111 protein-coding genes and 5 pseudogenes are annotated in these 112,157 nt (G+C 61.0%); 55 read left to right on the top strand and 61 right to left on the bottom strand.

Features of this window, described 5'->3' with window-relative positions; all coding sequences use genetic code 11:
- The 5 genes from AC1D19_RS24885 to AC1D19_RS24905 all read left to right on the top strand — a co-directional run.
- A partial coding sequence (locus AC1D19_RS24885; RefSeq protein ID WP_477764842.1) for a type VI secretion system Vgr family protein occupies positions 1-2,646 on the top strand: 2,646 nt, incomplete at its 5' end.
- A complete protein-coding gene (locus AC1D19_RS24890) occupies positions 2,643-4,547 on the top strand; it encodes a phospholipase D-like domain-containing protein (protein ID WP_477764843.1) in 1,905 nt (634 codons plus the stop codon). The genes AC1D19_RS24885 and AC1D19_RS24890, both read left to right, overlap by 4 nt.
- Before the next feature lie 86 nt (positions 4,548-4,633).
- Positions 4,634-5,839 (top strand): SEL1-like repeat protein, encoded by a 1,206-nt coding sequence (locus AC1D19_RS24895; protein ID WP_477764844.1) that lies wholly within the window; start codon positions 4,634-4,636, stop codon positions 5,837-5,839.
- The gene (locus tag AC1D19_RS24900) at positions 5,829-6,227 is read left to right on the top strand and encodes a hypothetical protein (protein ID WP_477764845.1); all 399 of its coding nucleotides are present in this window, start codon (positions 5,829-5,831) and stop codon (positions 6,225-6,227) included. The genes AC1D19_RS24895 and AC1D19_RS24900 overlap by 11 nt, the downstream gene beginning before the upstream one ends.
- Positions 6,228-6,354: 127 nt before the next feature.
- A complete protein-coding gene (locus AC1D19_RS24905; protein WP_477764846.1) occupies positions 6,355-6,738 on the top strand; it encodes a hypothetical protein in 384 nt (127 codons plus the stop codon).
- 756 nt (positions 6,739-7,494) lie between these two features.
- Here AC1D19_RS24905 and AC1D19_RS24910 read toward each other — a convergent pair.
- From AC1D19_RS24910 to AC1D19_RS24925, 4 genes are all read right to left on the bottom strand, one after another.
- Positions 7,495-8,841 (bottom strand): glutamine synthetase family protein, encoded by a 1,347-nt coding sequence (locus AC1D19_RS24910; protein ID WP_477753857.1) that lies wholly within the window; start codon positions 8,839-8,841, stop codon positions 7,495-7,497.
- A gap of 20 nt (positions 8,842-8,861) precedes the next feature.
- On the bottom strand, positions 8,862-9,416 hold the full coding sequence (locus AC1D19_RS24915) for a helix-turn-helix domain-containing protein (protein WP_477764847.1): 555 nt from the start codon (positions 9,414-9,416) through the stop codon (positions 8,862-8,864).
- A 25-nt stretch (positions 9,417-9,441) separates the two neighbouring features.
- The gene (locus AC1D19_RS24920) at positions 9,442-10,731 is read right to left on the bottom strand and encodes an NAD(P)/FAD-dependent oxidoreductase (RefSeq protein WP_477764848.1); all 1,290 of its coding nucleotides are present in this window, start codon (positions 10,729-10,731) and stop codon (positions 9,442-9,444) included.
- A 161-nt stretch (positions 10,732-10,892) separates the two neighbouring features.
- On the bottom strand, positions 10,893-11,228 hold the full coding sequence (locus AC1D19_RS24925) for a hypothetical protein (protein WP_477764849.1): 336 nt from the start codon (positions 11,226-11,228) through the stop codon (positions 10,893-10,895).
- Positions 11,229-11,497: 269 nt separating this feature from the next.
- Here AC1D19_RS24925 and AC1D19_RS24930 point away from each other — a divergent pair, with 269 nt between their 5' ends.
- Positions 11,498-11,737, top strand: a complete 240-nt coding sequence (locus AC1D19_RS24930; protein WP_477753861.1) for a hypothetical protein — start codon at positions 11,498-11,500, stop codon at positions 11,735-11,737.
- 13 nt (positions 11,738-11,750) lie between these two features.
- Complete coding sequence (gene osmE, locus AC1D19_RS24935) at positions 11,751-12,101, top strand: osmotically-inducible lipoprotein OsmE (RefSeq protein WP_477764850.1); 351 nt, start codon at positions 11,751-11,753, stop codon at positions 12,099-12,101.
- Positions 12,102-12,152: 51 nt separating this feature from the next.
- On the opposite strand, the gene AC1D19_RS24940 is transcribed toward osmE, so the two are convergent.
- From AC1D19_RS24940 to AC1D19_RS24985, 10 genes are all read right to left on the bottom strand, one after another.
- Positions 12,153-12,353 (bottom strand): DUF2188 domain-containing protein, encoded by a 201-nt coding sequence (locus AC1D19_RS24940; protein WP_477764851.1) that lies wholly within the window; start codon positions 12,351-12,353, stop codon positions 12,153-12,155.
- Positions 12,354-12,470: 117 nt separating this feature from the next.
- A complete protein-coding gene (locus AC1D19_RS24945) occupies positions 12,471-13,169 on the bottom strand; it encodes an alpha/beta hydrolase (RefSeq protein ID WP_477753864.1) in 699 nt (232 codons plus the stop codon).
- Positions 13,170-13,214: 45 nt separating this feature from the next.
- Complete coding sequence (locus tag AC1D19_RS24950) at positions 13,215-13,988, bottom strand: 1,6-dihydroxycyclohexa-2,4-diene-1-carboxylate dehydrogenase (protein WP_477764852.1); 774 nt, start codon at positions 13,986-13,988, stop codon at positions 13,215-13,217.
- 145 nt (positions 13,989-14,133) lie between these two features.
- Positions 14,134-15,147, bottom strand: coding sequence for a benzoate 1,2-dioxygenase electron transfer component BenC (benC, locus tag AC1D19_RS24955; protein ID WP_477764853.1), 1,014 nt, complete (start codon positions 15,145-15,147; stop codon positions 14,134-14,136).
- A gap of 10 nt (positions 15,148-15,157) precedes the next feature.
- Positions 15,158-15,646 (bottom strand): benzoate 1,2-dioxygenase small subunit, encoded by a 489-nt coding sequence (benB, locus tag AC1D19_RS24960; RefSeq protein ID WP_477764854.1) that lies wholly within the window; start codon positions 15,644-15,646, stop codon positions 15,158-15,160.
- Positions 15,643-17,007, bottom strand: a complete 1,365-nt coding sequence (gene benA, locus AC1D19_RS24965; RefSeq protein ID WP_477764855.1) for a benzoate 1,2-dioxygenase large subunit — start codon at positions 17,005-17,007, stop codon at positions 15,643-15,645. The genes benB and benA overlap by 4 nt, the downstream gene beginning before the upstream one ends.
- 258 nt (positions 17,008-17,265) lie before the next feature.
- Positions 17,266-18,225 carry an AraC family transcriptional regulator gene (locus AC1D19_RS24970; protein ID WP_477764856.1) on the bottom strand — a complete coding sequence of 320 codons (960 nt, stop codon included), beginning with the start codon at positions 18,223-18,225 and terminating at the stop codon, positions 17,266-17,268.
- Positions 18,226-18,440: 215 nt separating this feature from the next.
- Complete coding sequence (gene catA, locus AC1D19_RS24975) at positions 18,441-19,370, bottom strand: catechol 1,2-dioxygenase (protein ID WP_477764857.1); 930 nt, start codon at positions 19,368-19,370, stop codon at positions 18,441-18,443.
- A gap of 52 nt (positions 19,371-19,422) precedes the next feature.
- On the bottom strand, positions 19,423-19,713 hold the full coding sequence (gene catC / locus AC1D19_RS24980) for a muconolactone Delta-isomerase (RefSeq protein WP_218432980.1): 291 nt from the start codon (positions 19,711-19,713) through the stop codon (positions 19,423-19,425).
- Positions 19,714-19,723: 10 nt separating this feature from the next.
- Positions 19,724-20,863, bottom strand: a complete 1,140-nt coding sequence (locus tag AC1D19_RS24985; protein WP_477764858.1) for a muconate cycloisomerase family protein — start codon at positions 20,861-20,863, stop codon at positions 19,724-19,726.
- A 127-nt stretch (positions 20,864-20,990) separates the two neighbouring features.
- Here AC1D19_RS24985 and AC1D19_RS24990 point away from each other — a divergent pair, with 127 nt between their 5' ends.
- Positions 20,991-21,878: a LysR family transcriptional regulator gene (locus AC1D19_RS24990; RefSeq protein ID WP_477753873.1), complete on the top strand. Its 888-nt coding sequence runs from the start codon at positions 20,991-20,993 to the stop codon at positions 21,876-21,878.
- Between the two features lie 84 nt (positions 21,879-21,962).
- Here the strand turns inward: AC1D19_RS24990 and AC1D19_RS24995 are convergent, their stop codons facing one another.
- Positions 21,963-22,862 (bottom strand): polysaccharide deacetylase family protein, encoded by a 900-nt coding sequence (locus AC1D19_RS24995; RefSeq protein WP_477764859.1) that lies wholly within the window; start codon positions 22,860-22,862, stop codon positions 21,963-21,965.
- Between the two features lie 197 nt (positions 22,863-23,059).
- Here AC1D19_RS24995 and AC1D19_RS25000 point away from each other — a divergent pair, with 197 nt between their 5' ends.
- Positions 23,060-23,740: an SOS response-associated peptidase family protein gene (locus AC1D19_RS25000; RefSeq protein WP_477764860.1), complete on the top strand. Its 681-nt coding sequence runs from the start codon at positions 23,060-23,062 to the stop codon at positions 23,738-23,740.
- A 62-nt stretch (positions 23,741-23,802) separates the two neighbouring features.
- Here the strand turns inward: AC1D19_RS25000 and AC1D19_RS25005 are convergent, their stop codons facing one another.
- The 3 genes from AC1D19_RS25005 to AC1D19_RS25015 all read right to left on the bottom strand — a co-directional run bounded on the left by AC1D19_RS25005 (position 23,803) and on the right by AC1D19_RS25015 (position 25,023).
- Positions 23,803-23,949 (bottom strand): hypothetical protein, encoded by a 147-nt coding sequence (locus AC1D19_RS25005; protein WP_477764861.1) that lies wholly within the window; start codon positions 23,947-23,949, stop codon positions 23,803-23,805.
- 64 nt (positions 23,950-24,013) lie between these two features.
- The gene (locus AC1D19_RS25010; protein ID WP_015095729.1) at positions 24,014-24,325 is read right to left on the bottom strand and encodes an AzlD domain-containing protein; all 312 of its coding nucleotides are present in this window, start codon (positions 24,323-24,325) and stop codon (positions 24,014-24,016) included.
- Entirely contained in the window at positions 24,325-25,023 is a 699-nt protein-coding gene (locus AC1D19_RS25015; RefSeq protein WP_477764862.1) for an AzlC family ABC transporter permease, read from the bottom strand. Before AC1D19_RS25015 ends, AC1D19_RS25010 begins: the two co-directional genes overlap by 1 nt.
- Positions 25,024-25,191: 168 nt before the next feature.
- Between AC1D19_RS25015 and AC1D19_RS25020 the strand changes: the two genes are divergently transcribed.
- The 3 genes from AC1D19_RS25020 (at position 25,192) to AC1D19_RS25030 (ending at position 27,710) form a co-directional block, all read left to right on the top strand.
- Complete coding sequence (locus AC1D19_RS25020) at positions 25,192-26,127, top strand: sensor domain-containing diguanylate cyclase (protein ID WP_477764863.1); 936 nt, start codon at positions 25,192-25,194, stop codon at positions 26,125-26,127.
- Positions 26,128-26,411: 284 nt separating this feature from the next.
- Entirely contained in the window at positions 26,412-27,287 is an 876-nt protein-coding gene (dapA, locus tag AC1D19_RS25025; RefSeq protein ID WP_477764864.1) for a 4-hydroxy-tetrahydrodipicolinate synthase, read from the top strand.
- A gap of 60 nt (positions 27,288-27,347) precedes the next feature.
- Positions 27,348-27,710 (top strand): DUF2784 domain-containing protein, encoded by a 363-nt coding sequence (locus AC1D19_RS25030; protein ID WP_477764865.1) that lies wholly within the window; start codon positions 27,348-27,350, stop codon positions 27,708-27,710.
- Between the two features lie 79 nt (positions 27,711-27,789).
- On the opposite strand, the gene AC1D19_RS25035 is transcribed toward AC1D19_RS25030, so the two are convergent.
- Positions 27,790-29,334 (bottom strand): sensor domain-containing diguanylate cyclase, encoded by a 1,545-nt coding sequence (locus tag AC1D19_RS25035; protein WP_477764866.1) that lies wholly within the window; start codon positions 29,332-29,334, stop codon positions 27,790-27,792.
- Positions 29,335-29,418: 84 nt separating this feature from the next.
- Positions 29,419-29,946 (bottom strand): DUF3087 domain-containing protein, encoded by a 528-nt coding sequence (locus AC1D19_RS25040; protein ID WP_477764867.1) that lies wholly within the window; start codon positions 29,944-29,946, stop codon positions 29,419-29,421.
- A 234-nt stretch (positions 29,947-30,180) separates the two neighbouring features.
- Between AC1D19_RS25040 and ppnN the strand changes: the two genes are divergently transcribed.
- Together ppnN and AC1D19_RS25050 are read left to right on the top strand one after the other, a co-directional pair.
- Positions 30,181-31,554, top strand: coding sequence for a nucleotide 5'-monophosphate nucleosidase PpnN (gene ppnN, locus AC1D19_RS25045; protein ID WP_477764868.1), 1,374 nt, complete (start codon positions 30,181-30,183; stop codon positions 31,552-31,554).
- Between the two features lie 76 nt (positions 31,555-31,630).
- A pseudogene (locus tag AC1D19_RS25050) lies at positions 31,631-31,774 on the top strand (DNA mismatch repair protein MutT); the annotation flags it as partial.
- 144 nt (positions 31,775-31,918) lie between these two features.
- Here the strand turns inward: AC1D19_RS25050 and AC1D19_RS25055 are convergent.
- The 21 genes and pseudogenes from AC1D19_RS25055 to AC1D19_RS25155 form a co-directional block, all read right to left on the bottom strand.
- Positions 31,919-32,386 carry a hypothetical protein gene (locus AC1D19_RS25055; RefSeq protein ID WP_477764869.1) on the bottom strand — a complete coding sequence of 156 codons (468 nt, stop codon included), beginning with the start codon at positions 32,384-32,386 and terminating at the stop codon, positions 31,919-31,921.
- A gap of 101 nt (positions 32,387-32,487) precedes the next feature.
- On the bottom strand, positions 32,488-33,729 hold the full coding sequence (locus AC1D19_RS25060) for an SEL1-like repeat protein (protein ID WP_477764870.1): 1,242 nt from the start codon (positions 33,727-33,729) through the stop codon (positions 32,488-32,490).
- 14 nt (positions 33,730-33,743) lie between these two features.
- Positions 33,744-35,030 (bottom strand): SEL1-like repeat protein, encoded by a 1,287-nt coding sequence (locus AC1D19_RS25065; RefSeq protein WP_477764939.1) that lies wholly within the window; start codon positions 35,028-35,030, stop codon positions 33,744-33,746.
- Positions 35,030-36,842, bottom strand: a pseudogene (locus AC1D19_RS25070) (phospholipase D-like domain-containing protein). The gene AC1D19_RS25065 and the pseudogene AC1D19_RS25070 overlap by 1 nt, the downstream one beginning before the upstream one ends.
- A 275-nt stretch (positions 36,843-37,117) precedes the next feature.
- Positions 37,118-37,441: a DUF6124 family protein gene (locus tag AC1D19_RS25075; RefSeq protein ID WP_477764871.1), complete on the bottom strand. Its 324-nt coding sequence runs from the start codon at positions 37,439-37,441 to the stop codon at positions 37,118-37,120.
- Positions 37,442-38,371: 930 nt separating this feature from the next.
- Positions 38,372-38,911: a type II secretion system protein gene (locus AC1D19_RS25080; protein ID WP_477764872.1), complete on the bottom strand. Its 540-nt coding sequence runs from the start codon at positions 38,909-38,911 to the stop codon at positions 38,372-38,374.
- Positions 38,886-39,260, bottom strand: a complete 375-nt coding sequence (locus tag AC1D19_RS25085) for a type II secretion system protein (RefSeq protein ID WP_477764873.1) — start codon at positions 39,258-39,260, stop codon at positions 38,886-38,888. The genes AC1D19_RS25080 and AC1D19_RS25085 overlap by 26 nt, the downstream gene beginning before the upstream one ends.
- A gap of 4 nt (positions 39,261-39,264) precedes the next feature.
- Positions 39,265-39,738, bottom strand: a complete 474-nt coding sequence (locus tag AC1D19_RS25090; RefSeq protein WP_477764874.1) for a type II secretion system protein — start codon at positions 39,736-39,738, stop codon at positions 39,265-39,267.
- 2 nt (positions 39,739-39,740) lie between these two features.
- Positions 39,741-41,567 (bottom strand): secretin N-terminal domain-containing protein, encoded by a 1,827-nt coding sequence (locus tag AC1D19_RS25095; RefSeq protein WP_477754207.1) that lies wholly within the window; start codon positions 41,565-41,567, stop codon positions 39,741-39,743.
- Positions 41,564-42,082, bottom strand: a complete 519-nt coding sequence (locus tag AC1D19_RS25100) for a hypothetical protein (protein ID WP_477754206.1) — start codon at positions 42,080-42,082, stop codon at positions 41,564-41,566. The genes AC1D19_RS25095 and AC1D19_RS25100 overlap by 4 nt, the downstream gene beginning before the upstream one ends.
- The gene (locus AC1D19_RS25105) at positions 42,082-42,630 is read right to left on the bottom strand and encodes a pilus assembly protein PilO (RefSeq protein ID WP_477754205.1); all 549 of its coding nucleotides are present in this window, start codon (positions 42,628-42,630) and stop codon (positions 42,082-42,084) included. The genes AC1D19_RS25100 and AC1D19_RS25105 overlap by 1 nt, the downstream gene beginning before the upstream one ends.
- Positions 42,617-43,162: a PilN domain-containing protein gene (locus AC1D19_RS25110; RefSeq protein ID WP_477760737.1), complete on the bottom strand. Its 546-nt coding sequence runs from the start codon at positions 43,160-43,162 to the stop codon at positions 42,617-42,619. Before AC1D19_RS25110 ends, AC1D19_RS25105 begins: the two co-directional genes overlap by 14 nt.
- Position 43,163: 1 nt before the next feature.
- On the bottom strand, positions 43,164-43,967 hold the full coding sequence (locus tag AC1D19_RS25115; protein WP_477764875.1) for a hypothetical protein: 804 nt from the start codon (positions 43,965-43,967) through the stop codon (positions 43,164-43,166).
- Positions 43,948-45,654 carry a GspE/PulE family protein gene (locus AC1D19_RS25120; RefSeq protein ID WP_477764876.1) on the bottom strand — a complete coding sequence of 569 codons (1,707 nt, stop codon included), beginning with the start codon at positions 45,652-45,654 and terminating at the stop codon, positions 43,948-43,950. Before AC1D19_RS25120 ends, AC1D19_RS25115 begins: the two co-directional genes overlap by 20 nt.
- Before the next feature lie 84 nt (positions 45,655-45,738).
- A complete protein-coding gene (locus AC1D19_RS25125; protein ID WP_477764877.1) occupies positions 45,739-46,272 on the bottom strand; it encodes a response regulator in 534 nt (177 codons plus the stop codon).
- Positions 46,273-46,497: 225 nt separating this feature from the next.
- Positions 46,498-46,650: a hypothetical protein gene (locus AC1D19_RS25130; RefSeq protein ID WP_477764878.1), complete on the bottom strand. Its 153-nt coding sequence runs from the start codon at positions 46,648-46,650 to the stop codon at positions 46,498-46,500.
- 13 nt (positions 46,651-46,663) lie between these two features.
- Positions 46,664-47,950 (bottom strand): ABC transporter substrate-binding protein, encoded by a 1,287-nt coding sequence (locus tag AC1D19_RS25135; protein WP_477764879.1) that lies wholly within the window; start codon positions 47,948-47,950, stop codon positions 46,664-46,666.
- A gap of 9 nt (positions 47,951-47,959) precedes the next feature.
- Positions 47,960-48,367: an SCO family protein gene (locus AC1D19_RS25140; RefSeq protein WP_477764880.1), complete on the bottom strand. Its 408-nt coding sequence runs from the start codon at positions 48,365-48,367 to the stop codon at positions 47,960-47,962.
- Positions 48,364-49,020, bottom strand: a complete 657-nt coding sequence (locus AC1D19_RS25145) for an SCO family protein (RefSeq protein ID WP_477764881.1) — start codon at positions 49,018-49,020, stop codon at positions 48,364-48,366. The genes AC1D19_RS25140 and AC1D19_RS25145 overlap by 4 nt, the downstream gene beginning before the upstream one ends.
- Positions 49,021-49,062: 42 nt before the next feature.
- Positions 49,063-49,341 (bottom strand): annotated as a pseudogene (locus tag AC1D19_RS25150) (hypothetical protein); the annotation flags it as partial.
- Between the two features lie 347 nt (positions 49,342-49,688).
- A complete protein-coding gene (locus AC1D19_RS25155; protein WP_477754196.1) occupies positions 49,689-50,297 on the bottom strand; it encodes a lytic transglycosylase domain-containing protein in 609 nt (202 codons plus the stop codon).
- 195 nt (positions 50,298-50,492) lie between these two features.
- Between AC1D19_RS25155 and gspG the strand changes: the two genes are divergently transcribed.
- The 3 genes from gspG to AC1D19_RS25170 all read left to right on the top strand — a co-directional run bounded on the left by gspG (position 50,493) and on the right by AC1D19_RS25170 (position 52,824).
- A complete protein-coding gene (gene gspG, locus AC1D19_RS25160; protein ID WP_477764882.1) occupies positions 50,493-50,927 on the top strand; it encodes a type II secretion system major pseudopilin GspG in 435 nt (144 codons plus the stop codon).
- Between the two features lie 14 nt (positions 50,928-50,941).
- Positions 50,942-52,129, top strand: a complete 1,188-nt coding sequence (locus tag AC1D19_RS25165) for a type II secretion system F family protein (RefSeq protein WP_477754194.1) — start codon at positions 50,942-50,944, stop codon at positions 52,127-52,129.
- 155 nt (positions 52,130-52,284) lie between these two features.
- Entirely contained in the window at positions 52,285-52,824 is a 540-nt protein-coding gene (locus AC1D19_RS25170; RefSeq protein WP_477764883.1) for a hypothetical protein, read from the top strand.
- A gap of 308 nt (positions 52,825-53,132) precedes the next feature.
- Here AC1D19_RS25170 and AC1D19_RS25175 read toward each other — a convergent pair whose 3' ends face one another.
- Positions 53,133-54,029: a LysR family transcriptional regulator gene (locus AC1D19_RS25175; protein ID WP_477764884.1), complete on the bottom strand. Its 897-nt coding sequence runs from the start codon at positions 54,027-54,029 to the stop codon at positions 53,133-53,135.
- A gap of 138 nt (positions 54,030-54,167) precedes the next feature.
- Here AC1D19_RS25175 and AC1D19_RS25180 point away from each other — a divergent pair, with 138 nt between their 5' ends.
- Both AC1D19_RS25180 and AC1D19_RS25185 read left to right on the top strand, forming a co-directional pair.
- Positions 54,168-55,187 carry an alpha/beta hydrolase gene (locus AC1D19_RS25180; RefSeq protein WP_477764885.1) on the top strand — a complete coding sequence of 340 codons (1,020 nt, stop codon included), beginning with the start codon at positions 54,168-54,170 and terminating at the stop codon, positions 55,185-55,187.
- 191 nt (positions 55,188-55,378) lie between these two features.
- The gene (locus tag AC1D19_RS25185) at positions 55,379-56,806 is read left to right on the top strand and encodes a mechanosensitive ion channel domain-containing protein (protein ID WP_477764886.1); all 1,428 of its coding nucleotides are present in this window, start codon (positions 55,379-55,381) and stop codon (positions 56,804-56,806) included.
- Here AC1D19_RS25185 and AC1D19_RS25190 read toward each other — a convergent pair whose 3' ends face one another.
- On the bottom strand, positions 56,807-57,706 hold the full coding sequence (locus AC1D19_RS25190; protein ID WP_477764887.1) for an AraC family transcriptional regulator: 900 nt from the start codon (positions 57,704-57,706) through the stop codon (positions 56,807-56,809).
- Positions 57,707-57,803: 97 nt separating this feature from the next.
- Here AC1D19_RS25190 and AC1D19_RS25195 point away from each other — a divergent pair, with 97 nt between their 5' ends.
- From AC1D19_RS25195 to AC1D19_RS25285, 19 genes are all read left to right on the top strand, one after another.
- On the top strand, positions 57,804-58,742 hold the full coding sequence (locus tag AC1D19_RS25195) for a LysR family transcriptional regulator (protein WP_477764888.1): 939 nt from the start codon (positions 57,804-57,806) through the stop codon (positions 58,740-58,742).
- A 160-nt stretch (positions 58,743-58,902) separates the two neighbouring features.
- Positions 58,903-59,943: an AraC family transcriptional regulator gene (locus AC1D19_RS25200; protein ID WP_477764889.1), complete on the top strand. Its 1,041-nt coding sequence runs from the start codon at positions 58,903-58,905 to the stop codon at positions 59,941-59,943.
- Positions 59,944-60,339: 396 nt separating this feature from the next.
- Positions 60,340-61,692 (top strand): UDP-glucose dehydrogenase family protein, encoded by a 1,353-nt coding sequence (locus AC1D19_RS25205; protein WP_477764890.1) that lies wholly within the window; start codon positions 60,340-60,342, stop codon positions 61,690-61,692.
- Positions 61,693-61,823: 131 nt separating this feature from the next.
- Positions 61,824-62,570, top strand: coding sequence for a sugar transferase (locus AC1D19_RS25210; protein ID WP_477764891.1), 747 nt, complete (start codon positions 61,824-61,826; stop codon positions 62,568-62,570).
- On the top strand, positions 62,571-63,218 hold the full coding sequence (locus AC1D19_RS25215) for a CpsD/CapB family tyrosine-protein kinase (RefSeq protein ID WP_477764892.1): 648 nt from the start codon (positions 62,571-62,573) through the stop codon (positions 63,216-63,218). It abuts the gene before it with no gap.
- A 22-nt stretch (positions 63,219-63,240) separates the two neighbouring features.
- Positions 63,241-64,272 (top strand): polysaccharide biosynthesis/export family protein, encoded by a 1,032-nt coding sequence (locus AC1D19_RS25220; protein WP_477764893.1) that lies wholly within the window; start codon positions 63,241-63,243, stop codon positions 64,270-64,272.
- 15 nt (positions 64,273-64,287) lie between these two features.
- Entirely contained in the window at positions 64,288-65,880 is a 1,593-nt protein-coding gene (locus AC1D19_RS25225) for a GumC family protein (protein ID WP_477764894.1), read from the top strand.
- Positions 65,877-66,971 carry a glycosyltransferase family 4 protein gene (locus tag AC1D19_RS25230; protein WP_477764895.1) on the top strand — a complete coding sequence of 365 codons (1,095 nt, stop codon included), beginning with the start codon at positions 65,877-65,879 and terminating at the stop codon, positions 66,969-66,971. Before AC1D19_RS25225 ends, AC1D19_RS25230 begins: the two co-directional genes overlap by 4 nt.
- Positions 66,968-68,335: an O-antigen ligase family protein gene (locus AC1D19_RS25235; protein ID WP_477764896.1), complete on the top strand. Its 1,368-nt coding sequence runs from the start codon at positions 66,968-66,970 to the stop codon at positions 68,333-68,335. Before AC1D19_RS25230 ends, AC1D19_RS25235 begins: the two co-directional genes overlap by 4 nt.
- Entirely contained in the window at positions 68,332-69,300 is a 969-nt protein-coding gene (locus AC1D19_RS25240) for a glycosyltransferase (RefSeq protein ID WP_477764897.1), read from the top strand. Before AC1D19_RS25235 ends, AC1D19_RS25240 begins: the two co-directional genes overlap by 4 nt.
- Entirely contained in the window at positions 69,293-70,429 is a 1,137-nt protein-coding gene (locus AC1D19_RS25245; protein WP_477764898.1) for a glycosyltransferase, read from the top strand. Before AC1D19_RS25240 ends, AC1D19_RS25245 begins: the two co-directional genes overlap by 8 nt.
- A gap of 12 nt (positions 70,430-70,441) precedes the next feature.
- Positions 70,442-71,443, top strand: a complete 1,002-nt coding sequence (locus AC1D19_RS25250; protein ID WP_477764899.1) for a polysaccharide deacetylase family protein — start codon at positions 70,442-70,444, stop codon at positions 71,441-71,443.
- On the top strand, positions 71,440-72,744 hold the full coding sequence (locus tag AC1D19_RS25255; RefSeq protein ID WP_477764900.1) for a lipopolysaccharide biosynthesis protein: 1,305 nt from the start codon (positions 71,440-71,442) through the stop codon (positions 72,742-72,744). Before AC1D19_RS25250 ends, AC1D19_RS25255 begins: the two co-directional genes overlap by 4 nt.
- Positions 72,741-74,660, top strand: coding sequence for a hypothetical protein (locus AC1D19_RS25260; protein ID WP_477764901.1), 1,920 nt, complete (start codon positions 72,741-72,743; stop codon positions 74,658-74,660). The genes AC1D19_RS25255 and AC1D19_RS25260 overlap by 4 nt, the downstream gene beginning before the upstream one ends.
- An 84-nt stretch (positions 74,661-74,744) precedes the next feature.
- Positions 74,745-75,431, top strand: a complete 687-nt coding sequence (locus AC1D19_RS25265) for an N-acetyltransferase (RefSeq protein ID WP_477764902.1) — start codon at positions 74,745-74,747, stop codon at positions 75,429-75,431.
- 4 nt (positions 75,432-75,435) lie between these two features.
- On the top strand, positions 75,436-76,647 hold the full coding sequence (locus tag AC1D19_RS25270; protein ID WP_477764903.1) for a GNAT family N-acetyltransferase: 1,212 nt from the start codon (positions 75,436-75,438) through the stop codon (positions 76,645-76,647).
- Positions 76,619-77,413, top strand: a complete 795-nt coding sequence (locus AC1D19_RS25275; RefSeq protein WP_477764904.1) for a ChbG/HpnK family deacetylase — start codon at positions 76,619-76,621, stop codon at positions 77,411-77,413. Before AC1D19_RS25270 ends, AC1D19_RS25275 begins: the two co-directional genes overlap by 29 nt.
- A 515-nt stretch (positions 77,414-77,928) precedes the next feature.
- Positions 77,929-78,222, top strand: a complete 294-nt coding sequence (locus tag AC1D19_RS25280) for a type II toxin-antitoxin system RelE/ParE family toxin (protein WP_477764905.1) — start codon at positions 77,929-77,931, stop codon at positions 78,220-78,222.
- Between the two features lie 2 nt (positions 78,223-78,224).
- Entirely contained in the window at positions 78,225-78,533 is a 309-nt protein-coding gene (locus AC1D19_RS25285) for an addiction module antidote protein (RefSeq protein ID WP_477764906.1), read from the top strand.
- 14 nt (positions 78,534-78,547) lie between these two features.
- Here the strand turns inward: AC1D19_RS25285 and AC1D19_RS25290 are convergent, their stop codons facing one another.
- Positions 78,548-79,360, bottom strand: coding sequence for a class I SAM-dependent methyltransferase (locus AC1D19_RS25290; protein ID WP_477764907.1), 813 nt, complete (start codon positions 79,358-79,360; stop codon positions 78,548-78,550).
- A gap of 172 nt (positions 79,361-79,532) precedes the next feature.
- On the opposite strand from AC1D19_RS25290, the gene AC1D19_RS25295 reads away from it, so the two are divergent.
- The gene (locus AC1D19_RS25295) at positions 79,533-79,913 is read left to right on the top strand and encodes a hypothetical protein (RefSeq protein ID WP_477764908.1); all 381 of its coding nucleotides are present in this window, start codon (positions 79,533-79,535) and stop codon (positions 79,911-79,913) included.
- A gap of 3 nt (positions 79,914-79,916) precedes the next feature.
- Here AC1D19_RS25295 and AC1D19_RS25300 read toward each other — a convergent pair whose 3' ends face one another.
- From AC1D19_RS25300 to AC1D19_RS25320, 5 genes and pseudogenes are all read right to left on the bottom strand, one after another.
- Positions 79,917-81,350: a sigma-54-dependent transcriptional regulator gene (locus AC1D19_RS25300; RefSeq protein WP_477764909.1), complete on the bottom strand. Its 1,434-nt coding sequence runs from the start codon at positions 81,348-81,350 to the stop codon at positions 79,917-79,919.
- Positions 81,319-82,812, bottom strand: coding sequence for a sensor histidine kinase (locus tag AC1D19_RS25305; RefSeq protein WP_477764910.1), 1,494 nt, complete (start codon positions 82,810-82,812; stop codon positions 81,319-81,321). The genes AC1D19_RS25300 and AC1D19_RS25305 overlap by 32 nt, the downstream gene beginning before the upstream one ends.
- A 102-nt stretch (positions 82,813-82,914) precedes the next feature.
- Entirely contained in the window at positions 82,915-84,027 is a 1,113-nt protein-coding gene (locus tag AC1D19_RS25310; protein ID WP_477756086.1) for an SCO family protein, read from the bottom strand.
- 45 nt (positions 84,028-84,072) lie between these two features.
- Positions 84,073-84,270 (bottom strand): annotated as a pseudogene (locus AC1D19_RS25315) (hypothetical protein); the annotation flags it as partial.
- Between the two features lie 242 nt (positions 84,271-84,512).
- Complete coding sequence (locus AC1D19_RS25320) at positions 84,513-85,958, bottom strand: sensor histidine kinase (protein ID WP_477764911.1); 1,446 nt, start codon at positions 85,956-85,958, stop codon at positions 84,513-84,515.
- Positions 85,959-86,237: 279 nt separating this feature from the next.
- On the opposite strand from AC1D19_RS25320, the pseudogene AC1D19_RS25325 reads away from it, so the two are divergent.
- Both AC1D19_RS25325 and AC1D19_RS25330 read left to right on the top strand, forming a co-directional pair.
- Positions 86,238-86,768 (top strand): annotated as a pseudogene (locus tag AC1D19_RS25325) (hypothetical protein); the annotation flags it as partial.
- Positions 86,769-86,838: 70 nt separating this feature from the next.
- Positions 86,839-88,266, top strand: coding sequence for an Ig-like domain-containing protein (locus AC1D19_RS25330; protein WP_477764912.1), 1,428 nt, complete (start codon positions 86,839-86,841; stop codon positions 88,264-88,266).
- Between the two features lie 1,348 nt (positions 88,267-89,614).
- Here AC1D19_RS25330 and AC1D19_RS25335 read toward each other — a convergent pair.
- Positions 89,615-91,066 (bottom strand): FAD/NAD(P)-binding protein, encoded by a 1,452-nt coding sequence (locus AC1D19_RS25335; protein ID WP_477764913.1) that lies wholly within the window; start codon positions 91,064-91,066, stop codon positions 89,615-89,617.
- A gap of 14 nt (positions 91,067-91,080) precedes the next feature.
- Positions 91,081-91,644 (bottom strand): helix-turn-helix domain-containing protein, encoded by a 564-nt coding sequence (locus tag AC1D19_RS25340; protein ID WP_477756461.1) that lies wholly within the window; start codon positions 91,642-91,644, stop codon positions 91,081-91,083.
- On the opposite strand from AC1D19_RS25340, the gene AC1D19_RS25345 reads away from it, so the two are divergent.
- From AC1D19_RS25345 to AC1D19_RS25375, 7 genes are all read left to right on the top strand, one after another.
- The gene (locus AC1D19_RS25345) at positions 91,639-92,664 is read left to right on the top strand and encodes a DMT family transporter (protein ID WP_477764914.1); all 1,026 of its coding nucleotides are present in this window, start codon (positions 91,639-91,641) and stop codon (positions 92,662-92,664) included. The two genes, AC1D19_RS25340 and AC1D19_RS25345, sit on opposite strands and share 6 nt — an antisense overlap.
- 219 nt (positions 92,665-92,883) lie before the next feature.
- The gene (locus tag AC1D19_RS25350) at positions 92,884-95,802 is read left to right on the top strand and encodes a monovalent cation/H+ antiporter subunit A (RefSeq protein ID WP_477764915.1); all 2,919 of its coding nucleotides are present in this window, start codon (positions 92,884-92,886) and stop codon (positions 95,800-95,802) included.
- Positions 95,802-96,146 carry a Na+/H+ antiporter subunit C gene (locus tag AC1D19_RS25355; protein ID WP_007973781.1) on the top strand — a complete coding sequence of 115 codons (345 nt, stop codon included), beginning with the start codon at positions 95,802-95,804 and terminating at the stop codon, positions 96,144-96,146. Before AC1D19_RS25350 ends, AC1D19_RS25355 begins: the two co-directional genes overlap by 1 nt.
- On the top strand, positions 96,143-97,828 hold the full coding sequence (locus tag AC1D19_RS25360) for a monovalent cation/H+ antiporter subunit D (RefSeq protein ID WP_477764916.1): 1,686 nt from the start codon (positions 96,143-96,145) through the stop codon (positions 97,826-97,828). The genes AC1D19_RS25355 and AC1D19_RS25360 overlap by 4 nt, the downstream gene beginning before the upstream one ends.
- The gene (locus tag AC1D19_RS25365) at positions 97,825-98,313 is read left to right on the top strand and encodes a Na+/H+ antiporter subunit E (RefSeq protein WP_477764917.1); all 489 of its coding nucleotides are present in this window, start codon (positions 97,825-97,827) and stop codon (positions 98,311-98,313) included. Before AC1D19_RS25360 ends, AC1D19_RS25365 begins: the two co-directional genes overlap by 4 nt.
- Positions 98,310-98,588 carry a K+/H+ antiporter subunit F gene (locus tag AC1D19_RS25370; protein ID WP_414925130.1) on the top strand — a complete coding sequence of 93 codons (279 nt, stop codon included), beginning with the start codon at positions 98,310-98,312 and terminating at the stop codon, positions 98,586-98,588. Before AC1D19_RS25365 ends, AC1D19_RS25370 begins: the two co-directional genes overlap by 4 nt.
- The gene (locus AC1D19_RS25375; RefSeq protein ID WP_477764918.1) at positions 98,585-98,947 is read left to right on the top strand and encodes a Na+/H+ antiporter subunit G; all 363 of its coding nucleotides are present in this window, start codon (positions 98,585-98,587) and stop codon (positions 98,945-98,947) included. The genes AC1D19_RS25370 and AC1D19_RS25375 overlap by 4 nt, the downstream gene beginning before the upstream one ends.
- A 142-nt stretch (positions 98,948-99,089) precedes the next feature.
- On the opposite strand, the gene AC1D19_RS25380 is transcribed toward AC1D19_RS25375, so the two are convergent.
- The 4 genes from AC1D19_RS25380 to AC1D19_RS25395 form a co-directional block, all read right to left on the bottom strand.
- The gene (locus AC1D19_RS25380; RefSeq protein WP_477764919.1) at positions 99,090-99,527 is read right to left on the bottom strand and encodes a DUF3995 domain-containing protein; all 438 of its coding nucleotides are present in this window, start codon (positions 99,525-99,527) and stop codon (positions 99,090-99,092) included.
- 117 nt (positions 99,528-99,644) lie between these two features.
- A complete protein-coding gene (locus AC1D19_RS25385) occupies positions 99,645-100,658 on the bottom strand; it encodes an ABC transporter substrate-binding protein (RefSeq protein WP_477764920.1) in 1,014 nt (337 codons plus the stop codon).
- A gap of 118 nt (positions 100,659-100,776) precedes the next feature.
- Positions 100,777-100,980 carry a hypothetical protein gene (locus AC1D19_RS25390; protein ID WP_477753129.1) on the bottom strand — a complete coding sequence of 68 codons (204 nt, stop codon included), beginning with the start codon at positions 100,978-100,980 and terminating at the stop codon, positions 100,777-100,779.
- Positions 100,980-101,450: a hypothetical protein gene (locus AC1D19_RS25395; protein WP_007986246.1), complete on the bottom strand. Its 471-nt coding sequence runs from the start codon at positions 101,448-101,450 to the stop codon at positions 100,980-100,982. The genes AC1D19_RS25390 and AC1D19_RS25395 overlap by 1 nt, the downstream gene beginning before the upstream one ends.
- A gap of 413 nt (positions 101,451-101,863) precedes the next feature.
- Between AC1D19_RS25395 and AC1D19_RS25400 the strand changes: the two genes are divergently transcribed.
- Positions 101,864-102,112, top strand: a complete 249-nt coding sequence (locus AC1D19_RS25400; RefSeq protein ID WP_477753130.1) for a hypothetical protein — start codon at positions 101,864-101,866, stop codon at positions 102,110-102,112.
- 161 nt (positions 102,113-102,273) lie between these two features.
- Positions 102,274-102,504, top strand: coding sequence for a hypothetical protein (locus AC1D19_RS25405; protein ID WP_477753131.1), 231 nt, complete (start codon positions 102,274-102,276; stop codon positions 102,502-102,504).
- Between the two features lie 88 nt (positions 102,505-102,592).
- On the opposite strand, the gene AC1D19_RS25410 is transcribed toward AC1D19_RS25405, so the two are convergent.
- From AC1D19_RS25410 to AC1D19_RS25420, 3 genes are all read right to left on the bottom strand, one after another.
- A complete protein-coding gene (locus AC1D19_RS25410) occupies positions 102,593-102,796 on the bottom strand; it encodes a hypothetical protein (RefSeq protein WP_477753132.1) in 204 nt (67 codons plus the stop codon).
- 129 nt (positions 102,797-102,925) lie between these two features.
- Positions 102,926-104,533, bottom strand: a complete 1,608-nt coding sequence (locus AC1D19_RS25415) for a methyl-accepting chemotaxis protein (protein WP_477764921.1) — start codon at positions 104,531-104,533, stop codon at positions 102,926-102,928.
- A gap of 235 nt (positions 104,534-104,768) precedes the next feature.
- Positions 104,769-105,173: a TraR/DksA family transcriptional regulator gene (locus AC1D19_RS25420; protein ID WP_007935965.1), complete on the bottom strand. Its 405-nt coding sequence runs from the start codon at positions 105,171-105,173 to the stop codon at positions 104,769-104,771.
- 370 nt (positions 105,174-105,543) lie between these two features.
- On the opposite strand from AC1D19_RS25420, the gene AC1D19_RS25425 reads away from it, so the two are divergent.
- The 3 genes from AC1D19_RS25425 to AC1D19_RS25435 all read left to right on the top strand — a co-directional run bounded on the left by AC1D19_RS25425 (position 105,544) and on the right by AC1D19_RS25435 (position 108,352).
- On the top strand, positions 105,544-106,149 hold the full coding sequence (locus tag AC1D19_RS25425; protein WP_477764922.1) for a glutathione S-transferase: 606 nt from the start codon (positions 105,544-105,546) through the stop codon (positions 106,147-106,149).
- 147 nt (positions 106,150-106,296) lie between these two features.
- Complete coding sequence (locus AC1D19_RS25430; protein ID WP_477764923.1) at positions 106,297-106,980, top strand: response regulator transcription factor; 684 nt, start codon at positions 106,297-106,299, stop codon at positions 106,978-106,980.
- A complete protein-coding gene (locus tag AC1D19_RS25435) occupies positions 106,958-108,352 on the top strand; it encodes a sensor histidine kinase (protein ID WP_477764924.1) in 1,395 nt (464 codons plus the stop codon). The genes AC1D19_RS25430 and AC1D19_RS25435 overlap by 23 nt, the downstream gene beginning before the upstream one ends.
- Before the next feature lie 63 nt (positions 108,353-108,415).
- Here the strand turns inward: AC1D19_RS25435 and AC1D19_RS25440 are convergent, their stop codons facing one another.
- Positions 108,416-108,826 carry an SRPBCC family protein gene (locus AC1D19_RS25440; protein WP_477764925.1) on the bottom strand — a complete coding sequence of 137 codons (411 nt, stop codon included), beginning with the start codon at positions 108,824-108,826 and terminating at the stop codon, positions 108,416-108,418.
- Positions 108,827-109,071: 245 nt separating this feature from the next.
- On the opposite strand from AC1D19_RS25440, the gene AC1D19_RS25445 reads away from it, so the two are divergent.
- Positions 109,072-109,992: a LysR substrate-binding domain-containing protein gene (locus tag AC1D19_RS25445; protein WP_477764926.1), complete on the top strand. Its 921-nt coding sequence runs from the start codon at positions 109,072-109,074 to the stop codon at positions 109,990-109,992.
- Here AC1D19_RS25445 and AC1D19_RS25450 read toward each other — a convergent pair.
- Positions 109,913-110,509 carry a DinB family protein gene (locus AC1D19_RS25450; protein WP_477753138.1) on the bottom strand — a complete coding sequence of 199 codons (597 nt, stop codon included), beginning with the start codon at positions 110,507-110,509 and terminating at the stop codon, positions 109,913-109,915. The two genes, AC1D19_RS25445 and AC1D19_RS25450, sit on opposite strands and share 80 nt — an antisense overlap.
- Positions 110,510-110,581: 72 nt before the next feature.
- A complete protein-coding gene (locus AC1D19_RS25455; protein WP_477764927.1) occupies positions 110,582-111,691 on the bottom strand; it encodes an NAD(P)/FAD-dependent oxidoreductase in 1,110 nt (369 codons plus the stop codon).
- 118 nt (positions 111,692-111,809) lie between these two features.
- Between AC1D19_RS25455 and AC1D19_RS25460 the strand changes: the two genes are divergently transcribed.
- Positions 111,810-112,130 carry a DUF2388 domain-containing protein gene (locus AC1D19_RS25460; RefSeq protein WP_477753140.1) on the top strand — a complete coding sequence of 107 codons (321 nt, stop codon included), beginning with the start codon at positions 111,810-111,812 and terminating at the stop codon, positions 112,128-112,130.
- Positions 112,131-112,157 lie beyond the last annotated feature (27 nt).

A 112,157-nucleotide genomic window follows, 5' to 3' on the forward strand; every position in this document is an offset into this window, starting at 1 on the left:
GCCCCCCTCGACGTCCTGGCCTTCCACGGCGAAGAGCACCTCAGCCAGCCCTTCAGCTACTACATCGAGTTCACCTCCAGCCAGCTCGACATCGCCGCCGAACGCCTGCTCGGCCAACAAGCCAGCTTCAGCCTGCACGCGCTGCCGGAAAAGGTCTCGTCCCTGATCTTCGAACCGTCCGAGGTCAAGCCGCTGCGCACCTTGCACGGGGTGATCAGTGGCTTCAAACGCCTGTCCGCCTCCATCGACGAGGCGCGCTACGAAGTCACCCTGCAGCCGCGTCTGGCATTGCTCGCGCGGGGCCGGCAATACCGGATCTACCAGCACCGGTCGGTGCCGGAAATCGTCGAACACATCCTGCGCGGCCGCCACGAGCTCAGGGGCCAGGACTTCCTCTTCCACCTGCACCGCGAATACCCCCGGCGTGAACAGGTGATGCAATACGGCGAAAGCGATCTGGCCTTTATTGCCCGCCTGCTGGCCGAAGTCGGCATCTGGTACCGCTTCACCAGCGACGAACGCCTGGGCATCGATGTCGTCGAGTTCCACGACTCCCCGCGCGCCTACCAGTTCGACGTCGAGTTGCCGCTGCGGCCGCTCTCCGGGCTGAACAGCAGCGGTGTGGACAGCGTCTGGGCCCTGCAGTCGGAACACCAGGTGGTGGAGCAGCACGTGAACATCCGCGCCTACCACCACCGTGACGCCCGCGCGTACCTCGACGGCGACATCGACCAGACGCGCGGCGCCAAGGGCACCTACGGCGAGGCCTATCACTACGCCGAGCCCTACACCGCACTCGGCGACCGCCATGCCTTCCCCGAAGACGTGCAGTGCGAAAGCGGCTACTTCTATGCGCGCCTGCGCCACGAGCGTTACCTCAACCGCCGCACCCGCCTGCGCGGCATGAGCAGCAGTCCCCGCCTGGCGCCGGGGCAGGTGCTGGAAGTCACCGACGGCGCGCCCCAGGCCTTCGCGCCGCGGGCGGTGATCATCGCGCTCAAGGCCGGCGCCGCCCGCGACCGCAGCTTCGAGTGCAGCTTCCAGGCCATCCCCTATGCGCAGACGGTGTGCTTTCGCCCCGAGGTGCCGCCCAAACCCTTGATCGCCGGCACCGTGCCGGCCCGGGTGACCAGCGCACAGGCCCACAACCCCTACGCCGATACCGACGCCGAGGGCCGCTACCGGGTGCAGTTCCTGTTCGACCGCGACACCTGGGACGCCGGTCGCGAAAGCACCTGGCTGCGCCTGGCCCGGGTGTACGCCGGCGACACCCACGGCCTGCACCTGCCGCTGATCGCCGGCACCGAAGTGGCGGTGGCCTTCGAACAGGGCGACCCCGACCGGCCCTACATCGCCCACGCCCTGCACGACAGCCAGCACCCCGACCCCGTCACGATGTACAACGAAAAGCGCAACGTGCTGCGCACCCCGGCCAATAACAAGCTGCGGCTGGACGATACCCGTGGGCAGGAGCACATCAAGCTCAGCACCGAGTACGGCGGCAAGAGCCAGCTCAACCTCGGGCATGTGGTGGATGCGAAGAAGGCCAATCGTGGGGAAGGCTTTGAGTTGCGCACCGATGCCTGGGGCGCGATTCGCGGGGGCAAGGGGCTGTTGATCAGTGCCGATGAACAGAGCAAAGCCCAGGGCCAGGTGCTGGACATGGCCGCCGCCGTCGGCCGCCTGCAACAGGCCGGCGAACAACTGCAACAGCTGTCCACGGACGCCCAAACCGCCCACGCCGACCCCGCGGATGTGCCCGCGCAACTGGCGCTGATGCGCCAACAACTCGACGAACTGAAAGCCGCAGTGCTGCTGCTCAGCGCGCCCCAGGGCATCGCCCTGACCAGCGGCCAGCACCTGCAACTGGCGGCAAAAGACAACCTGATGCTCAACGCCGGTGGCGAGGCCAACCTCAGCGTGGTCAAGCGCCTGTTCATCGGCGTCGGCCAAGGCCTGAGCCTGTTCGTGCGCAAGCTCGGCTTCAAGCTGATCGCCAACCAGGGCCCGGTCAGCGTGCAGGCGCAAAACGATCGCCTGGAGCTGATCGCCCGGCATGGGTTGGAGATCACCAGCACGGAAGATGAAATCCACATCACGGCGAAGAAGAAAATCGTCCTCAACGGCGGCGGCAGCTACCTCAGCCTGGAGCTGTGTGGCATCGAGTCGGGCACGGCGGGCGATCACAAGGTCAAGGCGGCGCATTTCGAGTACAGCGGCCCGGCGAGCATGACGGCCACGCATCCGGACTATCCGCAAAGCCTGTCCAGACAGACCTTACGAGTCAACCTGCCACCCGCCCCAAATGCCTCCAGCCAGAACTGGGCAGGCATGCCCTACACCTTGTACGCCGACGGCGCAGTGCTCAAGCAGGGCGTGCTGGACAAGACCGGGCAACTGTCGATCGACCATCAGGTCGTCACCCAGGGCTATCGGTTGGTGATGGCCAACGGTGTGACCTACCAGATTCCGGTGCCCACGGAATACCGCAACGCCGAGCAGGCGGAACTCGCCAATCGTGGCCTGCACAACCACCCTTCGCAAGCCCACGCCGAGGTGAGCCAGCCCATATCGCACACCGATCACCGCGGCCTGTATGCCACGGTGATGGAAGGCGCTGGTGATCAGGAAGGGAAAACACAATGAGCCAATACGAGATCGTCACACCGGTCGCACTCCAGCACACCCAAGAGGTGACCTGTACCCCGCCATGGTATGTGCGCAATACCGAATACCCTCCCGCCATGGCGACGTATCAACCGCTGATCAATGGGGAAGAAACGTTCCGGGCCGTGCACCTGGCCATTTCAAAGGCCAAGGCAACTGTCGACATCATCTGCTGGGGCTTTCAGCCGTCGATGTATTTCATCCGCGACGGAATATCGCCGCGTATCGGTGAATTGCTGATGGCCATGGCTCGCGAAGGCGTCAAGGTGCGGATATTGGGGTGGGAAATGCCGTTTAACAGCGCGGGCTTTGCCGACGAATCCAATCTGCCCGGTAAAGGCCCGTACCGGATATACGACCGGGCGATGCAACCCTCCACGGACGAGCAATATGCTTATGACCGCCAGTGGTTTGCCAACTGTGCGCTTGCCGACAACATGGCCGCTGCGCATCTGGCGGCTCGCGGCACTCCAGTGTTCGTCAGTCGCGGTTTCAGCGTACTTGAGAGGGCCGAAATAGCCCATCAGGCGAAATACAAAAGTCTCGACCCGCAGGTCAGCGCCACCACGCAATTCATCCTGACTGCGACAGCGACCCATCATCAAAAAACCGTTCTCGTCGATTATGAACTGCCGGACCGCGCCGTCGGTTTCGTGATGGGTCATAACATGCTCGACGAGTACTGGGACACCAATGACCATTTGGCGGTGAACCGTGACAAGGACACCAAACCCGCCCCCAACAAGGGCCCGCGTGGCGATACCCCACGTCAGGACATTTCAAGCCAGGTCAGTGGGCCGATCCTGGAACACCTGCACCACAACTTCGCCAGCGCCTGGCGCAAGGAAACCGGCGAGGACTTGCTCGACCTGCGCCAAGCCAAAGAGATCGGGCCGCAACAGCAATGCGCCCCGCAAGCCACCCGACAGATCGCGCAGATCCTGCGCACCCAGGCCCAGGAGGGCAAGCGCGATATCGAGAAGCTGTACCTGCAAGCCGTCAACAATGCGACCCAGTTCATCTACATCGAAAACCAGTATTTCCGCTGGCCACCCCTGGCCGAATTGATCAAGGCCGTCGCCGCTGGCCAGACCAAGGCCGGGCGCGACCCCGCCATACACGGCCCCTTGCACCTGTTTGTGATCACCAATGCAAGCAAGGGCGGCATAGGCTCCGGCACCGTGAACACCCAGCGCATGCTCGAAAGCCTCGGGCGCGGCCATACCATGCCTGCAATCACCAAGTTACGGCGTATTGAACAGGCAAAAGCTGACGCCGCGGCACTGGAAACCAGCCTGGGCGAACGGCTGGAGCAGTACGCCTTGGTCACGATGACGAAACTCACCGACGCATTGGGCGGGACCGATCTCAGCGACAAGGCCAAGGAAGCTCAGCGGCGCAAGAATTGGGACAACGATTGGCGCAAAACCGCACTCCAGAGCCAAATCGAGGCAATCGAGAAAGAGACTTTTGCCAAACTCCCGGAACTCTCCGGCCTGAAAGTCCATGTGTGCTCACTGGTTGCCCCCGACTCACCCGCCGGTAAGCCCTGGATGCCGGTGTACATCCACTCCAAGTTGATGATTGTTGACGATGTGTTCACCACTCACGGCTCGGCCAACATCAACACCCGCAGCATGCAGGTGGATAGCGAGCTGAACATTGCGCATGAGTGGGCGAGTGTGACGCAGGGGTTGCGGCGGCGGTTGTGGGAGATGCATACGAATGGATTGGGTGCGCAGGATGACCCTGAAAAGGCGTTCGAAGCGTGGGAAGAAATCATAAATCGGAACAAGGATTTTCAATCGGAACAATTGACTCCCTACGCTCCCCTCGTGGAATTCTATTTCGGCGAATCCGACTTGTCGGACCTCGACTGATGCGCCGGATCTTGTTGCTCTCATATCTACTGCTGGTCGCCTGCGATACCAGTAGTCCAACTTCTACTTCGACCAAGGAAACGCCCTTGAATCCTTTAACTGAAGCCAAGGCCAATATGGCCTTTACTTGTGTGCACGAGCAGATTCCCGCGCCATCCGCCGAAACCGATGTGCTGTTCAAATACGCGCGCTGGCTGCAAAAGAACAACCAGCTCAAGCAAGACGAAGCCGTCGATGTGCAAATCGAGCGCCTGTATCGCATCGCCAGTGAGAGCGGACATTACAAAGCCAATATCAACCTGCAAAACGGAGCGATGCGCGGTACGTTCAAACTCCGGGGTGAAGAGCATTTGCGCATGAGTGAGCAACTGATCAACGCGGGCGTGGCAACGGGATATTACTTTGTCGGTATCTTCCTGCAACACGGCGCGGCCGGGTTGCAGCAGGATCACGAAATAGCGTTGCGTTACTACCGTAAAGCCGCTGATGAAGGTAATGCGCTAGCTCAAGCCTATGTCGCAGACAAGTTGGCGCCGATCAACATTGCCCCGGACGTTGCCCGGCAAATGCGCCGTTGCGCTGGGGAGCAAGGAAACGGCAAAGCGGCAAGAGCACTAGGTATTAATTTATCGACGAAAGGGCGTTATCAGGAAGCACTCGAAGCATTCCAGCACGGGGCAGCGGCCGGTGACAGCACTTCGACTTCTTTTTTGAGCAAAGGCTTCCGTGGTCCGGAGCCGGATGATCGGATGTACTACCTGGGCCAACAGGAAGACCTCGAACGCGCCGATCGCTACGAAAAAATCTGGAAAATCCTCTCGGGTTACTCCTACGCCAATCCCAAAGTCCCCGAGATCAACGAGATCGTCCCACTGCCGCCTGCCACGTTGCCTGCTTGGGACGGCAAGCTCCAATGGCTCGAAGAACGCCTGGCCAATGTCCCACCAGAAAAGCCCAGCGAAGCACTGATTCACCAACTGGCCAAGGCCAAAGTCCTCGAACCCGCCACCGGCCGGCCCATGCCGGGCTCCTCGGCCTTTATACCGATCGACTACATCAAAAGACCGACCTGCATCAGCGGCCAAGCCTGCACGCACACTGGTTATTGGCTGGCGGAAAGTATCGCCGGTCAATCTTGGTCGCGCCTGGAAAAAGGCGAGCCCCGGCGCTTCGAGAAGGGCGACATCATGCCGACCCTGAACGTCAAGCATCGTCACAGCCGCTTCCTGCTCGCCGACCGTGTGACGGTCGAAGAGGAAAATATCGAATGGAGACTGTTCGGTGAAGCCTGAGTATTTATTGTTCTATATATTGGGCACCGCCTTGATCGGCTGTGACACTTCCTCTGCCAATAGACCGGAGACAGAAACCAAGAATAATCCGGGTAAAGAAATTTGTCGCGAGTTCACCAATGACTCGCAGGGCAAATGCACAACCAAACTGCGTTTTATCTCCAGCAACTATGTTGTTAAAAAAGGGCATGTTTACTGGATGACCAAAACAGAGCACAAGGAAACGCCCTGCGGTTTCGGCATGCCTTTTTTTTCCACAATCTCATGTCGTGGAGATGTTTTAGATCAGAAAGCAATCAGATCGATCATGTTGAGGAACGCCGACTCAGGAGTGTTGCACCATACTCTCCTCAGTTTAAAGCGCTCGAGGGCAGCGCGCCTCTACTAGCAACCTGGCAGCAGGAGCAAATGGCAAATTATGCGAAAGATGAAAAGTCAGTTTTTTTCAAAACATTGAAATTGTTGGCGCCGACCCAAATAATTTTGAAGTCGTTTTTCCATTTGGGGATGATGAAGTGTGGAAAAATATCAGCGTCTCACAAAGTGGAAAATCATTATTTTCCAAATGGAAGCCGATTGGAAATATTGAGCTGAATCAATTTCGTGCATTCACTCCAGTTCGATGCCCGGAAAACGGGCTCACTTGTGTTAAAAAATTCGAAAATATTAAAAATGATAATTTGCACTATGGAATAATTGGATGGATAGGCGATGCTGTTTTTGTTCTCCACGAAAATGGCGTTAGTCGTTTTCCTGGTATGGTATCGCCAGACACGTTCATGTTCAGGAGTAGATCTAAAACCTACCTTTACGCTAAGAAATCCTTCTACGAGTTGGTCGACAATTATGATAAGCTAATTAAAATGGATGTTGAATTTTATGAGCGCAACAACTATTGATTAAGGCTCTCGACTGAGGAATGGGTTTTGATAGCACTTCGGAGTTTGCACTGCTGCCAAAACCCCCATGGCATTACATCCGTGAATTTACATTCCACCGCTGAGCAAAGTGATAATACACTGGTGACCTGAATTCTATCGGGGCCTGCATTTATCCAATGAATTGTAGAGTTCTGGCCTTCGACTCTGCAGGAAGATGCAGCCTGATGCACCGTTAAAACAGAAACCTGATGCAGCTGAAATAACACAGCCAATTCCAGCACTTACAGGGAGTAGCACAATGAGAAAATTTAAAGCAGGCAATATAGAAACTACCGTTGTGGCAGGCCCACAAGAGGCTTGTGGTTACAATGGGTGAAAGCACAATTCAAGTAGTCCTTGAAAGCAACGTCATTGACGGCCAGGTAATGGAATTCACCGGTCAAAACCTCAAGCAAACAATCACCAAAGACTGCCAAATTATCGTTAGCCAAGGCGATTCGGCCAGTGGTCAAGTGGATTGAATCGAGAGAAACCCCGCCTGTCCCGCCTCTCGGCTGATAGCCATGAGAGGGCTCCACTGCTGTCTCATGATTTTCAGGCAAAAAAAATCCCAGGCAGCTGATGGACGCCTGGGATTTAAAAATGCATAAACCGTGGTGGTGAACGCGGCGCGGATATTACGGAATATTTCGGCCTGTAACAAGATATTTTTATTCACCATCCAGTTACTAAACGTTCTAACCCCTTCAATATCCACATGTTTTCAAAGGGCAACTACAGGAACCAGCGATACTCCCGCGCGCTGATGTCATGCAGAAATGCCAGATGATCCTGACGCTTGTTTTCGCAGTAGACGTCCACGAACTCCGCCCCCAAGCCTTCGCGCAGCACTGAATGACTTTGCATGGCCTGCACCGCTTCGAGCATTTCCAACGGAAAATCGATGCCACTGCTGCGGTCTTCGTTGAGCGGTGCAATCGGCTCGCGCTCCCCTTCCAGGCCTTGCTCCAACCCCACCAGAATCGCCGCCAACGCCAGATAGGGGTTGGCATCGGCGCCCGCCAGGCGATGTTCAATGCGCAGGTTCTTGATGTCCGACTCCGGAATGCGCAAGCAGGCATCGCGATCCTCGAAGCCCCAACTGGCGCGGGACGCGACGTTCACCGTGGCGCTCAAGCGGCGCATGGCGTTGTGGTTCGGAGCAAAGATCGGCATGCAGTGCGGCAACACCTCCAGGCATCCGGCCACCGCATGGCGCAGCGCCCGCTGGCCGTTCGCCGCCAGCAGGTTGTTGCCGGCCTGGTCATACAGGCTGACATGCACGTGCATGCCGCTGCCGGGGTGCTGCAGGTAGGGTTTGGCCATGAAGCTGGCGCGGTAGTTGTGCTTGAGCGCCACGCCCCGGGTACTGCGGCAGAACAGGGCGGCCCAGTCGGCGGCACGCAGGCCGTCATCGCAATGGCCGAAGTTGATTTCGAACTGCCCCGGGCCGAGTTCGGCGGTAATCACCGTGGCATCGATGCCTTGGGCTCGCGCGGTCTCGACCATTTCATCGAGTACCGGGGCGAAGCGCGACAAGCGTTCGATGTGCATGTTCGGCTGATCGTCGGCATCACCGGTCAACGCATCACGGGGGAACTGCGGCAAGCCGTCCTTCAGGTGACTGTCGAACAGGTAAAACTCCAGCTCGAAGGCCACCACCGGATGAATGCCCTTGCGCTTGAGCCGTTGCAGCACCTGCGCCAGCACTTCACGGGGTTCGAATTCGATGGGTTTTTCCGTGCCGTCGGAGGTGATCAGCATCTGGCCCAAGGGCTGTTTTTCCCAGCTCACCAGCTTCAGCGTACCGGGCACCAAACGGCGCAGCGCGTCCGGGTCACCATCGTTGAAGCAGTAATCACCGATCTTGAACAGCCCGCCCTGGGTGCCGAGCAGCACGCAGTTTTGCGGCAGCTTCAGTGCACTGCCGGCAGCGACTTTTTCCAGCATCTCGATCGGGTAGCGCTTGCCGTAGAAATGCCCTGGAATATCCAGGGAGATCAGGTCGACGTAACGCACTTCGGGGTTGCAGTGGCGGAAGTTGCGAACCTCGGCCAGCAGATCAGAGCACACAGCATCCATCGATTTGTTCCTTGTCGTTATCAGGTGTAAACCCAAAGCACGCGGGTCAGTTGGTCGGACCGGTTGCCGTAGCGGCAGTGCGCATGGCTGGCCAGTTGAAAGCTGTCGCCGGGATGCAGGGTCACCGGTTCGTTGTCGTCGAGCCATAGGGTCAACTGCCCTTCCAGGACGTAACCGCCCTGCTCCGAGCTGTCCTTCATGTGTCGGTCACCGCTACTGGCGCCGGGTTCGAGCTGGCTTTCGAGCATCGAAAAGGACGCGCGCATTTTTGGCGAAACGAGGATGTCGGTGATGCCCTCGGCGTAGTACAGCGTGCGGCGCTCGTCCGGGCGGGTGACCCAGGACAAGGCCATGGGTTTGGGCAGGCTGTAGAAATAGGTGGTCGGCACGCCGAGGGTTTCGCTGATGGCGGTCAAGTCCGCTACCGTCGGGCGCGAGAGGCCGCGCTCGACCTGGGACAGAAAACCCACGGAGCGACCGATTTTGTCCGCCAGTTCCTTCAGGGTGTACTTTTTGTGTTTGCGCAGGTCCTGGATCAGGATCGCCAGCGCCGAGATTTCTTCTTGCATGTCCATCTTGAGGCTTCCAGAAAGTGTCGCTTCAAATGCTGTCGCGCAGTCGATACCAGGCCTTGCCGATGGCTTCCAGCGGCGCGGCCAGGTATTTGCCGCCGGGAAAACTGCCGTTGTTCAGGCCCTGGTACAGGGACAACTCGTCGGGCCGACCGAGGATCGCGTCGGACACCGCCCGCGCCGCGGCCAGTGTCGGCAACACGCCATGCCCGGAATACCCCTGCATCCAGTAAAGATCGCCGCGCCGTCCGATATCCGGCGTGCGTTTGAGGGTCAGATCAATGTGTCCGCCCCAGGCAAACTCCAGATCGACGCCGGTGAGTTGCGGGAACACGCGCTCCAGGAACGGCCGGGTCGCCGCGGCGATGTCCTTCGGCATCCCGCCCAGGTAAGTGCAACCACCGCCGAACAGCAGGCGGTTGTCCGGGGTGCGGCGGAAGTAATCGAGCACGAACTGGTTGTCGGTCACGCATACATTGCTCGGCAGCAGTGCCGTGGCCTGGTCCTTGGTGAGCGGCGCAGTCGCGACCTGATAGGTCCCGACCGGCAACACGCAACTCGCCAGTTGCGGGTCGAGCCGGTCGAGGTAGGCGTTGCACGCCAGCACCAGCACATCGGCACGAATACGACCGCGCTCGGTGGTCACCACAAACCCGTCGCCCTCCTCGCCATAGCTCAGCGCCTTGCTTTGCTCGTGGATGCGCCCACCGGCCCGCTCAATCGCATCGGCAAGGCCGAGGGCCAGTTTCAGCGGATTCAAATGCCCGCCCTCGGGATCGAACAGGCCGGCCTGATAACGCTCGCTGGCCACCCACTGCGGCAAATCGCTGCGCTCGATAAATTGCAGTTTGTCGTGGCCCCACTTGTGGCTGGCCTCGTGTTGCCACTCCGTCAGCAGTCCGACCCGACGCGGCATCACCGAAGTCCAGAGATGGCCGGCGCGGTAGTCGCAATCGAACCCATGGCGGCCGGGCAAATCACGCAACTCGCGTGCGGCCCAGCGCATGCCGTCCCACAGTCGCCGCGCCCGTTCGTAACCCAGCGCCGCTTCCAACGGTGGCATGTCGCACGACCAGCCGAGAATCGCCTGGCCGCCATTACGCCCGGACGCGGCCCAGGCCACCCGACTGGCTTCGAGCAAGGTCACGCGCTTGCCGGCCAGCGCCAGGCGCAAAGCCGTGTGCAAACCACTGAAACCGGCCCCGATGATCAGCACTTCGGTGTCTTGCTCACCCTCCAGTGCGGCTCGATTGACCAGACGATCGGCGCAGGTGTGGGCGTAATAGCTGGCAACGTGTTGGTCGGACTGCTGAAACATGCAAGCCTCATGAAATTTTCTATTTATAATTTCATGAAAAAATACACGGTAAATTTCACGCAGGCAAATGGCGCGCAAAAAAAACCGGATGCACACCAGACATCCGGTTTTTTCTCGATTCGGCGAAAAACGGTCGGCGACCGATTTTCACTCTCTCGCGCTTACAAGCAATCACGCACGATTTTGCGCAGGTCGCCGGACTTGGCCCAAGGTGGCCCCTGATACAGCGATATCCGGCTGCCGTCCTTGTACTTCACGATATCCAGCACTTCGTCGGCCGTGATCACACTCGGCGCGGTGATGCGAAATCCGTTGGATATCGAAACCTGGGTCGTATTCGCTACTTCCTTTTGCCAGGCAGGCAAAACACACGCCGCATACTCTTTTGGCGCCTTCGTGCTGTGCTTGCTGACATTCGGCTCGCCCGGTACCAGCGACGCCGGCAACGAACACCCGGCCAGCAATGCCAGAGCGACTCCCCCCATCAACATCCGCATGCTGCTTCCTTAAATTAGAAAAAAGAGAATGTAGCTCGCCGTCGCCCCTACATCCATCCCCAACGATTCGGCGACTTTCATTGATATCACTTTGCCCGGTTAGTTCCTTGCGTTCAGATAAGGCATCCATCTTTCTTGAGTAGAACAGCGTACTTTCATGTTCGCATTTATTTTCCCGACCAAAGGAAACCCTGCTGAATCAGACGAACACAACATCTGGTGCGGTAAACAGGTCTAAAATTCCGGAGTGAGGAGTTCAGGAGGTCGTCATGTGGCTTAACGAATCGGAACAGGAACTTCGGCGTGATCTGCAAGGGCTTGCGTCAGATTTGCGCTGGTCGGCTGTGGAGCTGTTGCGCATCGAGCAGCAATTGCGCCTGCTCGGGAACGACGTCGACGCGCAAGCCGTTCAGAAACTGTGTGCTTTGTTTCAGGGTGATGAAGCAAAACTGTCCGGCTATGCCGAGGAAGTGAAAGCCAAGGTCATTAGCCGCAACAAGGCTCAATAGCGGGAGCGCTGCCATGAACAGGCCTCTATTCACGCTGGTCGTCGCACTGACCGCGTTGGCAGGCTGCAGCACCAACTCGATCTACCAGGATCAGCCGCTGGTCGCGAAAGTCGACACCGGCATGACCCAGGAGCAAGTCCGGCAAATCGGCGGCCAGCCCCTGGCGGTCACCGATCGCACCGTCGAACCCGGTACGTGCTTTGACTACAGACTGACTCATGCCGACCATCAGCAGCCGTACAACGTCAGTTTCGATGGCCGCGGCATGGTCGACCACAAAAGCTTTATGACGTGCGCGGAATGGAGCCACATGCAGCAAAAGGCTCGAGAACCCTCCCGCCCCAGCGGAGGCGGCGGCTACTAGCGCCGTTGCATCATGAAGAAGCCCCGGAGAACCGGGGCTTCGGGCTGGACTTCACTTTGCTTGATGGCTACGCGCAAGCCTGCCAGCACGAGCCCTGTAGCCGGGCAGCGACGCGGCAAACGCCAGTGCTTCTTCCCGACTGTCAAATGAAGCCAGTCGGTCACCCTGGGTACATACCCGCCAGGGGCCGTTGCTCACTCTGAGTACCTCATAGCCGTTCATGTGCATTTTGTTCAGTATCGGAACGCTCATAGTCACCTCCTCCTGGGCAGTGATATCAGGTTGACTTACTTACCTTACACTCACCCTTCTCCAAAATACCGACCAGACATCGCCTTGAAGATTCCCGAATCCGCTTGCACTTGGCCCCTAACCCTTGGCCAACGCCGTCGCTGCCCTGTCGATCAATGCCGCCACTTCGGCGGGCATCGACGCCAGGGACGCATGGCTGGCAGTCAAGGTCAGAATCTCCCGGGCGTTCAGCCGCTCAGCCATCCATTGCTGGTTTTGTGGAGCGATCATCCGGTCCCCGGTCGAAATCTGATACCACGATGGTTTTTTCTTCCAGGCCACCGTGCCGATAGTGTCACCGAAGGTACTTGCCAGCGGCGCTTTCTGGGTGAGGCCCATGACCAACCCTTCGGTCGCCGGCAGGTCCTGACAGAAGCTTTCGTGATAGAGCTCTGGCTTGACCCACAGGTAACCGTCGCTATCAGGAGCCAGGTTGGCCGCCGCCGCTGGCAGATGCCGTTGCGTGATGCCACCGGGGCTTTCACCGGCGTCCGGCGCGAACGCGGCGATATACACCAGGCCAACCACATTCGGCAAATCACCCGCTTCAGTGATCACCGCACCGCCATAGGAATGCCCCACCAGCAGCACCGGCCCCGGCACCTGGGCGACCATCTTGCGCGTACGCTCGGCATCCTCGGCCAGCGAAGTCAGCGGTAACTCGACGGCACGAATGTTCGTGTCACCCCGACTGAGCAATTTGACGATGACCTTGTTCCAGTGGGCAGCGCCGCCCCAAAAACCATGGACCAGCACGATCGTGGGTTTGTCACTCATCACCATGACTCCGTTGTTTGCGGATGGGGTTGTCTGTCGCTCGCCTCAGCCCTGATCGCCGCCGCCCACGGGCATGACCATGCCGGTGATATAGGACGCTTCGTCGCTGGCCAGAAACAGAATAGCCCCCGCCTGCTCATCCAGGGTGCCGTAGCGTTTCATCAAACTGCTGTCGAGGGTCTGGTCGACGATCTGCTGGTACCAGAGCTTTTCCTGCTCACTCTGCTCGGCACCGTTGCGAGGTATGCGTCGCGGCGGTGCTTCGGTGCCGCCAGGTGCAGTGGCGTTGACCCGCACGCCACGACCGGCGGTTTCGAACGCCAGACAAGCGGTCAAGGCATTCACCCCGCCTTTTGCCGCGCCATAGGGCACGCGGTTGAGGCTGCGGGTGGCGATGGAGGATACGTTGACGATCGCCCCGCTGCCCTGCTCCAGCATGAACGGCAGCGCGGCATGGCAACACCACAAGGTCGGGAACAGCGAACGGCGAACCTCGGCCTCGATCTGCGAGGCTTCATAGTGCTCGAACGGCTTGGCCCAGATCGTCCCGCCGACGTTATTGACCAGCACGTCGAGGCGATCGAAGCGCTCGACGGCGGTTTGCATCACCCGACAGCATTCCTCGTATTGTTCAAGGTCGGCGGTCAGGGCTAATACCTGGGTGGTCGCAGCCAGTTGTTGCTGCACTTCGAATACCAGGTCGGAGCGATCCACCAGGATCAGCTTCGCCCCTTCGGCGGCCATACGCTCGGCCACCCGTCGCCCGATGCCTTGGGCAGCGCCGGTGATCAGTGCGACTTTTTCGTGAAATCGGTTCATGGTCATCCTCGTGCTCACGCCAACGCCTCCCTCTGTAGGAGCTGCCGAAGGCTGCGATCTTTTGATCCTGGATTTTGAAAAGCACAATCAAAAGATCGCAGCCTCGTTTCACTCGGCAGCTCCTACAGGGATCAGCGAAATACGGTTATGCCGCGCTGGCGGCGAATTTCTCGAAGTAGAAGTTGGCCGGTGCGATGCCTTGTTCGCGGATGAACTGGCTGACGGCCTCGACCATCGGCGGCGGGCCGCACAGGTAAACGTCGACGTCGCCATCGTTCAAATGCTTTGGCTCGATGTGCTGGGTCACGTAGCCCTTGAGCGGGTGCTGACTCTCGGGGCTGGCGACGCAAGCGCTGAAGGTGAAGTTGGGGATGCGCGCGGCGAAGGCTTCGAGGCGGTCGACTTCCACCAGGTCGAAATCGTGGGTCACGCCGTAGATCAGATGCAGCGGATGATCGCTGCCCTGCTCGGCGATCTTCTCCAGCATCGCGGTGAACGGGGCCAGCCCGGTGCCACCGGCCAACAGCAACAGCGGCCGACGGATGTCGCGCAGGTAAAAGCTGCCCAAGGGACCTGCCAGGCTCATGCTGTCACCGGCCTTGGCCATGCCGGTCAGGAAACTGCTCATCAAGCCACCGGGCACGTTGCGGATCAGGAAGCTGACCTCGCCGTCGCGCTGCAACGAGCTGAACGAATAGGCACGGGTCTGCTCGCTGCCGGGGATCCCCAGGTTCACATATTGCCCCGGCAGGAACGCCAGCTTGCTCAAGGCCTCGCCCTTGATCGACAGCGCGATGGTGCTGTCGGACAACTGGCGCACGGCGCTGATGGTCGCGTCGTAGCAGGCCTGACGGGTGCGGCAAACCTGCGAGGAGGTCGGTACGCGCACCACGCAATCGCTTTGGGCGCGCATCTGGCAGGTCAGGACAAAACCCTGCTCGGCCTCTTCAGGGCTGAGGGCGTCTTCGATGTACTCCTCACCCAAGTCGTAGGTGCCGGCTTCGGCAAAACACTTGCAGGTGCCGCAAGCGCCGTCGCGGCAGTCCAGCGGAATATTGATGCCCTGGCGGTACGCGGCATCGGCCACCGTTTCGCCGGCATTGGCGTCGATGAATCGGGTGACGCCGTCTTCAAAGTTGAATGCAATGGAATGGGTCATGACGGCCGCCTCACAGGTGGTAAACATCGATGACCTGACGAACGTAGTCGTTCTTCAGGATCACTTTCTTGGCCTTGATCAACGGGTTTTCACCGCGCACGTCGAGGGTGTAGAAACTGCTGCCGAAATAGCTGTCGACGGTCTTGTAGCGAAAACTCAGGGTGTGCCAGTTAAAGCGCACCTTGCACAGTCCGTCGGCCTGTTCGAGCAGCTCGATGTTGCTGATGTTGTGGGAGGTGCGGGTGTCCGGCACGCTGGCGCTGGAGCGCTCGGTCTTGATGCGAAAGATGCGGTCTTCAAGGCCCGTGCGGTTGCCGTACCAGATCAGCGAGATTTCCCGCTGCGGGTCCTCGGTCAATTCGTCGTTGTCGTCCCAGGACGGCATCCAGTACGTCGCGTCGGGGGCGTACATTTCCAGCCATTCGTCCCACTGCCGGTCGTCGAGGTAGCGCGCTTCGCGGTAGAGGAAATCGCGTACGGCATCAAAGGTGATGGTCATTGCACGTCCTCCACGGCGATCAGTTTCGACTGCTCGGCAGCCAGGGCCTTGAGCATGGTCTGCTGCCAGTACTTGTGTTGCAGCACGAACAGGCCTTCGTCTTCGGTGCGCACGCCACTGAGCAGCGGATGCAGGTCGATCTCTTTGGCGGCTTCGTCGGCACCTTCGATCCAGTGCTCGGCTCCCCGGGACATGTCGTTCCAGGTGGTGACGCTGCCCTGATAGCTGGTCTGGCAGGAGCGGAATTCCTCCAGGTCGTCCGGCGTGGCCATGCCGCTGACGTTGAAAAAATCTTCGTACTGACGAATCCGGCTGGAACGGGCGTGATCGCTCTCGCCCTTGGGGGCGATGCAGTAGATGGTGATTTCCGTGCGGTTGACCGAGATCGGCCGGGCGATACGGATCTGCGAGCTGAACTGGTCCATCAGGTACACGTTGGGGTACAGGCACAGGTTGCGCGAATTCTCGATCATCCAGTCGGCGCGGGCCTTGCCGAAGTCTTGCGCCAGCTGATCGCGACGCTCGTACAGCGGACGGTCCTCCGGGTTGGCCCAGCGGGTCCAGAGCAGCATGTGGCCCTTGTCGAAGGAATAGAAACCACCGCCCTGCTTGGCCCAGCTGCCGGCGCTCATGGTCGGATTGCTGTCACCGGCTTCGCGCTGTTTGCGCTGGTTCTGGGTGGCGGCGTAGTTCCAGTGCACGGAGCTGACGTGGTAGCCGTCGGCGCCGTTTTCGGCGGTGAGTTTCCAGTTGCCTTCGTAGATGTAGCTGGAGGAGCCGCGCAGCACTTCCAGGCCATCGGCGGACTGGTCGACGATCATGTCGATGATCTTCGCCGACTCGCCCAGGTGCTCGACCAGTGGCAGCACATCGGCCTTGAGGCTGCCGAACAGGAAGCCGCGATAGGACTCGAAACGCGCGACACGGGTCAGGTCGTGGGAGCCTTCGCAGTTGAAACTCGACGGGTAGCCGGCGTTGGCCGGATCCTTGACCTTGAGCAGCTTGCCGGAGTTGTTGAAGGTCCAGCCGTGGAACGGGCAGGTGTAGGAGCTCTTGTTGCCGGACTTGTGTCGGCACAGGGTCGCGCCGCGATGGCTGCAGGCATTGATGAAGGCGTTGAGTACACCGTCCTTGTTGCGCGCAATGAAGATCGACTGGCGCCCCATGGTGGTGGTGTAGAAATCGTTGATGTTGGGGATCTGGCTTTCGTGTGCCAGGTACAGCCAGTTGCCCTCGAAGATGTGCTGCATCTCCAGGTCGAACAACCGGGGGTCGGTGAACATTTCGCGTTTGCAGCGATAGAGGCCCTGCTCGGGATCGTCTTCAAGCAGGGAATGCAAATATTCGGGTCGCAGGGACATGGCCGCCGCCTCCATTGTTATTGTTCAGGCAGGGCCATGCTAGGACGGGGGGGCAGGCTGGAGTATCCGCGGGGTGCAGACCTTTATCCGTTTTGTGCAGGGCTCACCGATCGCTACTTGCGGCGACTCCGTTATGGAATACGCACTCATGTAGGAGCTGCCGAAGGCTGCGATCTTTTGATCTTGCCTTTAAAGCAAAATCAAAAGATCGTCCGAACGCGGCCCGAGCCTTCGGCAGCTCCTACAGGGGATATTGATTCAGTGCCGGCGTTTGAGGGTATCGGACGGCAATTCGCCGAACTGCTTGCGATAGCTGTCGGAGAACCGGCCCAGGTGCAGGAAGCCGTAATCCATCGCCACTTCGGTGACGTTGCGCACGTTGCAGGTCGGGTCGCTGAGGCAGGCGTTGATGCGTTCCAGGCGTTTCTGGCGCTGGTAGTTTTTCGGCGTAAGGCCGGCATTGCGCTCGAACAGTCCGTACAACGAGCGCAGGCTAATGTGCGCCTGGCGCGCCAGTGCTTCGCTGTCGATGTCCTGCTTGAGGTTATTGGCGATGTAATCGGCAATCGCCTCGAACGTGGCCGTCTGCGAGCCCGGTTCGAGGCGGCAGACATTGGTTTTCATCAGGCTGAGCATCTTGCTGACGATGATCTGCGTGTAATGCTCCTGCACCCTGGGGATCTGCTCGGTGGATTCAGCCTCCTGGCAGATCATCGCCAACAGGTTGACGAAACCTTCCAGTTCATTGAGCTGATAACGGTTTTCCAGAAACCGCACGCCCTGCCGCGGATAGCGCCAGCGCTGCTCATCGCAGACCGATTCGAACAAGCGGGTCGGGACTTTGAGGATGAATTTTTCGCAATCGGCGGAGTACGTCAGGTCCACCGGATCATCGGGATTGATCAGCAGCAATTCGCCGGGAGCGAAGTAATGTTCCTGGCCGTGGCCACGCCACAGGCAATTGCCGCGCAGCAGCACTTGCAGGTGATAAATGCTGTCCAGCGCACCGGACGTCACGCGCACGCTGGCACCGTAGCTGATGCGGCACAAGTCGAGGCTGGCGAACTTGCGATGATCAAGGCTGGCCAGCGGACTGCCGGCGCGGGGCATGAGAATGCAGTGGTTGCCGACGTGCTGATTGACGTAGCCCGACACCGCATAAGGGTCGGCATGGTCGAATACTCTGCTGCGCTGACTCAACAGTTGAGCTTGCATCATCGGGTCACTCTCATTGTTGTTATAGGTTGCGTCGGGGCATTCTAAGGCAGTCCTTGCAGCGGTGTATCAATGCACTGACCTGTGAAGGGGTCATCGAACAACATCAATCCCCTGTAGGAGCTGCCGAAGGCTCGGGCCGCGTTCGGACGATCTTTTGATCTTGAAAGATCGCTGCCTCGTTGCACTCGACAGCTCCTACAGGGGAGCGCGGATAATCAGTCTTCCAGTGCGCGGACCCGCTCGTGGCGCTGCTGCTCTTCAGGCTGGGCCGACGACTGCAAGGTGAAGTCGAACTCGATTTCGGCAAAGCGACCGCTCACACCATGGGCCGCCGCGCGCTGCTGATCGTCACTGAAGGTGATCCTGGCGATCAATTCGTCACGGGTGGCGTAGGCAAAATCGTCGTGCAGGTACTGATCGCCGTCGAGGTTGATCTGGGTGGTCAGGTGGCGATGATCCGGCGCGGAAATGAAGAAGTGCACGTGCGCCGGACGCTGGCCATGACGGCCCAGTTGATCGAGCAGTTGCTGGGTCGGACCGTCCGGCGGGCAGCCGTAGCCCGACGGCACGATGCTACGGAAACGGTAGCGGCCTTCGGCATCGGTCACGATGCGGCGACGCAGGTTGAATTCCGACTGCGTGGTATCGAAGTACGAGTAGGTGCCACCGGTATTGGCGTGCCAGACGTCTACCACGGCACCAGCCAGGGGTTCGCCAGCGGTGTTGAACACGCGGCCTTGCATGAACAGGGTCACGCCCGGATCGACGCCATCGTCGAGGCGCGCTTCGCCCACCGACAGCGGCGCACCCGCCACGTACAGCGGGCCTTCGATGGTGCGCGGCGTGCCGCCGGACTTGCCGGCCTGTTCGTCTTCGGCGTCCATCAACAGGTCGAGGTAATGCTCCAGACCGACACCGGCCACCAGCAGCCCGGCTTCCTGGCGCGCACCCAGCACGTTGAGGTAGTTGACGGCTTTCCAGAATTCTTCCGGGGTCACGGCCAGGTCTTCGATGATGTTCACCGAATCACGCAGGATGCGGTACACCAGCGCCTTGGTCCGTGGATTGCCGGCGTCGTTGAGCAGGCCGCTGGCTTCTTCGAGAAATTTCTGGACTTCGGCAGTGTGGGAAATCTTGACGTTCATTCTGGGTTCCTCATCTTGTAATTATTAGCGTAGCGCGCTGAACAGGCTGGACTCAGCGGTCATCGTCACGGATGGAAGAAGGATGCCGGCACATCGCGTCGATCTCGATGGCCATGTACGGAAACAGTGGCAATTGCATCAGCAGGTCATGCAGCTCCTGAACGCTGTCGACATCGAACACGCTGTAGTTGGCGTAGTGCCCGGCGATGCGCCACAGGTGGCGCCACTTGCCCTGCTCTTGCAGGCGCTGGGCCAGGGCTTTTTCATCAGCCTTGAGTTTGGCTGCCGCTTGCGGATTCATATCGACCGGCAGGTTCACGGTCATTTTTACGTGGAACAGCATAATGCTCTCCTCAGGCTTGATGAATGGTCTTGTCGCGGCGGAAGAACGCCAGGCGCTCTTCATCCAGGCTCAGGCCCAGACCCGGTGTATTCGGCACGTGCAGTTCAAAATCGCGGTACACCAGCGGTTCGCTGAGAATGTCTTCGGTCAGCAGCAACGGGCCGAACAGCTCGGTGTCCCACGCCAGTTTGTTCAGCGTGACGAAGGCATGGGCCGAGGCCATGGTGCCCAAGCCACCTTCAAGCATGGTGCCGCCGTACAGGGCGATGCCGGCTGCTTCGGCGATGGAGGCGGTACGCAATACAGCGCGTGGGCCACCGTTCTTGGCGATTTTCAGGGCGAACACCGAGGCCGCGCCTTCGCGGGCCAGGTTGAACGCATCTTCCACGCATTCGATGGATTCGTCGGCCATGATCGGCGCCGGGCTCATGGCGTTCAGGCGAGCCATGCCGGCGCGGTTGTTGCGCGAGATCGGCTGTTCGATCAGGTCGATGCCGTTGGTACCGAGGATTCGGCAGGCACGTATCGCGACGGCTTCGTCCCACGCCTGGTTGACGTCGACCCGCACACTGGCGCGGTCGCCCAGGGCTTTTTTGATGGCGATGACGTGGGCCAGGTCGCGATTGACCTCGCCGGCACCGATCTTCAGTTTGAAAATGCGGTGGCGACGCAGGTCGAGCATTTTTTCCGCTTCGGCGATGTCTTTCTCGGTGTCGCCGCTGGCCAGGGTCCAGGCCACGGGCAGCGCGTCACGCACACGGCCGCCAAGCAACTCGCTCACCGGCAGGCCGAGGCGTTTGCCCTGGGCGTCGAGCAGCGCGGTTTCGATACCGGATTTGGCGAAGGTGTTGCCACGGATGCTGCGTTCCAGGCGCAACATGGCGGCATTGACATTGCCGCTGTCCTGGCCGATCAACAACGGTGCGAAGTGCGTGTCGATGTTGGTCTTGATGCTGTCCGGGCTTTCATTGCCGTAGGCCAGGCCACCGATGGTGGTGGATTCGCCGATGCCTTCGATGCCGTCGGCGCAACGCACACGAATGATCACCAGGGTCTGGTTCTGCATGGTGTGCATCGCCAGCTTGTGCGGGCGGATGGTCGGCAGATCGACGATGATCGTCTCGATCGACTCAATGGCTGTTGCAAGCATTTCGATACCCGTCAGGTTCTTGAAGTTCTGGAATCGATTCTCGTACGGCTTTTTTCGCGATGCCAATATAGAATTGGTCTGACTTGATACCTTAAAGGTATGCAACTGATCAGCATCTGGAGGCTCCATGGAATTGCGTCACCTGCGTTATTTCCAGGTATTGGCTCAAACCCTCAACTTCACCCGCGCCGCAGAGCTGCTGCACATCGCCCAACCGCCCCTGAGCCGGCAGATCCAGCAACTGGAGGACGAACTGGGGGTGATGCTGCTGGAGCGCGGCCGACCGCTGAAGCTGACCGACGCCGGGCGGTTTTTCCATGAGCACTCCACCGCCCTGCTCGAACAACTGAACAAGGTCTGCGACAACACGCGGCGTATCGGGCTGGGTGAGAAAACCTGGCTGGGGATCGGCTTTGCGCCATCGACACTGTATGGCGTGCTGCCGGAACTGATCCGCCGCTTGCGCAGCGGCGAGCCGCTGGAGCTGGAACTGGGGCTGTCGGAAATGACCACGTTGCAACAGGTGCAGGCGCTCAAGGCCGGGCGCATAGACATCGGTTTCGGCCGGATCCGCATCGACGATCCGGCCATCGTCCAGACCGTGCTCACCGAAGACCGCCTGGTCGCCGCCCTGCCCGCCGGGCATCCGCTGCTCGCCGGTCCCATCAGCCTGCGGGAGCTGGCAAAGGAACCCTTTGTGCTGTACCCCGGCAACCCACGGCCGAGTTACGCCGACCATGTGATTGCCCTGTTTGAGTCCTATGGCGTGCGCATCCACGTCGCGCAATGGACCAACGAGCTGCAAACGGCGATCGGCCTGGTGGGGGCAGGCATCGGGGTCACGCTGGTGCCCGCCTCGGTGCAGTTGCTGCACCGCGACGACATCGGTTTCACACCATTGCTGGAAGACAACGCCACCTCGCCGATCATTCTCAGCCGACGGGTGGGCGATGTGTCGCCGGGGTTGAACCATTGTTTGCGGATGATAGATGAGCTGCTGCCACCGGCAATTTAAGGCAGTAAATACCTGTGTCGAGGGAGCTTGTCGGAACCCCGCACCGCCCCGCTGGGCTGCGTAGCGGCCCTATCTGCACGTTTTCTAATGGGCGTTCCCGCCCCAGATCCAATTCCAGAACCCCGGCAACTCGACCGGCTGCGAATCGTCGCGCACGGTTCGCGCCATGGCAGCCCGCAGCAACGCGGCCTGATCCTCGTAAAACGGCTTGTCCGCGGTTTTCACTCCGGTCTCCCGGGCGCTGTCGAGCAGAATCTGCAGGTATTCGCGGGTATGCCGGGCGGTATAACGGTTGAGGTCGTGGAAGGTCACCACCACCGGAATCACCCCATCGACCACCGGCAGTTCGCCGCGGGCAATGCGTTCGCGAACTTCGGACATCGAACGCAGCATGTGCGACCGGCGCCGGGGGCTGGCGTTGAAGCCCCAGATTTTGCCGTCATTGGCGCTCAAGTCCGTCAACAGCACATGCAGGCCATGCCGCTGATAAGCGGCGAAGGTGCGTTTGTCGTAGTTCCAGAATGGCGGGCGCAGCAAGGTTGGGGGGGCGCCGGTGATCGCCGCGATGTCGGCGCTGCCATCGGTCAGGGACTGCTCCAGCTCCTGGGGCTCCAGCGAGCGATGATTGGTGTGCCAGGGCGTGGCGGTGTGGAAGCCCAGGATATGACCTTCGGCGTGTTCGCGGCGCATGATGTCCCGGCCCAGCTCGCTGCCGCCAGCCCGCGGTGCGCGGGTTTGCACGAAGAACACGGCTTTGATGCCCGGTTGCAGCGGGTTTTGCGCCAGGCTCTCGAGCACCGTCACGGTCGGATTCCACCAGCTCGATGCACTGGGACCGTCATCGAAGGTCAGCAGAAAGCGGATGGGGGGTTGCTCGTGCAAACGCTGCTCGGTCTGCGCAGTCATTTCGATCGGTGCTGCGATGCACCCCAGCAGACCCACTGCCAGGGCGCACACCGTTAAACACTTGAACAATTGTTTCATCTTTTGCCTTGGGCCAGACCATCACGGTCGATACTTCAACTGGCAGGAATCCTTCGCCCGTTCATCCGTCGTTGGCCCGCATCGAGACGGCGGGCCGAGGTTGGATAAGGTACACACAGTTTGGTTCAAGTGCTTGCCAAGCCTGTTTCGTCGCCACCATCTAAACTGAAAAAAATGCTCAACCAGAGTGTCAGGCCATGTGCGGACGACTGTCGCAATACCGCGGGATTCACGACTTCGTGGCGGTGCTGAGCATCCCCGACGCGCTGATCAATCACGTCGGCAACGAACCCCTGGCGCACTATAACGCCGCCCCCACCACGCAACTCGCCCTGTTGCACCTGGAGAATGAGCGACTGCACGCCGACGCCGTGCGCTGGGGTTGGCGACCGCACTGGTCGACGGATCGCACGGAGCCGATCAATGCCCGGGTCGAGAAAGTCGCCCACGGCCCGTACTTCCGGGCGATCTGGCCCCATCGCGCGATTTGCCCGATTGATAACTGGTTCGAATGGGTCGACGCCGGTGACGGCAACAAACAACCGTGGTTGATTCGGCGACGCAACCGGGCGCCGGTTTTCTGCGCGGCGATCGGTCAGTACCCCATCGGCGGAGCCCCTCACAGGGAGCACGACGGTTTCGTGATCCTGACGGCCGACAGCGCGGGCGGGATGCTTGACGTGCATGACCGACGACCGGTGGTGTTCTCGCCCGAGCTGGCCCGGGAATGGCTGGACCCGGCCACGCCCAAGGAACGAGCCGAGGAAATGGCGTTATCCCAGGGCGAGGTGAGTGATGCATTTGAGTGGTACAAGGTCGACAAGGCTGTTGGCAATGTCAGGAACCAGGGCGCTGCGCTGATTAAAGAAATTCCATGAACCTATCAATAACGACAAAACCCCGCTCAATGGCGCGGGGCTTTGTCGTATTCGCGTGCCGGTCAGAACTTGCGGTCAGGCTCTGACAGTTCCTTACCGTCGTCAGGATGCTTCCAGTCCGGTACCGAACGCTTCTGCTGTTCAAGCTCTTCTTCCGTGGGTTCGTCCTCGTCTTCTTCCGGGTCCGGACGCTTGGGTTCATTGGCCATGTTCACCTCTCTTCCTGAAGGGATCGGTCATCAACTTAAGCTTAGATCAGTTCCCCTGCCCCGCTCACAGCCACCAGCGCAACAAAAAGAAGAAGCCCATGCTCAACAGCATGCTGAGCAACGTATTGCGCGTGTAAAGCACCAGCCCGACCGCCACCAGCGAGCTGATCAGATAGGGATTGTCCCAGTGCAGATTCAGCTGTTTTTCCGGCATGAACACAATCGGCCCACAGATGGCGGTCAACATGCCCGGCACGGCAAACCCGAGGAACTGCCGGGCATTGCTGCTCAGGCGCACCGGCAATCGCGGTTCCAGAAAAACATAGCGGTTGAGGAACACCAACACGCCCATTCCGACAATCACTGCCCAGACCATCATGTGCGTCCACCGTAGAATTTATTGCAGACAAACCCGGCGGTCATCCCCGCCAACCCCGACAGCACCAGCGCCGAGCCCCATTGCCAGTAACTGAACAGCACCGAACAGAACAGCGACACCGCCACGCACACCACGGTCGGCACGTTGCGTACCACCGGGGTGATCAGGGCAATGAAGGTGGCCGCGATGGAGAAGTCCAGGCCCAGGTGTTCAAGGCCGGGAATGCTGCTGCCAAGGACGATGCCCGCCAGGGTGAACAGGTTCCAGGCGATGTAGAACGTCAGGCCCACGCCCAGGGCGTACCAGCGGTTGAACTGCTGTTTGTCGTGCTGGCTGGTCAGGGCGAACAACTCGTCGGTGAGCAAAAAACCCAGGCCCGCGCGCCAGCGCCCCGGCAAAGGAGCAATCACCGAGCGCATGCTCATCCCGTAGAGCAAATGCTGGGAGGTCAGCAGCAACGTGGTGAGCAAGATCGAAAAAATCCCGGCACCACCCTTGAGCATGCCAATGGCCACCAGTTGCGCGGCACCGGCAAACACAATGCTCGACAGACCCTGGCCTTGCAGGGGCGTGAGGTTGGCCTCGATGGCCATGGAACCGGCCAGCAGTCCCCAGGGCGCGGTGGCCAGGGACAGCGGCATGATCGCTGCGGCGCCGCGCAGAAAGGCACTGCGGGGCATGAGTGAGTTGGACATGACGCTCTACAGACAGGGAAAGACCCCAGACTTTGCCAGCTGTGGCGTTCAATGGCTTGAACAATCTTGCTCACTGATACGACTGCATGCCATTCATCGGCTACCCGCTTGATTCGCCAAAGTGGTAGCAACATGATGGCGCTGCATTTTCATCGAGGCAGGCCCTTCATGAGTTCAGTTGAAACCGACAGCGACGTTTATAAAACCTTGCTTGAGTCGACCCGGGCGATTCCCTGGCGCATCGACTGGAAAACCAAGACCTTCAGCTACATCGGGCCGCAGATCGAAGAACTGCTGGGCTGGACGCAGAATAGCTGGGCCTCGGTCAATGACTGGGTCGAGCGCATGCACCCGGATGATCGCGACTACGTGATGGACTTCTGCGTCTCGCAATCGCGCGCCGGTATCGATCACGAAGCCGACTATCGCGCACTCACCGAAAGCGGCGAGTACGTGTGGATCCGCGATGTGGTGCACGTGGTGCGCAAGGACGGCGAAGTCGAGGCGCTGGTGGGTTTCATGTTCGACATCAGCGAGCGCAAGAAAACCGAAGAACACCTGATCCGCCTGCAAAAACAGCTTGAAGAGTATTCCTTCCAGGACGGCCTCACTGGCATCGCCAACCGGCGCATGTTCGACACCGTGCTGGAACGCGAGTGGAACCACGCCCACCGCACCGGTTTGCCATTGTCGGTGCTGGTGCTGGATATCGACTACTTCAAGCAGTACAACGACCATTACGGCCACATCAAGGGCGACGAATGCCTGCGCCGCGTCGCGCAAACCTTGTCCCTGGCGGCGAACCGGCCACGGGATTTCATTGCGCGGATCGGCGGTGAAGAGTTTGTCTGGCTGCTGCCGGAAACCGATGCCGAATCCGCGCGGCTGGTGGCGCACAAATGCCTGCACCTGATTCGCCAGCAGCAGATTACCCATGAATTCTCCGGGGTGTCGAACCTGCTGAGCGTCAGCCTCGGTGTCGGCACCACCGCCGTTTCACCGCATGCCACGGCCCTGGAATTCGTCGAACAGGTCGATCAGTTGCTCTACAAGGCCAAGCACAATGGCCGGATGCGCGCCGAGTTCGCTGATTTTCGTGATTGACAAACGGCGCGCCGGCTTTTAAAACTGGGCGCCTCACTCAGGGTGTAAGCAAGTATGTCCGCAACCTTCAATCTCGACTCTTCCGTCATTGGCTTGATTGCCAAGGCGCAAGATTGCGTTGCGCACGCCCTCAAATCGAAGAAACAGTCGCTCATGTGACCGGGGCGCGCTGTCCCGTCAGATGAGCTGACAGGACATTGAGCGCGACGGACCTCCCTCCCCTTGCTTACCTCCTTCTACGCTCCTGACGGTGACGAAATCGGTCAACCATCAGGAGAAAGTGCATGTCTGCGTTTCAAGGTATCTGGGTTCCACTGGTCACACCGTTCCACAACGGCGCCGTCGATTTCGTCGGCTTGCGGCGGCTGGTCAGCCATCTGCTGGAAAAAGGCGTCGACGGCCTCATCGTTTGCGGCACCACCGGCGAACCGGCGGCGATGGGCAAGCATGAGCAACTGGCGGTGCTCGATGCGGTGCTGGAGCTGGTGTCGGCGCAACGGGTGGTCATGGGCCTGGCCGGTAACAACCTGAGCGAGTTGTTGCAGTTCCAGAGCGAGATCCTCAAGCGCCCGGTGGCAGGTCTGCTGGTGCCGGCGCCCTATTACATCCGCCCGTCCCAGATCGGCCTCGAAGCGTTTTTCCGTACGGTCGCCGATGCCTCCAGTGTTCCGTTGATCCTTTACGACATTCCTTACCGTACCGGCGTGGCCTTCGAACAGGCGACCCTGCTCAACATCGTCGCCCACGAGCGGATCGTCGCCATCAAGGATTGCGGCGGCAACTTTTCAAACACCCTCGCCTTGCTCAATAGCGGCCAGGTCGACGTGCTGTGCGGCGAAGACAACCAGATCTTCAGTGCCCTGTGCCTTGGCGCCAAAGGCGCGATTGCCGCGTCGGCGCATGTCCATCCCGAACTGTTCGTGCAGTTGCACCGGCAGATCCGCGACAACCAATTGGCTGAAGGCCGCGCCACGTTTTTCCGTTTGCTGCCGCTGATCAACAGCCTGTTCCTGGAGCCCAACCCGGCCCCGGTGAAAACCGCTCTGGCCCTGCAAGGCTTGATCGGTGACGAACTACGCGAGCCGATGCAACGCAGCAGTGAATCGATGACTGAGCGTTTGAAAGGCGTACTCAGCGCATTGGGCCGCGACAATCGATAGAGCGCCCGCCGCCGGCCCGAGTACCATGGAGCGATTCGTTCAGCCTTCAGAGGCACCGACATGCTGTACCGAATCGCCGCCGACGGGCTGATGCTGTTGCACTTGCTGTTCATAGTGTTTGTGTTATTCGGCGGGTTGCTGGTACTCAAATGGCGCTACCTGATCTGGTGGCATCCGCCCGCTGCGCTGTGGGGTATGGCGGTGGAATTCTTCCACTTGCCCTGCCCGCTGACCGACTGGGAAAACCACATGCGTCATGGGGCCGGGCAATCTGGCTATGGCGGAGGATTCATCGAGCATTACATTTGGCCCGTGATTTACCCGGCAGGCCTGACACCCGGCATTCAGTTGGGATTGGGCGCCGTGGTACTGGTACTCAATGTACTGGTTTATCTTCGAGTGATCCGGCAATGGGCCGCCTGAATCTTCAACCAGCCAGACGGTCGCGCCTTGGGCTGGTGGCTGGTTCAGGGAACGGACCGGCTTGTCTGACGCCGGACGTTCAGTTGGCAATCACGCTCATGTTCCGCCCACTGGCCTTGGCCACGTACAGCGCCTTGTCTGCCGCACCGATCAGGTCTTCGGGGCGGACCTGGGAATCGGCATTGCTGGCACACACGCCGACGCTGACGGTCACGGCACCTTGCGGGCTGTCACTATGGGCAATTTCGGCCTGTAGCACTGCGCGGCGGATTTTCTCCGCCACCAGAAATGCCCCCACGTAATCGGAGCCAGGCAGCACCACGGCGAACTCTTCGCCACCATAACGGGCGGCCAGGTCACCGGGGCGCTTGATGTTGTCCGTGATGATCGCGCTGACCTTGCGCAAACACTCATCACCGGCCAGGTGGCCGTAGCGGTCGTTGAACGGTTTGAAATGATCGACATCGATCATCAGCAGCGCCAACTCGGCCTGGCTGCGTCGGGCGCGCCCCATTTCGGCATCGATGAAAGCGTCGAGCTGACGCCGGTTGGCCAGCCCCGTCAGCGCGTCCTTGAGGGCCAGGCCCTCGAGGTTGCGATTGACCTCCAGGAGCTTGTCCTGGGTGTCCAGCAACTCGACCTGCACCAGATTCTGCTGCTTCATCAGCTTGATAAGCCGCAACCCCAGCACCCCGAGAAAACTCAGCAACAGCGTGACGATGCAGACGCTGAGCAGGGTTTCCCGGCGCCAACTGGCCAGCACTTCATCCTTGTTCAGCGCGGTAAAAACGATCAGCGGATAACCCTCGACCCGGCGGTATCCCGTCACCCGCTCGACACCGTCGACAATCGACCTGATCGTAGCCATGCCCCCGTCGCCCTTGGGCAACAACTGGGTGAACAATGGGCTCTTGGCGAGGCTGGTGCCGATATCCGTCTCCTTGAAGGGTCTGCGGATGACAATGCTGGCATTGTCGGCGATCAGGTTGATCACCCCGTTACTGCCCATGTCGATGCTGTCGTAGAGTTGCAGGAAATGGCTGAGGTAAATCGACGCCAGCGCCACGCCGGCAAAGCTGCCATCGGGATGATTGACCCGGCGCGAAACCGTCATGATCCATTCACCGCTCGAACGGCTCCTGATCGACGGCCCGATGTGCGGCCCACGGCTAGGGTTATCGCGATGGAAGATGAAGTATTCGCGGTCGGAATTGTTGACGCCGGTTTGGCCTGCGCCATTGGAGTTGGCGATCCACTGCCCTTTTTCGTCGTAAACGAACAGGCCGTGGAGCTGGCTCAACTCACGGCGCTGGACGTTGAGCAGTTGTGGCAGCCGGGATTGATCCACACCTTCGTGCTCCAGACGATCGACCAGGGTGAACAGCAGCGTGTCGGCCTGCTTGATCGTTGCCTGCGCTTGCGAGGCCAGGGTCTGCGCAAGGTTGGACATCGCCACTTCCTTGTCATGCAGCAGGTACTGGCGTGAACTCCAGACCTCCCAGATCACGATAGCCATCATCGACAGGCACACCGCCGCCAGCAGGATCACCGCCGAACGGACTTTGAGTCGGGGCACGGCTGGCCGGAGCATTTCAATATGATCGTTGATCGACGGATGTCGCATGGTGCTCCCTGATTGTCTGTGACAGGGCGAGTCTTCCTGATCGCCGCTTTTGCTCACTATGCCTGCTACAGGCTCGCAATGATGTTAGCGCGCCGCCTGCTTTACCGCCTCCAGCCACGCCGGATCCAGGCGCGTCTGCCCGGTATCGATGCCCAGCGCTTGCATCCGTTCCTTGTGCTGATCCATTTCGCGGATCAACTGGCCGTGGTCGCTGGAGTTGCCATCGAGCTGATGCATCTGGTTCAACCCCAAATGGTAGAAACGCAACAGCTTCATGGCAACCGGATCACCCTGTTCCACGGCCGCCGTTACATGATGCATGACATTGGTGATGCTCATCAGGCTGCGCTTGAGTTGCCAACTATAGACCGCCGGCGCCATCCATTCCTGGCGCCAGAACACTTTGCGCATCAGCGCCGCCATCGCCAGCACCGCAACAAACACGCCACCGACATTGAAGCGCAGATTATCGCCCCCAGCCTCGCCGAACAGAGCCACCGCCGCCGTGGACAGAATCATCGCCAGCGCCAGAAAGATCAGGGCAATGATGACCGTGCTGCGCCGCGTCTGTTGCCGGTAGGTGTCGGCGTTCATCGGCTGGATTTCGAACATTGCGTCGGGTTTCCTGAGCTTCAATGGTAAAAAGGGGTCTGAGGCAAAAAGACAACGGACCATTATGGCCTCTGCGAGGGATTTAGCTATGCTGGGGGTCCTTTTCATCTTTTCATCGTCAAGCGAGGGACGTGGCGAGACCACGCAGTTCGTGCCATCTTCTTCCATGAATACACATTATTCGGATGCCATTCGTGGCTGCTGTGTGAATGACATCGTTTTAAGGATCATTGAATGACCCAACGCCAAGTTATCAACGCCTCCGTCAGCCCCAAAGGCAGCCTGGAAACGCTCTCGCAACGGGAAGTCCAGCAATTGAGCGAAGCCGGTTCCGGTAGCACCTACACCCTCTTCCGCCAGTGCGCCCTGGCCATCCTCAACACTGGCGCCCATGTCGACAACGCCAAGACCATTCTTGAAGCCTATAAAGATTTTGAGATCCGCATTCACCAACAGGACCGCGGCGTACGCCTGGAACTGCTGAACGCTCCGGCCGACGCCTTCGTTGACGGCGAAATGATCGCCAGCACCCGGGAAATGCTGTTCAGCGCCCTGCGTGACATCGTCTACACCGAAAACGAACTCGACAGCCAACGCATCGACCTGAGCAGCTCCCAGGGCATCAGCGACTACGTGTTCCACCTGCTGCGCAACGCCCGCACCCTGCGTCCCGGCGTCGAGCCGAAGATCGTGGTGTGCTGGGGCGGGCACTCGATCAACACCGAAGAATACAAATACACCAAGAAAGTCGGCCATGAACTGGGCCTGCGTAGCCTGGACGTCTGCACCGGGTGCGGCCCCGGCGTGATGAAAGGCCCGATGAAAGGCGCGACCATCGCCCACGCCAAGCAACGCATCCACGGCGGCCGCTACCTGGGCCTGACTGAACCCGGAATCATCGCCGCCGAAGCGCCGAACCCGATCGTCAACGAACTGGTGATCCTGCCGGACATCGAAAAACGCCTGGAAGCCTTCGTCCGCGTCGGCCACGGCATCATCATCTTCCCGGGCGGCGCCGGAACGGCCGAAGAGTTCCTGTACCTGCTCGGCATCCTGATGCACCCGGACAATGAAGGCCTGCCCTTCCCGGTCATCCTCACCGGGCCGAAACATGCCGCGCCGTACCTGGAACAACTGGACGCGTTCGTCGGCGCCACCCTGGGCGACGCCGCCAAGCTGCACTACCAGATCATCATCGATGACCCGGCCGAAGTGGCGCGCCAGATGACCCAGGGCCTCAAAGCGGTCAAGCAGTTCCGTCGCGAGCGCAACGATGCGTTTCACTTCAACTGGCTGTTGAAAATCGACGAAGGCTTCCAGCGCCCGTTCGACCCGACCCACGAAAACATGGCCAACCTGAAACTGAGCCTCGACCTGCCGTCCCACGAACTGGCGGCCAACCTGCGCCGCGCGTTCTCCGGCATCGTCGCCGGCAACGTCAAGGACAAGGGCATCCGCCTGATCGAAGAACACGGGCCGTACCAGATCCGTGGCGACGCGGCGATCATGCAGCCGCTGGACCTGCTGCTCAAAGCCTTCGTCGCCCAGCACCGCATGAAACTGCCGGGTGGGGCGGCGTATGTGCCGTGTTATCGGGTGGTGGCTTAAAACCACATCGGGATGAGCGTTACCGTCGCGAGCCGCAGTGAAAGCTGCGGTTCGCGGCACTCTATGGAAAGAAAAAATGCGCCAACGCAATTCCGCCATGCTACTGGTGATCAACCCTGCAAAACAGATTCTGCTGTTTCACTTCCAGCATAAAGGCGATGCCCTCGATGGCCATGACCACTGGGCAACACCCGGTGGAGGACTTGAACAAGGCGAGTCGGTGGTCGGTGGCCGAGCTACAGCAGACAGGCGAAACGGTTTGGCCTGAGAGGTTGATCGAGATGCTGGAGAGCGCGCTGAATTAACGAGCGTTACACGCTGGTGGCGATTTTCCAGCGCGTTCAAACCTCGCTCCTACAGGGAATCAATGCACCTGACCGCTGGCCGAATCACCTTGGCGAACCAGAATCTCATTGTCCTTGCTGATGGATTGCTTGATATTGTGACCGATGAGGCCTATCACCTGCCCCTCCTGTGAATACGTCACCTCGACATACCCCCCGCCAACATACTCCACGCGATAAATACGCAACTGATCCACGGTTCGCATCGCGAAGGATTCAATCTCGAATAGATCCTCGACCCCTACTGATTTGGGGATAAGATTCTCGATCGTGATATTTCCAGCTTCATGCAGGAACACTATTGCCCCGTCCGGGCGAGTGACTTTCATGCCGCCCTCTACCTTCTCCACCACGCTGCCAGAAACCTGGGCGCCAACGAAGTTACCTTCGCGGTCTACCTGAACATGGCTATCGCCTGCAGCCGTTTCAGCTCCTTGTGGGACTGCCTCAAACTCGACGTTGATTTTGCCTGCTTTAAGTTTGGTCATTGTGCTGCTCCTTGCAGTTGCCGGAATTGGCGGTGTTTTAGCTTTCTGTGTTGCTGGCGCAACAAGCGGCCAGCGCGCAGCCAAAAACAGATCAGGAAATTTCAGGACTCACCGAACAGACTCCATCTAATGTTTTCTGCTCCGACGGTGACCCGGTCGGCGAGCAGGAAGCGGCTATGGCTGCGCTGGACATTCAGGGTCGGCATGATTTCGCCTTTTTCGAAACGTCGGATCTTGTCGACGATGCCTTCGGCTTTCCAATAGCCAGTCTGCGGGCAGGCCTGGCCGCTGTTGCAGGTCAGCCTGGGGTAAGGCTCCCGGATGAAATCGGGAGAGTCCGGCAGCGGTCGGCCGGAGGCGGGGTCGAGGAGTTTGGCCTTGGCCAGTTGGTGGATCAGTGCTTCGCTGGGCTTTTCTGGCGGGACGTTGGCCCGGCGGGCTTCGAGCCATTGGAGCTTGCCATCCCAGGCTGGGAGTTTGGCCGGCGGGAGGGGGACAATTTCGTTGATTTCGGGGACTGTGGGCTTGGCGTAGGAAGCGTTAGCGAGCACTCGCCAGATTTTTTCATAACGTTCGGCGCGTTCGAGGTCTTCCTGTTGGCCGAGATAGTACAACCGGTCATCTGGTTTTGGGCCACGGAAGCCATTTTCCAAGAAGGAAGCAGAAGATTCATCACCCGCAGCGACTCCGAGTTGGAATGCTTCGAGTGCCTCTTGGTAACGTCCCTTTGTCGACAAGTTGACTCCAAGAGCTCTGCCAGCCTCGCCACTACCTTGCTCGGCCGCACAACGACGCATCTGCCGGGCTATATCTGGTGCGTTTCGGATTGGAGCCAGCTTGTCGCCTACGTACGTCTGGGCTAGAGCACTGCCCTGATCTGCGGCCTTGCGGTAGTAACGCAAGGCCATTTCCGGGTCCTGCTTCAACCCTGCCGAGCCTTGCTGCAGAAAAATCCCCACGAAGTAGTATCCCGTGGCTACCCCGGCATCGATCAGTTGCTGACTCAGGCGCAAATGCTCATCGCCACGCAGCTGGAAACGACCACGCATGGCGCCGTTCTGCAGGTTGATATTGGCCTTGTAATGCCCGTTCTCGGCGGCAATGCGGTACAGCCGCTCGATTTCCATATCGACACTTTTGTCCGGCTTGAGCTGATTGTTTTTCTGCAACCAACGTGCGTATTGGAACAGCACGTCGGCGTCGGCACTGGCTTCAGGGATTTTCTCGTGGGCGCAGGTGAAGGCCAGATTGGCGTTAATCCCGTCAAGCGGATCTATCGTGGCTTTCGTCAAACGGGCGTCATTGGCACAAGCGCCAAGTAGCGCCGAGCTCAGTAACGTCATGACAAGACGGTGCCTCATCCGAGCAGGCCCCAGGTCACCCCGGTCTGAATCTCGACGTACTTGTCCGGGAGCGGCCAAATGCGCGGGCGATAGAAACTGACCTGCACTGTCGGCATGATTTCGCCCTGTTTGAAATGGCGGGGGGCGTTTCTGTCCATCAACAAATCACGCCGCAGGCTGGACCAATGGAACTTCCAGTAACCGGTCTGTGGGCAGGCGTCGCCACTGCCACAGGTCGGCCCGATGAAGTTGGTCTCGCTGAACGCCGGTGATCCCGGAATAGGCCTGCCGGTGGCGGGATCGAGGACCTTGGCCTCGACGAGTTGCCGGATCAGCGTCGCGCTGGGTTTTTCTGGCGGGACATTGGCCAGGCGGGCTTCGAGCCATTGCAGCTTGCCGTCCCAGGCGGGGAGCTTGGCCGGTGGTAGGGGGAGGATTTCGTTGATTTCCGGGACTTTAGGGTTGGCGTAGGAATAACCGGCTAGGATTTTCCAGATTTTTTTGTAGCGATCGGCGCGCTCAAGGTCTTCCGTCTGGCCGTAGTAGTCCATTTCGTTGGTCTGAGGGTGTCCACGAAAAGCATCGTCCAAGCGGCCGGCAGAATGTTCGTCGCCCCCGGCAACACCCATCTGCAAGACTTCGATTGCTTCGCTGTATTTTTGATTCCTCCTTAAATAGAGCGAAAGCATGACTGCAGCTCTGCCATGCCCCTGTTCTGCTGCACATCTACGCATCTGCCGGGCAATATCGGGGGCAACGCTCTTTGGCGCCAGCTTGTCACCCACATCGTATTGCGCCTGGGCATTGCCATAATCGGCGGCCTTACGAAAGTAACGTAACGCCATCTGCGGATCCTGCTTCAACCCGGCCGAGCCCTGCCGGAGGAAGATCCCCACAAAGTAGTACCCCGTGGCGACCCCGGCATCGATCAGTTGCTGGCTCAGGCGCAGGTGCTCGTCGCCACGCAACTGGAAGCGACCGCGCATGGCGCCGTTCTGCAGGTTGATATTGGCCTTGTAATGGCCGTTTTCGGCGGCAATGCGGTACAGCCGTTCGATTTCCACATCGACACTTTTGTCCGGCTTGAGCTGGTTGTTTTTTTGCAGCCAGCGGGCGTACTGGAACAGCAGGTCGGATTGGGCACTGGCTTCCGGAATTTTCTCATGGGCGCAGGTGAAGGCCAGCTTGGCCTTGATTTCAGTCAGAGGTTTCACATGAGGGTCCTTCTTCGTGTAGGTAAAAGCACTGCGGCTATCACAAGCTGCCAACAACAGGCAGGAGAGCAGGAGAAAGCGGCGCATCAGTCGAGGTCCCACAGTTTGGCCTTGCCGTAGAAAAACTCGACGAGGGGAGCGCAAGGCTCTATCTCGCCTTCTTCGCGCTCTTTGTTGTCTTCGATGATGTTTTGCCAAGCTTTGAATGCATCACCCACTTCTTCCTGCACCCCCTTCCCAGCCGTATGCCGATCCCACAACCGCCGCCGTAGCGCCTGGGTCACACTCATCCACTCATGGGCAATGTTCAGCTCACTGTCCACCTGCATGCTGCGGGTGTTGATGTTGGCCGAGCCGTGGGTGGTGAAGACGTCGTCGACGATCATCAACTTGGAGTGGATGTACACCGGCATCCACTCCCTGCCCGCCGGTGAGTCGGGGGCGACCAGCGAACACAGGTGCACTTTCAGACCGGGGACGTCCTCCGGTTCGATGGTGCTGTCCTTGATCTTCTGGATGTGCCGATCGAGGTCGGCCTGCCACTCGGCCAGTTCCCGGTGTCCGACGCGGTCGCGGGGCTCGGGGCGGGGTTGGGACGGGGCGTTTTTTTTCACTTCTTCGATGCGTTGCAACTTGGTGACTTGGGGGATGGTCTCGGCGCGTCCGAGGCTTTCGAGCATGCGCTGGGTGTTGCGGGTGCCGGCATCCACGCTGTCGTCGCCGGCATTGGTGACGACGAACAGGTGCAGGGGGCCATGGAGGCCGGGGTCGCGCCCGCCCCTGAGTTGGGCGGCGACTGCCTGTTTGATCAGCTCGGCCAGGGGCGGCCAGCGAAAGTACTGGTTCTCGATGTAGATGAACTGGGTCGCGTTGTTCACCGCTTGCAGGTACAGCGTCTCGATGTCGCGTTTGCCTTCCTGGGCCTGGGTGCGCAGGATCTGGGCGATCTGCTTGATGGTGCCCGGGGTGCATTGCAGCTGCGGTCCGACTTGCTTGGCCTGACGCGAAGCGAGCAGGTCCTCGCCGGTTTCCTTGCGCCAAGCTGCAGCGAAGTTGTGGTGCAGGTGTTCCAGGATGGGGCCGCTGACCCGGCTGGAAATGTCCTGGCGTGGGGTATCGCCACGCGGACCTTTTGTTGGGGGCCGGTTTGGTGTCCTTGCCACGGTTCAGCGCCGAGTGATCACTGGTGTCCCAATACTCGTCGAGCATGTTGTGGCCCATGACGAAACCCACGGCGCAATCGGGCAGTTCGTAGTCGACCAACACCGTCTTTTGATGGTGCGTGGCGGTGAGTTTCAGGGCCTGGCGCATCTTGCTGCTGATGTGCGGGTCGAGGCTTTCATATTTTACCCAATGGGAAATTTCAGCCCTTTCCTCCCAACTGAAGCCGCGGCTGACGAACGCTGGCAGGCCGTTCGCGACCTGTTGCGCCGCCTGGTTGTCCGCGACCGCACAGCGGGCAAACCACTCGCGGTCTTCGGCGTATTGCGCCTCGGTGGAGCGCTGCAGCGCCCGATCGGCAATACGAATCGAGCCTTTGCCGGGCAGGTTGGCCTCGCCGCCCAGCCCCGCCAGATTGAAGGGCATTTCCCAGCCCAGCAGCCGCACCTTGACGCCTTTTTTGGCCTTGGCCAGGAGCAGCTCACCGATGCTCGGCGCCTCGCCATCGCGGATGAAGTACATCGACGGCTGGAAACCCCAGCAGATGATGTCGACGGTTTTCTCGGCCCCCGCAATGGCCTGGTGCACGGCCCGGAAGGCTTCCTCGCCGTTGATCAACGGCTGATAGGTAGCGCTCACCGGGTGGTATTCGGTGTTGCACACGTACCAGGGTGCCGTGCAGGTGGCCTGATTGGTGTGCTGCAACGCGACTGGCACGACAATGTCGGGTCTGCTCATTGTATTTTTCCTTCCTGGTCGGTGATGCCCATGGGGAGGCGTTCGTTAACCCCTCTCGTTCAAGTGCTCGACAGCTTTCAGGAAGGTAAAAAAGGTTGATATAGGAAGCTTCCGGCACGCGCGTAGGATGCGTCCGAGTGTTGATGCAACGTACCTGTAGGACCATTCGCGATTTTGTCGGCGCCAGGTGCAGCGGCTGCTTTTTGACAGGGTTAAAACAATGGAGCCGAGCGTTGTGGCGAGGAAGCTGGCTCCCGCGCCACAAGCTTCAGCACTTAATCCAGTGGAGCGACGTTATCCAGTGCGCGGTTAACTGCCAGGTCGGCCAGCATGATCACCTGCTGGATGCCCAGCAACATGCTGCGTTGCGGGCCGTCCAGGAATGTTGCGAAGTCGCTGGCCATGACACTTGCCGAGGCCAGCGATTCGCAGGCGTGAGCCAGAAGGCTTTCGGTTTCGATGTTCGGAGCGATGATGAACATCGTGCTGGGATTGTGCGGTGCGTTGTTTTTGAGGATGGCGGGTTTGAGGTGCAGACCGGGTGCACGTTGAGTGGTACCGGTTTCTGATTCGGGGGGATTGGGTGCGGGTTTGACCATGACGAAGCTCCTTGATTGATGGAGCCGCCACAATTCGCTGCGAAGCGAAGAAGGTGGCGGCCATACGCAGGTTCGCAGACCGGGAATCAAGGAACCCGGCAGACCCGAAAGCCTCCCGCGCACAGCCGCCATAACGCAAAACAGTGGGCGAACAAAAGCGCCAACTGCAAGGAAACGGTGGCGCTGAGCGCCTTGATTAACCTGGGCTGCGAAACCCGATCGCTGAATTTGCAGCGACCCGACAACGATAGAGTCAGGGTCCAAGGCCCACAAGCCGGCGGATTCTGGCGTAGTTGTAGGCAATGACGCAAGGCGGTGTAGCCTCACTCCTGGTCCTACAACCCTATCCGTTATCCCCCTCTTGCTCCCTTGCCACATTGGTGGTGTGAACCAAAGGATTAGCATTGGTTGTAAGGCCGCCTTCGCGGGCAAGCCCGCTCCTACAGTTTGAGTTGCGTGTACCTGCGAGAGTTTGGTCGGCTGGCAGGCCGCCTTCGCTGGCAAGCCAGCTCCTACAGTTGATCGGCGTACACTCACGCTTCTCACCACTCAACAGGCCGAGCGTTAGCTCGCCTGCAGCTTTTGATCTTGATCCACCCGCCCCCTCGGCAGGCTGAGCGGAGGCGTTCATCCGGGGGGGAGGCGCGCAGCGCCGTTCGGCGCAGCCGAACACATCGAGAGGAGGTCGAGCGAAGCCGACCGGAGGCGATGCCCCCGGATGAATGCCGGAGCGAAGGAACCCCGAGCCTTAGCGAGGGGCCGTACGTTCGGGGCGAGACTTTTTGGTTCCTTTTGTGTCGTTTGACAAAAGGGACTCGCCGTAAGGGCGAAACCATAAGTCGCCGTTACCGCAGCAATGGATATGTACGCGGTCAACAAAAGACAGGTCGGCTGTCAGGCCGCCTTCGCGAGCAGGCTCGCGAAGGCGGATCAAGGCTGCAATGCCTGAGGCGAGGTGGACGGGTCTTTCGGCGGCCCGCCGGTATCTTCGAGGGAGGCTTTCTCGGCCACGAACTGCCAGTCCTTGTAGCTGGCCATGCCGTTGAAGTCCGACCACTCGCTGGGAAAATTCACCTGCTTGAGCGGCTTCTCGGTGGACGGGCAGTACACACCGCTGATCCGTCCGTCGATACCTCGAATCAGCTCCCATTCACCACCGGTCATCGGCTCCGGGTACAACTGCCGGATATGGTGCCTGGCCGACGGGAAACGCTCGTCCTGCAACAGGTCCGCAAGTTCTTTCGGGTACAGCGCGACACCAGGCGAACTGCGGTAATAGCTGCGCAGTGCCTGGGCATACTGCGTACCGACCCAGAGCAACTGGTTTTCGCGATCCCGGCGCGAAGCGGTGGCCCACAACTCGCCGGCACTGGCCAGGCCCATGCCTATCACGACGATCAGAAACAGCACACCCAGATAGGTGAAACCGTCCTGGCCCGATGGCTTACCACTCGGAATACAGGCTGCCATCACGCGCCCTCCCGCCGGCCCCACTCTTGATATCGGCCACCCCGCCCGCCACGCCATCCGGTGGCGCGACCATGACCCAGGTGTCCTTGCGCTCGGAAATCGGGTCCAGCGGCTGGTTACGCAGGTAGCGCAGTTCGACCAGCTGTTCGATGGAATCGGGATAACGCCCGGTGTCCCCGTAGTAGTGATCCAGCGCCTCGCGCATGGACGACAGACTCTGGTGCAGGGTGGTCTCTTTCGAGGCCTCCAGGCTGGTGAAGTAGCGTGGCAAGGCGATCGTCATCAGGGTCGCGATGATTGCCAAAACCACCATCAGTTCAATCAGGGTAAAACCCTTTTGCCGACGCATAGGCTCACCACTCTCGGTAGGCAATACCATTGAGACCCTTGCCCCGGGCCTTGGAGTAAACGTCAAAGACGTCCTGGCCCTCCCGCGGGCTCTCAGCCGAACTGTCATAGGAACGCAGGCCCCAGCCGCCCTCGTCGTCACGCTTGACGACTGCCAGCGGGTCACGGGGGATGCGCCGCAGGAAGTAGAACTTGGCACCCTTGGCGCTGCGCACGTCACGCACACCATCGACCAGCACTTTCAGGTTCGGCGGGTAGCCGTTGCTGTCGAGCGTCTTCTCGATGTAGCCGGCGTCGAAGGCACGTTTGTAGGCGTCGATGCCATCGCGGATCTGATACAGCGCAGTCCGCAGTTCCTGCTCTTTGCCCCGGCGCACCACCGTCTCGGTCAGCGGTGCGGCCATGCCGGCCAGCAGGCCGACCAGAGCGAGCGTCACCACGACTTCGACCAGGCTGAAACCGCGTTGCGAGGCGTTCATGATCAAGGCTTCCCAACGGTAACGGTGGTGGCGATCGGTGCGCTCATGGGGCCGGTCTGAACTGTCGTACTCATCGAACGGTCCGGTGCCTGGATGTGCATGCTGGTTTCGGTACCGGTCGGGAACTCCATGTCAGACGGGCTCTGGTACGGCAGGTTGCGCACGATCCGCGGGGTGATCGACAGCACCAGTTCGGATTTGCTGACGTCGTCCTTGTTGCTGCCGAACAGGCGACCCAGGCCGGGAATGTCGCCAAGGCCCGGAATCTTGTTGCCGGTGGCGCCGTGGTCGTTGCGCACGAGCCCTGCGAGGATCTGGGTTTCGCCGTCATGCAGACGCAGGGTGGTCTGGGCGTTGCGGGTATCGACCTGGACCGGAATGGTGCCCTGAGCGGTCGGCGTCAGCGGCGTGGCGTTACTGACTTCCAGCGCGATCTTGATCGCCACTTCGTTGTTCAGGTGCACGATGGGTTGCACTTCGAGCTTGAGACCGACGTCGAGGTAGGTCACGCTTTCGGTGATCACCGGGCCCTGGGTCGAAGGCACCGAGGTGGCACTGATGATCGGCACGCGCTGGCCGATGTGGATGCGCGCCTGTTCGCGGTTACTCACCCGAATCACCGGGCTGGCGAGGGTGTTGATGTCCTTGTCCTGGGCATTGATCTTGGCCTGCGGTGATGGCGAGATAGTGATGCGGCTGGAGTCGATGCCCTTGAGCTGATCGAGAATGGTCACCGCCGACCCGTCGCTGTTGACCACACCGAAGGTGTTGGGCCATTGCAGGCCAAGGTCGAGAATGCGTTGGCGGGCGACTTCCATCACTTCCACTTCCAGCACCACTTCCGGGTTGGACTGGTCCTGGGATTGCAGGAGTTTTTCCGCCATGCGTACCGCATCACCGGTATCGCGCATGGTCAAGGTGTTGAGGCGCTCATCGACGAACACGTCGCGGGTCTTGAGCATGGTCTTGATCATGTTCAGCGCCGTGTTGGCATCGATGCTGGTCAGGTAGAAGGTGCGCATCACCAGCTCCTGGTAATCCTTGATCTTCTGCGGCGAGTCCGGGTAGATCAGCAAGGTGTTTTCGTTCACCACTTTCTGATGCAGCTGGTTCTGTTGCAGCAGCAGTTCCACGGCGTCTTCGATACGCACGTCACGCACGAAGATCGTGGCTTTCATGTCCGGGCGCAGGTCCTTGTCGAAGATGAAGTTCAGGCCGGCGACCTGGGACAGCACTTCGAAAATGGTTTTCAGGTTGGCATCGCGAAATTCCAGGGTCACCGGCCGGTCCAGGCGCGTACGCAGCTGCGGGTACTGCACTACGTTGCGGCTCTGCACCAGGCGGATGCTGTCTTGCAGTTCCAGGGCGCCGTCGTTCTTCGGGTCCAGTTCGAGAATCTGTTTGACCTGGCGGTCGGCACCGTAGATGTCACCGCGACGCAGGTCGCCACGGGCCAGTTCGAGTTTCTCGTCCATGCTGCGCAGGTAGTCCAGCTGGCGCAGGGAATCCTGGGCACGACGGTTGTTCGGTTCGATGTTCAAGACCCGGCTGTAAGTCATGCGGGCCCCGGCGAAATTGCGCTGGGCCCGGTCCATGTCGGCCTGGGTGAGCAGCGCCGTCACGGCGCGGGCCCGACCGTTGTTGAGGGCCATGTGCAAATCGGTATCGCGAGGGTTTTCACGCAATCCCTGTTCGATGCGAGCCAGACCGGCTTCGTATTGGCCGGATTCCATCAGGGCGGAAGCTTCATCCTTGGCAATCTGCGCCGAACTGCACGCGGCCAGCCCTGCGCAGAGACACAGGCTCATCAGCAAACGGGATTTGTTCATTCCGTACTCCCCACAGACAAGGTCTGCGATAAATGCAGAGGCAGGTAGACCAGGCTCAGTTCCTCTTTGGAAATCCGCTCGATCCGCCAGGTTTCGTCGATGACATCCCCTTTGCGCACGACGTAGATTTTTTCGCCGCTCTGCAAAAACACCTGCAAATCGGAACGGTCATCCAGCCTGCCGACAAACTGGAAGGGCAATGGCGGTGCAGTGGGGACTTGCACCACCGGAGTCGCGACAACCGATTGTTCAGTGACGGTGCCGGGGGCCGGCGCCGCTTTCCAGCTGCGGGCGGCGAACAGGTCGCCTGCCGGGCTCAGGTCCTTGATCGGCGCTACCGCCGCGGCGCTCGATGCTGCCGCCGATGTGCCCGGGGCCTTGACCTTGGCTGGCGTGGTCACGGCGGCCACCACAGGGTCGCTGTCGTCAGCCTGTTTGAAGTATTCGGGGAACCAGGCGAGCGCTGCCGCTGCAGCGAAGAACGCCACCCACCCCACCATTCGCCTGGTATTCATCATGACCTCGACAGGTAAAGGGTCATGCGGATCCGCCCGGTCAGGTCGGTATCGGCGATCTTCTTGCGCTGAAACTCCACATCCTCCAGCACCACCGCCGGCAGTTGGCCGAGCAAGGCGTGCAGGAAACGCCGCAGTTGCGGATAGCTGCCGCGTACCGGCAGCAGAATCTGATAACGGGCCAGGTGCGTCTTGGGGTCCACGCCCAGGGAGTATTCACCCCGGGACAAGGTGATGTGTTCCTGGGCGGCCAGGGCGTAGATCTTGTCGATGGCCACGGTGGCCTGAGGCTGGGACGGCAACTTGCTGCGGAAATCGTCGAGCTGGCGCTGCGGCACCACCGGCGCAGCTACGGTGCCGTCTTCGACCTTGGCCAGATACTCGGTAGCCTCGCGAGTCTGCTGGCTGAGGCTTTGCAGCGACTCCCAGTCCGGCAGCAACCCGACCAGGCCATAGCTCAGCGCCAGCACCAGCATGGCCAACCCTGCCAGCCCCGGAACGCCCAGGCCTTGCAGGTATTCGTGGACGATCAATTTATGGATTTGCATCGCCGATCTCCCAGGTAGCCGACAGGTTGAATTGCACCGGGTGTTCCGGCACGTCGGCGACAATTTCGTGGCTCAGCAGCGACACGTCGGACAGCTCGTCGCTGGCTTCGAGGCGGCGGTGGAAATCGAGCATGGCGTCCAGGTCCAGCGCCTCGGCGCTGATCCGCACCTGGCCTTTGCGGGCGTCCGGGGTCAGGGTCAGCAGGGCAATGTTGTCCCGCGGCATGGCTTCGAGGGTGGCGAACAAACGTTCCCAGGGACGGCGCAACTGCTGGGAGACCTTGCGCATTTCGGCCAGGTTCTGCGCCTGCTCGCGGATTTGCGCCGGAGTCAGGCTGAGCTTGCTGCCGGTATCGCCGGTGAGCACCCGCTGTGTGGTTTGCAGGTGGCCTTGCTGTTGTTCGGCCTCGTTGCTCAGATGCTGTTGCACCAGAGCGCAAGTCAGGGTCAGCACCACGCCACCGGCCAGCAGGCTCCAGCCCAGGGGACCTGCACGGCGCCGCGGCTGAAAGTCGAGCATCAGGGGGCGCATGTCAGGCCACCGCCCGAGACATGACGTACAGGCAATCGCGTACGGCTGTCCGGTCTTCTTCGAGGTTGCGCAGATGCACACCGGGCACGTCGGGAGGCGAATCGATGCGCGCCGGTGCATGCAGGTAGACATTCAACGGTCGTTCGCTCGAGGAAGCCTGCAACTGGTTTTCACGGCCGATCAGCGCAGTCAGCGCGGCATCGCCGTCGCCGCTGCCCACCGAACGCACCGAGGTCCAGCGCCCTTCCCGGGCCAGCAGCAACACGCTGCGTACCGGTTCGGCGACCACGAACAGGAAGTCCCCGGCATCAAAGCTTTGATCGAAATGGTTGAACGCCGCCATCAGGTACGGCTGCACCGAACGCAGGCGCAATCCGCGCGCGCTGACCAGGGTGCGCAGGCGTTCGAGCAAGTCCTGGGGCAGCGCGGTGGCGATGCGGTCGTAACCGGCGGGCTCAGGCGAGAGCACCAGGCTCCAGGGTTGCGTCGGGGCACCGTAGAGGTCTTCGAAACACAGTTGGGCGAAGCCGAGCAATTCGGCCGGGCTGCTGATCTGCTCGCTCCAGGGCACCAGGCAATAGCGGCTGAAGTGCCCGGAGATCACCACGGTCAGTTCCGCCCTGGCAACGGTGTGATCGGCCAGCAAATGGTCGAGGGTGTCGAGAGCCACCGTCCAGGCCTGGAAGCCTTCGTCGATGTAGCCGACGCTGCCCAGCCAACGGGTAGCACTGCCTTGCCGTTGCCCCAGGCCAACACCGCTGGCGCCGAGCACGGCAACGAATTGCTCACGAGACAAAAGTGACACGATTGATCTCCTCGAGAGTGGTCCGGCCTTGTTCCACCATCTCCAGCGCCGACTCGCGCAACAGGCGCAAGCCACGTTTACAGGCATGCGCCTTGATTTTCGAAATGGGTTGGCGCTCGACGATCATTTGCCGCAGTTCGTCGTCCAGGTGCAGCAGCTCGGCAATCGCGCTACGCCCGCGATAACCGGTGCCCCGGCAATGCCCGCAGCCCTTGCCGTGGACGAACTGGTAGTGAGCGACCTTTTGCGGATCAAGCCCCGAGACCTCCAGCTCTTCTTCTGTCGGGCTGTAAGGGCTGCTGCAACTGGTGCAGACCAGGCGGATCAACCGCTGGGCCAGCACGGCGTTGAGTGCCGAGACGAGGCTGTAGGGATCGATTTCCATCTGGGTGAAACGGCCGATCACGTCGAACACGTTGTTGGCGTGAATGGTGGTGAACACCAGGTGACCGGTGAGCGCCGATTGCACAGCGATCTGTGCGGTGTCCGGGTCGCGGATTTCACCGACCATGATCTTGTCCGGGTCATGGCGCAGGATCGAGCGCAGGCCCCGGGCGAACGTCAGGCCTTTCTTCTCGTTGACGGGGATTTGCAGCACGCCCGGCAGTTGATACTCCACCGGGTCTTCGATGGTGATGATCTTGTCCACGCCGTGGTTGATCTCGGTGATCATCGCGTACAGGGTGGTGGTCTTGCCGCTACCGGTAGGCCCGGTCACCAGCACCATGCCGTAGGGTTCGGCGGCCAGTCGGCGCAGCTGGCGCAGGGTTTCTTCTTCAAAGCCCAGGGCCTGCAATTGCACGCCACAGACCTTGTCGGCGAGGTCCTGTTTGTCGAGCACCCGCAGCACTGCGTCTTCGCCGAAAATGCTCGGCATGATCGACACCCGGAAGTCGATCTGCCGGCCACTGATGCCGATCTTGAAGCGACCATCCTGAGGCACGCGTTTTTCGCCGATGTCCAGTTCGGCCATGACCTTGACCCGGGAAATCACCTGCTCGGCGAACTCGCTGCCCTGGATCTTGCTGATGTTGTTGAGCACGCCGTCGATCCGGTACTTGATTACCAGACCGCTGCCGGTGGTACCGAGGTGGATGTCGCTGGCGTGCATTTTCAGCGCGTCGTACAGGGTCGAGTTGACCAGTTTGACCACCACGCTGGAATCTTCGCTGATGCTGGTCAGGGACAGGCTTTGCAGGTTATCGATCTCGGCGCCGGCGTCGCTCTGGGCGTTGAGCGACTCCACCGCATGGAAGCTTTCTTCGTGGCGCGCCAGGTAGGCCTTCAGGTCATCGGCATGCACCAGGTACAGCGGCGCGCCGTGCAGGCATTCATCGATCCAGGCCAGGCGCGCACTGTCGAAGGGGTCGGCGAACACACCGATGACCGCCTCGTCGTGACGCAGCAGGATGAATTCACGCTTGAGGCACTGGGCCAGGGTCACCCGGTCGAACACCGGGGTGGAACTGAACAGGCTGTCGGTGTCGAGCACCGGATAATGCAAAGTGACGCCCAGGCACCGGATGAAGGGCATGGGAGCCAGTTCACTCAACGCTGCGAGGGCGTCCAGCATCCGCTCGCCGGAACTGGTGGCCAGGGCTCGGGCCTGGGCCAATTGTTCACTGGTGAAGCGAGTCGGTACACATTCCGGTTGCGCCGGTTCTACGGCAAGGGATAGACGGTCCATGGCTTGCTCTCCAACGCCCCGGGCTTTGAGCCCTGTCGGCGCGGCGAGCCATTTCGGCGGGGGCCGGAACGTCCTGTCGCGCCACTACTCCCCGGTGAGCAATTGTTCGTCGTCTGGTGCCATGGAGGCCGATGTACTTTTTCGGCGATCTGCAAGCACCCAACTACCGTCGTACAACTGCAGCGGGAAACTCTCGGTCCTGCTCTGGCGTCGTTCGACGAATCCTTCGGAAGTGCTCACACCCGATTTGGGCTCGCGCCGCCTGCCCAGAAGATCAAGCACTGCACGGGCCAATTCCGCCAATGGAAAGGGTTTGAACAGGATATGGCTGACTCCCATTTGCCGGGCCCGCTCGCAGACTTCTGCGGTGGGGTGCCCTGTGATCAGCACAAAATGACACATCCTGTTCTGGCGGACGGCATCGAGCACCTGAAAGCCTTCCATATCGGGCAAGCGGTAATCGAACACCATCACATCCGGTGCGAAATCGTCAGCTACAGCGATTCCTCGTGCACCGTCGTGGGCAATCCGGACTTCCAGTGCTTGCGCCTGCAGGTAACCCTGGAGATTTTCCGCCAGCAACTGTTCGTCATCAACAACCAGTACTTTGTTTAACAAGGTGGACTCCTTGAAACCTCAGGTCCGGGTTTTGAACCTGGCTGAGTGCACGCCTTGACAGGGCTTATGCACACTTCACGCCAGGCTGGGTACCGGTATTTTCAGGTCTTCATGTCCTTGAATTTAAAAACAATGCCTTCTCGTACAGCCATTCCATCCCCCAAAAACGGGGAAAGCGACCGGATTGGCATTGACGTTTTTTCCCCCACTATTGGGGACCCTCCCCTATTCATCGTCAATCCGCTCGATTCGATTGCGCGGGCTCAATTGCGCCGACGCCCTCATTGCGGTTAAGCGTAGCCGCGCGGCTACGACAGTGGAAGCGTCTGCACCGGGCACCCATAGCGGCAGCAGGACCAGCAAAGTGTTGGGTTTCATGATCGGCCTCCGGTCAGGGCGTGGCAGCAGCGGGTTTATAGGGGGCGACCAGATAGAAACGCTGGTTCGGCAGATCCACCGTTACGATATGGGCACCGCTCAAGCCCAGGCGCCGGCCAGGACCAAAGCTCATCAGTGGTGTCAGCCCGGTATCGAAGTCATGCAGGCCTTCCAGCGCACTGATCAGCTTCTCGCGACTGGCATCCCGCCCGGCCTGCTTCATGCCTTCGCTGAGCAGCATCATCGAACTGAACGCGCCCACTTGCAGCACCGCGTGTTGGTCACCGAGGCCCTGGTGTTCGCGCAACTGGGTCAAGGCCTGGCGCCCGGCCAGGGTCCAGTCGCTGGGCACGAACGGATAGGCCAGGAACACCCGCCGGGAAAATCCGCTGGGCACCTGCATCAGATTGCCCGCCACCTGGTTCGAGGTGGCGAACAGGTAAGGCACCTGCCCCGCCGTTTGCAAGCGCTCGGCCAGTCGACTGAAGCCGCTGCTGCTGCCCAGGTAAAACACCGAGCGCGAGCCCAAGGGCAAATCATCCCTGGTCGGGTCGTAGGCTTGCAGACGCACCTTTTGCCAGGCGTGGCCCTGCAAGTACTGGTTGAGTTCCTGCGCCGCCAGCTGTTGGCCGGATTCGTCCGGATAGGCGATCAGCGTCGGCCCCTGCAGCACCCGCAGGCTGGCACCGGCGTAATCGGCCAGGGCGATCAATTGCTCGCGAAGCCCCGGCAGCGGTTCGAATATCTGCCGGCTGGTGTGGTGGGGCGTGCCCTGCAAGGACAGCGGCCCGATCAGGGGAATGCCGGCCTCTTCCAGACGCACGGCGAGGTCCATGTCCAATGCCGGCGCCAGCGGTGCAATCAGGGCAAACACCTGCTCTTCTTCGATCAACCAGTCCAGCGCCTTTTCGGCACTGGCGCGGTCGGCGCCGGGGTCGAGGATGGTCAGGCGCAACTGCCGGCCATGAATTCCGCCCGCCTCGTTGATACGCGCCACGCAGCCGTTGAGCACCGACGCCACCGTGGCGCCCTCTTCGCTCAATGGTCCGGTGGCCGGCAACAACGTGCCCAGGTACAGACTGTCGGGGGTCAGGCCCGAATCGCGGTCTTCGGCCAGGCGCTTGGCCGGCAGCACCATGTTCGATGCACCGACCCGGGCCATGACCGGTTCGCCGCTGGCAGACAGACCTTCGCCGTACAAGCGCTTGCCGGCACTTTCGCTGAGGCTCAGCGGCAGCGCCTGGACGCTGAGCGTGATGCCGCTCAGGAGTAGCAGGCCAAGGACGAGGGCAGTATTCATGGCCGTGGCTCAGCTATCGGCCACAGGCATTGTCAGCACCTGCAAGCGCTGGGCAATGGCGGCTGCCGGAGCATCGGGACGGATTTTGCTCCAGAGCTTGTTCGCCACGTCACCGATGATCGACTGGGTGGAGTGTTGCTCGGGGGTCGGCACGATCTGGCCGATGCGACCCAAGACAAGGTCCATTTGCGCCTTGTCGCCGGTAAGAAAAAACCAGTGGGGGTCATCGACGCCCTGTTTCAAGGTGTAAGCCTCGAGTACCGCCGGGGTGTCCCGCAGCGGATCACTGGTAAGGGAGATAAAGGTGATGCCGTCGGCCACCGTCGGCGCGGCCTGTTCATGCCCTTCGTGGGCAAATGCCATTGAACTGAAAATGCCGTAACAGACGCCCGGAGCGAACCAGTCGATGACTCTCATGGCTGATGCTCCATGGCGATGGCGGTGTGCTTGGCGTGGGCGTTGCGTTCACCCCTGAGCTTCTCGACGGCCCGGGCCAGCTCCGTCGGGTCGGTGAAACCGTAGTAGCGGGTCCAGAAACGGTTGTTGCCGTCCCCCACCAGAATCAGCGGCGAGTGGTTCTCGACGTCACCGCTGTAAGCGCCCAGGCCCATGAGGGTGGCAGTGACCGACTGCGGCGAGCCGGTCAGCCAGCTCCAGCCCGGCCCCTGCTGGAAGGTGCGGGCGTAGTCGTTCAGGCGTTGGGGATCATCACGCTGCGGGTCGATGCTGATCGACACCAGCTGTACCTCGGTGCCGACCCGCGCGCCCAACTGTTTCTGCACCTTGCCCATGATCGAGGACACCACCGGGCAGACCGTAGTGCAGCTGGTGTAGATGAAGCCCATGACCACGATCTTGTTGCTCACCAGGTCTTTTTCCAGGCTGACGACCTTGCCGTTCTGGTCCAGCAGGGTCACGTCGGCAAACTTGATCCGGGCGGTCTCCGGGCTGGCCTCTCTGGCCGCCATGTCGTGCCCGGTGGGCTCGTCCGCCGAGTGAGCCAGCGCCTGGCCGATACCGAAGGCCAACAGACCGAACGTCAGCAGGCCGCGATGCGCGAATCGGTTCATGTCAGCTTCCTCTCAGTGGGTATCGCCGGGAATGGCCCGAACACCCGGCGCGACGCCAGACAAGGGTTGACCGGAGGTTTTGTCCGTCACTCGAAATTGCACGTCGGCAATGCCGCCCTCACGCAGTACGCCGTCCTTGGCCAGGGGCTTTACATCGAGGGCCACCGCAATCCCGTCACGTTCCAGCGTCCGGTCGCTCCAGGTATCGGGCAAGGTGATTTCGTCGAGCGCAGTCGGGGGCGCGGTCCGCCATACCCCGAACCCGATCAAGGCCATCCCGAGAATCACCGCGCTGCCAGCGATTGTGGTGGTCCTGTCCATATCAAAACTCCCCTTCAGAATCTGCGTGCCCCGTGCAGCTTCGCTCCCACGGGGGGGGGCTAGCTGGCAATCGCGATGTCGAGCATCGATGTCACCAACAACAGCCAAATAATCAGGGACGGAGCGTGAGATATGCCGATCATGAACTCGGGCCTCATTGCGGGTTATCAGTGAACACCTCTCGACAAGTTGTCCACAGCAATCCGCATGCCATAAAAAATCACCTTATTAATCAGCTGGATATATTCACGAATGGATAAACGGGGGGATATTCCCCACCCGACCCCCCATTTTCTCGCCGGGGCCGCCATTCCCCACTATTGGGGAAACCACCCCCTGGGTCTCGATCACAGCGGCGCATCCGCGGACAACCCCTGTAAACGCCGATACTGGTTCAGCACGTTGGGCACATAACGCTGGGTTTCGGCGAACGGCGGGACCACGTTGCCCCGGCTGAGCACCGCTTGCGGGCCGGCGTTGTAGGCGGCCACGGCGAGGCGGATATCGTTGTCGAACATCGTCATCAGGCGCTTGAGATAGCGGGCGCCACCCTGGATGTTGGCCTTGGGGTCGTAGGCGTTGGTCACACCCATTTCGCGGGCGATGGCGGGCATCAACTGCATCAGTCCGCGAGCGCCCTTGGGTGAGGTAGCGCGGGCGTTGTAGCTGGATTCGGTCTTGATCACTGCGTGCAGCAGCGCCGCCGGTAGTTCATTGGCCGTGGCCGCCGCCGACACCAGCTCGGCGTAGGGTTGCGCGGCGATCATCTGCGGTTGCTGGTCGAGGCTGACGACCGTCGCTTCGGGCTCATGGATCACCCGTTCATAGTGGCGTCCGGGGCGGTGGACATTGGACAGGACATAGTTGCCCTTGGCGTCCAGGGAAACGAACACATCGGCCTGTGCGGCGCCAGCGAGCGCGAGTAATCCGAGCAATCCTGCTGTGATGGCTTTCATTGGCATGCCTCCCCTGCCCGGCCCCGAAAAATGGGGGTATTGCCCCAGTGGCCGGTAGTAAAACAGCCATACGCAAACACTGTGCCGTAAGTGAAAAGGCCCGTAGCACAGGGGGTGCAGAAGGATGTCCAGTCATGAGCATGGCAATTGCATGCGCCTGTATAGCGACTCTGCTGTCAACTGAGGGAGGTCATCATGAATCAGCGACCGTGTTATGCCCGGCGCCCCCAAAGCGGGTTCACCCTGCTCGAACTGTTGGTGGTGCTGGTGGTACTGGGGCTGTTGGCCGGCATCGTGGCGCCGAAGTACTTCGCCCAACTGGGCCGTTCCGAAGTGAAAGTGGCCAAGGCGCAAATAGAAGGCTTGAGCAAAGCCCTGGACCTTTACCGCCTGGAGGTCGGCCACTACCCGTCGACCGAACAGGGCTTGCAGGCGCTGGTCACTGCCCCCGCCGATGAACCGCGCTGGACCGGCCCGTACCTGCAGAAAAAACTCCCGCAAGACCCCTGGGGCCACAACTACAACTATCGCTATCCCGGTGAAAACAGCGAGTACGACCTGTTGTCCCTGGGCAAGGACGGGCAACCCGGCGGCGAAGGCGAGAACGCCGAAGTCACCAACTGGAACTGACGGGAAAAGCGACCATGCGCTTTCATCTCAAAGCCGTCGGCAAGGCCGGTGTCGTCTCAATGACCGTCGAGGCGCCGGGACACAGCGAGGCCAGGCGCATCGCCGAAGACCAGGGCCTGCGAGTCGTCAGCCTGCACGCCGAGCGACATTGGCGAGCCTTGCGCCTGCACAAGCGCGAGACCTTCCACCTGGTATTGTTCAGCCAGGAACTGACCACATTGCTCAACGCCGGCCTGCCGTTGATCGATGCGCTGGAAAGCCTGGCGGAAAAGGAAAACGCGCCACAAGCCCGCAAGACCCTGAGCGAGCTGGTGCGCTTGCTGTACGAGGGCAAATCGTTTTCCCAGGCCTTGGGGCAGCTATCGGCGGTTTTCCCGCCTTTGTATGTGGCGCTGGTGCAGTCCAGTGAGAAGACCGGCGCCGTGGGCGATGCCCTGGGCCGGTATGTCAGCTATCGCCAGCGCATGGACGAGGTTCGCCAGAAGATCGTCAGCGCATCGATCTACCCCATGTTGTTGCTGGTGGTGGGAGGTGGCGTGGTGTTGTTTTTGATGGGCTACGTCGTACCGCGCTTCAGCCTGGTATTCGAAGGGCTGGGGTCGAACCTGCCGTGGATGTCGCAGGTCCTGATGAGCAGCGGCATGTTCCTGCACACCCACCAGGGCGAATTCTTCGGTGGCTTGCTGGCCATCATCGTCGCCCTCACCCTGCTCCAGCGCCAACCGGCCTTTCGTCGGGGGCTGGACCGCCTGATCGAAAAACTCCCCGCGGTGCACCAGCGCATCTTCATGTATGAGCTGGCGCGTTTCTACCGTTCGCTAGGCATACTGCTGCAAGGCGGCATTCCCCTGGTCACCGCCATGGGCATGGTCCGTGGCTTGCTCAGCGTCGCCTCCCGCGCGCGCCTGGACCAGGCCTGCGACCGGGTACGCGAGGGGCAATCGCTTTCTACCGCGCTGGAACTCAATCACCTGGTGACTCCGGTATCCCTGCGCCTGCTGCGCGCCGGCGAACAGTCGGGCAACCTCGGGCAGATGATGGAGCGCAGCGCCGACTTCTACGACGAAGAAATCAGCCGCTGGATCGAATGGTTCGTACGGCTGTTCGAACCTCTGCTCATGACCTTCATCGGTCTGTTGATCGGGGTGATCGTGATCCTGATGTACATCCCGATTTTCGAATTGGCCTCGAGCATTCACTGACCTCATGGAGCAGGGCCGCGCTGCCCGTTGCATCTTTTCAACCTTCCATTGAATAAATCAGTCCGTCGAGGTGTTTAACAAGTTCCCATGGGAAAAATGCAGCACGTTGCAATGTTCATCAACGTTCCAATCTGAACAATAAGACGGAGAACGACATGCTCATCAATAAGCTTTTACTGGCAGTAGCTATTGGCGCGGTTCTGTCGGCGTCTACCGTATTGATTCCGGACAGCCTGTCCGGGGTATCCAGTGCTCAGGCCAAGGATGGGGGTAGTGGTGGTGGTGGCGGCGGCGGCGGTAGTGGCGGCGGCGGTAGTGGCGGCGGCGGCGGCGGAAGTGGCGGCGGTGGCAGTCACGGTGGAAGCGGCAGTGGTGGCAACAGCGGCAGCGGCCATAGCGGCGACCATGGCAGCAACAGCGGTCATGGCAGTGCCAACAGCGGTTCGAGCCACTCCGGAACGGCCTCGTCCTCAGGACGCAGCGGCACCCATGATGAACCTGGGGATGACCGTGGCGTCCATGCCAATGGCGAGCCCGGCGATGACCGTGGCGTCCATGCCAATGGTGAGCCCGGCGATGACCGTGGCGTCCATGCCAATGGTGAGCCCGGCGATGACCGTGGCGTCCATGCCAATGGTGAGCCCGGCGATGATCGTGGTGCCCATACCGAGCCCGGCGATGACAAAAGGACCTGATTCCCCCTGAAATCCATACAACACAAATATCCTGTGGGAGTGAGCTTGCTCCGGGCGGCGTTCCGACGATAGCGGAGTGTCAGGCAACAGAAATGTTGAATGATCGAATGTCATCGCGAGCGGGCTCGCTCCTACAGGGAATGTGTGGACACAAAAAATGACGGTGTGTACCCGTTTTTGTAGGAGCTGGCTTGTCGGGTCGCCGCATCGCAGCGAAGGCGGCCTTGGGACGTGCAGCGCCATCAAAAACGCCTTCGCCGGCAAGCCGGCTCCTACAGTGGTCAATGTGAATCAGACAATCAGCCGCTCTACAACCTGCCCTCAACCCGATCCAGCCGCTCGCGCAAGAACTCGACCAGCGCCTGCACCGGCCGCGAACTCTGCCGGTGTTGCGGATAGACCGCAGACAACGTCAGCGGCTGCGGCCTGAAATCCTCCAGCACTTCCACCAGCCTTCCATCCTTCAGCGCCGAACCGACAATGAACGTCGGCAAATAGGTGATCCCCAGCCCGGCGATCGCTGCGTCCTTGAGCAGTTCACCGTTGTTGACCCGCATCCGCCCGCTGACATTGACGCTCAATGGCTTGCCCTGCCCCGCAAAACGCCATTGCACCTGACGACCATGGCCGTACGGCAGGCAGTCGTGTCCGTGCAAATCTTCAGGCTTGAGCGGCGTGCCGCGTTCGACCAGGTACGCGGGGCTTGCGCAGTACACCCGTTCAATGGAGGCAATGCGTCGGGCGATCAGCGTCGAGTCTTCCAGTGTGCCAATGCGCAATGCCAGGTCGTAACCTTCACCGAGCAAATCCACAGGGCGATCACTCAAATCCATCTCCACCGTCACTTCGCGATAGCGCTGCAAAAACTCCGGCAACAGGCACCCCAGATGCGCCAGTGCGAACGACAGCGGCGCACTCGCACGAATGGTCCCCCGTGGCTCGGTGGTCTGGCCGGCGATGCCCTGCTCCACTTGTTCGACTTCGCTGAGCAGGCGCAAGGCTGACTCGTAATAGCTTTGCCCCAGCGGCGTGACGTCCAGCCGCCGGGTCGAGCGATTGAGCAAGCGCACGCCCAGGCGCTCTTCGAGTTGCATCAAGCGGCGGCTGACAAACTGCTTGGACAGGCCCAGTTGATCTGCGGCAGCCGTGAAACTGCCGGAGTCCATCACCTGGCAAAAAATACGCATATCTTCGAAGGGGTTCATTGTCACTTCCCGGTTGACAGTCAAACACTTTATAGCCGCTTTTTCCCTTCCAGGCACCCTATTAATCTGTGTTCACGGTGTTGAATTCACCCTTGCATTACCTAACCGCGTACACCCACGATCAAAAAGGAATTGACCATGAACCTCGTCCAGAAAACCCTGACTGCGTCCCTGCTCGCCCTTGCCGTCGGCAACGCGTTTGCTGCGGGCAGCCCGGGTGTCGAACACAACACCCAGGCCTTCCTCGCAGCCCTCGCCGCCGGTGGTGGCAAACCGCTTGAACAACTGAGCCCGAAAGACGCCCGTGCGGTGCTGACCGGTGCCCAGGCGTCGGTGAAGGTTGACCTGTCCGGTGTCGAAATCAGCGACAAAGCGATCAAGGTCGACGGGCAGACACTCCACCTCAAAGTGGTGCGCCCGGCCAAGGTCAAAGGTGAATTGCCGGTGTTCATGTTCTTCCACGGTGGCGGTTGGGTACTGGGGGATTTCCCGACTCACCAGCGCCTGATTCGTGACCTGGTGGTGGGTTCCGGCGCGGTCGCGGTGTACGTCGACTACACACCGTCGCCGCAAGCGCATTACCCGACCGCGATCAACCAGGCCTACGCCGCGACGCGCTGGGTGGCCGAGCATGGCAAACAGATCGGCGTCGATGGTCAGCGCCTGGCAGTGGCCGGCAACAGCGTCGGCGGCAACATGGCGGCGGTCGTGGCCTTGATGGCCAAGGAGCAAAAAGCCCCGGCCCTGCGTTTTCAACTGCTGATGTGGCCGGTGACCAACGCACAGTTCGATACCGCGTCGTACCAGCAATTTGCCGAAGGCCATTTCCTCACCCAAAACATGATGAAGTGGTTCTGGGACAACTACACCACCGACGCTGGCGAACGTGCGCAGATTCATGCCTCACCGCTCAACGCCAGTACCGAACAGCTCAAAGGCCTGCCGGCCGCACTGGTGCAGACCGCCGAATTCGACGTACTGCGTGACGAAGGCGAAGGTTATGCCCGCCACCTCGATGCGGCCGGTGTGCCGGTGACCTCAGTCCGCTACAACGGCATGATCCACGACTTCGGCCTGCTCAATCCGCTGAGCCAGATTCCCGAAGTGAAAGCAGCGGTGCGCCAGGCTGCGCTGGAGCTCAAGGTTCACTTGAACTGAGACATTGCCCTTTGCCACACACTTGCGGTGTGGTGAGGGGCTTTTCTGTAGGAGCGAGCCTGCTCCGGGCGGCGTTCCGACGATGCGCAATATCAGTCGACATCTTCATTGAATGTTGAACCGCAATCGCGAGCAGGCTCCCACAACAGCACTCTTCATCTGCGCTACCTCATTTCCAGCGGAGCATCCCAATGTCTTTTGTCTACGCTCATTTGCTCTCCCTGAGCACCCTGCTGCTGGCCATCGACGCCCTGCTCTGGCACCTCGCGCCATTCAAGCATCGCGTCAGCCGGGTCGGTGTGCGCCTGGCGCTGTTTCTGCTGTTCAGCGCAGTGATCATCAACGCCGGCGTCAGCCCGTTGCAGGCGCCATTGTTTGCCGATGATCACGTGGCGCAGCTCGGGGCTACGGCGCTGGGAATTCTGTGGTGGCTGTACGCCGCGCGGGTGCTCACGGAAGTCATCGGTCTGGTGTTGATGCGACGCATCGGCCACAGCGGCCGGCTGTTGCAGGATGTCATCGGCGCACTGGTGTTCCTAGTTGCCGTCGTCGCCGCCGCCGGCTACGTGCTGGAGCTGCCAGTGAAAGGTTTGCTGGCGACCTCTGGCGTCGTCGCCATCGTGGTGGGTCTGGCATTGCAGAGCACCTTGAGCGATGTGTTCTCCGGTATCGTGCTCAACACCACCAAGCCGTATCAGGTCGATGACTGGGTTTCCATCGACGGTGTCGAAGGCAAGGTGCTGGACATCGACTGGCGCGCCACCCACCTGCTGACCAGTGCCGGCAGCACCGCTGTGGTGCCGAACTCGGTGGCGGCCAAGGCGAAGATCGTCAACCTCAGCCGCCCGACCAACCTGCACGGCGTGTCGATCAGCATTCAGGTGCCCAACCACATCCGTCCGCGTCGGGTACTCGATGCCCTGGACCGCACCCTTCAGGGCAGCAGCAGTCTGCTGCTCAACCCACCGCCGAAAGCCGTGCTCAAGGAGGCCGGCGAAACCATGTCCGAATACGTGGCCAGCGGCTTCATCGCCGAACTGGGCAAAAAGGGCGAAGTGCGCAATCAACTGTTCGACCTGGCCCATCGGCACCTCGAAGCAGCAGGCATTTCCCGGCAGCCCGATGGCGTGATCGAGCCGTCGACCCGCGCACGGGCCTTGCTCGATGAAGTGAAAATCTTCCGTTCCCTGAGCGCCGAGGAACGTGATCGTCTGGCCCAAAACATGGTGGCACAGCAATATGCGGCTGGTGAGGTGGTGCTGGATCTGGAGGAAGTGCCGGACAGTTTGTTCGTCATCGCCACCGGCGTGGTCAGCGCCACTGTCCCCGATGGCAGCACGCGGATCGAAGCCGGACGCATGGGGCCAAGTGAAGTCATGGGCGAACAAAGCATTCTTGCCGACACGCCGTCCCAGGCACGGTTCACCGCTCTGACCTCAAGCATCATCTACCGCCTCGACAAATCCCTGACCCGCAGTTGCATGGAGCAACGCCGCGAAGTCGACCGGGCGTTGAACAAGCTGCAAGCGGTGCGGCAGCAGAACAGCCGGATGGCATTGATGGCCAAACCGGTGGCGGTCAAGAAAGGTGGTTTTTTGAGCTGGTTGCAAAATCGTTGATCAAGGAGCGAGCTTGGTCCGGGCGGCGTTCCGACGAAGGCGACCTACCGGCCGACCCGATACATCACAGAGGCGAAACTGCTTGGGCGTAATCCCGAACTGCTTACGAAACGCCCGAATGAAATTACTCGGCTGCCGATACCCCAACCGCTCGGCAATCCGCTCAATCGGCTGATCACCTGCCGTCAACCAGTGCCGCGCCAACTCCAGACTGTCACTGCGGGTATGTTGCGCAGCAGCAGTCTGCCAGTGCCGCAACATGCTCTGATGCAAAAACCCATTGGCCCCCAGCAACGGCTCATCGAGACTGGCCGCTGGCAGGCTCAAACACGGATGTGACCCCTCCAGCACCTCGATACCAGCGCTACGCAACCACTGCCCGGCAGCCTGTTGCGGCGTCAGGCGAACGGCCACAAACACCTGCGCCGGCGCTCGTCCCAGGCGTCGGGCGATGTTGCGCACCAACGTCAGGGTCGCCGCATCGAGGCCGAAAAAGTGCGGCTGTTGACCGGCACCGCGCAAGTGCAGGCGGGCCTGCCCGTCACCCTCCTCCAGTTCCGCCACTACGTAGTTGGTCACCCGTGGCAGGAAATCGGTGAAGCATGCCAGGCTCGCACGCAGGGTCGCTGCGGAGTCCAGCAGAATGTTCAGACCTCGCAGTGCGGTGGTCGCCATGCCGTTGACCAGTTCGCAGCCAAACGATGCGCCCGCGCCCGCACGCTCGCATTCATTCCACAGGCGTTCGACCAGGTGCGCAGGCACATGCAGGTCCTGACCTTCGAGCAACGACAGGCAGATGCCGGCCCGTTGCAGCAGTTGGTCCTGGCACAGGCCGGACTGCCGGGCATGGCTGAGAATGGTGCGGGTGAAGGCGCTGGAAATGAACGGTTGGCTGGTCATGGCAGGTTACGGCGAAAGGACAGGCGTGTACTTATGCCAGCCTCTGTGCTATCGATCCAATGCATTAAAAGTATCCACTGAATGCAGGAGACGCATGATGGACCTACGACAGCTCCGCCACCTTGTCGCCCTGGCCGATTACCGCAACTTCGGGCGTGCCGCCGAGGCGATCAATCTCAGCCAACCGGCCTTCAGTCGCAGCATCCAGACCCTGGAGCGCGACCTCGACTGCGCGCTGGTGGAACGCAGCAGCCGCGAATTCCGCCTGACAGGTCAAGGCGAACTGGTGCTGCAACATGCCCGGCGCCTGCTCGCTGGCAGCCAGGCCCTGCACAACGAACTGACGCAATACAACGGCCTGACCGGTGGCGAGCTGCGCTTCGGCTGCGGCCCATATCCGGCCCAGGTGCTGGTGCCCGAAGCGCTGGCGGAGTTCATTCAGGCTCATCCGGCGATCCGCATCAGTTTCCACCAGGGCGACTGGGAACAACTGGCGGTCTGGCTTCGTGAACAGCAGATCGAATTCCTCGTAGCCGACGCGCGGTACTTCACCGGCGACCCGCAATACCAGGTACAGCTGTTGCGCCCCCGGCGCGGGTGGTTCTTTTGCCGTGTCGGTCATCCCCTGGCGCAGCAGCAGAATCTGTCCCTGCGCGCCCTGCTTGACTACGCGGTGGTCGGCACGCGAATACCGCCGACGATCCGCAAGATCCTCGCCGACGTGCAGGGCGAGGCGGACTTCAATCCGAGCGTGGAATGCGCGCAGTTCGACGCCATCCGCCGCGTGGTGATGCGCTCCGACGCGGTGGGCATCGCCACCGTGGAGGCCTTGGCCGAACTGGTCGACCAGGGTCTGGTCCGCCTGCTGGAGTTTGCCGATGTACCCAAGGAGGATCCCGGCCTGCAATTGCACTACGGCATCGTCAGCCGCGCCGGCCACTCCCTGACACCGGCCGCGCTGGCGATGGTCGATGCGGTGTTGACGGTCGACCGGCGCTTGCTGGCGTCGAACCAGTCCCCTCAAGAAGTTGCATAAATCCCGGCGGCACGAGTGACCCTGCGCTGCTGGTAAATCGCATCGAAGGCGAGCAACACGTTCAAATCGAGCTGGCGTAAATCAAGCATGGTCTTGCTCCGGCAAATCGCTTAACGTCGGCCAGCCTGACCAGTGTTCAGGAACAAGCTGTGAGCCCTACATGACAAAAAGCGATCAGCCGCTGCACGACCAATCAATACCCAACGCGTTCTACGCGCCGACCCTGTTGCCGGCCATCGAAGAGTTGCTGGCCCGCGGTGTGGACCGGGAACGCATCGAAGGCCTGTTGCGACGCAGCCTGTTCGAGTTGCGCACGCCATTCATGCGCATTCCGCTGTTCATGTCGCGGCGCTTCTGGGCGTTTGCCCTGGAACAGACCGGCGACCCGCTGATTGGCCTGGCGGCCGGTCGGCGATTCGTTTCCACCGCCACCAACGGCCTGACGTACCTGTTCGACGTGGCCGACTCACTGGACAGCGCCTGCCAGTATTTCGTGCGTTTCTTTCCGTTTTTCAACGGGCACTTCCAGGCCCGGATCGTGCGCGGCGACGACAGCGTCGAATTGCACCTGCTCGACCGCGGCAGCGTGAAAACCAGCGCGTCAACCGCCGATTACATCCTCATCAGCCTGTGCAGCATGTTGCGGCGCAAATTCCTCGCCAGCGGCCTGGAGCGTGATCCGGTTCTGGGCGTCGGGCTGGCCGGTGCCTGCACGGCCAACCCGCAGGAACATGAACAAGCTTTTCGCGCACCGGTGCAATGGGGGCAGGCGCAGCACTCGATCCGCCTCGATCCACAGCTGTTCGTGATCCCGTTGACGCCGGGCAATCATGAACTGGAACACACGCTGGTCGAGCTGCTGGAGCAGACCCGACGCAACAGCGAACCGACCTTGCTGGAGCAAGTCTGCGACCATTTGATCGTCGACCTCGCCGAGGCCAGCTGGCAGCAATTCTGTACCACCCAGCATTTGCTCGAGCGCACCGCCGCCCGACGCTTGAAGGCGTTGGGCTGGAGTTTTTCAGAGTTGCTCGACGAATACCGCCGCTACCGCGCCGAAGACTTTCTGCAGGGGACCGACCTGGAACTGGTGGAGATTTCCGACCGTCTGGGCTACAGCGATGTGCAAAGCTTCAACCGTGCATGCCTGCGCTGGCTGGGGTGCGCGCCGGGTGCCTGGCGAAGCCGGCAAGGTCAATGAAAAACCACGCAATTTGCTATGACTCGACAGGCACTTGAGCAATAGATTGTTGGACATTTTTTTAACGCCGGCATTACGCCTGCCGTGCGTGATAACTGCCGGACTCTGTTAAAAATTGTCATCAAGCCCGCGACTCAAACCTGACACACTTAGCAGCTACAACCCTTGTATTTCAAGGCTTACGACCGCCTGTCGCTTTCTCGAGATTTTCACCAAACAGCCAAAATCGGCGGAAAACCCAACAGTGGTGCGACTTTGATGGCAATCGCCCCCACATTTGGGGGTGTCTTGCCCCTTTTACATACCGGTTTGCTGACACGGTTTGCCGAGGCTGGTCTATACCCCTTTTGACCGTCTTGTTTTGCAACTCTCCACCGTCTTACGAGGCACGCTAATATGGACGTGAGCGTATTTGGTACGGGCTATGTTGGCCTGATACAAGCAGCGGCACTGGCCGATGTCGGACACCGCGTTCTGTGTGTCGACATCGATCCGAACAAGATCCGGCAACTGCAACAGGCCGTGCCACCGATCAGTGAGCCGGGGCTGTCCGGCACTCTTGAAGAAAACATCAAGGCCGGTCGTCTGTTCTTCACCACCCAGGCCAGCGATGCGGTGGAGCACGCCGAGCTGATTTTCATCGCCGTCGGTACACCCGCCGACGAAGACGGTTCAGCCGACCTCAGCCATGTGCTGAACGTGGCCCGGCAGATCGCCAGTTTCATGGAGACCGACCGCACCCTGATCATCAAGTCCACGGTGCCGGTCGGCACGGCGGATCAGGTCAGCGCCACTGCCGTCGAAGAGTTGCAGCGTCGCGGCAAAGGTTCGCTGAAGGTACGGGTGGTGTCCAACCCGGAGTTCCTCAAGGAAGGCAGTGCCCTGGCCGATTGCATGCGCCCGGACCGAATCATCGTCGGCACCGCAGACGATGAAGCCCGCAGCCAGATGACCGAGCTCTACGCGCCGTTCTGCCGCAACCACGACAAATTGATGTTCATGGACAACCGTAGCGCCGAGCTGACCAAGTACGCGGCGAACGCGATGCTGGCCACGCGCATCAGCTTCATGAACGAACTGGCCAACCTCACCGAGTTGCTGGGGGCTGATATCGAAGCCGTGCGCAAAGGCATCGGCTCGGACCCGCGCATCGGTTACCACTTCATCTACCCCGGTTGCGGCTTCGGCGGTTCATGCTTCCCCAAGGACCTGCGCGCCCTGCTGCACACCGCCGAACACGCCGGAATGCCTCTGAAGTTGCTGCGTAGCGTGACCGACGTCAACGACCACCAGCGGCATATTCTGTTCAGCAAACTCAAGGCGCAATTTCCCGGCGGACTGGCCGGCAAATCCATCGCCGTGTGGGGCCTGGCGTTCAAACCCAACACCGATGACATGCGCGAAGCACCCAGCCGCTACCTGATGGAAGCACTCTGGGCCGAAGGCGCGAGTGTGCAGGCCTACGACCCGGAAGCCATGTCCGAATGCCGGCGCCTTTACGGCTACCGCGACGACCTGCACCTGTGCGCCACCCGCGATGACACGCTCGAAGACGCCGATGCCCTGGTGATCTGCACCGAGTGGAAGAACTTCCGCGTGGTCGACTTCGACATGCTGGCAAGCAAACTGCGTAAACGGGTGATCGTGGACGGACGCAATCTCTACAGCCCGGAACAGGTGGCAGCCGCCGGCCTGCATTACAGCGGCATTGGCTTGCGCCGCATCGTGCCCGAGGCCGTCCATCCATGAAGATTCTCGTCACCGCAGCAGCCGGTTTTATGGGTGCCCGATGAGGGACCGGGGCGCTTCGTTGCCTGGTCCCGCACTTACGACTGACTGCGTCGCCCATGCCGCACACGGCTTAACTCTGCGGAGAATCTATGTCTGAACACGAAAAAAGTGTGCCACTCAGCAATATGCGTAGGGACAAGCGCCTGGACCCCGAGCAACGCAAGCGCATGGATGCCGCCATCCACATGCAGGGTTGTGGCTGGATAACCGGTCGCGAAGGTGGCCGGCCGTGGACCCTGTCGCGCACCAACCGCGTCCTGGCCGGCTTCGGCGCACTGCTGGTCCTGGTGCTGATTTCCCCGGTGCTGCTGGGGTTGGCGCTGGCCATCAAACTGACCAGCCCGGGGCCGGTGATGTTCGTGCAGAAACGCACCGGCTACCGCGGCCGCCTGTTCGGCATGTACAAATTCCGCACCATGGTCGTCAACGCCGAGGAGCTCAAGGAGTCCCTGCGGCACCTGAACAAGCACGGCGCCGACGCCATCGACTTCAAGATCGACAAGGACCCGCGCATCACCGGTATCGGCAGTTTTCTGCGACGCACCAGTCTCGACGAGCTGCCGAACCTGCTCAACGTGGTGACCGGCGACATGCGCCTGGTAGGCCCCAGGCCGACTTCGTTCAACGCCTACCGCTACGAGGACAAGCACCTCGCGCGCCTGAGCATCTACCCCGGCATGACCGGCCTGTGGCAAATCTCCGGGCGCAGCAATATCGACTTCGACCAGCGCGTTGAATTGGACCTCACCTACATCGCCCAGCAGAGCCTGCTGCTTGATTTGAAGATTCTGCTGAAAACCCCTTTCAAAGTGTTCAGCGGTCACGGAGCAAGTTAAATGGACGGTTCAACGGCTAAAAGCCTCAGCATTGCCAGCCCGAGCGAGTCCAACCTGACATCGACCGTACTCGACCAGAACCTGCGGACCCTGTTCCTGACCGCCGCCAACCCCGGCGCTGGCACCACCACCAGCGCCCTGGCGCTGGCCAGTCAACTGGCGAAGATGAGCAGCGGCCTGGTGCTGCTGGTGGATGCCAGCCAGTCGGCGACCAACCTCACGCAACAGTTGGGGCTGAGCAAGGAACGGGGGTTTCGCGACTTGATGTTCAACACCCAGAGCCCGCCCTTGTTGCAGGACTGCGTGGTGGACGTCTCCAGCCTGCCCTTTCACGTTCTGCCATTCGGCCGATACTTCCGTGGCAACGAGCACCTGACACCCGAGCGCCTGAGCCCGCTGCTCGATCAACTCGGCATCCGCTACCGCTTCGTGGTGATCGACGGCGACGCGGTGTATTCGGCCTCCGACTCCCTGGTCATCAGCACCCAGGTGGACGGTGTGGTCCTGGTCGTGCCCGCGGAAGACACCCGCTGGGAAGTGGCCCAGGCCGCGGCCAAGCGCTTGAGCCAGGCGGGAGCGAAGCTGGTCGGCAGCGTGTTCAACCGACGCAAGTACTACATGCCCGAATGGCTGTACAAAAACCTGTGAGCAATCAGACAAGGATGACGCCATGAACGCCAAGATGCTTGTCCTGCTGTTGCTGCCCCTTGCAGGTTGCTCCAGCACTTCCTCCGACGAATCACAAAGCATGCCGGTGCAAATCCTCACAGCCCCACCGGCCAACGCCCAGGCAACCGACGTGCCCAAGGTCGAGCAGACCCTGCGCCCACAGGATGTGCTGGACGTGATCTTCCACATCAGCACCAGTGGCTCGGCCGCCTATCGCGTGCAGTCCGGGGACACGATCGCGCTGAACTTCACCGCCGCCAGCCAGTTCAACGGCAACCAGTTGGTGCTGCCCGATGGCACCATCGAACTGCCGGGGGCCCACACCACGGTGAAAATCGAGGGCATGACCCGCGATGAAGCACGGGACGCGATTCAGCGCGCCTACGATCGCAAACAGCTGTTCCAGCCCAACCGCAATCAGCTGTCAGTGATGGTGGTGAACCCGCTGGCCAGTGAATGGAACCTCAAGTCCGTGCTCAACCACCCCGCCACCGGCATGAGCCGGGAAATCACCGTGGGCAGCGACGGCTACGCCAGCTTCCCGGAAATCGGTGCCGTGCCGCTGCAAGGCATGACCATCAACCAGCTGGAGGCCTACCTGAATAATCGCTATGCCACCCTGCCGGGGCGCATGACCGTGGACGTGCTGCTCAAGTCCACCGCCGGCAACGAAATCTATGTACTGGGTGAAGTCGGCCAGCCGGGCTCCTATCCGATCCGCCGCCCGGTGTCGGTGCTCGAAGCCCTGACCATGGCCCGCGGTTCCAACGCCAAGGCACGCCTGGACTCGGTGATGATCATGCGGCGCAACGGCAACCAGGTGGTCGCGCATCGTTACGACGTGGAAAAAGCCTTGTCCGGCGACGCCACCCAGATCGCCTACCTGCAAGCGGACGACATGCTGTACGTGCCGAAGACCAAGCTGGCCAGCACCGGTGAGCTCGTGCGGCAACTGGCGGACGTCGTGTTGTTCCAGGGCATGGGCCTCAGCTTCAGCTACCGCGTCGACAACAAAGACGACAGCAGCAACTAACTCTCAGGTACCCACATGAATCCAAAGGAAAACTACCTGCATGAGTTCTTCAGGATCTTCTTCGCCAACAAGCAGTTGGTGAAGCGAGTCTTCCTGATCTTTGCCGTGATCGCCGTGGTCTTGCCGCTGTTGCTCAAGCAGAGTTTCGATATCACCGCCCAGGTGATCGTGCAGTCCAAGAAAATCTCCCAGGGGGATGCCACCAGCACCCTCACTCAGGAAAACGCTTCCTTCATCCCGCCGTCGCTGGCCGACATGGAGACCGAGAGCAATATCCTGCGTTCGCCGGCCTTGATCCGCCAGACCATCGGCCAGTTGCGCGAAAAGGGTGAGTACACGCAGCCCGTGAGCGCCTTCAACAAACTGCTGGTGCAGCCGCTCAAACGGTTTGTGATCAATCCCGTTCGCGAACACGTGATCAACCCGGTTCGCAGCCTGCTCGGGCTGCAGACCGATCCGGTACGCGACACCCTGCTTGATGCCCTCACGCAACAAGCGTCCGCTGCCCTCAAGGTTGAAACCTTGCCGGGCTCCAACGTGATCTCGATCGTCTACCACTTCCCTGACCCGGCCCAGGGCACCCGATTCGTCACTGCCCTGCTGCAAAACTACCTGGTCACCCGCCAGGAAATGCAATCGATCGACCTGCCGCAGAGTTTCTACGAGACCAAGAAATTGCAGTACCAGGTGCGTCTCGATGGCCTGGAAGCCAATCGCCTGGCCTTGCTCGAAAGCATCGGTTCGTCCGACCCCAAGGAAGAAATCACGTTCCGTCTCAACGCGATCAACACCGAGGAACAGGCGCTCAACCTGTATCAGGACCGACTGCTGCAAAGCCAGCGCTGGCTCGATTACCTGAAAACCAGCCTGGCGACCGCCAACAATGCCAGATTCAACGACTACACCTTCCCCTACACCTTCACCACCACCGTCGACAGCGTCGCTTTCGAAGACCGCGAGATCAAGCAACTGGGTGAGCGACTGACGACCCTGGTCAGCCACTACATGGACGACCTGGCGGTCTTGCAGCCCGGCAGTGATCCGATGCAAATGGCCCGCGAGCAAATCATCCGGGCCCGTGGGCAATTCCTGAAGATTGTCAGCAACCGGATTCAGGAGCGCACCAGCGACCTGGCGACGATCAGCTCGGTCATCGACCAGAAAACCGCGCGCATTACCGAGTTCAAGAATCGCATCCATCAGTTGCAGGAAACCCGGAGCAAGCTGCGGCAGATGGACACCGAGATCAACGCGCTGCACAAGGCGTTCGCCACCTATGCCCAGCGCTTCGCCGAAAGCAGCACCGCACGCGCGCTGGACAACGACCTGTCCAACGCACGGGTACTCAGCCCGCCGTACGAACCGACCGAAGCGGCATTCCCCAAGCCGATGCTGATCATTCCGTTCGGGCTGTTCACCGGTTTGCTGCTGGCGATTGCCCTGGTCTATGTGCGTGAGTTCTTCGACCACCGCTTCAAGCACCCTGCGCAAATCACCCATGAACTGGGCTTGCCGGTGCTGCTGGTGATCAATGATCAAAGCACCCTGCCGAACAACCCGCACAAGAACTGGAGCGTACCGGCCCTCGTGCATTGGGTGCGCAATTGAACGCGCCGCTCGGCACCGCCCACGACCTGCCGATCATTCATTTGCTCAGCAGTGGCGGCTTCTATGGCGCCGAGCGGATGCTGCTGGATCATTGCCTGGCGACGCCGGGGCAGCACCAGGTGCTGTTTCTCGATGCGCCGCCAGAACTGATCGCGCGATTTCGCCAGGCCGGTGTCGATTGCCTCGGCTGTGCAGGCCTGGGCGCATTGCTGGGGCATTTGCGCCAGCGACGGGACCAGCGGCCACTGATCAATACGCACAACTTCAAGGGCCTGTTGTTCGGCTGGCTCGGCGCCACGCTGTTGCGCCTGCCACTGGTCATCACCCAGCACGGCTTCACCCCGCGCAGTCGCAAGCAGAAGTTCTACACCTGGCTGAGCCTGCAACTGTGCCGCACGGCCTCGGTGAACCGGGTGGTGTGTGTTGCCGAAAGCATTGCGGCGCTGCACCGCCAGGCCAATGTGCGCACGGACAAGTTGCAGGTGATCCCCAACGGCCTGCCGGCGGCCCACGACTTGCCGCCGCACAGTGGCGAGCGTCAACGCTGGCTGGCCGGCTACGTCGGGCGCCTGAGTAGCGAAAAAGGCCCTGACCTGTTTCTCGATGCGCTGATCCCGTTGTGTCAGCAGTACCCGCAACTGGACGCGGTGATGCTCGGCGACGGGCCGGAGCGCGAAAGCCTGCAGACGCGCATAGACGAAGCCGGATTGCAGGCGCGCATCACGCTGCCGGGCTACCAGACCGACATGCGCGCCTGGTGGCGGCAACTCGATGCGTTGGTGATCAGCTCGCGCACCGAAGGCACGCCCATGATTCTGCTCGAAGCGATGCAGGCCGGGGTGCCGGTGGTGGCCTTCGGCGTCGGCGGGATTCCCGATGTCTTGCAGGACCGCTACAACGGCCTGCTGGCCGCGCCCACCGACAGCACCGCCCTCGCCCGCCAGATCGGCGCGCTGCTGGGTGACCCGGCCCTGGCCGGCGAGTTGATTGACAACGCAAAACATACGCAACGGGATCGCTACGACCTCAAGGTCCTGGCCGAACGCTGGTCGCAGCTTTACATCCGGACTGCACGGGAGGCACGCGCGTGATTGTTCCGCTCTCGATCGTCAGTTTGCTCGGCCTGGTCTGCCTCGGATTGCTGGCCAGCCCTTATCCGTATCTGGCGCCGGGAGCGGTGCTGGGCCTGGTGGGTGTCGCGGTGCTGTACCGCAAGCCGACCTGGGGCCTGCTGGGCATTGTCGCCATCCTGCCTTTCGAGGGCCTGTTCAAGGACAGCGCGTTGTCGGGCTCCAAGTTCCTCGGGGCTTCGCTGGCGCTGATCCTGATGCTGCAACTGGCGATTCGTCAACGGTCGGCCGAGCGCCTGCGCAGCAGTATCTGGCGTTTCCTGGTCGGGTTCATGGTGCTGTACATGCTCAGCCTGTTGAACACCGACAACATGGACATGTCCCTGGGCCATCTGCGCGAATTGAGCGTCGGCCTGATTCTGTTTGTCATCACCCTGCTGGTCGGGCGTGAGTTGAACCTCGACATGTTCGCCAAACTGGTTGCCGTCAGTGTCGCGGTGACCTGCGCCATGGCGATGTTCTCGGCCAAATACCAGGACGAAGGCCGTGCGTCCGGCATGCTCAATGACCCGAATGAATTTGCCCTGATGATCGCCTTCGCCGTGCCCATGGCGCTGTTGCTGGTGATCCGCAGCCCGAACCGGCTGCACCGGTTGTTCTGGGGGGGCTGTGCCCTGGTGCTGCTGGCCGGCATGACCAAGACTGAATCCCGTTCGGGGCTAGTGGTGTTGCTCCTCAGCCTGTTGATCGGCACGTGGCACTACCGCGCGCAGTTGCCACATATTCGTCCACGCCACCTGGGCTTTGCCATGCTTGGCCTGACGATTGTGATTGCGCTGGGGCTGTATGCGATGCCGGCCAGTTACGTGGCGCGCATCCAGTCGCTGAGCATCCTCAGCTCCGGGGCCAAGAGTCAGGACGCGTCCCTGGGCCGTCGCGCCTCCTACATTGTGGTCGGCAGCGCCATGATCGCCGAGAATCCCTTGCTGGGTACCGGCCCCGGCACGTTCCCGCTGCACTACGCCACCACCGGTTATGCCAAGACCTTTTCCGTCAGCGGCAAGACCGACGACCTGTACCGCCGCGCCCACAACACCTACCTGGAAATCTTCAGTGAACTGGGGATTCCCGCCGGCCTGATGTTCGTCGGCATGCTGGCCCTGGGGTTGTACAACCTGATTCGCGCCCGCCACACCTGGCTGTTGCGAGGAGACAGGCATCAGGCCGATCTGATGACCCACCTGGGCATGAGTTTTCTGTCGTTGACATTGTTCCTGATGTTCCTCAGCGCACCGAACCACAAGTACCTGTGGATCATGCTGGCGTTGACCGGCGTGCTGCGCACGAAAGCCAATGAGGCCCAGCTGAAAGAGGTCAGGGCATGAACCGCATCAGCATCATCATCCCGATGTACAACGAGGCCCGGCACATCGCCCGGACCCTGCAAGCGGCACGACATGCCGCCGAGGCGGCCAACGTCGAATGCGAGTTGATCGTGGTCGACAACGGCTCCGACGACCAGGGCCCGGACATTGCCCGGCAGTTCGGCGCCCAGGTTCTGGTCCTGCCCGGCCTGCTCATCGGCGCATTGCGCAATCGCGGAGCGGCGATTGCCAGCGGTGAATGGCTGGCCTTTATCGATGCCGACGTCGAGATGCCCGAGAACTGGCTCAAGCTGTTGTTCGACCTCGAGTCCGGCGGCCAGGCCGATGTCATCGGTCTTGACCTGCACACCCCGGCCGAAGCGCCGTGGTACGCCGACGCCTGGCAGCGCCGCACCTTGCGCCCCGACACGCAGCCGCTGCATGTCGCGCAATGGCTGCCCACTTGCAACCTGCTGATGCGCCGTCGCTGGTTCGACAAGGTCGGTGGTTTCAATGAACAACTGCGCACCGGCGAGGACAAGGAACTGACCATGCGCCTGGTCGACGCCGGTGCCAAGCTACTCGCGGTCAACCAAAGCGTGGCGCTGCATTGGGGTTACGAATGCAGTTGGCGGGAATGGATGGGCAAGGAATTGTGGCGCCAGGGCAGTCATCTGCAACTGCTGCGCACCCATGGCCCGAGCCTGCGCTTGCTGCGCTTTCCACTGCTGTCGATAGCCGCCTGGGTCATCGATTTCATGGCCATTTCCGCCCTGTTCGACGGTTTCCCCCAGCATTCGATGCTGATGCTGCTGCTGACCGTCCTGCCCGCCCTGGCACTGAGCCTGCGTCAGAGTGCCAGGCACCGCGACCCGCTCCTGACCTTGCAACTCTGGGGCCTGCATTGGGTGCGCCTGCACCTGGCGGGCGCCGGGTTCATCCTCAGCCTTTGTCATTGGAATGCCAGGAGGCCCGCCCGTGGCTGAATTCATTTACTGGTTGTGCCTGTTGCTACCGGTTTACGCCTACCTCGGTTATCCCCTGTTGCTGACATTGCTGGCACCGTTTTACCCGGCACCGCGCCATGGACCGGCCCAACCGATGGACGTGAGCATCGTGATTGCCGCGCACAACGAAGCGCGGCATATCGAAGAAAAACTGCGCACCGTGCTGGCCCAGGATTATCAGGCCCGCTCACTGCACATTATCCTGGCCAGTGACGGCTCGACCGACGACACCGTGGCCTGTGCACACAAGGTCAATGACGCGCGCATCACCGTGCTCGATCTGCCCCGCCAGGGCAAGGCGGCGACGCTCAATGCCGGGGTCGCGATCAGCAGCGGCGCGATCCTGGTGTTCACCGACGCCGACAACCAATGGTCCACCGACACCCTCGGCCATTTGCTCGCACCGCTCAACGACCCGCAGGTCGGGGGCTGCGCCGGGCACATGGTGATCCCGGTGACCGGCAAGGGCTTGAGCGTGGGTGACAGCCTGTATCGGCATTACGAAGGCTGGCTGCGCTACGTGGAAAATCGCACCGGCTGCATGGTCTCCGCTGACGGCGCATTGCTCGCCCTGCGCCGCGAGTTGTTCCAGAACGTGCCGGCGGAGGTCAACGACGACTTCTTTATCAGCACCTGCGCACCCGTCGCGTTCAAGCGGATTGTCTACGTGCCCCAGGCCCGGGTGATCGACCAGGGCGTGGACGAAGCCGACAAGCAATTTCGCCGTCGTCAGCGGGTCACGGTGGGTGGCTTGCAAAGCCTGGCCCAGCGCCGGGAGCTGATGAATCCGCTGACCCATGGCCTGTATGCGATTGCCTTGATCAGCCACAAGCTGATCCGGCGGCTGGCGCCGATCCTGTTGCTGCCGTTGCTGCTGAGCAATTTCTGGCTGTGGGAGGATCACGGCTTTTATCGCCTGAGCCTGATCGCACAACTGCTCGGTTACACGATGGCCATTGCCGGCCTGCTGGATTCGCAACACCGCTTGCCCAAACCCTTTCGCCTGGCCGCATTCCTTCTGGTGACCCTTGCCGGGATGAGCATCGGCCTGTGGCAGTTCCTGCGCGGTCAGCGTTACGCCCAATGGAACCCCGAGCAAAATCGATGAGAGGCGCGTGCCATGGCGATCAAGCAACTGTTAAAACGCACCAGTGGCTGGCTGTACCTCAACTCCCCGGTCGGGCGCAATCAACTGCACGGCGCCGGGGTGATCCTGATGCTGCACCGGGTGCTGGCCAGCGACCAGGCCGCCGAACTGCCCCATCGCAATGAACTGTGCGTCGGGCCAAAGGCCTTTGAACATTTGCTGGTGTGGTTGAAAAAACACTTCGACTGCGTGCCGCTGATGGACATTCTGCAACCCGGCGCACCGCGTTCGGAGCGGCCGAAAGTGGCGCTGACCTTCGACGACGGCTGGCGCGACAACGCGCTGAATGCCTTCCCGTTGCTGCAAAAACACCAGGTGCCGGCGAGCATCTTTCTGTCCACCGATTTCATCGGCAGCCGCCAGCGCTTCTGGTGGGAAAGCATCGGCGAAACCCTGTGGAACAGCCATGGCGAACAGGCACGTCTGCAGCTGATCGAACACTTGCAGCACCTGGGGCGCCCGTTGCCGACACTGTGCGATGACCCGGATCAGCAACGCCGCAGCCTGGCGTTGCTGAACTTTTTGCAGAGCCTGAAAACCCTGTCGCCGCTGGACCTCAATCGCCTGACCGACGACTGCCCGCAGGAGTCGTTGCCCCAGGCGCTGGACTGGCAGCAAGTGCGCCACCTGGAAGCGTCCGGCCTGGTGCGCTTCGGCCCCCACGGTGCCAGCCACGCCATCCTCACCGGTCTCGACGATCAACGCTTGGATGAAGAACTGAGCCGCAGTCGCGAGGCGCTGCTCCACGGCTGCAACCAGCCGTTGCCGGTTTACTGCTACCCCAATGGCGACAACGATGCGCGGGTGCGCCAACAGGTGGCCAGGCATCACTTCCCGTTTGCCCTGGGTACCGGCACCGGCATTTATCGAGGGGCCGAAGACCCACTGGCCCTGCCACGCTTCGGCGTCAGCCAGCGTACCGCGCGCAATCCCGGGTTGCTGTCCTGGCGCATCTACCGCGGGGCACGCCCATGAGCCGCAACAACTACCTCAGGCACCTGGCCCTGAGCATGGGCACCAAACTGGCGATGATTGCCCTGCGCTTGCTGCGTAACGTGTTGCTGGCGCGGATTCTCGGCCCCAGCGAACGGGGCTTGTTTGCCTTGCTCAACACGTTGCCCGACCTGATCAGCGCTGCCACCAGCGGCGGCTTGAATTCAGCGGTGGGCTACCAGGCGGCCAAGCAACGACCGATGGGCTTGCTGCTCAGCCAGGTGCTGCTGTTCGGTTGTCTGCTGGCGGCGTTGCTGACCTTGCTGGTGGTGGCGCTGACCCGCGAGTTCGGCAGAGAACTGGACATCACCCTGCAATTGGGCCTGCTCGCCTGGCTGTTGCTGCTGGCGGTGCCGCTGACCGTGCTCAAAAGCGGCTTGCTGACTTTGCACAACGCCTCGGGCGGCGTGGTCGCCTTCAATGCCTTGCGCCTGATCGAGTCGCTGGCGCCGCTGCTGGTGTTCCTTGCCCTGTTCTGGATGTGGAAAAGCGCGGCCCTGGAAGCGGCGCTGATCAGTTGGCTGACGGGGATCAGCCTGGTGGTGCTGGCCGGTTGGGTCTGGCTCAAGCGCGAGCATCCGCTGAGCCTGCAATGGGACCGCGCCAGCCAGAACGAACTGCTGCGCTACAGCGCTCGCAGTCATCCGGACCTGCTGTTCCAGCAAGTGATTCTGCGCTCCGACTACCTGTTCATCGGCGCCCTGCTCGGCACCACGGCGCTGGGTCACTACGCCATGGCCAGCGCGGCCGCCGAGTTGCTGCTGATCGTTCCGGAAGCAGTGACCACGCCGCTGATGAAGCGCCTGCTGCAACAGGAAGAAGGCATCGAAAAAGTCACGCCACTGGCCTTGCGCTTGACCGCCACGGTGATGCTCGGCGCTTGCCTGAGCATGGCAGTGGTCGGTGAATGGTTGATCGTGACGCTGTTTGGCGAGGCCTATCAGCCTGCCTATCCGGCGTTGCTGGCGCTGCTGCCAGGCCTGTTCGGGCTGTGCTACATGAGCATTCTGCGCCTGGACCTGCTGGGCAAAAACCGGCCCGGCACGATTTCGTTGTTGATGGGCCTCAGCGCCCTGCTCAACCTGGCGCTCAATGTGCTGCTGATCCCCACCTACGGCATCGTCGGCGCAGCAGCGGCGTCCTCTATCGCGTACCTGGCCGTGACCCTGGCGCTGTTGGTGGTGTATTGCCGGTTGAGCCACGTGCCGGTCTGGCAAACGCTCATCGTCCTGCCCGGCGACATCGCGCCGATGCTGCTGATGCTGCAACGGAAGTCGGCATGAAACACCTGTTATTGCTGGTGAGTCTTGGCCTCGGGCTGAGCGCCGAAGCTGCGCCTATGCGTTGGGTCGATATCCGCGACGGCAGCCTGTACCTGCAAACGGACCGCCCCGACACCCTGACCGTGCTCTGGGCCCCGGTGTGGCAGGCTGAAGCCAACGAAGAACACCTCTACTTGCTCGACGGCCAGGGCAAACTCCAGAGCGAACGACTGATTGCCGCCAATGAGCCCCGCGGTAGCCAACGCTGGGAGCTGGCGCCGGGCGCCGCCAGTTATCGACTGGAAATTCCTGGCTACAGCTTCCGCCGTTATACGGTTGAGCACGACGACCACACCGTCGCACTGTTCGCCCCGGCCAAGGTGCATTTCAGCGCCGAGCCCCGGGACGGTGACGAGTTGTATTTCAAGGTCGCGGCCGGTGAACACGCGGTGCTGGCCGGTAAATTCCACGGTGGCGTCGGCGCGTTGCAAGCGCAGCGCGTGAGTGACGGCCAACAGCTTTCACTGTCTCTCGAGCCTTACCCCGCCTATTGGCAGTTCGACAAAGTCGAGTTGCCCGTTGCAACCACCGATCAAGTCTGGCGCCTGCAACTGCGCGGTAGCGGCAAGGTCGCATTCTGGCTCGACGGCACGGCCAACCTGTTCGCGCAGAACCCGCAACAGCTCAAACCCTTGCGCGAAGACGAAGGCCAGACCCGGCTGACGCTGCACAACGACGTGCTCGGCAAGACCCCGAACCTGGGCATCGCCCTGCCCTATGCGCGACCGCCGGATTCCAGTTTCGCCGTGCTCGATGCCCTGCAACCACAGGCCGGATCCTATTACAGCCTGGTCGACATCATGGCGACGCAGCCGCATTACGAAGACGTGTTCCGCCGGCTGTATCAGGATCGCTTCGGCATCACTCAGGACATCACCCTGCTGGCCGGCCGTCAGCGCAAGGCCGACCTGCGCGCCGACGCCACCAGCAACGCCGGCCTCAATGCCTGGCTCGCCGCCACACGCGCACTTGGCGGCAAGGGCACGCACTACATCGGCTTTGCCGACGAACCGAACCTCAACTACCCGGACTACGCCAGCTACCAGCGCATCTTCAACAGCATGGCCTGGCAAGTGCGCAGCAACCCGGACAACGCCAAAGCCGGCGTCCGCATCGCCATGCCGGCCAGCTCCCGGTTCGTCAATGGCCCGCTCGTCGACAATGCCGCCGACAAGCGCGGCATCGACTGGGCCCGACGCTTGCTGGCCGAGTCCGGCGACAAGATCGATGCGCTGGCATGGCACGAATGGATGGTCCGCGACCTGCTGGCGACCCGTGTCTACCGCGATAGCGTACGCAAAGCGGCAGAGCTGGTGGGGCTCGACGCCCAGGGACGACCGCGCAAAGCCTTGTTGCTGGACCAGACCAACATGTCCAGCGGGGCCAGCCTCAGCCCTTACGATCAGGAAACCCACTACGCCTCGTTATGGTGGGCCTCGGTCATCATCAATGCTTCCCAGGACGGCTTGCTCGACATGCTCGGCTGGTTCCAGGCCGACGACGAACCTGAGTATCCCAAGGGCATGTTCCGCGTGCTCGGCAAGGATGAATTCGAGCTCAAGCCCGTAGGCCTGGCGCAGCAATTCATCCGCAAGCATTGGCTACGCGATGTCATGCGCCTGGAGAACGACGCCTTCGAGGTTGACGTGCTGGCCATGTCTGCCGGGCACCAACGCAGCCTGCTGGGCGTCAACAAAGGCTCACGCTTGCAGCGCGTGAGACTGGCCGGCGCGCAATGTCCATTGTCCCAGGGATCATTGCGCTATTTCGGCGCCGACAACCGCAGTCGCGACGCATCTTTCAACTGCCTGGAGGGTCGCATCACCTTCGATTTACCAGGAGAAACCCTGTTTGCCCTCAGCTGGAGCACCTCATGAACGTCATTGATTTTTTACCGCGTGGACGATGCGTCGCGCATTGAGTCACTCCACTCACGGTCAACACCGTCAGGAGTCAAAAACATGAATGCTCTGAAAAAACTCAGTGATCACATCAAGCAAAAAGGCCTGCGCGCCACCGTCGGCAAGTTGTGGAAACACTACGTATTTTTCCACGAAGAATTGTTGTGGATGGAGCGCGATCTGGTGAGCCCGGTACCGCCACACAAGCTTCGACCCTATACACCGCTGCGACTGGAAACCATCACCCCACAAAACGCCGTGGCGTTCGCCAAACACTTCGGCGATCGCGTGGGCACCATGGCCGAGTTGGCGTGCGAAGGGTACACCGGGCATATGTACCTGGATGAAAACGGCGATGCCGTGGCCTTTATCTGGGGCAGCACACGCGATTATTTCGACCGTCATTACTACGGCTGCATGTTCCCGGTGAAGCCAGGTGAGTTCTTCGAGTTCGCTCTCGAGCAGATTCCTGCCTACCGGGGCACCACGCTGTCGATCGATTTCCAGCTGAACCTGTGGAAAGCCATGGCTGATCAGGGCTGCAACAAAGTGGTGGATATCTGCGAGTCCCACAACATTCCCGCGCTCAAGCTGCACATGCGCATGGGGTATCGCGAGCAAGGACGGATCATGAACATCTACCACCTGTTCGGCGGGCGCTTCTTCCGCGAAACCCGCTACAGCGGTTCACGTCTGGATGCCTTGCGCAAACCGGCACCCTCTCCTGTTCCCGCCGAGGCGAGCTGATCTTATGTCTGCACGATTCGAATGGCGCACTTCGCTGTGCACCGACGACTTTCCGATAGCGGCTTACGAAGCATTGCGCCAGCGCGTAACGGACCACACGCCGTTCAACAAACTGGCCTGGCTATACGCGTCGGAACTGGCACTCAAGCCCGGCGAGCAATTGCATGTGCTGCTCGGCTGGCAGGGTGGCGAACTGGCGCTGTGCCTGCCGCTGGTGGCGTCCGTGGAACGCTTTGCGCTTTTGCCGTTTCGGGTCCTGCATCATTTGGGCTATCCCCTCGCCGACCGCCTCGCACTGCTGACGAGGCTGGACGACGACGCTATGCGCAAGGCGTTGACGCAGATCCGTCAACACCTGCCCCATACCGTGCTGCAACTCAACGAACTGGCCGGCTCCACGGCGCAAGCCCTGGCACCGTGGCAGGCACTGAGTTCGACCGCCGAACAACGCCTCAGCTGTCGGGTGCCGGTGCACCTGATCAGCGAAGCCGACCATCAGGAAGTCTCCGGCGACCCGCGCTACAAACTGCGCCGCGCACGCAAACGCATCGCCGCGTGCGGGGCCCAGGTGCGGCGGATCACCCCCGACGCCCTGACCATGGGGCCGCTGTTGCAGGACATCAGTGAAGTCGAAGCGGTGAGCTGGAAAGGCGACGAAGGGGTCGGGATCTTTTCCGATGCGCGCCATCGCCAGTGGATGGACCGCGCCTTCACCGCCCTCGCGGTCCGAGGCCTGGTGCGCGTGGTGGTGCTGGAGCTGGAGGGGCGCTGCATCAGCTATCGCCTCGGCTTGCTGGAACAGGGCCGACTGTACGACTACAACCTGGCGTTCCTGCCGCAATATGCTGACCTGGGCAGCGGCCGGGTGCTGCTAGAAGAGTGGATTCGCTGGGGCCTGGAAGACAACTGGCAGTGGATCGATGCGTCACGGGTCAGCCTGGAAAACTCCAGCCATCAACTGCACGAACGCATGACCGGGCAACTGGAACACTGGCGCTGGAGTTTTTACTCCTGGCGTCCAGGCGGTCTGGTGCTGGGACTGGCCTTGCGGGTCTGGCAACGCTTCAAACCCCGATTGCAGCAATGGCGCGCCCGGCGCGCGGCGGCCGCAGTCGCCACCCCGGCGCCCGGCGCAACACCTGTTGTCAAAAGGCCTGCGCCTACGGAAAACCTCAAGGAGGGTAAACATGCCCCGGCAAGTGATAGTCAACGCTGACGATTTCGGCCTCAGTGCCTGCGAAAACGCAGTGATCCTGGGCGCGTTCCAGGCCGGGCTCATCAGCTCCGCCACCGCCATGGCCAACATGCCGGCGTTCGAAGCGGCCTGTGCCATGGCCCGGCATCCATTGCTCGAAGGCCGCATCGGCCTGCACTTCAACCTGACCTACGGCCGTCCATTGAGCCAGAGCATTGTGCAACGCCCGACGTTTTGCGACAGTGCCGGCGTGTTCGACCTCAACCTGTCCCGCACCCGCCTCTGGCTCGGGCGCCGGGATCGCCACGCCGTACTGGAAGAACTCGAAGCCCAGTGGCAGCGCTGCCTGGACAACGGCCTGCGCCCCAGCCACCTGGACTCTCATCAGCACGTGCACAACATCTGGCCGATCGGCGAGATCGTCGCGCGCTTCGCCGCCCGCCAGGGGGTGCCGGTGCGTCTGGCGCGCAACCTGGGGCAAAACCTCAGCTTGCCCAAGCGCGTGTTCAAGGACCTGCTCAACCGTCGCCTGAGCAACCTGGCCGGCGCCACCGCCGACTACGTGTGCACCCCGGTGGATCTGCGCAACGCTGAGCCGCCACCCGACGGACTGCTGGAAATCGTCGCCCACCCGAACCAGCTCGGCGCCGACTTCGGCGATGCCTACCTGGAACCGGGAGAGTCCTTGAGTGCACTGCTGGAACAGCGCTTGCCGGGTGTGCCGCGGGTAGCCTATACCGCTGCGGGCGATGCTGCGCCTCACCGTGCGCGGGCCGTTCTGGAGTAATCCGCAATCCCTGTGGGAGCGTGGCCCCGCGATGGCTATGTGTTGGGCGCATCTGTTTTGATGGTGTACATATCCGTTTCTGCGGTAACGGCCTCTGGCGGTTCCGCTTTTACAGCGGGTCACTTGGAAAAGCCCCAAGTAACCAAAGGCTCTTGCCCCTGACATTCGGTGCCTCGCCGTGGCTCGGCATGCCCTCGCTCCGGTCCTGCTCCGTGGGCCCGCCGCCATCGGCCATCCATGGCCGGCGGCGGCTAACCCGGCATCCATGCCGGGTTGCCCACTGCGCAGAACCTGCGCTCGGCCTCATGAGGGGGCGTGTACCGCAAAAGCAAAAGCGAGGCGGCCGACCGGCCGGCCTGATCGCGGGGTTCGTTCGCTTGTGAGAATTGAGTCGGCTGACAGGCCCCATCGCGAGCCTGCTCGCGATGGGGACCCCACAAACATCCCGGAAAAAACCCGCCTGAACGCGGAAATGTCTGACGGCTCACTCGTATCCATTTGGATACGATCGAGCAATGAATTATCTTATTCAGCAAACCGCTACTTTCGCAACATGGCACGCCTCGGTTCGCGATTTGCGAGCCAAAGTAGCTATCGCTCGTCGCATTGACCGCACCTCTGCAGGTAATCTTGGCGACAACAAGGCTGTCGGTGATGGCGTTTCTGAAATGCGCGTAGACGTGGGTGCCGGATACCGGGTTTACTTCACGATGCGAGGTGGTGTCGTCATTGTCCTGCTGGCCGGAGGTGACAAGTCATCTCAAACCGCCGATATCAAACGCGCAAAAAAAATGGCAAAGGAGGTTTGACCATGAGCCAGACTTTGACGATTTTCGACATGGCGGCGCTGCTCGACAGTGATGAAGCCATTAGCGAGTACCTCTCTCAGGTACTGGCAGACGGTGACAATGAGGAGTTTCTTCGCGCTATCGGCTATGTGGTGAAAGCCCGTGGCATGTCACAGATAGCCAAAGACTCGGGAATGGGTCGCGAAAGCCTCTACAAAGCCTTCGCACCGGGAGCAAAACCACGTTTCGATACGGTCCTGAAGGTCATTCATGCCTTGGGCATAGATCTCTGCGCGCAGCCGGGGCATACCGTCAATCACTCAAATCTCTGATTTGATTCTCCGCGTTATGTCGCTGGCTTCACCACCACCCACGTAAAACACAACGGCAACTGCGCCACCTGCTGCTGATAGCGGTCATAGAGTTCTTCGCGATTGGAGTGCGGGTACTCCTTGAAGTGACGGATCTGCAGCCCTGCCGCAATGGCGGCGCTGAAGAAGTCGCCCAGGGTGTGGACAAACCAGTAGGACGCCGCCGACGGCTGTTCGACCTTGCCTTCGTAGACGATCGGTTCGTGCTGCACGAACGGTTCGCGACGGAAGTATGAGCTGGACACGCGAAAAGGATCGGCAGCCTCGGGTTCGAACATTTCCAGGAACGGGTGGGTTTCGTACACCACCAGCGCCCCACCCGGCTTCAGCGTGCACGCCACATGGCGGAAGAATTCGCCGATGTCCGGCATCCAGTTCAGGACGCCGATGGTGATCAGCGCCAGGTCAAAGCGCTCCTGCAGTTGCGCAGGCAAATGGTGAATGTCCGCTTCGATGAATTGCGGCGCATGGGGCGAGCGGGACGCCAGTTCCCGTGCCTGTTCGAGAAATGCTTCAGACTGGTCGACGCCCACCACGCTACGCGCGCCCAGGGCAAACAGCGACAGACTTTCGCGACCGTTGTTGCAGCCCAGTTGCACCACCTCCTTGCCGTCGACACCTGTCTGGGTCAGCAAGGCGGTCAAGGTGTCATCCAGGCAGGAGAAATCCGCGTGCGCCACGTCCTTCAACAAGGCTTGCCATTCGCAGGAAGCTTTGTGGTGACGGGCGGAGTCATTCCAGGCCTCGCGGTTACTGGCGATGGCTTGTTCTTTTGTCGGCAGTTCCATTGCACGCTCCAGGGTTCGGGTCGTCGATTTGACCGGCCGGAGTCTAGATCAACCTCCTCCTGGCAGGTGTTGCGAACTTGTAATCCGCACAGCACCAACGGCTGCCCACGGCGGCAGCTATAGTTAATGACCTTGGGAGAAATGTGGTTAAACCGATTTAGCAGGTGTTGCCATGAACAAAACCAATCTGACGCTTTTGCTCGCCGTCTGCCTGAGCGCGACCGCCGTCGCCCACGCCGACGACATGCCAAACACCACCAACTACAGCAGTGAATTCAACTATTACGGCGCCGACCAACCCTTCGCGCACCCCGTACCACTGTCCATGAGCATCGTGCCACCAGGTTCGTACCTCCCGACCGCACCCGGGGAGTTCATTCCGGTTTCAAGTGAGCACGTGTTCTCCGACTCGCGCCTGCCGACTGTGGCCGACGCCACGGTTCGCGTGTTTGTCCGCAGCTACGATCCGGAACATGGCGTCTACGTGAACCAGGAAGTCCAGGACTCCGGTTGCGTGCTGTCCTGCATGAGGCAAGGCCAGGTATTGCAGTGAGCCTTACCACTGGCGTTTGTCCGGGCGGGCGAGGCCGAGTTTTTCGATCCGGTAGCGCAACATGTCCCGGCTAAGACCCAGCAGGCGTGCCGATTTGGTGACGTTCCAGTCGGTCTTGTCGAGCATCTTGCGCACCATGTCGCGCTCCACTTCCGGCAGGTTCATGGATTCGTTGCCGTTGTAGGAGGGACGCGGTTCGCTGAAATGTTGCGGCTCGTGATGAAACATAGGTGGCTCATCCACCAGGCTCAGGCAGACGTTCAACTGATGGACGGCGATGGTGTCGCTTTGCGCCAGCAACACGGTTTGCTCCAGCATGTTGCGCAATTCCCGCACGTTGCCCGGCCAGCTGTAGCTGAGCAGCAAATCTTCGGCCTGATTACTGAAATGCAGGTTCGGCTTGCCGTAGCGTTTGCCATGCAGCCCCAGGAAGTGCCGGGCCAGCAGCAGGATATCGGCACCCCGGGCATACAGGCGCGGCACCTTGATCGAAATGATGCGCAGGCGGAAAAACAGGTCGCGGCGGAATTTGCCTTGCTGGACCATTTGTTCGAGATTGCAGTTGGTGGCGCTGATCACCCGCAGATCGACCTTGCGCTCCTTCACCGAACCGACCCGGCGAATGGTCCGGTCTTCCAGCAGCTTCAGCAGCTTGGCTTGCAACAGCAGGTCCATTTCACCGATTTCATCGAGGAACAGCGTGCCGCCATCGGCCGCTTCCACCAGCCCCATGCGACGCTCCTTGGCGTCGGTGAAGGCGCCCTTCTCGTGGCCGAACAGTTCCGATTCCACCAGATTGGACGGAATCGAAGCGCAGTTGAATTCAATGAACGGGCCTTTGCTGCGCGGGCCGTCGAAGTGCAGGGCCCGGGCCACCAGTTCCTTGCCGGTGCCGGTCTCGCCTTCCACCAGGACCGGCGGCAGATCACTGTTGGCCATCCGCCGTTCGGCGTCGAGCAACTGGCTGATGATGCCCTTGAGGTATGCCATCGGTGCCGACTCGCCAATCAGCGCCTGCAACCCCGACTTCTGGGCTTCGCGCTCCTGGTAAAACGACAGCGTGCGCTCCATGCGGTCGGTAGCCAGGGCCTTGTCCAGCAGCAGCTTGAGCTCCGGCAGGGCCACCGGTTTGGTGACGTAGTGAAAGGCGCCCTCTTTCATCGCCACCACGGCGTCTTCGACGTTGCCGTAGCCGGTCATCATGATCACTTTCAGATCCGGCGCGCTGACGCGCAGCTTCTGGATCAGGTCGTGACCACTCATGCCCGGCAACGAGTTGTCGGTCAGTACCACGTCAGGAGCGAAAGCACCCAATTGCTCCAGTGCGTCTTCAGCCGAGTAGCAAACGGTCACCTCGAAGCCCTTGCGCTCCAGGTAAGTCTGAATATTCTCGGCGAGGATTTCGTCATCCTCGACCAACAGAATGCTGTGCTCCATATGCCCCTCCCGTTGCCACTTTGAAATTGAGACAAACACGGGTTCCTTCCTGCTCCCGGCTGGTCAGTTCGACCGAGCCGTCAAACCGCTCCATTATTCTCTTGACCAGGGCCAGGCCCACACCCAACCCACCTTGCTTGGTGGTGAAAAACGGCTTGAAGACCAGTTGTTGCTGTTGTTTGGACATGCCCTTGCCGGTGTCGGTCAGGGTCATGCTCAAGTCGCCGGGCACAGAGGAATCGATCTCGATCGTCAGCACGCCACCCTTGGGCATGGCTTCCAGTGCGTTGGCAAACAGGCTATTGAGTATTTGCGTGAGCAGCACCTGTTGGCTGACGACCGGTGGCACGCTGACAGGAGAGAAGCGCACTTCGACGTTCGAACGTTTGATCAGGGACTCAAAGGCACTCAAGGTGTCATCGAGGGCCAGCACCAGGTCGACCGTTTCACAGTCGTCATTCATCGGCCGCAACGACACCAGCAATTCACGGACCCAGCGCGACATGCGGTCGACCTGACTGATGATGTCGCCAATGTTTTTCTGTGCGGTCTGGCTGGCGATGCCTTGGGCCAGTTCGGCGCTGGAACGGATGTTCGCCAGTGGATTGCGCAGGCTGTGGGCGACCGCCGAGGACATTTCCCCCAAGGCGACAAAGGTTTCGTTGGCGATCAGCTGTTTCTGCTGGCTCTGCAGCTGTATCGCCGCGCGCCGGACGATCCAGAACAGCCCCAGGTAAATGACCGCCCCGCCGATCAGGGTGGCCAGCCAGATCGCCTTGAAGCCACGCTGGATGCGTTCCACCAGGTCCACCGGTTCCTTGTAGATCTCCACCATGGCAATCACTTTGCTTCTGTCGGCATTGAACATCGGAATGTAGTTCTCGACGAACAGGTATTCCGGTTCGCGCAGCAGGCGTTGCTCGGGGCGCTCCTCATCGATCTCGTGGTAGCGGGTGGACACCGGCGATTTCATTTCGAAGGATTCATCCAGCTCCTCGTCGTCTTCGATGCGTATGCCAATCAACTCGGAGTTTGTCGACCAGACCACGGTGCGGTCCTGGGCGTACACCGTCGCCAGCAGGATGTCCGGCAGATGCTCCACATGGTCGAGAAACTCAACGCGCGCGGCGGCCCGGGCTTCGGGGTTGATGTCGGAATCGGCATGGTCCATGCGTGGGTCGAGCATTTCGCCCATGGTTCTGCCCGGCGAAATCCTGGCATGACGGATTTCGGCCTCGCCAATGGCTTGAATGAACTGCGCAGTCAGCATCGAATCGCGCTCGATGCTTTCATCGACCACAAAGCGCGTGGAGATGTAACCCAGCCCCAGCGCCACCACGGCGATGATGAAAAAGCTTGCCAGGGAGAACCAGCGCAGCAAGTTGAACTGCGGCCGCCAACCCTTGCGCGGTACTGCCGGAGCCTGCGGCGCAGCTACTTTTTGTTGTTCCAGTATCTGCATGGCTTTGTCCTGAGTCTTTGAGATCGAGCCTTTCCAGCCGGGTATCAAGTCAGTGTAGGTAACATTGATAGCAATTGACTGGCCCACGTAACTATTTCGACGCTATTGCACCTGGGTCATGTCGGGTTGCGCGACCGAATGATGATGTTCAGGCTCCTCGTTACCACTGGCCAATGGCACTACCGGCGGATGCTGACGGTTGGTTTCTTCCTGCAGGAAATCGATGATGGACTGGACGGAACGCTCATCCAGCCGCAAGTTGGGCATCGGGATCCTGTTGTAGCGATCGAACAGTTCCATCGCAATCGGGTCCTTTTCCGCGAGCATGCGATCCGGTTCGCGGATCCAGCGGTTGAGCCAGGCCGGATCGCGCTGATGGGTCACGCCGATCAGGTCCGGGCCGATGCTGTGCAGGCCGATGCCCTGCCCGTCCAGCGGACCGAGGCTGTGGCAAGATGCGCAACGGGTGCGGAATAGCTCTTCACCATTGCTCGGCGGACGGATTTGCGGTGCATCGGCATAGCTTTCTTCCACACTGGGCTGTTTCCAGTTCTGCAAGGTATTGGCCAGTTGGTCGGCCAGAATCCACGGGTTTTCGAACGGCGAGGCTTTCATCCAGCGGCCCGTTGCCTGGTTGCCGACGATCAGGCTGAGGTTGTGGTCCTTGTTGCGCCCGTTATCGATGCCTTCGATGAACAGCCCCAGCTTCTTGCGCAGCTCGGTGACGTCGGCGAATTCCCCGGTGAGGAATTTCCACCCGGGCCCGACCTGGAAGCGTTGCGCATAGGCTTTGAGCACCTTGGGGGTATCACTCAAGGGGTCGATGCTGATGGAATAGAAGAAGACGTCCTTGCCGACCCGATCCCCCAGCAGTTTCTGCACCTGGCGCAGGCGCGCGGTTTCCAGGGGGCAGGAGTCGCTGCACGAGGTGAAGATGAAGTTGATCACCACCACCTTGCCTTTGATCATGTCATCGAAAAAACGCAGCTGCTGACCGTCCTGGTCGGTCAGCAGGGTGTTGGGGAAATAGTCGCCTCCCCACGGGGTGGCGGCTTCAACGACAGCGGGTTCGGCAGTGGATGCAGGAGCAGGTGCGGGCGTCGACGTCGGCTGGCTGGCGACCAGCAGCTGGCTGGCCAGCAAACCGGTCACCATCATCAGCACCAGGTGCATGCCCAAGGCTCGTGAGCGTGGTGAATGCAGCCTCATGTTCATCTCGACGCCCTCCCTGTTCAGGGTTTGACAACCACTTCAGGACCCGTCCTGTTGTGGCAACGGACCAGTGGCCGCCGGTGGAAACGGCAAGGACGCGGCCGGCGTGGCGGGGTCAGGTTTTGCCGGACCGAATGCTTCGAACAACAGCAGTTGTTGCGTGGATGGCTGCGCACCGAACAACGGGCTGGACTTGTTATTGTTGGAGTAATTAAAACGGGGCTGCACGGCGGGCGGCAGGACGCTCAAGGGCGTTAACAGTCCTGAACGTTTGAAGTTGTACTGCCCTTTTTTTTCCATCACCAGCCGCCTCGATGTCGTGATGGGGGTGATGGGGGTTCTGCAAGGACCTCGCCAATTATGTAATTTTCTTGTAAAAAAGCACTAACACTTTACAAAACAATGACTTACCAATATCAATGTGCGATGGCCGTGGAAATGACCGGGGATTGAAACCCAATATTGGGGGATAGTTCATCCCCGTTTTTTCAGGGGACCAGATTAAACAACAGACGGACAGTGGTGCCCTCGCCTTCACGACTATCCAGGGTCACCGCACCGCCAAAACGTTCCATGATCCGCTTGACCAGCACCAGCCCGACGCCCAGCCCGCTCTGCTTGGTGGTAAAGAACGGCCGGAAGGCCAATGTGCGCTGCTCCTCGCTCATGCCTTTGCCGGTATCGCTCACCTTCACGCTGACGCGCTGGGCATCGCGCGGCTCGATCTGTATGGTCAGCGTACCGCCGCTGTCCATGGCTTCCACCGCATTGGACAGCAGGCTGTTGAGGATCTGGGTCAGTTGCACCTGCTGGCTCAGGACCATGGGCGTCTGATCCGGTTCGAACACCACGTTGACCTTGGCCTTGCTGATCTGATGCTCGTAAGCCATCAGGCTGTCATGCAGTGCCGCCACCAGATTCACCGGTTCAGCTTCGTCATTGAGCGGTCGCAGGGACTGGAGCAACTCCCGTACCCATTTCGACATGCGATCGACCTGACCAATGATGTCGTTGATGTTCCCGTGTGCCGGACCGCTGTCGAACTCTATCGCCAGCTCGGCGCTTGAACGGATGTTCGCCAACGGATTGCGCAGACTGTGGGCGACCGCCGAGGACACCTCCCCCAGCGCCACAAAGGTCTCGTTGGTGATCAATTGCTTCTGCTGCGCCGCCAGCAGGATCGCCGCCCGCCGCACGATCCAGTACAGACCCAGGTAAATCAGACCGCCGCCCAGGGCGGTCGCCAGCCAGATCAGCACCAGGCCGCGCTCCATGCGGTTGATCAGGTCCTGCGGTTCCTTGTAAATCTCGACCATCGCCGTGACGGTGCTGCCATCGGCGTCGAACAGGGGAATGTAGTTTTCGATGAAGATGTACTTGGGGAGCTCCACGAACTTCTGTTCCACGCGGGATTTGTCTACATCGTGGTAACTGGTCGACACGGGAAGCCTGGAGCTGAACGCCCGGTCGAGGTCTTCATCGCCATGGATCGTGGTGCCCATCAAGGCCGGGTTGGTCGACCAGATCACCCTGCGATCGGGGGCATAGATGTTGGCCAGGATCACGTCCGGCAAATTTGCGATATGGTCGAGGAAATCATCACGGGCACTGGCGCTTGACAGCGGGTCGACGTCAGGAAAGTCCTTGTCTTTTCGTGGGTCGAGCAACTCGCCCATGGTCCGGATCTTGGGAATCGACACATTGCGCACCTCGACCGAGGCAATCGCCTGAATGAATTGCGAGGTCAACAGCGCATCGCGCTGCACGCTTTCGGTAATCACGAACTGCGAGGACACCGCCCCCAGCGCCACCGCCACCGTGCCGATCACCGCCATGCTGATCAGCGAAAACCAGCGCAGCAGATCGAACGGCCGCTTGCGCGTGTTCAAGCGGGCTTCGCTTTCGGTCACAAGCACTTTGGTGATTGAGTTCATGGACACGGTTCCCGGAAACCCCCTATAGGTTTATAGCCCACTCATAGCCGTTTGCCCGAACCTGGGGACTGCGATTCCCCACCCTCCCCGCCGTCCTATCCACCCCCAATGTTGGGGACAGCTGCCCGTCTCCCAACCTCCCGGTCTGCGCCGCGACTGCGCCAACGCCTTTACTCCGGGGCTCTCCCGGGCGTTTTCGCTGATTGGTATGGAAGTTGCCAAACTCCCTGCCAACTGACCCATCCCCAAGGGGCAGGTACTTCGATAGAGGGAATACTCATGCACCCTTTACTGTGCAAAACCGCGACCGCCCTGGTCGTGGCCGCTCTAGCCCAAGGTATTGCCCAGGCAGCGCTGTTTGCCGTAGACCCCGGACCCTACCTGCCAGCCAATGGCAATTTCGCCGCCTGATATCAGGACACCCACGGCCGAACCCTTGACCTGTGTTTATCCAAGGCTGTCAATTCCAGGGTTGCCAGCGCGCCGGGCGCTCCGACTTACATGTGCTCGTTGATCCCTGCCCTTGGTATTTTCGACGACACCCAACCGTTGGTCTTCCCGACCAATTTCCCCGACGAAGCGTTCTGGGCCACAGGTGAAACGACCATCGTCGATGCCGCCCGGGGCATCGACCTGACCGATGTCTCGGCGCTCGAAGCTGCCTTCAGTGGCGGTGATCCGCTGGAGGGCGACCAGATCAGCTTCGCCCGTATCCGTATCCGTATTCGCATCGATGTACCCGTCGCCGGCACCTATGTCATCACCCACCCCTACGGCGTCGAAGTGTTCAACGTCGACACCCCCGGCCGGGACTATCCAGACCAACCTCTTCACCCTGTCCGGCAAGGTACTCGACAACCGCGCGCAAACCGCGGTGGACATGACCCGTGCCACCTACCGCCGCATAGCCGGCACGGGCGGTAACAACACCCGGGTCGAAGTGTTTGCCCAAGCCGCCAACGGTTCGACCCTGTGCTTTCGCGAAAGCATCGCCCTGGTACCCGGCCCGCCTGTGTCGCCTTGCCAGACCAACATGCTGAGCGATAACAACGGCGTGTTCTTTGGTCAGCATCTGCTGACCAACGGCACCGTGCCTGCGGTCGTGGTGGTCACCGCCACCAACCCCGCCGGGACCACCCGCCCGACCGCGGTGTCGGGCAAGCTCTCGGACGTGGTGAAAATCCAGACCGCTCGTTACGACTGGAGCAACCACAGCCTGCTGATCGAGGCCACCTCCACCGACGAAGTGGTGGTACCGGACATGGTCGCCCAGGGTTACGGACGGCTGTCGAAAACCGGCACCCTGCAACGCCTGACGGTGGCTGACCTGACTCAACCCCCTGCAACCGTTACGGTGAAATCCGCCGCCGGCGGCGGTGACACCGAGCCGGTCGTAGTCGTCGGCACGGCACCGGACACCGGCGCGAACCAGGCTCCGATCTCTGTCGCCGATACTGCCAGCACCAGCTTCGGCGTGCCGATCACCCTCAATCTGCTGGTTAACGACAGGGACCCGGACGGCAATACGCCGCTGAGCATTACCGCGCTGACCCAACCGGCCGCCGGCCAGGGCACCGTGGCCTTGAGCGGCACTACGGCGGTGGTCTACACCCCTCCCGCTGTCGTCAACGCGCCGCTGACCACGACCTTCACCTACAAGGCCCAGGACGCCAAAGGCCTGGCCTCGACGACTTCGGCAACCGTGACCCTCACCGTGGCGCCTAACCGGCCTCCGGTGGCAGTCGCCGATGCCGTCACGACACCGGGTGTGGCGATCCCCATCAACGTGCTGGCCAACGACACCGACCCGGAAGGCAACGTGCCGCTAGCGGTCGCCAGCTTCACTCAACCCGCGGCGGGTCGCGGCACTGTCAGCAGTAACGGCACGGTGCTCACCTACACTCCGCCGGCCACCGTCACCACGGCCTTCACCACGACCTTCACCTACATCGCCCGGGACAGCTTCGGCGCCCTGTCGACGTCGCCGGCCACGGTCACCGTGCAGGTCTCGCCACGGCCTGCTGTTGAAACCTTCGCAGTGACCACCGCAACGGTGAGTGCCCGCTCCAATAACCGCTTCACCTGGGACTTTGCCGGCACTTCATCGGTGACCACCGGCAACACCATCACCATCAGGGTGACCACTCCGACCGGACTGGTCACCCTGGGCACCACCACCGTACAGGGGAACGGTCGCTGGCGGTTGACGGTGAACACCACCACCACGGTCGTTCCGTCGGCGAACCCGGCCGCCACCATCACCTCGTCCCAAGGCTCCGTGCGGACAGTGCCGGTGATCGCCAACTGAGCCCGCGCCCCATTAGCCACATTGGTTGATGGGGCCGGCTTCAACCCTATGGAAAACCGCGGCCTCAGGTGGGGGGCCGCGGTTTTTTGCCGGGTGCATTGATGGAAGCAATCCAGCGGTGGTCTGGCTGCCATCACTGGAGCGGTGCCCGACCAAGCTCAATCCATTGGGCTGGGACAACTGCAAGTGAATGGCTGGCTCGTAAGCCGCCATCGTCGGAACGCCGCCCGGAGCAGGCTCGCTCCCACATTGGGTCCCGGTTGTACCCGATGTTGTGATCACTCAAGCCCCTGAGTGCGAGCATCCGAGGCGGCATGGTTCTTCATGCGTGCGCATTTCCCTGCAGGAGCTGTCGAGTGCAACGAGGCTGCGATCTTTTGGCTTTATTACTTACAAACAAGATCAAAAGATCGCAGCCTTCGGCAGCTCCTACGCAGTGATACATCCGTGAAATCAGGTCGACTGTCAGGCCGCCATCAAGCTCGCGATGGCGACGTGGCAGGCAACGTGGGTTTTTGAGGGTGTACATATCCATTTCTTCGGTCACGGCCACTTAGGGTTCCGCCCTTACGGCGGGTCACTTGGAAGAGCCCCCAAGTAACCAAGGGCCCTTGCCCCTGACATTCGGTGCCTCGCCGTGGCTCGGCATACCCTCGCTCCGGTCCTGCTCCGTGGGCCCGCCGCCATCGGCCATCCATGGCCGGGGGCGGCTAACCCGGCATCCATGCCGGGTTGCCCACTGCGCAGAACCTCCTCTCGGCCTCACGAGGGGGCGTACACCGCAACAGCGCCCGAGGCGGCCTACCGGCCGGCCTGGTTCTGATGTGTGCGTGTTTCCCTGTAGGAGCTGTCGAGTGCAACGAGGCTGCGATCTTTTGCCTTTATTTTTTACAAGCAAGATCAAAAGATCGCAGCCTTCGGCAGCTCCTACGGAGTGATACATCCGCGAAATCAGGTCGGCTGTCAGGCCGCCTTCGCGAGCAGGCTCGCTCCTACAGAAGAGCAAAGGCAGATCGGCCTACACCCTCGCTTCTCACCACTCATCAGGCCGAGCGTTAGCTCGCCTGCAGCTCTTGATCTTGATCCACCCGCCCCCTCGGAAGGCTGAGTGGAGGCGTTCATCCGGGGGTAGGCGCGCAGCGCCGTTCGGCGCAGCCGAACACATCGAGAGGAGGTCGAGCGAAGCCGACCGGAGGCGATGCCCCCGGATGAATGCCGGAGCGAAGGAACCCCGAGCCTTGGCGAGGGGCCGTACGTAAGGGGCGAGACCTTTGGTTCCTTTGGGCTGGGCCGGCACTCCGGCGTTTGCCAAAGGGACTCGCCGTAAGGGCGAAACCGCCAGCCGCCGTTACCGCAGCAACGGATATGTACTCAGACCCACAACCTGATCGACGAGTCCCGTCAGCCGCTCGGCCAACGCCTTGGCCTGGCTCGCCACGTCGGTAACGGCGGTACTTTCCCACCACATGCCGCGCAACGGCGGGCCCATGGCAAACAGACGGCGCGCGGGCTGACCCTCGGCGTTCAGGACCGCGCCATCGACCTCTGCGGCGATGCCCAAGGCCAAAGGCCCCGGCCGCACCAGGCCGCGGGCGAGCAATTGCCGGGGTAGTGGTCGCGCGACCCGGCGCCAATCGTATTCGATACCGCTGGAGTTGATCAGGGCGGCACCGCTGACCACACTGGTCTGCGCCTCGCCGCGCCGTCGAAGGCGGATACTCACCTCGCCATTGCGCGAAGGCTCAAGCCCATTGAACGAAGCCGCGTGAATACGTAACCGCCCTTCTTTATATAGGCGCTCCACCAATTCGGCGCTCAAGGGTGGCGAGCGGTGGTGATGGCTTTCCCACCACGGCCGCACATGCCGCACGAACTGCCGACGCTGCACGTCCGTCGCCTGATGCCACAAGCGGCAGATATGTGCCCGCACCGTGTCCAGTGGCGCTTGCCAGTCGATACCCTGGGCGATAGCGTCCCGGCAGTGTCGACGCAGTTCGCGCATCAGCTGGCGAGGTGTGCGGATACTCAGGTCCTCAGCGAGAAAATCCACCCAGGCCGGTGGCTGGCGACGCACATGGGGCAGCAGCCCGTGGCGGGAAAACACTTCGATCGGCCCGCGATGCCCGGCCTGTTCCAGGGACACCACGGCGTCGACCATGGTCAGGCCCGAGCCGATGATCATGACCGTCGATTGCGGATCGAGCCGCTGCATGGCCGCCACGTCCCACGGATCGAGGGCGGCCGCATTCAAGCCGCTGGATTCGGTTTGTGGCGTGCGCGCGGCGGGAAACATTCCGGTGGCCAGCACCGCAAACGCGCCCTGCACGCATCGGCCATCGCTCAAGGTCAACCGCACGGTGTCGGCATCGCTTTGCAAATCGACCGCCTCGGCCTGCACATGCTCGACCGTCGAACCGTTCAGTGCACCCACCGCCTGTGCTTCGGCCAGGCGCTGTCGGGCGTACAGGCCGAATACGCCCCGTGGTGGAAACAGTTCGCTGATCGGCACATGCTGCTGATCCGATTCCGGCCAGCCGCCCGCCGCGATGTACCCGGTCAGCCATTGGGTCAGGTCGTCGGCGTTGTCCGGATCGACACTCATCCGCGCCGCATTGCCGTTGAGCGTATGGCCCAGTTCCACCGCACTGTAGGCTTCGCCCCGCCCCAACTCGGCCCGGGGCTCGATCACCAGCACCCGGCGCTGGCCCGGCAAGCGCATCAACTGCGCCGCCAGCATCGCGCCACTGAGGCCGCCGCCGACAATCAGGATGTCGGCGTCATTGGTCAAGGTCTGGTCCATCGTGCTCTCCCTGTTCAGATCACCACGTTACGCACAAACCGCGCCGCCACCGCCCCGTCGTTGCGATAACAGTGCGGCTGGTTGCTGGCGAACATGAAGAATTCACCCGCGGCGATAGGCTGTGGCTGGTCGCCGAGCATAACGGTCAGGCAACCTTCGAAGACATAAATCTGCTCGCTCCAGCCATCGGCGTCCGGCTCCGACGGATACACCTCGCCCGGTTGCAGGCACCACTCCCACTGCTCGACTTCGCGGCTGGCCTGGGCCTTGGAGAGCAACACCGCTTTGCTGCCGGGGATCGTACCGGTCCAGGCCAGCTCATTGATACGACTGGGATCGCGGGCGTCGGGCGCCTGGATCAAATCACTGAAGGCAACGTCGAGGGCTTCGGCCACCCGGTCGAGGGTGGTCAGGCTGACGTTCTTTTCCCCCGCCTCGATCGCCACCAGCATTCGACGGCTGACACCGGACTTTTCCGCCAGCGCGCTCTGGCTCAGGTCGGCGGCATGACGCAAACGACGGACGTTTTGACTGACGTGCTGGAGGACCGAAGCCCGTTGGGTAGAATCTTTGTGCACTATATTGCTCACTGGGTGGGGTTGGGCAGTATACTGCGCAACATTCGACGCATTGTGCGTCCCCCTCCAGTAGCGTGCAAGGTCATGACGTTGGTGAACTCCCCAAAGGCTTCCTCCCGTTTCACACGGTTCAGCAAGGCTGAATGCGTGCTGGTGCTGATCACGATGGTCTGGGGCGGTACCTTCCTGTTGGTACAGCACGCGATGACCGTCAGCGGCCCGATGTTTTTCGTCGGCCTGCGTTTTGCCGCCGCCGCGAGCATCGTCGCCCTGTTCTCCTGGCGTCATCTGCGCGACATGACTTTGTTCGAACTCAAGGCGGGGTCGTTTATCGGCGTGGCGATCATGCTCGGCTACGGCTTGCAGACGGTCGGGTTGCAGAGCATTCCCAGCAGCCAATCGGCATTCATTACCGCGCTGTACGTGCCTTTCGTGCCGTTGCTGCAATGGCTGGTGCTGGGGCGGCGCCCGGGGTTGATGCCCAGCATCGGCATCATGCTGGCCTTTAGCGGGTTGATGCTGTTGTCCGGGCCGTCCGGTGCGGCGTTCAACTTCAGCTCCGGTGAAATCGCCACCTTGATCAGCGCCGTGGCCATTGCGGCCGAGATCATCCTGATCAGCACCTATGCCGGCCAGGTCGATGTGCGCCGGGTGACGGCGGTGCAACTGGCGGTGACTTCGGTGCTGTCGTTCCTGATGGTGGTGCCGACCAACGAGGCGATTCCGGATTTCTCGTGGTTGCTGCTGTGTAGCGCGCTGGGCCTTGGGGCGGCAAGCGCGGCGATTCAGGTGGCGATGAACTGGGCACAGAAAAGCGTGTCACCGACCCGCGCCACGCTGATCTATGCCGGTGAGCCGGTATGGGCCGGGATTGTCGGGCGTATCGCCGGGGAACGTTTGCCGGCGATTGCCCTGGTCGGGGCCGGGTTGATTGTAGCGGCGGTGATAGTCAGTGAGTTGAAGACCAAGGGTAAGGCTGCGACGGTTGATGAACTGCTGGAAAGCGAAAGCGGCAACTGAAACATTAAAGATCAAAAGATCGCAGCCTGCGGCAGCTCCTACATTGAAATGCGTACTTTGTAGGAGCTGCCGCAGGCTGCGATCTTTTTTGCCTCCCAATGAAACAATGTGAATCAGGGCTTTTCCGTCTACCGTGTAGGATTCTGCGACAGCTTGGCGTTTGGTGATCCGGGAGCTGGCACGTATGATGCTTCACAAACTTCCGCAGATTAGAAGCCTATGTCCCTGATAGTTCTACTGCTTCTGCCTTTCATAGGCAGCTGTTTGGCGGCCGTGTTGCCGCACAATGCCCGTAACGCCGAATCTCTGCTAGCCGGCCTGATCGCCCTGATCGGCACCCTTCAGGTCGCATTCCTGTACCCGCAGATCGCCCATGGCGGCGTCATTCGCGAAGAGTTTTCATGGCTGCCCAGCCTGGGCCTGAACTTCGTCCTGCGCATGGACGGTTTCGCCTGGCTGTTCTCCATGCTGGTGCTGGGCATCGGCACCCTGGTTTCGCTGTACGCCCGCTACTACATGTCGCCGAACGATCCGGTGCCGCGTTTCTTCGCGTTTTTCCTGGCCTTCATGGGCGCCATGCTCGGGCTGGTGATCTCCGGCAACCTGATCCAGATCGTGTTTTTCTGGGAGCTGACCAGCCTCTTCTCGTTCCTGTTGATTGGCTACTGGCACCATCGCGCCGATGCCCGGCGCGGCGCCTACATGGCGCTGATGGTGACCGGTGCGGGCGGTTTGTGCCTGCTGGCGGGGGCCATGCTGCTCGGCCATGTGGTCGGCAGCTATGACCTGGACAAGGTCCTGGTCGCCGGCGACCTGATTCGCGCCCATGGCCTCTACCCGATTCTATTGCCCCTGATCCTGATCGGTGCCTTGAGCAAAAGTGCGCAATTTCCCTTTCATTTCTGGTTGCCCCACGCCATGGCCGCGCCGACGCCCGTGTCGGCGTATCTGCACTCGGCGACCATGGTCAAGGCCGGGGTCTTCCTGCTCGCGCGGCTATGGCCTTCGCTTTCGGGCAGTGAAGAATGGTTCTACATCGTCAGCGGCGCCGGCGCCTGCACCCTGTTGCTCGGGGCGTACTGCGCAATGTTCCAGAACGACCTCAAGGGCTTGCTGGCCTACTCGACCATCAGCCACCTCGGCCTGATTACCCTGTTGCTCGGCCTGAACAGTCCGCTGGCCGCCGTCGCCGCGGTGTTCCATATCCTCAACCACGCGACCTTCAAGGCCTCGCTGTTCATGGCCGCCGGCATTATCGACCACGAAAGCGGCACCCGCGACATCCGCAAACTCAGTGGCCTGTACAAGCTGATGCCGTTCACCGCCACCCTGGCCATGGTCGCCAGCGCCTCGATGGCCGGCGTACCGTTGCTCAACGGCTTCCTGTCCAAGGAAATGTTCTTCGCCGAAACCGTGTTCATCAATGCCACCCGCTGGGTCGAACTCAGCTTGCCGATCGTGGCAACCATTGCCGGTACCTTCAGCGTGGCATACTCCCTGCGTTTCACCGTGGATGTGTTCTTCGGTCCGCCCGCGACCGACTTGCCCCACACGCCCCACGAGCCACCGCGCTGGATGCGCGCGCCGGTCGAGTTGCTGGTGTTCACTTGTTTGCTGGTGGGGATCTTCCCGGCCCAGGTGGTCGGCCCGCTGCTCGCGACGGCGGCGCAACCGGTGGTCGGCGGCACGCTGCCCGAGTACAGCCTGGCGATCTGGCATGGCCTGAACGCGCCGATGATCATGAGCCTGATCGCATTGTCCTGCGGCACCGTGCTCTATCTGCTGCTGCGCAATCAATTCAAGCGCGGACGCTTCAACCGTCCGCCGGTCATTGGTCGCCTGGACGGCAAGCACCTGTTCGAATACGCGCTGGTCGCGATCATGCGCCTGGCCCGTCGCCTGGAGCCGCGGATTGGCACCCGGCGCCTGCAAATGCAGTTGTTCCTGGTGGTGTTCGCCGCCGTGCTGGCCGGGTTGATCCCCATGCTGCACAGCAGCCTGCACTGGGGCGACCGGCCGAAAATCCCCGGGTCGATCGTCTTCGTCACCTTGTGGTTGCTGGCCATCGCCTGCGCCCTGGGCGCGGCCTATCAAGCCAAGTATCACCGGCTCGCGGCCCTGACCATGGTCAGCGTCTGCGGCCTGATGACCTGCGTCACTTTCGTCTGGTTTTCGGCGCCGGACCTGGCCCTGACCCAACTGGCGGTCGAAGTGGTGACCACGGTGCTGATCCTGCTGGGCCTGCGCTGGTTGCCACGACGGATCGAGGAAGTCTCGCCGTTGCCCGGCAGTCTGCGCCGGGCGCGGGTACGGCGGATCCGCGACTTGCTGCTGTCGACCGCGGTCGGTGTCGGCATGGCGTTGCTGGCCTACGCCATGCTGACGCGCCAGACCCCCAACGATATTTCCTCGTTCTACCTCAGCCGCGCCTTGCCCGAAGGCGGCGGCAGCAACGTGGTCAACGTGATGCTGGTGGACTTCCGTGGTTTCGACACCCTCGGTGAAATCACGGTGCTGGTGGCGGTGGCCCTGACCGTGTTCGCCCTGCTGCGCCGCTTCCGCCCACCGAAAGAAAGCCTGCAACTGCCGGCCCAGCAACGCTTGCTCGCACCGGACGTGGTCACCGACCTGGTCAACCCGCGTCATGCCAGCGACACCGCACTCGGCTTCATGATGGTGCCGGCGGTGCTGGTGCGCCTGCTGTTGCCGGTGGCGCTGGTGGTGTCGTTCTACCTGTTCATGCGCGGGCACAATCAACCGGGCGGCGGCTTTGTTGCGGGGCTGGTGATGTCGGTGGCGTTCATCCTGCAATACATGGTCGCCGGCACGCAGTGGGTCGAGGCGCAAATGAGCCTGCGGCCACTGCGCTGGATGGGCACCGGACTGCTGTTTGCCACGGCCACCGGGCTGGGTGCGATGCTGGTCGGCTATCCGTTCCTGACCACCCACACCTGGCATTTCTCGTTGCCGCTGCTGGGTGACATTCACCTGGCCAGCGCGTTGTTCTTCGACATCGGCGTATACGGCGTGGTGGTCGGTTCGACCCTGTTGATCCTCACAGCCCTCGCCCACCAATCGGTGCGGGGTCACAAAACCGCTGCCCAGCCTAAATCCGTTGCCATGAAGGAGGTCGTCTGATGGAAGAAGTCATCGCAATCGCCATCGGCGTACTGGCCGCGTCCGGCGTCTGGCTGATCCTGCGCCCACGGACGTTCCAGGTGGTCATGGGCCTGTGCCTGCTGTCCTACGGCGTCAATCTGTTCATTTTCAGCATGGGCAGCCTGTTCATCGGCAAGGAACCGATCATCAAGGACGGCGTACCGCAGGACTTGCTGCATTACACCGATCCGTTGCCGCAAGCACTGGTGCTGACGGCGATCGTCATCAGCTTTGCCATGACCGCACTGTTTCTGGTGGTGCTGCTGGCCTCCCGGGGCCTGACCGGCACCGACCATGTGGATGGCCGGGAGCCCAGGGAATGATGGCGATGACCCACCTGATCGTCGCACCCATTCTGCTGCCGCTGCTGACCGCCGCGATCATGCTGATGCTCGGCGAGAAGCACCGGCCGCTCAAGGCGAAGATCAATCTGTTCTCCAGCCTGCTCGGCCTGGGCATTGCCGTGGCGTTGTGGCAATGGACACAAACCACCGGCGTGCCCGGCTCCATCGGTGTGTACCTGCCGGGCAACTGGCAAGTGCCGTTCGGCCTGGTGTTGGTGGTCGATCGCCTGTCGGCACTGATGCTGGTGCTGACCGGCATCATAGGCGTCTGTGCCCTGCTGTTTGCCATGGCCCGCTGGGACGGCGCCGGTTCGAGTTTTCACGCGCTGTTCCAGATCCAGATGATGGGCCTTTACGGCGCGTTCCTCACCGCTGACCTGTTCAACCTGTTCGTATTCTTCGAAGTGTTGTTGGCGGCGTCCTACGGGTTGATGCTCCACGGTTCGGGCCGGGCGCGGGTGTCGTCGGGGCTGCACTACATCTCGATCAACCTGTTGGCCTCGTCACTGTTCCTGATTGGCGCGGCGCTGATCTATGGCGTCACCGGCACGTTGAACATGGCTGACCTGGCGGTAAAAATCCCGCTGGTGTCCGAAGCTGATCGGGGCTTGCTGCACGCCGGCGCGGGGATTCTGGCCGTCGCGTTTCTGGCCAAGGCCGGCATGTGGCCGTTGAACTTCTGGCTGGTGCCGGCCTATTCCTCGGCCAGTGCGCCGGTGGCGGCGATGTTCGCGATCATGACCAAGGTCGGCGTCTACACCTTGCTGCGCCTGTGGACGCTGCTGTTCTCCGCCCAGGCCGGGGCATCGGCGTTCTATGGCGGGCAGTGGCTGATTTACGGTGGCATGGCGACCATCGTCTGCGCCGCCATGGCGATCCTCGCCGCGCAACGCCTGGAGCGCATGGCCAGCCTGAGCATTCTGGTGTCGGCGGGCATTCTGTTGTCGACCATCGGTTTCGCCCAGCCGAACCTGGTCGGCGCGGCGCTGTTCTACCTGTTCAGCTCGACCCTGGCATTGAGCGCATTGTTCCTGCTGGCCGAACTGATCGAACGCTCGCGCTCGGCCAACGAAATCCTGCTCGAAGACGAAACCGAACTGCTGCCGCGGCCACTGGAATCCCTGCATCCGCCCAAAGGCATCAACCTCGACGACGAACAAAAAGCCGTGGTCGGCCAGGTGATTCCCTGGACCATGGCGTTTCTTGGCCTGAGCTTCATCGCCTGCGCCTTGCTGATCATCGGCATGCCGCCGCTCTCCGGCTTTATCGGCAAACTCGGGTTGATCGGTGCCCTGCTCAATCCGCTGGGCCTGGGCAACAGCGGCAACACACCGGTTTCCAACGCCGCGTGGGGCCTGTTGGTGTTGTTGATTGTGTCCGGGTTGGCGTCGCTGATCGCGTTCTCGCGCTTGGGTATCCAGCGCTTCTGGACGCCAGCCGAACGTCCTTCGCCCCTGCTGCGACGCCTGGAATGCGTGCCGATCTTCGCCCTGCTGGGCTTGAGCATTGCGCTGACCTTCAAGGCCGATCCGCTGCTGCGCTACACCCAGGCCGCCGCCGATGCCTTGTACAACCCGCAGCAGTACGTGATGGCGGTGCTCGACACGCGCGTTGTACCGAACCCGCCGGCCCATGCAACCCCGCAGGAGGTGCAGCCATGAAGCGCCTGTTTCCGGCACCGTTGCTGTCGCTGGCCTTGTGGCTGCTGTGGCTGTTGCTGAACCTGTCGACCAGCCCCGGCAACCTGCTGCTGGGTGCGGTGCTGGGGTTCTGTGCGCCATTGATGATGCGCAGGCTGCGTCCGCTGCCGGTGCACATTCGTCGACCTGGAGTGATCCTGCGCCTGGTCCTGCTGGTCGGGCGCGATGTGCTGATGTCCAACCTCGCCGTGGCCTGGAGCGTGCTCAATGCCGGTCGCCGCCCGCCCCGCTCGCGATTCATCAAGGTGCCGCTGGACTTGCGTGACGCCAACGGCCTGGCCGCGCTGTCGATGATCACCACGGTGGTGCCCGGTACGGTCTGGTCGGAGCTGGCGCTGGACCGCAGCATTCTGCTGTTGCACGTCTTCGACCTGGACGATGAGGCGCTGTTCATCCAGCACTTCAAGGCGACCTACGAACGTCCTTTGATGGAGATCTTCGAATGAGCCCGTTGCTGTCGAGCGCGATCCTGCTGAGCCTGTTCTTCTTTTCTTTGGCGATGATCCTGACCCTGGTCCGCCTGTTCAAGGGACCGTCGGCCCAGGACCGGGTCCTGGCGCTGGACTATCTGTATATCGTCGCGATGCTGATGATGCTGGCGCTGGGTATTCGCTATGCCAGTGACACGTACTTCGAGGCGGCGCTGCTGATCGCACTGTTCGGTTTCGTCGGCTCGTTCGCCCTGGCGAAATTCCTGCTGCGTGGTGAGGTGATCGAATGAATACGCCATTGTCATTGTGGGTGGAAATCCCGGTGGCGATCCTGCTGGTGCTCGGCAGCCTGTTTACGTTGATTGGCGCCACGGGCCTGCTGCGCATGAAGGATTACTTCCAGCGCATGCACCCACCGGCCCTGGCCTCGACGCTTGGGGCCTGGTGCGTGGCGCTGGCGTCGATCATCTACTTTTCGGCGCTCAAGTCCGCACCGGTATTGCACGCCTGGCTGATTCCGATCCTGCTGGCGATTACCGTACCGGTGACCACCTTGCTGCTGGCCCGGGCGGCGCTGTTTCGCAAACGCATGGCCGGGGATGATGTGCCGGCCGAAGTGAGCAGTCGGCGGACCGAGAGCGGTAGTTAGACCAAAGTTTTTTGGTGTCTGAACCGGCCTCTTCGTCGGATCGCCGCCCGGACCAAGCCCGCTCCTACAAGGGGCTGTGTCGCTCACAAATCTCCTGTAGGAGCGGGCTTGCCCGCGAAAGCGATAGACCTGTCAATGTGCCTCAGCCCCAGGCCACCGTCAACAACCCCGCCCCCAGCACCACACACAACGGCGAGTAAACCCAGGTGTCCAGCCGGGCAAATTTCGAGCCTTTGACCTCTTTGAAAAAACCCACCAGCTCCGAATCGCCAATGGCCCGGGCAAACAGCAAAATCGCTATCGCGCTGATCACCCACTGCAACGACCAGTGATGCAACGGTGGCAGCCACCAACCCACCCGCAAGCACACCAGCGCGGCAATCAACAGCAACAGCCCGGCCACCACCAGCGTGATCCAGCCTCGTGGCTTGAACGCCGGTCGCAGTTGCGCGCTGCCCTCCTGCGGCACTTGCGGGACCGCCGCCACCGCCGCCCATTCACCACCCAACGCCCAATACACATGCACCAGACTGATCACTGCGAAGATCGTCACCAGCCACTGAGCCAACAGCAAAGTCATGGTTCAGAGATCCTTGAAAGGAATATGAACTGAACATTGTAGGAGCTGCCGCAGGCTGCGATCTTTTGATTTTGTTTTTTTAAGACAAGATCAAAAGATCGCAGCCTGCGGCAGCTCCTACAGGGCGGCGGAGACTTTATCCGCCACGTCCTTGGGCAGCCAGGCCCGCCAGACGTCCGGATGAGCCTTCATGAACGCCTGCGCCGCCTGACGCGGCGGTGTATGTTTCTCGCTCATCTCGGCCAGCGCTTTGTTCAGGGGGGCGATCGGGAAGTCGACCTTGGCGAAGAACTCGACAATCTGCGGATACTGCTTCTGGAAGGGTGTGGACACACCGATCGACAGCTTGGAGGCCAGGGAACGGGTCGGCTGTGGGTTGGGGTTATCGGCGTCGGTCAGGGTCTTCCAGGCTTCGGCGTCAAACGGTGGCTCTTCCAGTTGTATCAGCTTGAAGCGGCCGAGCAACGGCGTGGGCGACCAGTAGTAAAACAGTACCGGCTTGCCACGACGAATGGACGAACTGATCTCTGCATCCAGTGCCGCGCCCGAACCACTGCGGAAGTTCACGTAGCTGTCGTCCAGCCCATAGGCCTTGAGCTTCTGCTTGTTGACCACTTCCGAGGTCCAGCCGATGGGGCTGTTGAGGAAACGTCCCTTGGTCGGGGCTTCCGGGTCCTTGAACACGTTTTTGTATTTCGGCAGGTCGCTGACGCTGCGCAGGTCCGGTGCCAGCGGCTTGATGCCCTTGGCCGGGTCGCCCTTGATCACATATTCCGGCACCCACCAGCCTTCTGTAGCGCCCTTGACCGTGTCGCCGAGGCTGACGACTTTGCCTTCGGCTTCCGCCTTGACCCAGACCGGGCTGCGACCGGCCCACTCTTCGCCAATGACCTGGATGTCATTGTTGGCCAGCGCGGTTTCCAGGGTGATGGTGGTGCCCGGCAAGGTGTCGGTCGGCAGCCCGTAGCCCTTCTCGACAATGATGCGCAGGACATCGGTAATCAGGCTGCCGCTTTCCCAGTTCAGGTCGGCGAAGTGGATCGTCGCCTGGGCGGCAAACACCGGGGCGGGAATCGCCAGCAAACCGAAAGTGGCCAGGACAGCAGCCAGCAACCGTCGAAATCCGTTCATGCTTTTGCACCTCGTGCTGTTCACAGCAATAGCAGGATGGCCTGGCAGTAGACCGCCAAGCCTCTGAATACTCAGTCCAATGACTGTAGTAGAGGTTCCTGCTTTCGAGGTGCGTGGATCAGTTTTCGCAGGTTTCCTGCAAACGCATCAGCTCGCGTCTGACCATGCTGGCGTATGCCGCCGGTTGCAGTTGGTAAAGCTGTGACGCCACCCAATTCAGCCAGGCTCCTTGCAGAATGACCTTCTGCCCGAACAGCCGCCGCGCTTCGTCTTGAGCGCTGGCCAGGTTCTGTTCGTGGAAATCGGCGCGGGTCAGGGTCATCACTCGCTGGCCTTGAAGGTCACCAGCTCGCCCTTGCGCCACTTGGCCGCTTTGGCGGTCACGGCTTTGAGGGTCTTGGTCAGGCCTTCCTGCAGCTGTTGATGGGCGGCAAACACCATCACCACGCTGTGACCTTCCTTGAACACTATCCCCTGACCGTCGGCCGTGGTCACGAAGGCGTAATCGCCAATTCCGTAAACCGTCAGTTTGATGTCGCGGAACTTGATGTCCAGCTTGCCGCCTTCGCGACTGGGCAGCACGGACGCGCTGAAATGATCACCGACCTTGAGCTTGAGTCCGGGTTTGTCGTCCACCACCAGGGCTGATTCGGTGTCGATTTCGGCAATGTAGATGCCTTCAGCGTTCTGTTCGGTGATGTAAACGAAACGTGACTGAAACTGCTTGACCAGCTTTGCGCGCAAATCACCCAGCACGAACAAAGCATGCATATCGAGATTACTTACTGCCAAGGAAACATCCCCACATCTGAAAAATGGTGCCGTGCGCGAAAAATAAACGCACAGCCAAAAAAGCGGCAATGCCGAAGGTGTCGCCAAAGAACCCGGATTGAAGTCCTGAATGAGCAGTGCACTCATTCATCACGAAGCTTGAGAAGACTACTGGAACGTCACTCGCGTCGTCCTGACTGGCGTTCGTCACAGGCTGAAGGAAAACGCCCTTCCTGCTGCCAGAAAATTATGGACTATCAACTTCGGGGAAAAATCTCATCAAGAAAAAATCTTTTCCTACATATCGTCCGCAAAAAATTGCTTTAGATAAACATCGATCACCCGCCAGTGAGGGTGATTCTAGAGCAGCGATGCTCTTGGAGACTAGCCAAAACGACGTGCATACGTCGATAAAACCATGAAAAGGACTTCATATGTGCACGCTGACTCACTTTGCTTATCCGTTGGTGCCTGACTCGGAAACAGCGCCAACCGCGCATCCGATACGGTTCCGCCACCACGAACCGCATCACGATGTCCCGGCCCGCCCGCGATTTCAGGTGGTGATGGCGGGCATTGCCTTCTTTCATATCAAGGATATTTCGACAGGCTGCGTAAGAGGTTTCCGAGCCGATCATAACGAAGCCTGTGCCCTCGCCCGGTTTCTGGAATCACATTGTTGACATGCCCGCCGCACTCATCGCCATCGACGTTTCGTCTGCCCGCCGACTTATCTGAGCCGTCGACGGGCAACTACTGCCATACTGCCCGCCAAATAAAACGGATCCGCAGAAAATCGGGTCGCGTTGACAACAACAACGTATTTCCAGGGGAAGTCGGCAACGTGACGGAATTTGATATCGGCGAGTTTTTTATCCGGGGTGAAGCCAGAGAAGTCGAGGGTGAATTCCAGGCCGTGATTGTCATGCGCGCCAAACCACCGCTCAAGACCGTGACGTATTACCAGGTCGAAAAGGATCGCTGGTTCAAAACCCCGGATGTCGCCGCCATTGCGGCCCAGGAATCGGCCAGGGAACTGAAGGCGGCGGTCGATGCGGGCGCGCTGAAAGCCTGATTGTCGGGTTGGCGGTGCGCGAAGACGTAGATTGGGCGCGGGTGGTCGACGACCTGAACCTGCGTATGCACCAGACGCACTGACCACCTCAATGCAGGCTGCCAGGTTCTTCGGCGTTCAATTGCGCCAACCAGGCAGCCTTGCACTCCTCCGCTTCATCGCGACTGGAGAACGCCGTGCCCCGGCGCTCGCCATTGAACAACACCACCCAACAGACCCTGCGCCCCATGGATCGCAAATTGGCGGGCACACCGCTGCCGATCATGACCGCGACATCAACTTTGCCTTGCATGCTGACCTCTCGAAATTAATTAGCAACCTAATTAGTAGGTATGTTATTTAGTTTTTCGACGAGGAAACAGCAACTCCCTGCACAGGTTCATTGCAGGATTCGTAACAATCATCCGGCAGCCCGGGCTTTCTAGCGCGGCTTTTGCGGTTTGTAGCCCAGGCGCAAACCGCCCCAGTGCCGGCCCTTGAGCATGATCGGCACCGAGAGATCGTGCATCAACTCTCCAGTGTCGCGCGTATAGGTTTGCAGCAGCACGGCCTTCTGATGGCTGCCGCAGCGGATCCCTGTGCGGTCAGCGAACTTGCGCTTGGTCCGGTTCTGCAAGGCATCGATCTGTGCATCGCCCGTCAGTGGCTGGCTGAACGCCTTGTTATGGGTCGGCACATAACCCTGCTGGGTGCAGGCGATGGCGAACACCAATCCTTCGTGACGCGGTAACAACGGTTCCTGGATCGTTGGCAAAACCTGATCGGTGTAGCGGTCGAAACGCGTCTGGTACTTGGCCGGGCTGGTATTGGGGAGGGTCTGGTAATTGCGGTCGAACAGATCGTCGAGACTGATTCGACCGGCATCGATGTCCGCCTCGAAACGCGCTGCAATCTGGCTCGCGCCTTCCCGGGCCAGGTCATAGATCCGCTGGTGATAGTCATCCAGCCCCACCTCGGCAAGACGCTCGCTGATGGTTTCGGCTTGCCCTTCCATTTGCACCGCCGCATGGGCCAGACGTTGAGTCTGCTGGTCGCTGACAGCCAGGTCGCTGCGCATCTGTTCGATAGCGTGAAACAGGCTATCGAGTTGTTCACGGTTGGTGTCTGCCCCTTGGGCGATTTCCCCGACCTGGGACTCGACACTGGCCGCCAGACGGGCAATGTTCTCCAGGTGCTGTCCCGTCCGTTCGACCTGCTCGACGCCGGTGTCGAGGTCGCTGGACAGTTGGCGGATCTGCTCCACCACCTGCGCCGTGCGTTGCTGGATATCGGCCACCATTTCGCCCACTTCGCCCGTGGCGGTTGCCGTGCGTGCGGCGAGCCCACGCACTTCGTCGGCCACCACTGCAAACCCGCGACCGTGCTCCCCTGCCCGCGCCGCTTCAATAGCGGCGTTCAACGCCAACAGATTGGTCTGGCTGGCGATGGACTGAATCACCAGAGTCACGCGCTGGATATCATTGCTGCGCAGGCTCAAGGCTTCGATCAGTTCACGGCTGTTGCTGGCGCGCTGGCTGAGCTGATGCATGCGCGCAATGGACTCGATCAGTTCCGTACGCCCGACCGCTGCGCTTTGATGAGCCTTGCTGGCGGCACTGAGCGCCTGGCGACTGAGCGTCGAGGCGGCCTGTTCGGTGGTGATCATGACCTCGGCGTTGCTGACGATCTGTGCCGCCGCCGTGAGCTGCGATTGCAGTTTGTCCGCCAGTTGCCGAACCGAGAACGCCACACCGGCGGCTGACAGCGCGTTATGGCTGGTGGTGTAGGAAAGATCGCGAGTCAACTCGCCGATGGCATCGGGGTTGTCGGGGGAAGCCGCCTGCGGGGTCGCGCGCGAACGCAGGCGAGGCAGCCAGATAATCAATATGGCCAGGGGCAGGCCAAGGTAGAGCGACCAGTAACCCTGCGTCATGCCACATAACAACAGCATCAGGGCGATGCTTTGCAGTGTCGGTGTCAGCCAGCGGTTTTTCGGCAATAGCACTGGTGCAGGCACTGCCGCAACCAGAGACCCGTCTCTCGTCATCATCGTTACCCCGGAAAGCTTCTAATTGTTGTCTTCGCATTAAACGCCATCATAAAGCCATTATCCATGAGCCTTTAGTCGTGAGCGTTGCAGCAAATCAATAGAAAAACCGGGAAATCGAAGACGGCAGAAAACAAAGATCGCAGCCTGCAACAGCGCCTTGCGTCAATTGCGCTGGGGCTGCCGCAGGCTGCGATCTTTTCAGGGCAGCCCGGATCAAAGGGGCTGCCTTGCAGAATCAGGCCTGACGCTGGTGCTTGTCGATTTGCTCGTGACGCTCTTGAGCTTCGATGCAGTACTTGGTGGTCGGGCTGATCAGCAGGCGCTTGAGGCCAATCGGCTCGCCGCTGTCGTCGCACCAGCCAAAGCTGTCTTCCTTGATGCGCTCAAGGGCTTGTTCCAACTGAGGCAGCATGCGCTGGTCGCGATCGATAGCGTTCACCAGCCAGGTGCGCTCTTCTTCGACCGAAGCCGCGTCTGCCGGATCGGCCGGGGTGTCCAGGCTTTCGATGGCGATGCGGTTCTGTTCGATGCGCTCATGGGTTTCGACTTTCATGTTCTGCAACAGCTCGGAGAAAAAAGCATGTTGCTCGGCATTCATGTAGTCATCCGCCGGCATGGCCAGCAACTTGTCCTTTGTCATTGATATCTCTATAAAAAAACGTGCATTAAGGCGAATAAGGGAGCGTTCCGGCAGACCTGGGCAGGCCATCGGAAAGGCGCCGTTTGTTCCAAGCGCCACCCGGCACTCAATTTACGAGGGGCGGCAGTCTACGGCCGACTTGAGGCCTCAGCAACTGAAAAGACAGCGAATTTGTCCGACAAAGCCCTGAAAATGCTCTACGGCAGGCTTTGAGGCGGTAATCGGAGTGCGTTTATAGCAAGAAATTCAATCGAGCGTAGGTATATAGAAGACAAACGGCTTGCACCGGGCATTATTCACAGTCATTTGCAGGGCTGCGAACCTCAGCTAAGGTTGTCCCTCCCGAAATGGCCATATAAAGGAAAGGACCATGAAGCTGATCGGTATGCTGGATTCACCCTATGTCAGGCGCGCCGCCATTTCTGCCAAATGCCTGGGGATCACCCTGGAACATCAATCGGTCTCGGTGTTCCGCCACTTCGAACAATTCCAGCAGATCAACCCGGTGGTCAAGGCGCCCACGCTGGTGCTGGATGACGGTGAAGTGTTGATGGATTCGACGCTGATCATCGACTACCTGGAAACCCTGACCGATAACAGCCTGATGCCCGTCGAACCGAGTCAGCGCCTGCGCGCGTTGCGCCTGATTGGCCTGGCGCTGGCCGCCAGCGAAAAGTCCGTGCAGCTTTACTACGAGCGCAACTTGCGGCCGGTGGAAATTCAATTCGAACCCTGGGTGCAGCGCGTCGAAGGACAGCTGACGGCGGCCTATTCGGCGCTGGAGCGGGAGCTGGAAAAGCAGCCGCTGAAGACTGACGGTTCGATTGAGCAGGACGGCATTACCCTCGCCATAGCCTGGAGCTTCACCAACCTGGTGGTGCCGGATCAGGTGAGTGCGGCGCAGTTTCCGCGGGTTGCTGCATTCACGGCGTATGCCGAAGGGTTTGAGGTGTTTATCAGTACGCCGATTGACTGACCGATTCATTTCCCGGCTCCGGGCGGCGTTCCGACGAAACCAGGGCAGTCACCAGTGTCGCGTCCATGAACTTTTATTTAGAAAGCCTGCGACCATTTCTTGGCAAAATGCCGCACAACGTTGTGAACATTTAATCAGGCCAGCCCTATGACCCGCATCTTGACCATCGAAGACGACGCCGTGACCGCCCGGGAAATTGTCGCCGAACTGAGGAGCCACGGCCTCGACGTCGACTGGGTCGACAATGGTCGCGAAGGGCTCGAACGTGCGGTCAGCGGCAACTATGACCTGATCACCCTCGATCGCATGTTGCCCGAGCTCGATGGCCTGGCGATTGTCACCACGCTGCGGACCATGGGCGTGGTCACGCCGATCCTGATGATCAGCGCACTGTCCGACGTCGATGAACGTGTGCGCGGCTTGCGTGCCGGCGGCGACGACTACCTGACCAAACCCTTCGCCACCGATGAAATGGCCGCCCGGGTCGAAGTCCTGCTGCGCCGGCAGAACACCGTCACCGCCCAGGCCACTACCCTGCGGGTGGCGGATCTGGAACTGAACCTGATCAGCCACGAAGCCAGCCGCGACGGCCAACTGCTGACGCTGTTGCCCACCGAGTACAAACTGCTGGAATTCCTGATGCGCAATACCGGGCAAATCCTCTCGCGGATGATGATTTTCGAAGAGGTCTGGGGTTACCACTTCGACCCCGGCACCAACCTGATCGACGTCCACATCGGCCGTCTGCGCAAGAAGATCGACCCGCCTGGCAATGTCCCACTGATTCGGACCGTGCGAGGCTCGGGTTATGTCATTGCCGAACCCGTCTAAAGGCTGGCGCTCTTCCAGCAGCCGTTTGCTGGCGCTCTACAGTTCGCTGTTCGTGATCTGGAGCGGGATTCTAATGGGGGTCATGTACTACGAGGTTTCCGCTTACCTGGACAACCTGGCCAAGCATTCGCTGATGCAACGCCAGCACCTTTTTTCGCGCTTCTCGGGCGAGCAACTGGTGGACGCCCTCGCCGTCAGCATGACCTTCGATATCCGTGGCATCGACGCCTACGGCCTGTTCGATGCCCGGCAGCGTTACCTCAGCGGCGCCCTGCGCTACATTCCGGATGGCTTGCCGCTCGATGGCAAGATCCACACGCTCAGCGACTGCGCCGAGTCCGACGACCCGACCCTGCCCAACGACAGCTGCGACGCCGTGGCGACCCAGACCCGCGATGGTTGGTGGCTGATTCTGGTTCGCGACAACGGCTCGCTGTTCGCCGTCACCCGGATTATCCTTCACGCCCTGTTTTGGGGTGTGACCCTGACCATCGTGCCGGGCATCGTCGGCTGGTATTTACTGCGGCGCCGGCCGTTGCGACGCATTCGCGGGATTCAGGCCAGTGCCGAAGCCATCGTCGCTGGCGACCTGAGCCGGCGCTTGCCACTGTCCAATCGACGAGACGAACTGGACATGCTCGCCGCCATCGTCAACGCCATGCTCGAACGCATCGAACGCCTGATGAACGAGGTCAAGGGCGTGTGCGACAACATCGCCCATGACCTGCGCACGCCCCTGACCCGTCTGCGCGCGCAGCTTTACCGCATGCAGCAGCAAGCCGGCGAAGGCTCGCCGCAGGCCATGCAACTGGACCTGGTGCTGGCCGAGGCCGACACACTGATGGCTCGTTTCCGTGGATTGCTGCGAATTTCCGAACTGGAAGACCGCCAGCGCCGCTCCGGTTTCGTGCAAGTGGACCCGGTGGCGTTGTTGCAAGAGCTGCATGAGTTCTATCTGCCCCTGGCGGAAGACGACGGCCTGATATTCCAGCTGCACCTGCCCGCGTCATTGCCACCCCTCCATGGCGACCGGGCACTGCTGTTCGAAGCGGTGGCGAACCTGCTCAGCAACTCGATCAAATTCACCCCGCCCGGTGGCGCGGTGATCTTGCGGGGGATCAATGATGGCGGGCACACGCGAATCGAAGTGCTCGATTCCGGCCCGGGCATTCCCGAGGCGGAACGTGAAGCGGTGTTCCAGCGTTTCTACCGTGCCGAGGCGGGCAATCAGAAAAGCGGCTTCGGGCTGGGGCTGTCCATCGTCGCGGCGATTGTCAGCCTGCACGGGTTTACCCTGGAAGTGGGCAGCAGCGAACTGGGTGGCGCGCGGCTGGTGCTGGACTGCCAGGAGGGCTTGATTACCCAGGCCTGACACAAAACCTGTGGCGATCCGACAAGCCCCCTCGCCACAGTTACCATTCACATGACAAATGCTTCAGCCCGGATAACGCGCCCGCAACGCCTCAATCCCCCCCTGATACACACCCGCAAACAACGCCTCCACTTCCCCATCACTCACGCCAACCGGTTCAAACCGGCCCGACCAGGTCACCCGCGCACGCTCGCCAAGCGCTTCAACCTTGATGGTCGCCAAATAATCAGTGACCGGAAATGGCGAGTGCACAAACGAGTAACTGTAGGTTTTCGCCGCGTTGTCGAATACTTGTAAACGCTCGACCACTACCGTGCCATCGCTGGTTTCCAGCCGGCGTACCCGCCCGCCTTCACTCAGCTCACTTTTGGGAATGAAGGGAATCCAGTCCGGCAGCGAATTGAAACCGCCAATCAATTGCCAGATCTGATCGGCCGAGGCCGGGACTTCGATCGTTGCTGATGCCGTTGCCATGTAAGGAGCTCTCTCAAGTTTCAGGGTTCAGATGGCCAGGCTGTCGACGACAGGAAGATCCCCCGTCCCCAGCCCTTCAAGTCTAGACATACAAGCGAACCTGCTCGCGATGGCGGCAGCACATCCAACATCCATGTGACTGCCCCACCGCTATCGCGAGCAGGCTCACTCCCACAGGTTGCGCGTCTTTCCTGGACGTTTGGTGCTTTACTGAGAAGACTCAAAAAACCACCGAGAACCCCGGCATGAACCGCAACGACCTGCGCCGCGTGGACATGAACCTGCTGGTGATTTTCGAAACCCTGATGTTCGAAAAGAACCTGACCCGGGCCGGGGAAAAACTGTTCCTCGGCCAGCCCGCTGTCAGCGCGTCGCTGGCAAAGTTGCGCGATCTGTTCGACGACCCGTTGCTGGTGCGCAACGGACGAACCCTGGAGCCGACCCCGCGGGCCTTGCAGATTCTCAAGGAGTTGCAACCGGCGATGGACACCATTTCCGGAGCGGTCAGCCGGGCCAAGGATTTCGAGCCTTCCACCAGTCGCGAGGTGTTTCGCATCGGTCTGTCCGACGACACCGAGTTCGGGTTGTTTCCGCCGCTGCTCAAGCAGATTCGTGAGGAAGCGCAGAACGTTGTGGTGGTGGTGCGCCGGGTGAATTTCCTGCTGATGTCGCCAATGCTGGCCAGCGGCGAGATTACTGTCGGCATCAGCTACACCACGGAATTGCCGGCCAATGCCAAGCGCAAGAAATTGCGCGACTTGAGTGTGAAGATCCTGCGCGGCGATGACCGCCCCGGCCCGTTGACCCTGGACGAGTTCTGCGAACGCCCTCACGCGCTGGTGTCGTTCTCCGGGGACTTGAGCGGTGCCATCGACAACGACCTGGCACGGATTGGCCGTTCGCGCCGGGTGGTGCTGGCGGTGCCACAGTTCGCGGGGTTGCGGGCCTTGCTGGCGGGTACTGACATGCTCGCCACCGTGCCGGATTACGCGGCCAGTGCCTTGATCGAAGGCAGCAGCCAGCTCCGGGCAGACGACGCGCCGTTTGATATCAAGCTGTCCGAACTGTCGATGGTCTGGAACGGGGTCAACGATAACGATCCGGCAGAACGCTGGTTGCGCTCGAAAATTGCACAGCACATGGCGGCGCCACTATCGGGGCATTGATCGACTGCAGGACTATCGGCTCGGACTCGCGCAAATACACCGGCATGTCGGTCACCGGTGGCATGGCCGGAATCTCGAAGTACATCTGCACCACCCAGCCACGGTGATAGCTGGCGTGGTTGACCACGTGCATCAGCATCGCGCCGGCGCTCATGGTGCCGCTTTCGCCCGAGACAAAGGTGAATTCCAGGGGCTTGTCCAGGGAGGCATCGGTTTGCCGGGCGCTCCAGTCGCAGTACCAGCGATCGATGTCTTTTTGCGCCAGGCGCAGTTCGGACAGATCGGCATGCAGCAGGTCGTGTGAAGTCTTGAAGCCATGCCCCCGGCCTTCGAGGTGCGCCTGCCAGATGCAATCCACCACGTACACGTGATTGAGGGTGCCGATCATGTTTTTGAACACCGACACCCGTTCTTTTTTGACTTCGCCCGGAGGGAGCGCTGCGAGGCTGTCAAAGAGGCGCTGATTGGCCCAGCGTTTGTAATCGGCCAGCAGACAGGCAGTGCGTACGGTGATCATCAGAGTTCTCCGATGGCAGTAAGCGCACTCCCTAGCATAGACCCAATGCCCGCAAGGCAGTGCCAGCCCTGATCATCGGTCGTCCAGGCGTTTTACTACGTGTTCGGCGAGCGCCAGGCAACTGGTCAGCCCCGGTGATTCGATGCCGAACAGATTGACCAGCCCCTCCACCCCATGCTCGGCCCGACCGCTGATGAGAAAGTCGGCAGCCGGTTCAGTCGGCCCGCTGATTTTCGGGCGAATGCCGCTGTAGGCCGGTTGCAGGCTGTTGTCCGGCAAACCCGGCCAATAACGGCGGATCGCCTGATAGAACCCTTCGGCCCGGCGGAGTTCGACGTGGTAATCGATGTGCTCGACCCATTCGATATCCGGCCCGAAGCGCGCCTGCCCACCCAGGTCGAGCGTCATGTGCACACCCAGTCCCGCGTTCTCCGGGGCCGGATACACCAGGTGGCGAAACGGCGCCCGGCCGCTGAAACTGAAATAACTGCCCTTGCACAAATGCGCCCGGGGAATGAATTGCCCAGGCAGACCGACAATAGCGCGCGCCACCCCGGGAGCGGACAGCCCCGCGCAATTGATCAATTCGCGGCAGTACAGGGTCATGGGTTGAATGCCGCCCATGCGCAGCTCGAAGCCCTGCTCCATACAACGGGCCGACAGCAGCGGTGTGCGCAAGGCCAGCGTCGCTGCGAACCGCTCGGCATCGCCCTGAAGCGCCAGCATCAGGGCGTGGGAGTCGACGATGCCAGTAGACGGCGACCACAGCGCCGCGACACAGGACAACGCCGGCTCAAGCGCCCGGGCCTGTGCCCCATCCAGCCATTGCAGGTCATCGACACCATTGAGACGCCCCTGCTGCAACAGACGCTGCAAAGCCGCGCGCTGCTGTTCATCGGTGGCCACGATCAGCTTGCCCACGCGCCGGTAATCGACACCGCGCTCATCGCAATAGGCGTAGAGACGCTGCTTGCCCTCCACGCACAACCGCGCCTTGAGGCTGCCGTCCGGATAATAGATGCCGGCGTGAATCACTTCTGAATTACGCGAACTGATGCCCGTGCCGATCCCCCCGCCGGCCTCCACCACCAGCACTTCCCGCCCATTCATGGCCAGGGCCCTGGCCACCGCCAGCCCGACCACGCCTGCCCCGATCACCACGCTTTGAATATCGACGTTCAACGACCTTGCCTCCCTCTCAGCCCGTTCCTCGCTATTGCCAGGGAACTCTCGGCGACCGCCACGCATCCTAAACTATGTGGTAATTCCCTTATGCTTCATGCTGTCGGAGGACACCGTCATGCGCCGGATGTTTATCATTTCTTCCCTGGTACTTTGTTTACCCTTCGGCTCGGCTCTGGCCAAAGTGGATGCGGGTGACGTCGCCACTTCCGCCGGGGTTTCCGCTTCGCTGTACTCAACGTTCAAAGACCACAAACTCATGATTCCCGCCCGGGATGACGCTTCCAGCTTCGTCGCCAGTGGCGGTGCGATTCGTGGTGCCTATCTGGAGGCGGTGTTGAAAAAGATCCGTCAGGACAATCCCGCCCTCAACAACGCAAGCGACGAAGACCTGGCCCGCGCCATTCTCGTCCAGGAAGGCGTTGCCGCCGATCACTGAAGATCGTCATCGCCAGCGGTGGGGCTT

Source organism: Pseudomonas sp. P1_C12 (assembly GCF_056406435.1).

Bases quoted from the DNA above. Each gene is read 5' to 3' on its own strand.
- AC1D19_RS25365 (WP_477764917.1), top strand. From the start codon at position 97,825: ATGAAGCGCCTGTTTCCGGCACCGTTGCTGTCGCTGGCCTTGTGGCTG.
- AC1D19_RS25145 (WP_477764881.1), bottom strand. From the start codon at position 49,020: ATGAACCGATTCGCGCATCGCGGCCTGCTGACGTTCGGTCTGTTGGCC.
- AC1D19_RS25130 (WP_477764878.1), bottom strand. From the start codon at position 46,650: ATGAAACCCAACACTTTGCTGGTCCTGCTGCCGCTATGGGTGCCCGGT.
- AC1D19_RS24995 (WP_477764859.1), bottom strand. From the start codon at position 22,862: ATGAAACAATTGTTCAAGTGTTTAACGGTGTGCGCCCTGGCAGTGGGT.
- AC1D19_RS25360 (WP_477764916.1), top strand. From the start codon at position 96,143: ATGATGGCGATGACCCACCTGATCGTCGCACCCATTCTGCTGCCGCTG.
- AC1D19_RS25085 (WP_477764873.1), bottom strand. From the start codon at position 39,260: ATGCGTCGGCAAAAGGGTTTTACCCTGATTGAACTGATGGTGGTTTTG.
- AC1D19_RS25445 (WP_477764926.1), top strand. From the start codon at position 109,072: ATGAACCGCAACGACCTGCGCCGCGTGGACATGAACCTGCTGGTGATT.
- benA (WP_477764855.1), bottom strand. From the start codon at position 17,007: ATGTCCCTGCGACCCGAATATTTGCATTCCCTGCTTGAAGACGATCCC.
- AC1D19_RS25420 (WP_007935965.1), bottom strand. From the start codon at position 105,173: ATGACAAAGGACAAGTTGCTGGCCATGCCGGCGGATGACTACATGAAT.
- AC1D19_RS25200 (WP_477764889.1), top strand. From the start codon at position 58,903: ATGACAAAAAGCGATCAGCCGCTGCACGACCAATCAATACCCAACGCG.
- AC1D19_RS25410 (WP_477753132.1), bottom strand. From the start codon at position 102,796: ATGCAAGGCAAAGTTGATGTCGCGGTCATGATCGGCAGCGGTGTGCCC.
- AC1D19_RS25265 (WP_477764902.1), top strand. From the start codon at position 74,745: ATGAATGCTCTGAAAAAACTCAGTGATCACATCAAGCAAAAAGGCCTG.
- gspG (WP_477764882.1), top strand. From the start codon at position 50,493: ATGAATCAGCGACCGTGTTATGCCCGGCGCCCCCAAAGCGGGTTCACC.
- AC1D19_RS24930 (WP_477753861.1), top strand. From the start codon at position 11,498: ATGTGGCTTAACGAATCGGAACAGGAACTTCGGCGTGATCTGCAAGGG.
- AC1D19_RS25280 (WP_477764905.1), top strand. From the start codon at position 77,929: ATGAATTATCTTATTCAGCAAACCGCTACTTTCGCAACATGGCACGCC.
- AC1D19_RS25220 (WP_477764893.1), top strand. From the start codon at position 63,241: ATGAACGCCAAGATGCTTGTCCTGCTGTTGCTGCCCCTTGCAGGTTGC.
- AC1D19_RS25370 (WP_414925130.1), top strand. From the start codon at position 98,310: ATGAGCCCGTTGCTGTCGAGCGCGATCCTGCTGAGCCTGTTCTTCTTT.
- AC1D19_RS25250 (WP_477764899.1), top strand. From the start codon at position 70,442: ATGGCGATCAAGCAACTGTTAAAACGCACCAGTGGCTGGCTGTACCTC.
- AC1D19_RS25430 (WP_477764923.1), top strand. From the start codon at position 106,297: ATGACCCGCATCTTGACCATCGAAGACGACGCCGTGACCGCCCGGGAA.
- AC1D19_RS24985 (WP_477764858.1), bottom strand. From the start codon at position 20,863: ATGCTTGCAACAGCCATTGAGTCGATCGAGACGATCATCGTCGATCTG.
- AC1D19_RS24920 (WP_477764848.1), bottom strand. From the start codon at position 10,731: ATGTTTCAGCAGTCCGACCAACACGTTGCCAGCTATTACGCCCACACC.
- AC1D19_RS24940 (WP_477764851.1), bottom strand. From the start codon at position 12,353: ATGAGCGTTCCGATACTGAACAAAATGCACATGAACGGCTATGAGGTA.
- catC (WP_218432980.1), bottom strand. From the start codon at position 19,713: ATGCTGTTCCACGTAAAAATGACCGTGAACCTGCCGGTCGATATGAAT.
- AC1D19_RS24945 (WP_477753864.1), bottom strand. From the start codon at position 13,169: ATGAGTGACAAACCCACGATCGTGCTGGTCCATGGTTTTTGGGGCGGC.
- AC1D19_RS25140 (WP_477764880.1), bottom strand. From the start codon at position 48,367: ATGAGAGTCATCGACTGGTTCGCTCCGGGCGTCTGTTACGGCATTTTC.
- AC1D19_RS25060 (WP_477764870.1), bottom strand. From the start codon at position 33,729: ATGACGTTACTGAGCTCGGCGCTACTTGGCGCTTGTGCCAATGACGCC.
- AC1D19_RS25390 (WP_477753129.1), bottom strand. From the start codon at position 100,980: ATGACCCTGACCCGCGCCGATTTCCACGAACAGAACCTGGCCAGCGCT.
- AC1D19_RS25055 (WP_477764869.1), bottom strand. From the start codon at position 32,386: ATGACCAAACTTAAAGCAGGCAAAATCAACGTCGAGTTTGAGGCAGTC.
- AC1D19_RS25035 (WP_477764866.1), bottom strand. From the start codon at position 29,334: ATGCGACATCCGTCGATCAACGATCATATTGAAATGCTCCGGCCAGCC.
- AC1D19_RS24950 (WP_477764852.1), bottom strand. From the start codon at position 13,988: ATGAACCGATTTCACGAAAAAGTCGCACTGATCACCGGCGCTGCCCAA.
- AC1D19_RS25440 (WP_477764925.1), bottom strand. From the start codon at position 108,826: ATGGCAACGGCATCAGCAACGATCGAAGTCCCGGCCTCGGCCGATCAG.
- AC1D19_RS25155 (WP_477754196.1), bottom strand. From the start codon at position 50,297: ATGAAAGCCATCACAGCAGGATTGCTCGGATTACTCGCGCTCGCTGGC.
- AC1D19_RS25100 (WP_477754206.1), bottom strand. From the start codon at position 42,082: ATGAATACCAGGCGAATGGTGGGGTGGGTGGCGTTCTTCGCTGCAGCG.
- AC1D19_RS25425 (WP_477764922.1), top strand. From the start codon at position 105,544: ATGAAGCTGATCGGTATGCTGGATTCACCCTATGTCAGGCGCGCCGCC.
- AC1D19_RS25330 (WP_477764912.1), top strand. From the start codon at position 86,839: ATGACCCGTGCCACCTACCGCCGCATAGCCGGCACGGGCGGTAACAAC.
- AC1D19_RS25005 (WP_477764861.1), bottom strand. From the start codon at position 23,949: ATGGCCAATGAACCCAAGCGTCCGGACCCGGAAGAAGACGAGGACGAA.
- AC1D19_RS25120 (WP_477764876.1), bottom strand. From the start codon at position 45,654: ATGGACCGTCTATCCCTTGCCGTAGAACCGGCGCAACCGGAATGTGTA.
- AC1D19_RS25305 (WP_477764910.1), bottom strand. From the start codon at position 82,812: ATGCAGATACTGGAACAACAAAAAGTAGCTGCGCCGCAGGCTCCGGCA.
- AC1D19_RS25205 (WP_477764890.1), top strand. From the start codon at position 60,340: ATGGACGTGAGCGTATTTGGTACGGGCTATGTTGGCCTGATACAAGCA.
- AC1D19_RS25210 (WP_477764891.1), top strand. From the start codon at position 61,824: ATGTCTGAACACGAAAAAAGTGTGCCACTCAGCAATATGCGTAGGGAC.
- AC1D19_RS25310 (WP_477756086.1), bottom strand. From the start codon at position 84,027: ATGAACATGAGGCTGCATTCACCACGCTCACGAGCCTTGGGCATGCAC.
- AC1D19_RS25295 (WP_477764908.1), top strand. From the start codon at position 79,533: ATGAACAAAACCAATCTGACGCTTTTGCTCGCCGTCTGCCTGAGCGCG.
- AC1D19_RS24990 (WP_477753873.1), top strand. From the start codon at position 20,991: ATGGAATTGCGTCACCTGCGTTATTTCCAGGTATTGGCTCAAACCCTC.
- AC1D19_RS25435 (WP_477764924.1), top strand. From the start codon at position 106,958: ATGTCATTGCCGAACCCGTCTAAAGGCTGGCGCTCTTCCAGCAGCCGT.
- AC1D19_RS25110 (WP_477760737.1), bottom strand. From the start codon at position 43,162: ATGCGCCCCCTGATGCTCGACTTTCAGCCGCGGCGCCGTGCAGGTCCC.
- AC1D19_RS24915 (WP_477764847.1), bottom strand. From the start codon at position 9,416: ATGGACATGCAAGAAGAAATCTCGGCGCTGGCGATCCTGATCCAGGAC.
- AC1D19_RS25350 (WP_477764915.1), top strand. From the start codon at position 92,884: ATGTCCCTGATAGTTCTACTGCTTCTGCCTTTCATAGGCAGCTGTTTG.
- AC1D19_RS25320 (WP_477764911.1), bottom strand. From the start codon at position 85,958: ATGAACTCAATCACCAAAGTGCTTGTGACCGAAAGCGAAGCCCGCTTG.
- AC1D19_RS25015 (WP_477764862.1), bottom strand. From the start codon at position 25,023: ATGTCCAACTCACTCATGCCCCGCAGTGCCTTTCTGCGCGGCGCCGCA.
- AC1D19_RS25020 (WP_477764863.1), top strand. From the start codon at position 25,192: ATGAGTTCAGTTGAAACCGACAGCGACGTTTATAAAACCTTGCTTGAG.
- AC1D19_RS25400 (WP_477753130.1), top strand. From the start codon at position 101,864: ATGTGCACGCTGACTCACTTTGCTTATCCGTTGGTGCCTGACTCGGAA.
- catA (WP_477764857.1), bottom strand. From the start codon at position 19,370: ATGAACGTCAAGATTTCCCACACTGCCGAAGTCCAGAAATTTCTCGAA.
- AC1D19_RS25255 (WP_477764900.1), top strand. From the start codon at position 71,440: ATGAGCCGCAACAACTACCTCAGGCACCTGGCCCTGAGCATGGGCACC.
- AC1D19_RS25105 (WP_477754205.1), bottom strand. From the start codon at position 42,630: ATGCAAATCCATAAATTGATCGTCCACGAATACCTGCAAGGCCTGGGC.
- AC1D19_RS25460 (WP_477753140.1), top strand. From the start codon at position 111,810: ATGCGCCGGATGTTTATCATTTCTTCCCTGGTACTTTGTTTACCCTTC.
- AC1D19_RS25300 (WP_477764909.1), bottom strand. From the start codon at position 81,350: ATGGAGCACAGCATTCTGTTGGTCGAGGATGACGAAATCCTCGCCGAG.
- AC1D19_RS25225 (WP_477764894.1), top strand. From the start codon at position 64,288: ATGAATCCAAAGGAAAACTACCTGCATGAGTTCTTCAGGATCTTCTTC.
- AC1D19_RS25355 (WP_007973781.1), top strand. From the start codon at position 95,802: ATGGAAGAAGTCATCGCAATCGCCATCGGCGTACTGGCCGCGTCCGGC.
- AC1D19_RS25090 (WP_477764874.1), bottom strand. From the start codon at position 39,738: ATGAACGCCTCGCAACGCGGTTTCAGCCTGGTCGAAGTCGTGGTGACG.
- benB (WP_477764854.1), bottom strand. From the start codon at position 15,646: ATGACCATCACCTTTGATGCCGTACGCGATTTCCTCTACCGCGAAGCG.
- AC1D19_RS25075 (WP_477764871.1), bottom strand. From the start codon at position 37,441: ATGGTCAAACCCGCACCCAATCCCCCCGAATCAGAAACCGGTACCACT.
- AC1D19_RS25290 (WP_477764907.1), bottom strand. From the start codon at position 79,360: ATGGAACTGCCGACAAAAGAACAAGCCATCGCCAGTAACCGCGAGGCC.
- AC1D19_RS25285 (WP_477764906.1), top strand. From the start codon at position 78,225: ATGAGCCAGACTTTGACGATTTTCGACATGGCGGCGCTGCTCGACAGT.
- AC1D19_RS25185 (WP_477764886.1), top strand. From the start codon at position 55,379: ATGTCTTTTGTCTACGCTCATTTGCTCTCCCTGAGCACCCTGCTGCTG.
- AC1D19_RS25450 (WP_477753138.1), bottom strand. From the start codon at position 110,509: ATGATCACCGTACGCACTGCCTGTCTGCTGGCCGATTACAAACGCTGG.
- AC1D19_RS24910 (WP_477753857.1), bottom strand. From the start codon at position 8,841: ATGGATGCTGTGTGCTCTGATCTGCTGGCCGAGGTTCGCAACTTCCGC.
- AC1D19_RS25165 (WP_477754194.1), top strand. From the start codon at position 50,942: ATGCGCTTTCATCTCAAAGCCGTCGGCAAGGCCGGTGTCGTCTCAATG.
- AC1D19_RS25195 (WP_477764888.1), top strand. From the start codon at position 57,804: ATGGACCTACGACAGCTCCGCCACCTTGTCGCCCTGGCCGATTACCGC.
- AC1D19_RS25080 (WP_477764872.1), bottom strand. From the start codon at position 38,911: ATGGCAGCCTGTATTCCGAGTGGTAAGCCATCGGGCCAGGACGGTTTC.
- AC1D19_RS25170 (WP_477764883.1), top strand. From the start codon at position 52,285: ATGCTCATCAATAAGCTTTTACTGGCAGTAGCTATTGGCGCGGTTCTG.
- AC1D19_RS25030 (WP_477764865.1), top strand. From the start codon at position 27,348: ATGCTGTACCGAATCGCCGCCGACGGGCTGATGCTGTTGCACTTGCTG.
- AC1D19_RS24970 (WP_477764856.1), bottom strand. From the start codon at position 18,225: ATGATGCAAGCTCAACTGTTGAGTCAGCGCAGCAGAGTATTCGACCAT.
- AC1D19_RS25375 (WP_477764918.1), top strand. From the start codon at position 98,585: ATGAATACGCCATTGTCATTGTGGGTGGAAATCCCGGTGGCGATCCTG.
- osmE (WP_477764850.1), top strand. From the start codon at position 11,751: ATGAACAGGCCTCTATTCACGCTGGTCGTCGCACTGACCGCGTTGGCA.
- dapA (WP_477764864.1), top strand. From the start codon at position 26,412: ATGTCTGCGTTTCAAGGTATCTGGGTTCCACTGGTCACACCGTTCCAC.
- AC1D19_RS25270 (WP_477764903.1), top strand. From the start codon at position 75,436: ATGTCTGCACGATTCGAATGGCGCACTTCGCTGTGCACCGACGACTTT.
- AC1D19_RS24890 (WP_477764843.1), top strand. From the start codon at position 2,643: ATGAGCCAATACGAGATCGTCACACCGGTCGCACTCCAGCACACCCAA.
- AC1D19_RS25040 (WP_477764867.1), bottom strand. From the start codon at position 29,946: ATGTTCGAAATCCAGCCGATGAACGCCGACACCTACCGGCAACAGACG.
- AC1D19_RS25215 (WP_477764892.1), top strand. From the start codon at position 62,571: ATGGACGGTTCAACGGCTAAAAGCCTCAGCATTGCCAGCCCGAGCGAG.
- AC1D19_RS24925 (WP_477764849.1), bottom strand. From the start codon at position 11,228: ATGCGGATGTTGATGGGGGGAGTCGCTCTGGCATTGCTGGCCGGGTGT.
- AC1D19_RS25175 (WP_477764884.1), bottom strand. From the start codon at position 54,029: ATGAACCCCTTCGAAGATATGCGTATTTTTTGCCAGGTGATGGACTCC.
- AC1D19_RS25010 (WP_015095729.1), bottom strand. From the start codon at position 24,325: ATGGTCTGGGCAGTGATTGTCGGAATGGGCGTGTTGGTGTTCCTCAAC.
- AC1D19_RS25275 (WP_477764904.1), top strand. From the start codon at position 76,619: ATGCCCCGGCAAGTGATAGTCAACGCTGACGATTTCGGCCTCAGTGCC.
- AC1D19_RS25240 (WP_477764897.1), top strand. From the start codon at position 68,332: ATGAACCGCATCAGCATCATCATCCCGATGTACAACGAGGCCCGGCAC.
- benC (WP_477764853.1), bottom strand. From the start codon at position 15,147: ATGACCCATTCCATTGCATTCAACTTTGAAGACGGCGTCACCCGATTC.
- AC1D19_RS25260 (WP_477764901.1), top strand. From the start codon at position 72,741: ATGAAACACCTGTTATTGCTGGTGAGTCTTGGCCTCGGGCTGAGCGCC.
- AC1D19_RS25415 (WP_477764921.1), bottom strand. From the start codon at position 104,533: ATGATGACGAGAGACGGGTCTCTGGTTGCGGCAGTGCCTGCACCAGTG.
- AC1D19_RS25335 (WP_477764913.1), bottom strand. From the start codon at position 91,066: ATGGACCAGACCTTGACCAATGACGCCGACATCCTGATTGTCGGCGGC.
- AC1D19_RS25190 (WP_477764887.1), bottom strand. From the start codon at position 57,706: ATGACCAGCCAACCGTTCATTTCCAGCGCCTTCACCCGCACCATTCTC.
- AC1D19_RS25065 (WP_477764939.1), bottom strand. From the start codon at position 35,030: ATGCGCCGCTTTCTCCTGCTCTCCTGCCTGTTGTTGGCAGCTTGTGAT.
- AC1D19_RS25380 (WP_477764919.1), bottom strand. From the start codon at position 99,527: ATGACTTTGCTGTTGGCTCAGTGGCTGGTGACGATCTTCGCAGTGATC.
- AC1D19_RS25135 (WP_477764879.1), bottom strand. From the start codon at position 47,950: ATGAATACTGCCCTCGTCCTTGGCCTGCTACTCCTGAGCGGCATCACG.
- AC1D19_RS25385 (WP_477764920.1), bottom strand. From the start codon at position 100,658: ATGAACGGATTTCGACGGTTGCTGGCTGCTGTCCTGGCCACTTTCGGT.
- AC1D19_RS25000 (WP_477764860.1), top strand. From the start codon at position 23,060: ATGTGCGGACGACTGTCGCAATACCGCGGGATTCACGACTTCGTGGCG.
- AC1D19_RS25180 (WP_477764885.1), top strand. From the start codon at position 54,168: ATGAACCTCGTCCAGAAAACCCTGACTGCGTCCCTGCTCGCCCTTGCC.
- ppnN (WP_477764868.1), top strand. From the start codon at position 30,181: ATGACCCAACGCCAAGTTATCAACGCCTCCGTCAGCCCCAAAGGCAGC.
- AC1D19_RS25095 (WP_477754207.1), bottom strand. From the start codon at position 41,567: ATGAACAAATCCCGTTTGCTGATGAGCCTGTGTCTCTGCGCAGGGCTG.